Origin of the sequence: Bradyrhizobium sp. SBR1B, assembly GCF_014198205.1 — a bacterium.
Lineage (GTDB): Bacteria > Pseudomonadota > Alphaproteobacteria > Rhizobiales > Xanthobacteraceae > Bradyrhizobium.
In genome coordinates this window covers 115,344-230,686 of the sequence record NZ_JACIHC010000010.1, presented here as the reverse complement: position 1 = coordinate 230,686, position 115,343 = coordinate 115,344, and the positions used below count along the sequence as shown (strand labels likewise).

General features: G+C 59.3%; 93 protein-coding genes and 5 pseudogenes. 23 read left to right on the top strand and 75 right to left on the bottom strand.

Translation table 11 applies throughout. From position 1 onward, the window contains the following. Positions 1–818: 818 nt before the first annotated feature. Positions 819–1,025, top strand: a complete 207-nt coding sequence (locus GGD61_RS24655) for a cold-shock protein (RefSeq protein ID WP_183231353.1) — start codon at positions 819–821, stop codon at positions 1,023–1,025. Between the two features lie 335 nt (positions 1,026–1,360). Here GGD61_RS24655 and GGD61_RS24650 read toward each other — a convergent pair whose 3' ends face one another. The 12 genes and pseudogenes from GGD61_RS24650 to GGD61_RS24595 all read right to left on the bottom strand — a co-directional run bounded on the left by GGD61_RS24650 (position 1,361) and on the right by GGD61_RS24595 (position 15,396). Beyond that, the gene (locus GGD61_RS24650; RefSeq protein ID WP_183231352.1) at positions 1,361–2,554 is read right to left on the bottom strand and encodes an acyl-CoA dehydrogenase family protein; all 1,194 of its coding nucleotides are present in this window, start codon (positions 2,552–2,554) and stop codon (positions 1,361–1,363) included. A 21-nt stretch (positions 2,555–2,575) separates the two neighbouring features. Continuing rightward, on the bottom strand, positions 2,576–3,370 hold the full coding sequence (locus tag GGD61_RS24645) for an ABC transporter ATP-binding protein (RefSeq protein WP_183231351.1): 795 nt from the start codon (positions 3,368–3,370) through the stop codon (positions 2,576–2,578). A 64-nt stretch (positions 3,371–3,434) separates the two neighbouring features. Further along, positions 3,435–4,736 carry an ABC transporter substrate-binding protein gene (locus tag GGD61_RS24640; protein ID WP_246786008.1) on the bottom strand — a complete coding sequence of 434 codons (1,302 nt, stop codon included), beginning with the start codon at positions 4,734–4,736 and terminating at the stop codon, positions 3,435–3,437. 57 nt (positions 4,737–4,793) lie between these two features. Then, the gene (locus GGD61_RS24635) at positions 4,794–5,840 is read right to left on the bottom strand and encodes a branched-chain amino acid ABC transporter permease (protein ID WP_183231349.1); all 1,047 of its coding nucleotides are present in this window, start codon (positions 5,838–5,840) and stop codon (positions 4,794–4,796) included. A 3-nt stretch (positions 5,841–5,843) separates the two neighbouring features. Next, positions 5,844–6,734, bottom strand: coding sequence for a branched-chain amino acid ABC transporter permease (locus GGD61_RS24630; protein ID WP_183231348.1), 891 nt, complete (start codon positions 6,732–6,734; stop codon positions 5,844–5,846). After that, the gene (locus GGD61_RS24625; RefSeq protein WP_183231347.1) at positions 6,734–7,657 is read right to left on the bottom strand and encodes an ABC transporter ATP-binding protein; all 924 of its coding nucleotides are present in this window, start codon (positions 7,655–7,657) and stop codon (positions 6,734–6,736) included. The genes GGD61_RS24630 and GGD61_RS24625 overlap by 1 nt, the downstream gene beginning before the upstream one ends. Positions 7,658–7,679: 22 nt before the next feature. Further along, positions 7,680–8,786 carry a dimethylsulfone monooxygenase SfnG gene (gene sfnG, locus GGD61_RS24620; protein ID WP_183231385.1) on the bottom strand — a complete coding sequence of 369 codons (1,107 nt, stop codon included), beginning with the start codon at positions 8,784–8,786 and terminating at the stop codon, positions 7,680–7,682. Positions 8,787–9,746: 960 nt separating this feature from the next. Beyond that, positions 9,747–11,638: pseudogene (locus GGD61_RS24615) on the bottom strand (TRAP transporter large permease subunit). Next, positions 11,635–12,660, bottom strand: coding sequence for a TRAP transporter substrate-binding protein (locus GGD61_RS24610; RefSeq protein WP_183231346.1), 1,026 nt, complete (start codon positions 12,658–12,660; stop codon positions 11,635–11,637). Before GGD61_RS24610 ends, GGD61_RS24615 begins: the two are co-directional and overlap by 4 nt. Positions 12,661–12,853: 193 nt before the next feature. Next, positions 12,854–13,865 (bottom strand): annotated as a pseudogene (locus GGD61_RS24605) (transketolase family protein). Further along, a complete protein-coding gene (locus GGD61_RS24600) occupies positions 13,862–14,713 on the bottom strand; it encodes a transketolase (protein WP_183231345.1) in 852 nt (283 codons plus the stop codon). Before GGD61_RS24600 ends, GGD61_RS24605 begins: the two are co-directional and overlap by 4 nt. Before the next feature lie 21 nt (positions 14,714–14,734). Continuing rightward, positions 14,735–15,396, bottom strand: a pseudogene (locus GGD61_RS24595) (SDR family NAD(P)-dependent oxidoreductase). Positions 15,397–15,506: 110 nt separating this feature from the next. On the opposite strand from GGD61_RS24595, the pseudogene GGD61_RS24590 reads away from it, so the two are divergent. The 3 genes and pseudogenes from GGD61_RS24590 (at position 15,507) to GGD61_RS24580 (ending at position 19,916) form a co-directional block, all read left to right on the top strand. Next, positions 15,507–16,402: pseudogene (locus tag GGD61_RS24590) on the top strand (LysR substrate-binding domain-containing protein). Between the two features lie 785 nt (positions 16,403–17,187). Further along, positions 17,188–18,555 carry a pitrilysin family protein gene (locus tag GGD61_RS24585; RefSeq protein WP_183231384.1) on the top strand — a complete coding sequence of 456 codons (1,368 nt, stop codon included), beginning with the start codon at positions 17,188–17,190 and terminating at the stop codon, positions 18,553–18,555. 77 nt (positions 18,556–18,632) lie between these two features. Beyond that, a complete protein-coding gene (locus GGD61_RS24580) occupies positions 18,633–19,916 on the top strand; it encodes a pitrilysin family protein (RefSeq protein ID WP_183231344.1) in 1,284 nt (427 codons plus the stop codon). Positions 19,917–21,545: 1,629 nt separating this feature from the next. On the opposite strand, the gene GGD61_RS24575 is transcribed toward GGD61_RS24580, so the two are convergent. Further along, entirely contained in the window at positions 21,546–23,585 is a 2,040-nt protein-coding gene (locus GGD61_RS24575; RefSeq protein WP_183231343.1) for a methyl-accepting chemotaxis protein, read from the bottom strand. A gap of 349 nt (positions 23,586–23,934) precedes the next feature. On the opposite strand from GGD61_RS24575, the gene GGD61_RS24570 reads away from it, so the two are divergent. Further along, the gene (locus GGD61_RS24570) at positions 23,935–24,822 is read left to right on the top strand and encodes a LysR family transcriptional regulator (protein ID WP_183231342.1); all 888 of its coding nucleotides are present in this window, start codon (positions 23,935–23,937) and stop codon (positions 24,820–24,822) included. A gap of 234 nt (positions 24,823–25,056) precedes the next feature. On the opposite strand, the gene GGD61_RS24565 is transcribed toward GGD61_RS24570, so the two are convergent. The 7 genes from GGD61_RS24565 to GGD61_RS24535 all read right to left on the bottom strand — a co-directional run bounded on the left by GGD61_RS24565 (position 25,057) and on the right by GGD61_RS24535 (position 31,831). Then, positions 25,057–25,458: a CBS domain-containing protein gene (locus tag GGD61_RS24565; RefSeq protein ID WP_246786007.1), complete on the bottom strand. Its 402-nt coding sequence runs from the start codon at positions 25,456–25,458 to the stop codon at positions 25,057–25,059. A gap of 463 nt (positions 25,459–25,921) precedes the next feature. After that, on the bottom strand, positions 25,922–26,905 hold the full coding sequence (locus tag GGD61_RS24560; RefSeq protein ID WP_183231341.1) for a D-2-hydroxyacid dehydrogenase: 984 nt from the start codon (positions 26,903–26,905) through the stop codon (positions 25,922–25,924). A gap of 188 nt (positions 26,906–27,093) precedes the next feature. Then, positions 27,094–27,948: an SDR family oxidoreductase gene (locus GGD61_RS24555; protein ID WP_183231340.1), complete on the bottom strand. Its 855-nt coding sequence runs from the start codon at positions 27,946–27,948 to the stop codon at positions 27,094–27,096. Continuing rightward, entirely contained in the window at positions 27,945–28,649 is a 705-nt protein-coding gene (locus tag GGD61_RS24550; RefSeq protein WP_183231339.1) for an aldolase, read from the bottom strand. The genes GGD61_RS24555 and GGD61_RS24550 overlap by 4 nt, the downstream gene beginning before the upstream one ends. 90 nt (positions 28,650–28,739) lie before the next feature. Further along, positions 28,740–30,365: an NADP-dependent glyceraldehyde-3-phosphate dehydrogenase gene (locus tag GGD61_RS24545; protein WP_183231338.1), complete on the bottom strand. Its 1,626-nt coding sequence runs from the start codon at positions 30,363–30,365 to the stop codon at positions 28,740–28,742. Positions 30,366–30,398: 33 nt separating this feature from the next. After that, positions 30,399–30,719: a putative quinol monooxygenase gene (locus tag GGD61_RS24540; RefSeq protein WP_183231337.1), complete on the bottom strand. Its 321-nt coding sequence runs from the start codon at positions 30,717–30,719 to the stop codon at positions 30,399–30,401. Further along, positions 30,719–31,831, bottom strand: a complete 1,113-nt coding sequence (locus tag GGD61_RS24535; protein ID WP_183231336.1) for an isocitrate/isopropylmalate dehydrogenase family protein — start codon at positions 31,829–31,831, stop codon at positions 30,719–30,721. Before GGD61_RS24535 ends, GGD61_RS24540 begins: the two co-directional genes overlap by 1 nt. 382 nt (positions 31,832–32,213) lie before the next feature. Here GGD61_RS24535 and GGD61_RS24530 point away from each other — a divergent pair, with 382 nt between their 5' ends. Further along, a complete protein-coding gene (locus GGD61_RS24530) occupies positions 32,214–32,957 on the top strand; it encodes a GntR family transcriptional regulator (protein WP_183231335.1) in 744 nt (247 codons plus the stop codon). A 73-nt stretch (positions 32,958–33,030) separates the two neighbouring features. On the opposite strand, the gene GGD61_RS24525 is transcribed toward GGD61_RS24530, so the two are convergent. Continuing rightward, positions 33,031–34,368 (bottom strand): MFS transporter, encoded by a 1,338-nt coding sequence (locus tag GGD61_RS24525; protein ID WP_183231334.1) that lies wholly within the window; start codon positions 34,366–34,368, stop codon positions 33,031–33,033. A 139-nt stretch (positions 34,369–34,507) separates the two neighbouring features. Here GGD61_RS24525 and GGD61_RS24520 point away from each other — a divergent pair, with 139 nt between their 5' ends. Continuing rightward, on the top strand, positions 34,508–36,136 hold the full coding sequence (locus tag GGD61_RS24520) for a GMC family oxidoreductase (RefSeq protein WP_183231333.1): 1,629 nt from the start codon (positions 34,508–34,510) through the stop codon (positions 36,134–36,136). A 17-nt stretch (positions 36,137–36,153) separates the two neighbouring features. Here GGD61_RS24520 and GGD61_RS24515 read toward each other — a convergent pair whose 3' ends face one another. The 7 genes from GGD61_RS24515 to GGD61_RS24485 all read right to left on the bottom strand — a co-directional run bounded on the left by GGD61_RS24515 (position 36,154) and on the right by GGD61_RS24485 (position 45,533). After that, on the bottom strand, positions 36,154–37,635 hold the full coding sequence (locus tag GGD61_RS24515) for an aldehyde dehydrogenase (RefSeq protein WP_183231332.1): 1,482 nt from the start codon (positions 37,633–37,635) through the stop codon (positions 36,154–36,156). A gap of 45 nt (positions 37,636–37,680) precedes the next feature. Further along, positions 37,681–38,400 (bottom strand): haloacid dehalogenase type II, encoded by a 720-nt coding sequence (locus GGD61_RS24510; RefSeq protein WP_183231331.1) that lies wholly within the window; start codon positions 38,398–38,400, stop codon positions 37,681–37,683. Positions 38,401–38,718: 318 nt separating this feature from the next. Beyond that, a complete protein-coding gene (tkt, locus tag GGD61_RS24505) occupies positions 38,719–40,692 on the bottom strand; it encodes a transketolase (RefSeq protein ID WP_312012731.1) in 1,974 nt (657 codons plus the stop codon). Between the two features lie 123 nt (positions 40,693–40,815). After that, entirely contained in the window at positions 40,816–42,651 is a 1,836-nt protein-coding gene (locus GGD61_RS24500) for a TRAP transporter large permease subunit (RefSeq protein WP_246786022.1), read from the bottom strand. 30 nt (positions 42,652–42,681) lie between these two features. After that, the gene (locus tag GGD61_RS24495; RefSeq protein WP_183231328.1) at positions 42,682–43,695 is read right to left on the bottom strand and encodes a TRAP transporter substrate-binding protein; all 1,014 of its coding nucleotides are present in this window, start codon (positions 43,693–43,695) and stop codon (positions 42,682–42,684) included. A gap of 58 nt (positions 43,696–43,753) precedes the next feature. After that, positions 43,754–44,608: an alpha/beta fold hydrolase gene (locus GGD61_RS24490; RefSeq protein WP_183231327.1), complete on the bottom strand. Its 855-nt coding sequence runs from the start codon at positions 44,606–44,608 to the stop codon at positions 43,754–43,756. Between the two features lie 4 nt (positions 44,609–44,612). Next, complete coding sequence (locus GGD61_RS24485) at positions 44,613–45,533, bottom strand: NAD(P)-dependent oxidoreductase (RefSeq protein ID WP_183231326.1); 921 nt, start codon at positions 45,531–45,533, stop codon at positions 44,613–44,615. A gap of 237 nt (positions 45,534–45,770) precedes the next feature. Here GGD61_RS24485 and gcvA point away from each other — a divergent pair, with 237 nt between their 5' ends. Beyond that, complete coding sequence (gcvA, locus tag GGD61_RS24480) at positions 45,771–46,664, top strand: transcriptional regulator GcvA (protein WP_128944062.1); 894 nt, start codon at positions 45,771–45,773, stop codon at positions 46,662–46,664. A 66-nt stretch (positions 46,665–46,730) separates the two neighbouring features. Here gcvA and GGD61_RS24475 read toward each other — a convergent pair whose 3' ends face one another. The 6 genes from GGD61_RS24475 to GGD61_RS24450 all read right to left on the bottom strand — a co-directional run bounded on the left by GGD61_RS24475 (position 46,731) and on the right by GGD61_RS24450 (position 53,984). Next, positions 46,731–48,011, bottom strand: a complete 1,281-nt coding sequence (locus GGD61_RS24475; RefSeq protein WP_183231325.1) for a glycerate kinase — start codon at positions 48,009–48,011, stop codon at positions 46,731–46,733. Positions 48,012–48,195: 184 nt separating this feature from the next. After that, positions 48,196–49,194, bottom strand: coding sequence for an MBL fold metallo-hydrolase (locus GGD61_RS24470; RefSeq protein ID WP_246786006.1), 999 nt, complete (start codon positions 49,192–49,194; stop codon positions 48,196–48,198). Positions 49,195–49,365: 171 nt separating this feature from the next. Further along, positions 49,366–50,214 carry an NAD(P)-dependent oxidoreductase gene (locus GGD61_RS24465; RefSeq protein WP_183231324.1) on the bottom strand — a complete coding sequence of 283 codons (849 nt, stop codon included), beginning with the start codon at positions 50,212–50,214 and terminating at the stop codon, positions 49,366–49,368. Between the two features lie 33 nt (positions 50,215–50,247). Continuing rightward, positions 50,248–51,192: an ABC transporter permease gene (locus GGD61_RS24460; protein ID WP_183231381.1), complete on the bottom strand. Its 945-nt coding sequence runs from the start codon at positions 51,190–51,192 to the stop codon at positions 50,248–50,250. A gap of 43 nt (positions 51,193–51,235) precedes the next feature. Next, positions 51,236–52,813 carry a sugar ABC transporter ATP-binding protein gene (locus GGD61_RS24455; RefSeq protein ID WP_183231323.1) on the bottom strand — a complete coding sequence of 526 codons (1,578 nt, stop codon included), beginning with the start codon at positions 52,811–52,813 and terminating at the stop codon, positions 51,236–51,238. Between the two features lie 43 nt (positions 52,814–52,856). Continuing rightward, positions 52,857–53,984: a substrate-binding domain-containing protein gene (locus tag GGD61_RS24450; protein WP_183231322.1), complete on the bottom strand. Its 1,128-nt coding sequence runs from the start codon at positions 53,982–53,984 to the stop codon at positions 52,857–52,859. A 731-nt stretch (positions 53,985–54,715) separates the two neighbouring features. On the opposite strand from GGD61_RS24450, the gene GGD61_RS24445 reads away from it, so the two are divergent. The 7 genes from GGD61_RS24445 (at position 54,716) to GGD61_RS24410 (ending at position 62,085) form a co-directional block, all read left to right on the top strand. Next, a complete protein-coding gene (locus GGD61_RS24445) occupies positions 54,716–55,600 on the top strand; it encodes an NAD(P)-dependent oxidoreductase (protein WP_183231321.1) in 885 nt (294 codons plus the stop codon). A gap of 10 nt (positions 55,601–55,610) precedes the next feature. After that, the gene (locus GGD61_RS24440) at positions 55,611–56,483 is read left to right on the top strand and encodes a 3-keto-5-aminohexanoate cleavage protein (protein ID WP_183231320.1); all 873 of its coding nucleotides are present in this window, start codon (positions 55,611–55,613) and stop codon (positions 56,481–56,483) included. A gap of 31 nt (positions 56,484–56,514) precedes the next feature. Then, the gene (locus GGD61_RS24435) at positions 56,515–57,825 is read left to right on the top strand and encodes an MFS transporter (protein WP_183231380.1); all 1,311 of its coding nucleotides are present in this window, start codon (positions 56,515–56,517) and stop codon (positions 57,823–57,825) included. Then, positions 57,713–58,411, top strand: a complete 699-nt coding sequence (locus tag GGD61_RS24430) for a dihydrofolate reductase family protein (RefSeq protein WP_183231319.1) — start codon at positions 57,713–57,715, stop codon at positions 58,409–58,411. The genes GGD61_RS24435 and GGD61_RS24430 overlap by 113 nt, the downstream gene beginning before the upstream one ends. Before the next feature lie 33 nt (positions 58,412–58,444). After that, positions 58,445–60,010 (top strand): haloacid dehalogenase type II, encoded by a 1,566-nt coding sequence (locus GGD61_RS40235; protein ID WP_210311167.1) that lies wholly within the window; start codon positions 58,445–58,447, stop codon positions 60,008–60,010. Positions 60,011–60,029: 19 nt separating this feature from the next. Beyond that, a complete protein-coding gene (locus GGD61_RS24415) occupies positions 60,030–60,845 on the top strand; it encodes an SDR family oxidoreductase (protein ID WP_183231317.1) in 816 nt (271 codons plus the stop codon). Positions 60,846–61,341: 496 nt separating this feature from the next. Beyond that, entirely contained in the window at positions 61,342–62,085 is a 744-nt protein-coding gene (locus tag GGD61_RS24410; RefSeq protein WP_183231316.1) for an SDR family oxidoreductase, read from the top strand. 102 nt (positions 62,086–62,187) lie between these two features. On the opposite strand, the gene GGD61_RS24405 is transcribed toward GGD61_RS24410, so the two are convergent. From GGD61_RS24405 to GGD61_RS24335, 15 genes are all read right to left on the bottom strand, one after another. Then, positions 62,188–62,937 (bottom strand): SDR family NAD(P)-dependent oxidoreductase, encoded by a 750-nt coding sequence (locus tag GGD61_RS24405; protein WP_210311166.1) that lies wholly within the window; start codon positions 62,935–62,937, stop codon positions 62,188–62,190. Positions 62,938–62,977: 40 nt separating this feature from the next. Continuing rightward, positions 62,978–63,922 carry an SMP-30/gluconolactonase/LRE family protein gene (locus tag GGD61_RS24400; protein WP_312012727.1) on the bottom strand — a complete coding sequence of 315 codons (945 nt, stop codon included), beginning with the start codon at positions 63,920–63,922 and terminating at the stop codon, positions 62,978–62,980. A 15-nt stretch (positions 63,923–63,937) separates the two neighbouring features. After that, positions 63,938–64,915 (bottom strand): ABC transporter permease, encoded by a 978-nt coding sequence (locus tag GGD61_RS24395; RefSeq protein WP_183231315.1) that lies wholly within the window; start codon positions 64,913–64,915, stop codon positions 63,938–63,940. Between the two features lie 19 nt (positions 64,916–64,934). Further along, positions 64,935–66,446 (bottom strand): sugar ABC transporter ATP-binding protein, encoded by a 1,512-nt coding sequence (locus GGD61_RS24390; RefSeq protein WP_183231314.1) that lies wholly within the window; start codon positions 66,444–66,446, stop codon positions 64,935–64,937. A 64-nt stretch (positions 66,447–66,510) separates the two neighbouring features. Beyond that, complete coding sequence (locus GGD61_RS24385) at positions 66,511–67,626, bottom strand: sugar ABC transporter substrate-binding protein (protein WP_246786004.1); 1,116 nt, start codon at positions 67,624–67,626, stop codon at positions 66,511–66,513. A gap of 81 nt (positions 67,627–67,707) precedes the next feature. Continuing rightward, complete coding sequence (locus GGD61_RS24380; protein ID WP_183231313.1) at positions 67,708–69,252, bottom strand: aminoacyl-histidine dipeptidase; 1,545 nt, start codon at positions 69,250–69,252, stop codon at positions 67,708–67,710. A gap of 718 nt (positions 69,253–69,970) precedes the next feature. Further along, on the bottom strand, positions 69,971–70,978 hold the full coding sequence (locus GGD61_RS24375) for a transketolase family protein (RefSeq protein WP_183231312.1): 1,008 nt from the start codon (positions 70,976–70,978) through the stop codon (positions 69,971–69,973). Then, positions 70,975–71,814, bottom strand: coding sequence for a transketolase (locus GGD61_RS24370; protein ID WP_183231311.1), 840 nt, complete (start codon positions 71,812–71,814; stop codon positions 70,975–70,977). Before GGD61_RS24370 ends, GGD61_RS24375 begins: the two co-directional genes overlap by 4 nt. Positions 71,815–72,249: 435 nt before the next feature. Further along, the gene (pyk, locus tag GGD61_RS24365; RefSeq protein WP_183231310.1) at positions 72,250–73,665 is read right to left on the bottom strand and encodes a pyruvate kinase; all 1,416 of its coding nucleotides are present in this window, start codon (positions 73,663–73,665) and stop codon (positions 72,250–72,252) included. 60 nt (positions 73,666–73,725) lie between these two features. Then, positions 73,726–74,511, bottom strand: a complete 786-nt coding sequence (locus GGD61_RS24360; RefSeq protein ID WP_183231309.1) for an SDR family NAD(P)-dependent oxidoreductase — start codon at positions 74,509–74,511, stop codon at positions 73,726–73,728. 27 nt (positions 74,512–74,538) lie between these two features. Next, on the bottom strand, positions 74,539–75,561 hold the full coding sequence (locus GGD61_RS24355) for a TRAP transporter substrate-binding protein (RefSeq protein ID WP_183231376.1): 1,023 nt from the start codon (positions 75,559–75,561) through the stop codon (positions 74,539–74,541). Between the two features lie 60 nt (positions 75,562–75,621). Continuing rightward, complete coding sequence (locus GGD61_RS24350; protein ID WP_183231375.1) at positions 75,622–77,472, bottom strand: TRAP transporter large permease subunit; 1,851 nt, start codon at positions 77,470–77,472, stop codon at positions 75,622–75,624. Positions 77,473–77,584: 112 nt separating this feature from the next. Next, entirely contained in the window at positions 77,585–78,970 is a 1,386-nt protein-coding gene (locus GGD61_RS24345) for a four-carbon acid sugar kinase family protein (protein ID WP_183231308.1), read from the bottom strand. Beyond that, positions 78,967–80,244 (bottom strand): ribulose-bisphosphate carboxylase large subunit family protein, encoded by a 1,278-nt coding sequence (locus tag GGD61_RS24340; RefSeq protein ID WP_183231307.1) that lies wholly within the window; start codon positions 80,242–80,244, stop codon positions 78,967–78,969. Before GGD61_RS24340 ends, GGD61_RS24345 begins: the two co-directional genes overlap by 4 nt. Before the next feature lie 146 nt (positions 80,245–80,390). Continuing rightward, the gene (locus tag GGD61_RS24335) at positions 80,391–81,338 is read right to left on the bottom strand and encodes a LysR substrate-binding domain-containing protein (protein ID WP_183231306.1); all 948 of its coding nucleotides are present in this window, start codon (positions 81,336–81,338) and stop codon (positions 80,391–80,393) included. 190 nt (positions 81,339–81,528) lie between these two features. Here GGD61_RS24335 and GGD61_RS24330 point away from each other — a divergent pair, with 190 nt between their 5' ends. Then, on the top strand, positions 81,529–82,410 hold the full coding sequence (locus GGD61_RS24330; RefSeq protein WP_210311165.1) for a 3-keto-5-aminohexanoate cleavage protein: 882 nt from the start codon (positions 81,529–81,531) through the stop codon (positions 82,408–82,410). A gap of 181 nt (positions 82,411–82,591) precedes the next feature. Here GGD61_RS24330 and GGD61_RS24325 read toward each other — a convergent pair whose 3' ends face one another. The 8 genes from GGD61_RS24325 to GGD61_RS24290 all read right to left on the bottom strand — a co-directional run bounded on the left by GGD61_RS24325 (position 82,592) and on the right by GGD61_RS24290 (position 90,802). Further along, positions 82,592–83,572 carry an aldo/keto reductase gene (locus tag GGD61_RS24325; protein ID WP_183231305.1) on the bottom strand — a complete coding sequence of 327 codons (981 nt, stop codon included), beginning with the start codon at positions 83,570–83,572 and terminating at the stop codon, positions 82,592–82,594. Positions 83,573–83,611: 39 nt separating this feature from the next. Further along, a complete protein-coding gene (locus GGD61_RS24320; RefSeq protein WP_183231304.1) occupies positions 83,612–84,460 on the bottom strand; it encodes an N-acyl homoserine lactonase family protein in 849 nt (282 codons plus the stop codon). Further along, entirely contained in the window at positions 84,457–84,936 is a 480-nt protein-coding gene (locus tag GGD61_RS24315) for a hypothetical protein (RefSeq protein WP_183231303.1), read from the bottom strand. Before GGD61_RS24315 ends, GGD61_RS24320 begins: the two co-directional genes overlap by 4 nt. After that, a complete protein-coding gene (locus tag GGD61_RS24310; RefSeq protein ID WP_183231302.1) occupies positions 84,933–85,982 on the bottom strand; it encodes an aldo/keto reductase in 1,050 nt (349 codons plus the stop codon). Before GGD61_RS24310 ends, GGD61_RS24315 begins: the two co-directional genes overlap by 4 nt. A 53-nt stretch (positions 85,983–86,035) precedes the next feature. Further along, a complete protein-coding gene (locus tag GGD61_RS24305; protein WP_183231301.1) occupies positions 86,036–87,076 on the bottom strand; it encodes an aldo/keto reductase in 1,041 nt (346 codons plus the stop codon). A gap of 63 nt (positions 87,077–87,139) precedes the next feature. After that, positions 87,140–88,126 carry a substrate-binding domain-containing protein gene (locus GGD61_RS24300; protein ID WP_183231300.1) on the bottom strand — a complete coding sequence of 329 codons (987 nt, stop codon included), beginning with the start codon at positions 88,124–88,126 and terminating at the stop codon, positions 87,140–87,142. A 92-nt stretch (positions 88,127–88,218) separates the two neighbouring features. After that, positions 88,219–89,202 carry an ABC transporter permease gene (locus tag GGD61_RS24295; RefSeq protein ID WP_183231299.1) on the bottom strand — a complete coding sequence of 328 codons (984 nt, stop codon included), beginning with the start codon at positions 89,200–89,202 and terminating at the stop codon, positions 88,219–88,221. Positions 89,203–89,260: 58 nt separating this feature from the next. Then, positions 89,261–90,802, bottom strand: coding sequence for a sugar ABC transporter ATP-binding protein (locus GGD61_RS24290; protein WP_183231298.1), 1,542 nt, complete (start codon positions 90,800–90,802; stop codon positions 89,261–89,263). Positions 90,803–90,983: 181 nt separating this feature from the next. Between GGD61_RS24290 and GGD61_RS24285 the strand changes: the two genes are divergently transcribed. From GGD61_RS24285 to GGD61_RS24275, 3 genes are all read left to right on the top strand, one after another. Continuing rightward, the gene (locus GGD61_RS24285; protein WP_183231297.1) at positions 90,984–91,703 is read left to right on the top strand and encodes a FadR/GntR family transcriptional regulator; all 720 of its coding nucleotides are present in this window, start codon (positions 90,984–90,986) and stop codon (positions 91,701–91,703) included. Between the two features lie 139 nt (positions 91,704–91,842). Beyond that, a complete protein-coding gene (locus tag GGD61_RS24280) occupies positions 91,843–92,229 on the top strand; it encodes a CidA/LrgA family protein (RefSeq protein WP_183231296.1) in 387 nt (128 codons plus the stop codon). Further along, positions 92,226–92,948 (top strand): LrgB family protein, encoded by a 723-nt coding sequence (locus tag GGD61_RS24275; RefSeq protein WP_183231295.1) that lies wholly within the window; start codon positions 92,226–92,228, stop codon positions 92,946–92,948. Before GGD61_RS24280 ends, GGD61_RS24275 begins: the two co-directional genes overlap by 4 nt. A gap of 75 nt (positions 92,949–93,023) precedes the next feature. Here GGD61_RS24275 and GGD61_RS24270 read toward each other — a convergent pair whose 3' ends face one another. The 3 genes from GGD61_RS24270 to GGD61_RS24260 are packed head-to-tail and all read right to left on the bottom strand — an operon-like array spanning position 93,024 to position 96,323. Then, positions 93,024–93,494, bottom strand: coding sequence for a CoxG family protein (locus GGD61_RS24270; protein WP_183231294.1), 471 nt, complete (start codon positions 93,492–93,494; stop codon positions 93,024–93,026). 42 nt (positions 93,495–93,536) lie between these two features. Next, on the bottom strand, positions 93,537–95,090 hold the full coding sequence (locus tag GGD61_RS24265; protein ID WP_283814549.1) for a 4-hydroxyphenylacetate 3-hydroxylase family protein: 1,554 nt from the start codon (positions 95,088–95,090) through the stop codon (positions 93,537–93,539). Positions 95,091–95,150: 60 nt separating this feature from the next. Next, complete coding sequence (locus tag GGD61_RS24260; RefSeq protein WP_246786020.1) at positions 95,151–96,323, bottom strand: ABC transporter substrate-binding protein; 1,173 nt, start codon at positions 96,321–96,323, stop codon at positions 95,151–95,153. 224 nt (positions 96,324–96,547) lie between these two features. Between GGD61_RS24260 and GGD61_RS24255 the strand changes: the two genes are divergently transcribed. Continuing rightward, complete coding sequence (locus tag GGD61_RS24255) at positions 96,548–97,582, top strand: helix-turn-helix domain-containing protein (RefSeq protein ID WP_183231292.1); 1,035 nt, start codon at positions 96,548–96,550, stop codon at positions 97,580–97,582. Positions 97,583–97,595: 13 nt separating this feature from the next. Here GGD61_RS24255 and GGD61_RS24250 read toward each other — a convergent pair whose 3' ends face one another. Genes GGD61_RS24250 through GGD61_RS24220 form a run of 7 tightly spaced genes read right to left on the bottom strand, consistent with a single transcriptional unit; the run spans position 97,596 to position 105,198 of the window. After that, positions 97,596–99,140, bottom strand: a complete 1,545-nt coding sequence (locus tag GGD61_RS24250) for a class I adenylate-forming enzyme family protein (protein WP_183231291.1) — start codon at positions 99,138–99,140, stop codon at positions 97,596–97,598. Positions 99,141–99,152: 12 nt separating this feature from the next. Further along, the gene (locus GGD61_RS24245; RefSeq protein ID WP_183231290.1) at positions 99,153–99,902 is read right to left on the bottom strand and encodes an SDR family NAD(P)-dependent oxidoreductase; all 750 of its coding nucleotides are present in this window, start codon (positions 99,900–99,902) and stop codon (positions 99,153–99,155) included. Next, positions 99,899–102,295 (bottom strand): xanthine dehydrogenase family protein molybdopterin-binding subunit, encoded by a 2,397-nt coding sequence (locus GGD61_RS24240; RefSeq protein ID WP_183231289.1) that lies wholly within the window; start codon positions 102,293–102,295, stop codon positions 99,899–99,901. The genes GGD61_RS24245 and GGD61_RS24240 overlap by 4 nt, the downstream gene beginning before the upstream one ends. Continuing rightward, positions 102,288–103,049, bottom strand: coding sequence for an N-acyl homoserine lactonase family protein (locus tag GGD61_RS24235; protein WP_183231288.1), 762 nt, complete (start codon positions 103,047–103,049; stop codon positions 102,288–102,290). Before GGD61_RS24235 ends, GGD61_RS24240 begins: the two co-directional genes overlap by 8 nt. After that, positions 103,046–103,525 carry a (2Fe-2S)-binding protein gene (locus GGD61_RS24230; protein ID WP_183231287.1) on the bottom strand — a complete coding sequence of 160 codons (480 nt, stop codon included), beginning with the start codon at positions 103,523–103,525 and terminating at the stop codon, positions 103,046–103,048. The genes GGD61_RS24235 and GGD61_RS24230 overlap by 4 nt, the downstream gene beginning before the upstream one ends. Beyond that, entirely contained in the window at positions 103,522–104,391 is an 870-nt protein-coding gene (locus GGD61_RS24225; RefSeq protein WP_183231286.1) for a xanthine dehydrogenase family protein subunit M, read from the bottom strand. The genes GGD61_RS24230 and GGD61_RS24225 overlap by 4 nt, the downstream gene beginning before the upstream one ends. A 33-nt stretch (positions 104,392–104,424) precedes the next feature. After that, positions 104,425–105,198 carry an enoyl-CoA hydratase-related protein gene (locus GGD61_RS24220; RefSeq protein WP_183231285.1) on the bottom strand — a complete coding sequence of 258 codons (774 nt, stop codon included), beginning with the start codon at positions 105,196–105,198 and terminating at the stop codon, positions 104,425–104,427. Between the two features lie 639 nt (positions 105,199–105,837). On the opposite strand from GGD61_RS24220, the gene GGD61_RS24215 reads away from it, so the two are divergent. Then, positions 105,838–107,559, top strand: a complete 1,722-nt coding sequence (locus GGD61_RS24215; RefSeq protein WP_183231284.1) for an ABC transporter ATP-binding protein — start codon at positions 105,838–105,840, stop codon at positions 107,557–107,559. A 398-nt stretch (positions 107,560–107,957) separates the two neighbouring features. Here the strand turns inward: GGD61_RS24215 and GGD61_RS24210 are convergent, their stop codons facing one another. The 4 genes and pseudogenes from GGD61_RS24210 to GGD61_RS24190 all read right to left on the bottom strand — a co-directional run bounded on the left by GGD61_RS24210 (position 107,958) and on the right by GGD61_RS24190 (position 110,366). After that, a complete protein-coding gene (locus GGD61_RS24210) occupies positions 107,958–108,545 on the bottom strand; it encodes a phosphopantetheine-binding protein (RefSeq protein WP_183231283.1) in 588 nt (195 codons plus the stop codon). Then, positions 108,511–109,552, bottom strand: a pseudogene (locus GGD61_RS40640) (AMP-binding protein). The gene GGD61_RS24210 and the pseudogene GGD61_RS40640 overlap by 35 nt, the downstream one beginning before the upstream one ends. Continuing rightward, positions 109,549–109,707 carry an AMP-binding protein gene (locus GGD61_RS41460; RefSeq protein ID WP_183231280.1) on the bottom strand — a complete coding sequence of 53 codons (159 nt, stop codon included), beginning with the start codon at positions 109,705–109,707 and terminating at the stop codon, positions 109,549–109,551. The pseudogene GGD61_RS40640 and the gene GGD61_RS41460 overlap by 4 nt, the downstream one beginning before the upstream one ends. Positions 109,708–109,799: 92 nt before the next feature. Further along, entirely contained in the window at positions 109,800–110,366 is a 567-nt protein-coding gene (locus GGD61_RS24190) for a hypothetical protein (RefSeq protein ID WP_183231279.1), read from the bottom strand. Positions 110,367–110,493: 127 nt separating this feature from the next. Between GGD61_RS24190 and GGD61_RS24185 the strand changes: the two genes are divergently transcribed. Together GGD61_RS24185 and GGD61_RS24180 are read left to right on the top strand one after the other, a co-directional pair. Continuing rightward, entirely contained in the window at positions 110,494–110,673 is a 180-nt protein-coding gene (locus GGD61_RS24185; protein ID WP_183231278.1) for a hypothetical protein, read from the top strand. Between the two features lie 46 nt (positions 110,674–110,719). Beyond that, on the top strand, positions 110,720–111,280 hold the full coding sequence (locus tag GGD61_RS24180; RefSeq protein ID WP_183231277.1) for a hypothetical protein: 561 nt from the start codon (positions 110,720–110,722) through the stop codon (positions 111,278–111,280). Positions 111,281–111,829: 549 nt separating this feature from the next. On the opposite strand, the gene GGD61_RS40635 is transcribed toward GGD61_RS24180, so the two are convergent. The 4 genes from GGD61_RS40635 to GGD61_RS41455 all read right to left on the bottom strand — a co-directional run bounded on the left by GGD61_RS40635 (position 111,830) and on the right by GGD61_RS41455 (position 114,682). Then, positions 111,830–112,351 carry a hypothetical protein gene (locus GGD61_RS40635; RefSeq protein ID WP_246786001.1) on the bottom strand — a complete coding sequence of 174 codons (522 nt, stop codon included), beginning with the start codon at positions 112,349–112,351 and terminating at the stop codon, positions 111,830–111,832. A 50-nt stretch (positions 112,352–112,401) separates the two neighbouring features. After that, positions 112,402–112,623, bottom strand: coding sequence for a hypothetical protein (locus tag GGD61_RS40630; RefSeq protein ID WP_246786000.1), 222 nt, complete (start codon positions 112,621–112,623; stop codon positions 112,402–112,404). Then, positions 112,620–113,342, bottom strand: a complete 723-nt coding sequence (locus GGD61_RS40625) for a hypothetical protein (RefSeq protein ID WP_246785999.1) — start codon at positions 113,340–113,342, stop codon at positions 112,620–112,622. The genes GGD61_RS40630 and GGD61_RS40625 overlap by 4 nt, the downstream gene beginning before the upstream one ends. 1,154 nt (positions 113,343–114,496) lie before the next feature. Then, positions 114,497–114,682 carry a hypothetical protein gene (locus GGD61_RS41455; protein ID WP_183231372.1) on the bottom strand — a complete coding sequence of 62 codons (186 nt, stop codon included), beginning with the start codon at positions 114,680–114,682 and terminating at the stop codon, positions 114,497–114,499. Between the last annotated feature and the right edge of the window lie 661 nt (positions 114,683–115,343).

Sequence of the window (115,343 nt, the reverse complement as noted above, 5' to 3'; positions counted from 1 at the left end):
GTTTCTCTTTGCGCAAGTTTCGTCCAGCAAGCCATGGGCTGTCTACCCCAGTGGGGTCGATGAGTAACAGGATGGGGGAGCCATGCGGGAGCCCGCCCCGCGAGAAGGATAAAGGGGCCTGCCCGGATCGACGAGGACGGTCTAAGGTCTCGTCCCGATTTGCCGAATCCGCGTCAGCATTTTTATCGGCCTCTTACTTTAAGGTTGAGCGCGGGCCGGTAGGTACCGCTAAGATGTGCGTGCTTTGGTGCTGCCGCGTTTGGTTGAAGATAGTGAGTTTCCAGGTCTCGATACTCAAGATTCTCGCCGGCCAACCCGGGGGCCGTGCGAGTCTCGCTGTCCTGAAAGATTATTTGGCGGTGTTCTACTCCAGCGGTCCGGACTGGGCGGATCGTATGAAGCGATTGGCTGCGCGGGCGCCGGATCTCAACATTTTCGGACAAGGGTTGGTCACGCGAGAACCCGGACATTGGATCATCACGGAAAAAGGGCTGACCTTTCTTACTTTGCTGGAACAGACGGGCGGACCTGCCTCCGAGGTGCCACCGCCCGAAGGCGGCAGCGCTGAGAAACTTCTTGTTGGTAAGCTTCCGGTGCTTGCCCCGGGCCGACAAGGGCACGGCTCCGGTCGTCATCGTCGCCGTAGACGCGAAAGGACGCGCGATGGGCGGGCTAACTAGCCCATTGGCAAGCCCATGCTCGGACGCGAGGTCGCTGCTTGTCCTGCCGCGGCGACATCGCATAGCGCCTACCCGCACGCCTTTGATGCCTTCGCAAACTATGATTAGATCGCGATTGTTTGAGATGGAGATTTTGTAGTGCCAACCGGGATCGTGAAATGGTTCAACGCGACAAAGGGCTATGGCTTTATCAAGCCCGATGATGACGAAGCCGACGTATTCGTGCACATCAGGGCAGTCGAGAAGGCGGGCTACACCGCCCTTGTCGAGGGGGCCCGGATCAGCTTCGAGCGCAAGACGGGCAGCTCCGGCAAAGTGTCCGCAGAGAACCTGCGTATAGGATGATTTACCTCGCGCAACGCAACGAGTCTGTAACGACAAAGCCATCGACATGGGCTGCGCGGCGACAAGTCCGTTCCAAGTCAGAGGTTGAGAACTGCCTTTGGGGGGAGGACGGACTAGCCAATTCTGCCGGGATTGCGAAAGGTCGGCCGCTATCCGGATAGCGCTTTGTGCGCCGTAAGTCTGACGCAATCCATTTCGAATCGTGCGTCGGCCCGCCCTCCTCTCGGTTGACCGGCCTATCCAAGCTCGCAACGAGCAGGCGCGGCGATGCTCTTGCGATAATCGGAAGGGGTCCGAACAAACAATCGCCGGCGGGCCGCTCAAGATGCCTGGAGCTACTCACCGCCCTCATAGAATAGTTCGAGCGGAAGGCCGACGAGCGCCTTGCCGATCCAGTCGCGAGCAATCACATTCGACGGCCCCATGGCGATCGCCGCACGCGCGTCACGGAAGGCACGCTCGATCGGCCCGCGGTGGTAACCGTAACCTCCCGTGACGGTGAGCGCGATTGCCGCGACCTTGTTGGCAACTTCGGCGGCATGGACCTTGAACTCGGTCAGAGGAATCAGGATCTCGCTCTGCGGCTTACCGGCCCGCCAGAGCTCGTCTAGCCGTCCGGCAAGCTCCAGCCGCCAGGGCCGCAATGTCTCGACGAGGACTTTTGCCGCACCCAGCTCCTGCCGGATGGCCTGGTAGTCCGACAGGCTCTTGTTTCGGTCCTTATGGACGAAACTCGTCGCGTGCTTGACGGCTGCGTTCAATGCGCCTCGGGCGACGCCTTCCCAGACAGCGCCGAGGCCGATCAGATAGACCGGCGATACGCCATCGTAGATGATCTCCTTGCCCTGCCCCTCGATTCCGAGTCGGTCACGCTGCGGCACTCGCACGTTGTTGTAGCGAATCGGTCCTGAGTGATTGCCGCGAACCCCGAGCGCATCCCAAGGCTTGGATTGGATACCCTCGGACTTGCCGTCGACGATGAAGAACACGATGTCTGTCTGGTCCTTGGCCCCAGGGCTGCGCGTCTGAACGACATAGAAGTCAGCCTGGCCGGAACTCGTGGTGAACGATTTCTCGGCGTTGAGAAGATAGTAGTCACCGTCGCGGGAGGACTCCGACAGATTATACCACCAATGTCCCCCGGTGGCGCGTTCACTCGTCGAGTAAGTACCGAGCAGTGCGCCATTGTTCGCCTTCAGCCAACGCTGCTTCTGGTCATCACTGCCGAACAGGTTGATCGTCTGAACAGCGCCGACATGCATGACGTAAACGAGGCCGGTCGATGCGTCAGCCTGTCCGATGCGGTGAGCGGCTTCAGCAAATTCAATATGACCAAGACCGAGGCCGCCAAAGCGTGGCTCGTTGAGGACACCGGTCCAGCCAGCGTCTGCCAAGGCTTTCAGGTTCTCTCTTGGAAACCGGCTTTCTAGATCATTGCGATCGGCATTGACCTTTACAGTGGCATCGATCACGACATCCAGCCGGGAATAAATGTCAGAGTCGGTTTTATGTGCAAGATTGTCGGCCATCTCTCTTTTCTCCTGTATTGATCAAAGTGTTGCGACGGCATGAGCGGGCGGTCTCTCGGTCATATCCGTTTGTGGCGCATCGCCGAGGTAGAGCGCCTTGATATCGTCACGGTTGCGCAATTGATCCGATGGACCGGACAGTACGCTGCGCCCGTTCTCAAGCACGACCGCATGGTGGGCAAAGCGCAGCGCAACTGTCGAATTCTGCTCCGCAACTAGAATAGACAGGCCCTGCTCCCGGTTGAGCTGCTTGAGGATTCGGAAAATGCTTTCGACGACGAGCGGCGCTAGCCCCATGGATGGTTCATCCAGCAGCAGCAACCGCGGACGCGACATCAGCGCCCGGCCGATCACCGTCATCTGCTGCTCGCCGCCTGAGGTAAGACCTGAGATTGAGTTGCGATGATACTTCAGGCGCGGAAAAAGGTGGTAGATCTCGTCGAGCCCCGCGCGAATTTCTTGGGATTTTGCGTCCCGGCCAAGACTACCCGTGATCAGGTTCTCTTCGACCGTCAGGGAAGGGAAACAATGCCGGCCTTCGAGCACCGGAACGATCCCGGATCGGACCAGCTCTGCTGGAGCAACGCCTCTGATGTCCAGGTCATCGAAGACAAGGCGCCCAGCCGAGACCTGACCGCGCCGAGCCGGAAGCAGCCCCGAGATTGCTTGAAGCGTCGTGGACTTGCCGGAACCGTTGGCTCCAAGGAGCGCAACGATTTCCCCGCTGCGGACGGTGGTCGAGACGCCATTCACGGCCTCGATCGCGTCATGATAGGTCGCGGTCAGCCCCTCGACAGAAAGTAGAACGTCGCTCATGCGCTGGTTTGTCCTCTGCAAGACCTGCGGGAGCCGGGGGCGCCCGCAGGTCTTGAGCTTCGCCTTACTGGCTCACTGACTCATTCCCGGAGCTGCGGATCTTGATGCCGTGCTCCTTTGCGTAAGCGGCGGAAGATTTCTCGATGATCGGCCGGAGGAATGCCCAGTCCGGCGCGATCCAGTCCGAAACCACCTTCCATTTGGTGCCGTCCCACTGCTGAAAGGTGACGCGGCCATCGCCCTCGTGATTGTCCCAGGTGACGTTGATCGAATGGAACAGCCCCTTTGCGCCCAGGGCCTCTACGCGCGCCGTATCGAGCGCCAGGTGTTCAAACCCCCATCGGACTTCATCGCCTGTTAGCGTGCGCTTGCCGAATTTTGCCTGTGCAATCCGGATCGCCTCGACATTCAAGATACCGTTTACGATTCCGAGGTTGTGATAGACGCTGCCGATGCGCTTCGTGTCCTCGAGATTGCCTTTGTTCGCACCATAGACGGTCTTGATTACCTCCTGGAGCACAGGATATTCGGCGCCGGAGGCCTGGGTCGTGATCGCGATGTAGCCCTTGGCCGCATCGCCGGCAGGAATAACATCCTCTTCGGAGTTGGACCAGACATTGCCGATGATGTGGTCGGCAGGGAATCCGACCTTTTGCGCGGTCTTCAACGCCACCGGGTTCATGACCCCCCACCCGCGCAGGACCACATAGTCCGGCTTGGTCTTTCGGATCGAGAGCCATTGCGATTGCTGCTCGTTGCCGGGGTGCGGGACTTCGATCTGCTCGAGCTCAAAGCCGTATTTATCGGCCAACAGCTTGTAGATCGCGATCGTCTCCTTGCCGTAGGGCGAACCGTGATAGAGCACGACGATCTTCTTACCCTTAAGCCTGTCCTGGCCGCCCTCTCTCGAGGCGAGATAGTTCACGATTCCCGAGGTTTCACTGTACGGATTGAGAAGAAGAGGAAAGACATAGGGGAACACGCGGCCGTCGGTGGAGTCGGTACGGCCGTGATTGATGGTGATCAGCGGCACCTGGTCCTTGGTGATGCGGTCGATCATGGCGTAGGCGATGCCGACGGACAGCGGGTTCCAGGCTGCAATCCCAGGACGGCTCTTTAGCCGTTCGTAGACCTCAACGCCGCGCTCGACTTCGTACTGGGTCTCACCTTCGGCCCAGGTGAGCTTGACACCGTTGACGCCGCCATCCCGGATGTTGATCAGATTAAGATAGTCGATGAAGCCTCCGAAAAAACCGGTCCCTCCGGCGGCATAGGGGCCGACCCGGTAGCTTTGCAGTGGAAAGAATTGCTCGTCGGCGCGTGCGGCCAACGGAGTTGTCAAACCGACGGCAAGCGCCGCAGCCATCGTGACCTTCAGATGTCTCATGACGTTCATCGTAAGCTCCTGTGTTTCAGGTGAATCTCAATTTGGAAGGGCTGGGCGCCTGGCTGGCCAGATAGCGGCCCGGGCACGATCGCAGAGGGCAATGAGGCCGCGCGGTTCGGCGATCAGAAATGCGATGATTAGTGCGCCGATCACGATGCGCTGGCACATCTCTAAAACACCCGAATCGAACACGTGGCCGAGCAACGCGGCACCGATCCGCGACAGCAAAAGTGGAAACACGACGATGAAGGCAGCGCCGATGAAAGCGCCGCGCAAGGAGGCAAGGCCGCCGATGATGATGATGAACAGGATCTGGAAAGAGCGATCGAGATTGAACCCGGCTGGCTCGACCGTACGCAAATAGGCGAATGCCCAAAGTACGCCCGCAACGCCAATGAGAAAGGACGAGAAACCGAAGGCCAGCAGCTTGGTGCGCAGCAGCGGCACCCCGATCACTTTGGCCGCGATCTCATGGTCACGGACCGCGACGAAGTTGCGGCCGGATTGAGAACGCAGCAATCGCAGCGTCAGCAGGGTCAAAACGAGGACGATTGTCAGCGAAAAAAGGTAACGTTCGCCGGCGCTCCTGAACTCGATGCTGCCGAGGGTGAGAACAGGCGCGTCGATCACCCCGGATGGACTATCGTTGGAGAACCAGCTGAATTTGGTCAGAGCCCATTGCACGAAAAATTGAGCGGCCAACGTTGATACTGCGAGATAGAAGCCGCGCAGCCGCAGGCTCGGCAATCCGAATACGATGCCGATGGCTGCCGCCACACCTCCTGCGAGAACCAGATCGATGAGCAGCGGCAATGCCGGAACGCGAAGGTGAAGATTGTAGGCGGCGTAGGCACCGACTGCGAGAAAGGCGGCTGAGCCAAGCGAGACCTGACCGGCATAGCCGGTCAGCACATTGAGCCCGACGGCGGCAAGCGACAGTGCCAGGAAGGGCGTGAGTACGGCATCGAGCAGGTAGTCGGTGCCCGCAAGCGGAACGATGCCGTAGGCCGACACGGTCACGAGGACGATCCACAGGGCCTCGCCGGACAACCAGGCCGATTTGGCGGAAGCGAGAGCCGACATGGCCTACACCCTCTCCACCAGCTTCTGCCCGAACAGGCCCGACGGCCGGATCAACAAGAGCGCGAGGGCTGCAACATAGGCCCCCCAGACTTCGATGCCACCGCCAAAGAACGGTCCAACGTAGACCTCGGCCAGCTTCTCGATGGCGCCCACCAAAAGGCCGCCGACGATCGCACCGGCCAGCGAGTCGAAGCCGCCGAGAACCAATACCGGGAGCGCCTTTAAGACGACGAGCGAAAGGGAGAACTGCACACCGAGCCGCGCGCCCCACAGGAGTCCTCCGACCAGGGCCACGAGCCCCGAGGCAGTCCAGACCGCGAACCAAACCCGTGGCAACCGCAAGCCGACCGCAAGCGCTGCAAACTGATCATCTGCGACGGCGCGAAACGCCAGCCCGGTGCGGGTGTAGCGAAAGAACAGCGCAAACAGCGCAACCAGGCTGCCGGCAACCGCCGCCGCAAACAGGTCTAACCGGCTGATAAGGACGCCGGCCAGCTCGAACGGGGTATCGCTGATGCCGATGTCGAGGCCATGCACCTGCGTCCCCCAGAGAAGCTGGGCTGCGCCTTCAATGACATAGGACAGCCCGAGCGTCGCCATGAAGAGCGTGGTAGGCGGCTGGTTGACCAGCGGCCGCAGCACCGCGCGCTCGGTGGCAATGCCAAGCACAACCATGACGACCAGCGTCGCGGCGAGTGCTCCAAGGAATGGCGTGCCACGCTCCAGCAGACTGACGAACGTCAGAGCTGCGAACAACAGCATCGCGCCCTGTGCAAAATTGAGTATCCCTGAGGTCTTGTAGATCAGGACGAACCCGATTGCGACCAGGGAGTACATGACCCCTGAAAGCAGGCCACCGATCATCACCTCGATCAGAAACTGATAGTCAAACATCAGATCGCCAGCTCCGTCTCGTCGGTGTGTGCAACACCAAGATAGGCATCGATCACTGCTGGATTTGCGCGGACCTCGCCGGGCCTGCCGTCTGCGATCTTTCGCCCGTGATCGAGCACGGCCACGCGATCGGACAGCTCCATCACCACGCCGACGTCATGCTCGATCAGGACGATTGCCGCACCAAAAATGCTACGGGCATTGCGCACATGCTGCGACGGCTCCCGCTTTTCGGCGAGAGTTACGCCCGCGAACGGCTCGTCGAGCAGCAGGAGCTTCGGCCTGGCGACCAGCGCCCGCGCCAGCTCAACCCGCTTCTGCACGCCGTAGGGGAGTGCTCCTGCGGGGCAATCGCGAACCTCTGCCAGACGCAGTACCCTGATCACGTCATCCGCAGCAGCACGGTTTTCTGCATCGATCCGCCGGGCCAGCGGCGAGCCGATGATCTGCCGCAGAAACCCGACATGTTCGCGGTGGGCGAGCCCCATCAGCACGTTGTCAAAGACCGAAAGTCCCTTAAAGAGGGCAAGGTTCTGAAAAGTCCGTGCCACGCCAAGGGCTGCAAGCCTTGCCGCCGGCACCTCGCGAAAGGCCTCCTCGCCAAGCCACACTGCCCCCAGATTGGGCCGGTAAAGCCCGGAGACGATATTGAGGAGCGAGCTCTTGCCGGCGCCGTTTGGTCCGATCACGGCGAGGATTTCGCCCGGAGCAACGTCGAGATCGACCTCGCGCAACGCTGCCACGCCGCCGAACGTCAACGAGATGCTCTCGAGTTCAAGGACGGGCTGCACTGGGGCCTCGGCAGAGCCATCCGCAATCCCGTCCAACGCCCCCTTTTTCCTGCCGGTTGGCCCTTCCGCATATCGGCGTGAAGGACTCGGATCCAGCCGGAAGGCGCCGCCCCCTGTCGCGATCTCAGTCATGTAACTCGCCCTCGGCTTGCGGCTACTCGGCGGCTTGAACGCGCAAAGGCGTTCTTGCCTCGAGCTCACGAACCAGCGGGATCACATGCTTGCCGAAATATTCGACCTCTTCCTGGAAATGCAGGAATCCGAGCAGAATCAGGTCAGCGCCGGCATGCTTAAGCTCGATGATCCGTTCAGCGACCTGCTGCGGTGTTCCAATCAGATTGGAGCGGAAGCCGTCGTTGTATTGAACGAGATCCTGGAATGTGGACTTCGCCCAATTGCCCTCGCGCTCGGGACTTGCATTGCCGGCATTCTGAACCTCATGGTGAAAGCCGCGGACCGCGTCAGGAATTGCTCTTTCGAGGATCTCCTGCAGGACTTCCCTCGCTTCCTTCTCGGTATGGCGAACGATGCCGAATGCGTTGATGCCGATCCCAGTCTTGAAGCTCTTGCCGAAAGTCGTCTCCTTGGACCTGATGTCCTCGACCTGCGCTTTCAGCCCCTCCGGCGTATTCCCGTTGGTAAAATACCAGTCGGACACGCGGGCTGCCATGTCGCGGGCGGCGCGTGAGGAGCCGCCCTGGAAGATCTCAGGCAGTGGATCGAGAGGCTTCGGCTTCAGTGAATACTCATTGAACCGATAGAAGTCTCCCTTGAGCGTAAAGCTCTGTTCCGTCCAGATCCCGCGAAGGGCTCGGATGAACTCCTCTGAACGTCGGTAGCGCTCGTCGTGATCGAGCCAGGGCTCGCCGATGGCATGGAATTCACCGCGGAACCAGCCCGAGACGATGTTGACCGCAACGCGCCCATTGGTGAGCTGGCTGATCGTCGCAATCTGTTTGGCGGCCACCGCCGGATTCCAGGGACCGGGCAGGAGAGCTGCAATCACCTTGAGCTTTTCGGTCGCAGCCAGCAACGCGTGCGAAAAGCTAACCGGTTCATGTTGGTTGTCGGCCCCGTAACCGGCCGTGAAACGAATCTGGCTGAGCGCATAGTCGAAGCCCGCCTTTTCGGCAATTTGGGCAAGCTTCCGGTTGTAGTCGATATCCCAGCCGGTACGCTGCTCGATCGACGAAATCACAAGCCCTCCCGATACGTTCGGTACCCAATAGGCAAATTTGAGCGGCTGGTTGTTCAAAGACATCCTGTTCGTCCTCTGTAAGTGCTCACGTTGCGGCGAAAGAGGCGCCGGACCAAAGCGGCACAGCATCCGGCGATCACACCGCTCGGAAAAGCGGGTGCCCATTCTGCTGTTCAGCCACGGTTTGCGTTATTGATAGAGAGAGCTAAAGCGATCTCACAAGATCGCCTTGCCGGTTAAGCCGACTCAGGAGAGACACGAACACAACCGATCGACAAGCTTGCGCCTTTTTGAACGCCTTACTTTGTCGAAGATTTCGTTGCGCATCATCAGTCGCTCCCGCTGTCACCATTGCGTGACGATCAATCCTCTCAGAGATCGTGCAAGCATGCGAGTCCAAGACGCACTATTTTTCGCCGCGTGGAGAAAACCAGCGTGCTATTGTTTCGTCGCCAACGCATCGTTTGTTGTAGCACCGCTCTGTCCAATGAGAGGCGGCGGGCTCGCTATCGCGGTTGAACGACCATCCTGCTCGATCGTTGATATGGAGACATTTTCGCGCGTGCGCCTCTCGACGCGCATAAGATATTCTCCTGGTCCATCGCTGCGCAGCGCCGTGGCGTGTCGATCTGTCGATAACGAGCCACATTGTCGACGTCACATACTATCAGGAACTCGCGCAGCCGGCCGAAGCACACAGGTTCGATGCCGCGTCCTTCGCCGGCGGTCCCGCACTGGCTGATAATTTCGGGGACACGCAGGCTTTGGATTGAGCCGATAACGTTGCTCACAAGGGGACCGCGTCCGCACCCCGCACCAGACATTAGCGAGCCCGCAGGAATTGACGCGGACATCAATCTCAGGCGCTCACGTTCGACCGAAGCCTCGACCCTCATCAAAATTCTGCCAGGTATTTCTCGGCCCATTGCGAGCACCGCAACCCAAGGCGGACGGGCTCCAGGAGGAGTTCAGCGCCCTGATCCAGCCGCAGCGCTCGCTTTCGTTCCGCGAGGCGTCCCGCCTTCAAAGGAAGCCGATCGACAACCAGGGTACGGCGGCGACAATCAACGTGCCGATCAAGAGCGCGATCATGTAGCCGACGATGGGCCTCATGCCTTCGTCCGGATTGATGCGGCTGATTGCGCAGGCCGCGTAATAACCAACGCCGAACGGCGGCGCGAACAGGCCGATGCCCATGGCGAGAACAACGACCATCGCATAGTGGACATCACGCACCCCGACCTGCCGCGCGATCGGGAACAGCAGCGGGCCAAACAGCACGATGGCCGGGATACCTTCCAGCACGCTGCCCAGGATCACGAAAGTTACGATTGAGACCGCGAGGAAGACAGGGACACCGCCGGGAAGACCGGTCATGAACTTGGCAAGAGAGGCAGAAAATCCCGGTTGCGTCAGCGCCCATGCCATCCCGTGGCTGCGCCGATGATGAGCAGGATCGCCCCGGACAGCGAAGCCGTCTCGACCAGCATCGGATAGATACGGCGCCAGTCGAACTGGCGGTAGATGAAGAGACCCGCACAGGCCGGTTAGAGGATGCCGATGGTCGAGACCTCCGTTGCCGTCGCAACCCCTTCGACGACGGTCGTCCGAATTACCAATGGCAGCGCAATGGCCGGTATCGCGATCACAAAGGCGCGGCCGATCTGCCGCCCTGTCGCTCTTTTGACGTGGGACAGATCCTCGCCGCGGTAACGCCACCACACGACCGCCGCGAGCATGACCGCAAGCACCACGCCGGGGAGCAACCCGCCAGTGAACAGCGCGGAGATCGACACGCCTGTTACCGAGCCGATCGTGATCAGGACCAGCGAAGGAGGAATCGTCTCGGTCTGCGCGCCTGTTGCGGCCAACAGCGCCACGAGATCGCCCGGCTTTGCCCCACGCTGCCGCATCTCGGGAAAAAGGACCGGCGCTACCGCAGCCATATCTGCTGCCTTGGAGCCGGAAATACCCGAGACCAGATACATCGCGCCGACCAGCACGTAATGCAGCCCGCCTCGCACGTGGCCCAGAAGGCTTGCCAGAAAGCTGACCATGGCACGTGCCATGCCCGTCATCTCGATCAGCAGACCGAGAAAGACGAAGAGAGGCACAGCGAGGAGGATCAGGTGGCTCATGCCCTCGTCCATTCGCCCGATCATGACGACGTCGGGCGTGCTGGTCGTCAGAGCGAGATAACCGACCGTGGCAAGGCCGAACGCGAACGCGATCGGCACGGCCGCAAAGACCATCGCGCCTACGACGAAAACGAAAAAGATCAGGAGATTCAGATTGCCTAGCGGCTTCAAGACGGGAGCGAGCAGAACGAAGGTCGCGATGAGGCCTGCGACCATTGCGACCGAAGCCAGCAAGCTGCGCAGGCTCGCGATACGGATGAGCCGGAGGACCGCGGCGACCAGCATCAGTCCAATGCCAATCGGCAACGCCGCCGCACGCCAGCTGTTGACGATTTCGAGCGCCGGAGTCGTGACGAAGGCCTCGTCGGCGGCGAACTCATAGGCCGGCCAGACGACAAGCACGAGGAATGCCAGCGATGCCGCAGCCGCGATGACATCCAGGAACACACGAGTTTCCACACTGAGAACCCCGACGATGGCAGTCATCCGCATATGCTCGCCGCGCTGAAACGCAATCACTGATCCCAGCATAGCGAGCCAGAGGAAGAGAATGCCGGCGAGCTCATCGGACCAGACGATCGGCGAGCGGAACACATATCTGCTTACGATTCCTGCGGATAGGACCGCGATTTCCGCGAGCACGAGCAGTGCTGCTGGTACAGCGACGATATGGCCGAGCACACTGTTGGCTGTAACCACCCAACTGCGCCGGCCGGACTGCGACGCGCCGGCCGCCACACCTGCATCGGCATGCGGCGTATGACTCACGCTTGTCATGATAGCTGGCCCGCGGCCTTTTCAAGCGGCGACCATGCCTCAGCGCCAAACTTGGCTTTCCAGTCGGCGTAGAAGCTGGTTTTCGACAAGGCTTGGCGGAAGGCGGCGCGATCGACGTCGATGAATTTGAGACCCTTGGCCGAGAAGTCGGTGCGCAGGGACTGGCTGAGCTTCGCGATGTCGGCGCGCTGATCCGCAGCAGAGCGATCGAGCTCGCGTGTCACGGTCTCCTGCACGTCCTTAGGCAGGCGCTCGAAGGCACGCTTGTTGCCCAGCACCCAATAGCCGTCCCAAACGTGCCCGGTCAGGCTGCACGTGCTCTGCACTTCATAGAGCCGCGCGGTTGCGATGATCGGCAACGGATTCTCCTGGCCGTCGACGACCTTTGTCTGCAACGCGGAATAGACCTCGTTGAAATTTATTGGTGTAGGCCCGGCACCGAGCGCCTTGAAGAGCGAGGTCAACAGAGGCGCGGGTGGTACGCGGATCTGGAAATTCTTCAGATCATCCGGCGTCCGGATTTCGCGGCCGGAGGACGTCACCTGACGAAGGCCGTTGTCCCAGGCTTTCGATACCGCCATGATCGGCGTCTTGGCAATCTGCGCCCGGATATAGGTGCCCAAGTCGCCGTCCATCGCATTCCACACGCTCTCGTAGTCGGCAAACGCGAATCCGGTATTTACGATGCCGGCGCTCGGCACCAGGGTGGCAAGGATCGACGACGACTGGTTGAAGAACTCGACGCCGCCGCTGCGGACCTGGGTCAAGAGCTCGGTATCGGAGCCCAGCTGGTTGGCTGGAAACAACCTGATCTCCAGCCGGCCGCTGGTCGCTTCCTTGATGCGGTCGATGGCTTCCTGCGCGCGAATATTGACAGGATGGGTCGGATCCTGTCCTGTAGCGAGCTTGTAGACGAACTCGGCGGCGGATGCCGGGCGGGTCATAATCCCGCAGAGAGGTACGGCCGTAGCCGCCATCAAGAGCGTACGGCGGCTGATGCTTCCGGACTTCGAAACTGTCATTTTTTCCTCCTGATCCTGCATTGACGTAGGTGCCGACTGCATCAGGCTCCAAACGAGCGTGCGGCTTTCCGGCTTTTCGTTCGCCAGCTCTGGAGCGCCAGCATTTGGGCAGGAGCCATCACTCACCGCCGCACATGCGACGGATGTCGCTCCTCACCAGGGCTTGGTCGGGTTGACGCTTAGCGCCGTCGCACTAAAGCCACTGCTTGATCTGTCTTGCGATCTCTGCGGTGGAAATCCCGTACCGGTCGTGCAGTGTTGGAAGTGCGCCAGCGTCAAGAAATTCGTCAGGCAAGGCGATTTGGCGGAAAGGTGGATGGACGCCCGAACGCATCAGAAGTCCGGCAACCGCCTCTCCCAGGCCTCCGATCATCGTATGGTTTTCGGCAACTACGACAAGGCGGCCGGACTTCGCCGCTTCCCTCAAGATCGTTTCGGTATCGAGCGGTTTGATGGTGGGAACATGCAGCACGGCGATATGCACACCGTCGTTCTTCAACGTTTGTGCGGCTTCGAGCGCGCGCATGGTCATGATGCCGGATGAGATGACCAGGGCATGATTCCCGTCGCGGTTCAGCTTGGCCTTACCGAGCTCGAACTTGTAATCATATTCATCCAAGACGACCGGCACCTGACCACGCAGCAGGCGCATGTAGACGGGTCCCCTGATGGGCTGCGATCGCAGGCACCAGCTGCTCGATTTCGTGGGCGTCGCAGGGATCGATGACCGTCATGTTGGGCATCGCGCGAAACAGCGCGACGTCCTCTGCGGCCTGATGACTCGGGCCGTAGCCCGACGTCAGCCCAGGCAATGCGCAGACGATCTTCACGTTGCGGTTTTCTTCGGCGATCGTTTGGTGGATAAAATCATAAGCTCGCCGCGACGCGAATACGGCGTAGGTGGTCGCGAACGGCATGAAACCTTCGGCGGCAAGGCCTGAAGCGGCGCCGAACAGCAGCTGCTCAGCCATGCCCATCTGATAGTAGCGGTCCGGAAATTCCTTCGCGAAGATGTGCAGGTCGGTGTACTTGCCAAGATCAGCCGTCATACCGACCACATCAGGACGACTGCGTGCGAGTTCGACGAGCGCGTGCCCAAAGGGTGCCGGCTTCGTTTTCTGTCCCTCCGTCGCGATCGAGGCGATCATGGCGGAGGTGGTCAGGCGCGGCTTACCCGGCTGTGGTGCTGATCTGACGATCTTCATGCCTGCCTCCCGGCTTCCAGCGCGGCAAGCGCGAGTTGCCATTCGTGCTGCTCGACGCGGATGAAATGATTTTTCTCGCGCTGCTCAAGGAAGGGAACGCCCTTCCCCATCAGCGTGTCGGCAACAATCATCCGCGGCTTCGGCTCCGAATGTGCCTTGGCGACATCGAACGCAGCCACCACGGCATCGCGATCGTTGCCGTCGATGCGTTGCACGAACCAACCGAAAGCCTTAAGCTTCTCGACCAGCGGCTCGAAGGCCATGACCTGCGTCGAAGGACCGTCCGCCTGCTGATTGTTGACGTCGACGATGCCGATCAGATTGTCGAGCTTGTAGTGACCGGCCGGCTGGATGGCTTCCCAGACCGAGCCTTCGTCAAGCTCGCCATCGGAGAACAAGGTGTACACCCGCGCCGCGGATTTCTTGCGCTTGAGGCCGAGGCCCATGCCGACGGCGATGCTGAGCCCAAGCCCGAGCGAGCCGCCCGACATTTCCATTCCGGGCGTGTAGGAAGCCATGCCCGACATCGGCAGGCGACTCTCGTCGCTTCCGTAGGTTTCAAGTTCTTCCTCAGGGACGATGCCCGCCTCAATCAATGCCGCGTAAAGCGCGATGGCGCAGTGCCCGTTGGACAGTAGGAAGCGGTCCCGCTCCTCCCATGACGGATCTTCAGGCCGGTAACGCATTGCGTGAAAGTAAGCCACTGCGAGAACGTCGGAGATATCGAGCGCCTGCGCGATATAGCCCTGGCCCTGAACCTCGGCCATGCGCAGCGCATTGCGGCGAACGTTGTAGGCCCGATCCGGCAGGCTCGGCGTGTTTGTCAGCGTCTTGGTAGAGTTTTCCATGGACCTGGACCTTGTCTCGTCTCAGTGGATCAGCATTCCGCCATTGACGTCGATCACGGCGCCAGTGACGTAGGCGGAGAGATCTGAGACCAGGAAAGTGTAGATGCCGGCGACGTCGTCTGCCGTGCCGAGACGATTGAGCGGAATACCTTCCAGGATTTTTGTCCTCATCGTCGGTCAGCTTGCCGGCGGTGATATCGGTGTCGATCAGGCCGGGCGTCACGCAATTGACCCGGATGCCGTCTGGGCCGAACTCGCGGGCCATAGCCTTGGCGAGACCCAGCACGCCGGCCTTCGCCGCCGAATAGTGCGGACCGCCAAAAATTCCGGAACAGAACCCCTTTCAGATTGACGTCCTGGATGCGATCCCAATCGGCCGCCGAAATCTCGAGGAGCTTCACCGGCTGGGTGATACCGGCGTTGTTGATGAGGATGTCGACGCTTCCGAACGCATCCAGCGCGCGGGCGACGGCTTGCTCGCAGGAGGCTTTGTCCGCAACGTCACACCGAAGCCCGACGTGGGACTTTCCAAGCGATGCTGCGGCATCCGCAGCAGCGTCGGCATCAATATCCAGAATGGCGCACCGAGCGCCCTCGGCAGCGAACCGCCGGGCGGTGGCAAGCCCGATCCCGCGCGGCGAAGCCGCGCCCGAAATGATGGCAGTCTTGCCGCTGAGCAGCATCGGTTCCTCCCGCACATTGTTCTTCATTAGCGGGACAAGAATTGACCTGCGCAGTGCCGACTGACAATCGCACAGTTGTCACGGATCGATGAATCTGGTTCACTTATGGCATGTTGTCGAACATCCCCATATCGGCAATTCGTGCTTTCGAAGCCGCGGCCCGCACCGGATCGTTTCGCGATGCGGCGAATGAGCTTCACCTGACGCCGAGTGCGGTCAGTCATGCCATCCGCAAGCTCGAGGGCAGGCTTCGGACCGTTCTATTTGAGCGCAGCGCGCGCTCCGTGCGGCTCACGCCGGCGGGCGAGAATTTGATGCGTCATACCGGCGCTGCGTTTGATCAGCTTCGCCGCGGACTTGAGGAGGTTGCCGCGCGCGGACCGCAATTGGTCCGCGTTCATTCCGCGCCGAGCTTTGCCACACAATGGCTTGCGCCGAGACTCGCACAGTTTCTCGCCACCCACCCGAAGCTCGAAGTCCGGCTGGCTGCGAGCACGGACGACGCTCGCTTCAGCAACGATGATTTTGATATCGACATCGTCTACGGTCCGCCTCGAGCGGAAGGTGTCGAAATTGTTCCTCTGCCGGAAGAGACCGTGACCCCGCTCTGCTCCCCCGCGCTTGCAAAATCGATCAGGAAGCTGCCGATCTCCTCCATCATACGCTCATCCGTTCCGACGTGAAGCAGGTTCAGTGGCACCAATGGTTCACGGCGAACGGATTGGAAGCACCTGCGCTCCACGGCATGAGGTTCGATCGAAGCTTTCTGGCAATTGCAACGGCCGCAGAGGGACTGGGAGTGGCGTTGGAATCAACGCTTCTGGCCGAGCGCGAACTGGCGAGCGGGCGATTGGTGGCGCCGTTAACCGGACGCGCGAAGGATATTCGATACGTCGGCCATCGCCTTATCTACCCGCGCGCAAGCCGACAAAGATCGGCGGTACGAGCGTTTGCAGATTGGCTTCTCGAGCAATTCGGCGGCGAGGACGTCCGCTCCCCGCGATGAATTGTAAGCAGCCTCCTTCGCCGAGGAACTTGCGGCGAATCACATGTGGGCGGCTCCGCTGTTGTCGGAAGCGAAGTCTAAGGTCTGATCCCACTTCTGCGTGGTCTGAAACCCTAATGGATAGCTGTCGCCGCGGACGGCCGGCACGTGGCTTTGGTGCAGGAGCCTACCAAAGATGAGCGGGTCGTGTGTCACTTGACTATCACGGACCCGCATCATTCTCTGCTTGAGCGCCAGCTTGAACTATTGAAGGAGCGCTCGGGCCGCGGTCCCTCGTGTCGTTCGCCGCTTTTGGCGGCCGGGCACGCCGGTTGAATGCCAGAAGCAGCTGACGCTCGTTGGCTTTACCGCTTTGCGTGCGACCAGCCGTCAGAATAGCAAACCCAGAACACGGAAAAATACAGGAGCGAAACGTGTCATAACAACTGGCAGCAAGTGAGCTGTCGTCAAGTCTCACCTTAATCTATGCCAGCAAGCTGTCGCCCTACAATCTCGACAAATTTGTAGGTAGGCTCCCTGCGCCATGTCGAGTTCGCCACGAAGCGTTGCGTACTTTTGACGGGATAAGCGCTGGTTTCACTTCACATCAGTGTGCCTCGTGCGCTGACCGATCCCAAGGCAATGGCACAGCCTTTGCTCCATTGCATTTCGGAGGGGCGGCTGCCAGGTCTCGACCTGTTCCGTCGCAGGACGTGCACACATATGGAACGAAAGGCGCTGCCATGAGTGATGGGAGTTCGGTCAACGCCAAGACGGAAGAGTCCGTTGCTGGTGCATTCGACCCAATGACGCGGCCGGCGCTGGTCGAACAGAGAACGAGGGATAGCACTACTCCTAACCAACGCGGTTCTGACGAGTGCAGCGTTTTTGCCCAGGCCAGGTGGGAGCGACCAGCCAGCTACGAGCTTCAGAACGGACTCCAAGTCGTGGTAATTCCGGATCATCGGACGCCCGTCGTAACTCAGATGATCTGGTATAACGTCGGCTCTGCCGACGAGCCACCCGGAAAATCGGGTCTCGCGCATTTCCTCGAACATCTGATGTTTAAGGGCACATCCAAAAATCCGCCGGGTGCATTTGCCCAGGCCGTGCTGCGCATGGGCGGCCACCAAAATGCTTTCACCGGCGCCGACTTTACAAGCTATTTTGAGCATTTTCCGCGCGAGCAGCTCGGCAAGATGCTGGAATTTGAAGCTGACCGCATGACCAATCTCGTTCTTATAGATAAGGACGTGCGGTCCGAGCGCGACGTCGTGCTCGAGGAATTAAATATGGCGGTCGCCAACAATCCAGGTGCGCGGCTCGCCGAGCAGATGATGGCGGCGCTTTACCTCAACCACCCCTATGGCCGCCTCGTTATCGGCTGGCGGCACGAGATCGAAAAGCTTGGCCGTGAAGACGCGCTCGGCTTCTACAAGCGGTTCTATGCACCAAACAACGCTGTTCTGATCATCGCTGGCGATGTAGAGGCGGGCGAGATCCGCCCGATGGTGGAGACGAGTTTTGGCGGCATTCCCCCTCAACCGCAGATTCCGGCGCAGCGCCTGCGACCTCAGGAGCCGCCTCCGGCTGCGCCACGCAGCATAACGCTGGCCGATCCCCGCGTTGAGCAGCCAGAGCTAAACCGCCACTATCTGGTGCCGTCGGCGCGCACCGCGCTCGCCGGCGAAAGTCCCGTGCTTGACGTGCTCGCGCAATTGATGGGCGGCGGCATCAACTCATATCTCTACCGCGCGCTGGTGATCGACAAAAAGCTCGCGAGTCGCGCCTGGGCGAGCTACGAGCCCACCGCGCTCGATTCATCGCTGGTCGCAATCTCAGTTGCACCAGAGCCCGGTATCGAGTTCGAGCAGATTGAACACGTCATCGACGGCGTGATTGCCGGTATTGCCCAGCATCCTGCGCGCACAGAGGATATCGAGCTCGTCAAGACGCGGCTGCTCGCTCAAGCAATCTATGCCCGGGACGACCAAGTAAAGCTCGCGCTATGGTACGGCAGCCGGCTCACGACAGGACTGACCATCGACGAAATCCGAGGCTGGCCGGACAGCATCCGCGAAGTCAGTGCCGCGCAGCTGTCCGCGGCCGCGCGCAAGTGGCTCGACAAAAAGCGTTCCGTGACTGGCTATCTCGTCAAGGAACCTACCCATTGACACGCGGAGAGCTGATATTGGCCCAGTCTTGCACACGACGTGACGTCCTCCTCGCCGGGGCGTCAGCTTCAATCGCAGTGCTCGCATCACCAAACTCGCTTGCTGCCACCAGCACGCTTGCCGCGGCCAAGATCAAACGCGTGGTCTCGAGTGGCGGTATAGAGGCCTGGTTGTTGCAGGATGCGACTGTCCCCCTGATTGCTGTAGAATATGCCTTCGGCGGGGGAGCGACACAGGACCCGAGCGACAAATCCGGCGTTAGCCGCATGGTGGCTCGGCTGCTCGACCAAGGCGCCGGCAATCTGGACTCCACGACGTTTCATCAGCGGCTCGACCGCCGTGCCATTGAGTTGAGCTTCGAATCGGATCGTGATCACTTCGGCGGTAGCTTGCGCACGCTAAAGGACAACAAAGACGAGGCCTTTGACCTCTTACGGATGGCCCTGACCTCGCCGCGTTTCGACCCGGCGGATGTCGAACGGATCCGTGCCGGCCAGCTTGCGAACCTTCGGCATGAGCTGACCGATCCTTCGTCGCTCGCAATTCGCAAGTTCTACGAAATCACCTTCCAGGACCATCCCTATGCTCGGCAGGCCGGAGGCACCCTCGACAGCGTGCCAAAGATCAACTTGGCGGATCTCAAGGGCTATGTCCGAGGCGTGATCGCAAAAGACACACTCAAGATCGCGGTGGTCGGCGACATCGATCCAGAGGACCTGTGCAAATTGCTCGACTGCACTTTTTCGAGCCTGTCAGACAAGTCGAACTTGACGCCGATTCCCGACGTTGTCGCAACAAAGCCACCGCAGCGCGTTTTCATTCCCCTCGATGTCACGCAGACATTCGTGACATTCGGTGGTCCGGGCGTTCGGCGCATCGAGCCGGATTTCATGTCAGCCTTTGTCGTCAACCATATCCTTGGCGGCGGTTTGACTTCGCGGCTCTTCCGCGAAGTCCGCGAGAAGCGCGGGTTGGCCTATTTTATCGGCGAGCGGCTGGTCTGGATGGATCATTCATCCGTCTTCGTCGGCTATAGCGGCACGCATGCCGATCGCGCAGGCGGGACAGTCGAAGAGATTGAGAGGCAGGTCCGTCACATTGCCGAGACCGGGCCGACCCCGCAGGAACTCGATGATGCGAAGTCTTACGTGAAGGGCTCCCAGATACTAGCTCTCGGCACTACATCGAAGCTTGCGCGAACGCTGTTGCAGCATCAGCTTGATAAGCTGCCGATCGACTACCTCGAGAAACACGACGAGGTTGTGGATGCTGTGACCTTGGAGGATGCCAAGAGAGCAGCGGCGCGCCTCTGGGGCGACGGGCTGCTCACCGTTCTCGTCGGCCGTTCCCCAGTGCCATGACTACGTCCCCGTCAAATGCGGAGAGGGGCGTCAAACCACAATATGCAGGGCGGCCACGCCCAAAGTGAGGATTGGCAGGCGGGGCACTAGATGAAGATCCTCATCCTTCCGAACCGCGGCTCATCGGTCGACTTCAATAAACCCTTGGCCGGCCGGTTTTCCGACCTGAATAATGCGACGTTGAGTTACGGCGTTAGGCCGCGCCGGTCGCACTTTCCAATGCCAACAGAATGCTCCAGTCCACCGGGTGACCTCGCGCCTTTCGGCGGCTGCACAAACAAATCGAAAAAAAATCAACGTCCAGCTTTTTTGGCGATGCGGTTGAGAAGCTCAACTGTCGCATGTTCTATCGCGCCTCAAGGACTACTCATGTAGGAGCAGTCAATCTCGGGTTCGTAAAGTGATTTACCTTTGGAATACCTTGATCTCAGCGGATCCGGCGCACATTCCAGGCCACAACAGAACGAGTTTTAATGCGCGAGCTTATGCCATGGGCCAGACTGGCAACACACTGGCTATAAATCTACTGCTAGGTTTCAGACTCAATTGGTCGAATCGACTGAGGTCGATGGTAACCCAAGAAGTTCTTGCGAGTTTGTCGTGTCAAACACGCCTGAAATCCTTAAGACGGCAGAAACAGCGCTCGATAACGTTGCGCCTGTTGTAGGCACACTCACTGAAGCTGTGGAGGGTTACCTGTTCGATTTGTTTGCAAACGGCCTTTGCCGCGATCTACGCTTTCGGTACGAAAGCGGTCGCCGTCGCAGCCTTTGTCGTTGAAGAGGGCAGACGACGGCGCGACTTCCGAGAGGCCGGCCTTAAAGAACGATCTGGGGCTTGCCGTTAAGGTGAGACGATTGCGCACTGTCCTCGATCAGGGTCGCTCAGAGCGTGACTTTTCGCGGTGCGCCAACGGCGCGAGCGACCGATCGCCAAGCTTCACTGTCGGCCCGTGATTTTGAGCAGCGGGCTATCGGCCACTGCGCGTCTGTCGGCCGTTTCGCTACCTCATTTTTATTGTCAAAGCACAATCCACCGGCGGGGAACCAGGCACGCTGTTCTGTCACAGGCAACCACAGCCTTTAGAGCGGGGGCGAGTTGACACGTGCCATGGCTGCCATATTGCTCGCGGCTTTGTTCGCAGCCGACGCGTTGCGCGCCACGACGTAGAGCGCTCCAACGCGCCCACCGTGAAGGTCCAAAATTCTTGGTCGCAGGAATATGCCACCAGCGCCTCATCGGCTGCCTTCAGTACCAGCCATGAAGCTGCCTCCTTATCGAGTCGCTCGCCCGAGCCTTGCGAGATCGATGAAGGGGGATCAATCCTCGTGCAGAGAGCATTTGCGCCACCTCACTCGACTGCTCGATGGAGAAGTCCAAACAAGTTGGGTGATGACAGCACCCATGCAGCAGGACGTGCGTTCCCTTCTCTGCTTCCATCACGGACTCGCGCACGCTTTTGGAATTGACGGATTGGCGCGCCAAATCGACGAACCGATAATTTTGTGGCGTGACGCGCCCAGATGAAAAGATCGGCATGATTGGGCCAGCTCGGTGTTCCAATCCGTACCTTTTCGCTTGCGCTTGCGGCGTTGATCAATTCGGCCAATTCCTTTGAGCGTTTTCGGGCTAAGCTGCCCGGATGTTGGCCATGAAGCGATCTAGCTCGGTCCGCAGACGCACACTCTCAGTCGATAGTGTCTTGGCCGAACTCAGCACCTCGTCCGAAGCAGTTCCGGTCTCGGTTGCAGCGCGATTGACCTGTCCAATATCGACGGCCACAGCCTGCGTGCCTTGCGCGACGGTTTGGACGCTACGCGCGATCTCCTGGGTAGCGGAGCTCTGCTGTTCGACCGCGCTCGCGATCGAGGCTGCAATCGCCGATATCTGATCGATCGTCGTCCCAATCTCCTTGATCGCCCCCACTGACTCGCTCGTGGCGCCCTGCATTGCGGCAATATGGGCCGAGATCTCGTCAGTCGCCTTTGCCGTCTGGCTCGCGAGCGACTTGACCTCGCTCGCGACAACGGCGAAGCCTCGTCCTGCCTCACCCGCGCGCGCCGCCTCGATGGTGGCGTTGAGGGCCAGGAGATTGGTCTGTTCGGCGATCGCTGTGATCAGCTTCACGACGTCACCGATCTGTTGCGCCGCGCGGGACAGCCTGGCTATGCGATCATCGGTTTCCTTGGCCTGCACTACGGCAGCTTCCGTGATACGGTTGGAACCCTGGACTTGCCGACCGATCTCCTCAACCGACGCAGAAAGTTCTTCCGTCGCGGCAGCGACCGACTGCGTGTTGGAGGAAGCCTGGCCGGAAACGTTGGCTACCTGGCTCGACAAGCCCTGTGTGGTCTCTGCGGTCCGCATCAGTGTCGTCGCAGCGGTCTCGAGCTGCGCTGCGGAGGCCGAGACGTTAGATACAATGGAGCCGACCGCGCCCTCGAATTGGTCGGCGAATCGAATCAGCTCGGCGCGTCGAGAGGCCGCCTGCTCCCGATTCTGCGCCTCCGCCGTTGCGGCGTCCCGTTCAGCCTTGGCAATCGCCTGCAGCTTGAACTCTTCCATCGCCGCGGCCATTTCACCGAGCTCATCCTTTCGGCCAAGCCCCGGCAACACCACGTCAAAATCTCCCGACGCCAGCTTTCGCATCGCGTTGCACATCGCGATCATTGGGCGTGAAATGCCCGTGCCGAGCAGGAAGGCAAGCACAGCGCCAAAAAGTATTCCGCCGGCAGCGAGCATCAAGATCAGTTGCTCGGTCCGACCGACGAGCTGTTCCGACTCCGTTTCTAGTCGTCGCTGCTCGCCAAGGAGATCGGATTTCATTGCGGCCGAACCTTGCATGATGGTCCCGGCCGAGCTGCCCATCTCCGCCACAAGCTCATCGACGGACTTGGCATTCGCTATGAGCTTCTCCAGCGCCTCGCGATAGGCTTGCAGCAACGCCTTGGCTTCCCTGAGGCCGGCTACGACCGTCTCGTCCGCCGAATAGATCGCCTTGAACGAATTCTCGGCCAATTTCAGCCCACCGAGCGCACTTGCTGCCACGGATTGATCTGAACTGAGATAGAAATTGCTGGTGGCTGCGTTCGCGGCCTGAAACTGCGTGTTGACCTGCTTAGTACCGAACTCAATAGCCTGGGTCTCGGCGTCGGACGCACCAAGGCGGATATCGTCCAGCTTGTATTTCAGCAGGCTCGCGCTGGGCGTGATTTGATCATGCACGATCAGCGCACTGCTACGCTTCAATTCGAGGATTCTGGCAAATGTCGCCGAAAAGCCGGTGAACTCCTTTGCGAGCTTGTTGAGACGCTCCAGGCGATCCGGCGCCTTGGTGTTCTTGATCGATTGATCGATGGCGTTCTTCAAGCTGGCCTCGGCATCCAGCGCTGCCTTCGCATCGTCTTCCTTGCCGGTGACCACGAAGTATCGAGCACCCGAGCGGTAGGCCAGCAGTTCATGGTCGATATTGCGCGCGAAATCGGCCTCCGAAACACTGACCCGGAAGGACCCGACTCCATCGGAGACACGCTCGAACCCGAAATAGGCGAACGCCATGCTGACGGCCAGGATGACGAGAACCGCCCCGAATCCGGCTACAATCTTCGCACGAAATCGCAGGGGCGGAATGAGATTTCGCGTCGGTTTTCCCTTGATACGCCCAGCCATCCTCATTCTCCCCCATGTGTTCGCACTGGCCCACCCAGCGGTCCGGGATTTCCCAGACAGATTTGAAAATGAGTGGAGAGTGGTCAAAGTGAGGTAAATCCGTCTTACCGAACGATGGGGCGCATCATCGCTGCAGAGGAATGGCGAGCTTCGACCATAGACGCTTGGACGTTGACCGGCCTAGCCACAGGTGACTTGGCAAACTCATCGGAAACTATTGAAGACCAACCCTTTTCTCAGACCGTGCTTTGGTGGAGGATGGACGGGCTGCGAGGTCTGGCCGGTCACCGAAGGTCGGATTGTTGAATGCAAATTGACTGACTGTTGAGCCGTATGCATCGATCCCGATATGAGTAACCGAACCGACCTTGTTGAGCTGGAAGCTTTTCTGGCGATTGTACGCGCAGGCGGCTTCCGTCGCGCCGCGACCATCAGGGGTGTCTCCGCCTCTGCTCTCAGCCATTCCATGAGAAGCCTGGAGCAACGGCTTGGCGTCCGGCTTCTCCATCGCACCAGCCGGAGCGTGCATCTTACAGCTGCTGGGGAAATGCTCGTGCGTGAGCTGGAGCCTCGCTTCCGCGGCATTGAGGAAGCTATCGAGGGCTTGAATGAGTTCCGGGGCCACCTTGTAGGCCGCGTCAGGATCACCGCATTGCGCGACGCTGCGCGCTTGCTTCTCGCGCCGAAGCTCCCAGCGTTTCTCGCCGCTTTCCCCGAGATCGAGGTGGAGATTGCCGTCGACGACAAGTTCGTGGACATGGTCGCTGAGGGATTTGACGCGGGTATCCGCTATGGCGGGACCGTGCCCGAGGGCATGATTGCCTCGCGACTGAGCGACAGTCTCGAATGGGTCATCGTCGGCTCACCGGGCTATCTCAAAGATCATGGCTATCCAAAACACCCGGAAGAACTTTCGAGCCATAAGTGCATCCGCATCCGCCTTGGCACCGATCGAATCTACGAATGGGAATTCGAGCATCAAGAGAAACGTCTCACCATCGACGTTCCCGGAGCGATCATTCTTGATGACTCCGAGCTTTCGATCCGAATGGCGGAGGCCGGCGTCGGCCTGTTCTATTGTCTGAAAGCCAGGGTCGAAGCTCAATTGTCGAGCGGCTCACTGGTTTCGGTGCTGCCCGAGTGGATTTCGCCCGGACCGGGCTTCCACGCCTACTACTCTTCCCACCGTCAAGTGCCGTCCGCGCTGCGAGCGTTCCTGGACCATCTTCGAGGTTAGTGGTGGTTTTCCCGCTAGTCGCGCCCCGGCGTCGCGATTTCGTCAAGGCACTTCCACGACTCTGGTCGAGCACCTGAAGGCGCCTGATCGCTCGCTAGGGCACGTTCTCACTAGGGGCTGGGCTGGGCTGGCAAATTGATGTCCGGTGGCCCTCAATAGCGGCCGAAGAGCGGACCCGAGGCCGCAGATGGGCCCACAAGCAGATCTGGGGGCGACGACACCGCATTTCGTCTGTTAGCCCCCGGGGCCGTCCTTCATGATATAGCCCATTAGGTCGTCCACGTTGTGCTCCAAATCGCGGATGATGTTCTTGACGACGTCTCCGATCGAGATCACGCCTACGACCTTGCCCGCGTCCAGCACCGGCAGATGGCGAAAGCCGCGCGTAGCTATCATTGCCATGCAGCCCTCCAGCCGATCGTCCGGCTTAACCGTCACCGGGTTGCTCGTCATCACCTGGCCCACGGGCGTCGTCTTCGCATCGAGCCCGGGCAACAGCACTTTAATAGCGCAGTCACCCTGGGTCACGATACCGACGAGCACGTCGTCGTCGATGACCAGCACCGACCGGACCCGATTGTCGCGCATCTGGCGCAAGGCTTCGACGACCGTGTCGCTGGAACGAACATCGATCAAGGCGCCCTTCTTCTGGGCCAGAGCGCTTGTTTGCTCATCGATGTCCCCTCGGGGCCCTGTCCTGCCCCACCCTTGATGGCCCGCATTGAAGAATAGTCGAAATATCTTGCCTCGTCAGCACCGCGCCGATGTCGCACCGGCGAGGCCTGTCACCGATCCCGACAGCGAGATTTTCACCGCCTCGATGGCGTAGCCCGGCGGCACCTTCACCACTTCCAGCTCGAAGACGCTGACGCCATCATGCGCAGCGCAACCCTGAAGAGATACCGCTCTACCGTCGCTCCAAATTCCCTAGCCAACAGAGTGGTAGAAAAGGGTACCCAGGTTCAAGCGGCCGAAGCACTGGTACCCCCTCAAGGTCTGCTATGAATTTAAAAGCTGTCGAGGGCTTGAGCGACGCGCGGTCCGGTTACATCGCTTAGCGGACTTATATATGGTCACGCGAGACTCTTCGGTCCGTCTACTAGTGAGCACTCATCACAACATTCTTCGGCGTGCCATTCCAGAACGCTTCGATATTATCGATGAGCTGGTCCGCAAGCGTTTGCACCGCCTCCTGACTCGCCCACGCGACGTGAGGCGTCAGGATGAAGTTGGGCAGGCCTGTCAGTTGCATGAGTGGATGATCGGCTGAGGGAGGCTCGACGGTAGCCACATCAAAGGCGGCGCCTGATATGCGACCGGAATGAAGCGCCTCACCCAGGGCGATCTCGTCAACCAGACCACCTCTCGCCGTATTGATGAGTATCGGCTTGCGTTCCATGAGCGCGAACTCGGGCGCCCCGATCATGTTGCGCGTTGCTGGCGTCAGCGGAGCGTGGATCGTGATCGCATCGCTGAGACGCAGCACGTCTTCAAACGGCGTATAGAGCGGCCCCATTCCCTCCACACCTTTGTAGGATGAAAACAGGACGCGCATCCCAAAGCCTCGCGCGAGGTCCGCGACGGCACGTCCCAGCGCACCATCTCCAATGATCCCGAGTACAGATCCTGCGATGTTCCGGATCGGGTAATCGAAATAGCAAAACTGTCCCGACTCAGTCCAACGTCCCGCCCGCACAGAGTCCCGATACGCGAGAAGGCTGCGCCGAAGAGCAAACAGAAGAGCGAACGTATGTTCGGGGACTGTGTCGACCGCGTAATCCCGAATATTTGACACGAGCACATTCCTGGCAGCACAGGCCGCAATATCCACCACATCTGTCCCGGTCGCAGCGACTGCTACCAGTTTCAGGTTGCGTGCTGTGGCAATCCCCCTTGCAGTTACCGGCGCCTTGTTTGTGATCACAACATGGGCATCGGCAATCCGATCGCTCACCTCCTCGGCTCGCGTCGCTTCGTACTCAATCCACTCGTGTGGAAATGACAATTGGCGCAAAACGACGTCAGGCAGTATCGTGCTCCTATCGAGAAACACGACCTTTGCGGTTGTGATGGTTTTGCTCATGTTGAAACTCCGTCCAGGCGTGGCGTTCGCTTCGGGTCGTACCCGCACATTCCCTCCCCGCATACGACGGACGAGAGATCGCTCCGCAAACGACTTCAAGCAATTATGAAAGAACGCTTCGCGCTGGGAAAACGAAAAAGAGGGTCGAACACATGAGTATTGCTCAACTTCGCCATTTCAATGATATCTCAGTCCTCCTCCGGCAGTCCTGACATCCAGGCCGCAAAGCGCGGCCCCCAATCAGGATGCCATCGGGAAAGCGCGGGCCTGTTTTGAACCATATCGTCCGCGGCCCAACGAATTCGTCTAGCATCTATTTCGGATGTGACTGAATTGTCGGGGCAAATGATGTAAAAATCGCCGCGCCGAAACCGTTTGACAAACAGGTCGATCACTTGTTCGGCCGTCCAGGGCTCCTCCGGCTTCACATCCTGCAACGGCTTCAGGCCCGGAAAGTTCATGGGAGTCCATGTGTACCCGGGCACCAGCAGGTGCGCCGTGACACGACCTTCAGTCGCCTTCAAAAGCTCGTGGCTGAGTTGCTCGGTCAGAACCTTCACTGCGGCCTTGGAGACGGAGTACGCCGCTTTGCCGGGCGGGGTGGTAATACCTTCCTTGGACCCGAGATTGACGATCGCGCTTCGTGTCTTCGCTTCGATCATGCGCGGAACGAAAAGATGTTGGGCAGCGAGCACGCCAAAAAAATTTATGTCGAGCGCGTGCCGCCATGCGCCGATTTGCTCGTACGGGCCCGCGCGCTCGATGATAGCTGCATTGTTCATCAGCAGCGCAACTTCGCCGAACCGTCCGTATGCCGCATCCCTCAAAGCTTCCAGATCCGCCTCACGGGATACATCGCCCGGCACGACGACAATTTCGGTATCGAGCGTGTCGGCGAGCATCCGAAGCGCATCTTCGTCCCTGTCGAACAGCACGAGGCGCATCCCTTCGCGAGCAAAACGCCCTGCCGCAGCCGCCCCGATTCCGTTCGCCGCACCTGTCACAACTGCAACGCGCCCTCGGGCGATGATGTCGGCGTTCATCTCTCGTCCTTCCTTGAGTGAGACCCGCATCCGGTCTTGCCGTGCAAGGGTTCCGATCCCGGCAAAGTCAATCCGAATGTTTTGACCAGATCCTTCTCCTGCTCTGGTGACAGGAAGCGAGGATTGAGGCCCCGCAACAGCAGATAGAGTTTAGCGGTCTCTTCGAGTTCCTCGGTCGCAAACACGGCGGCCTCGAGCGCTTCGGCAGAGACGACCGGCCCGTGATTGGCCAACAGGATGGAAGAGTATTTCCCCGCGAGCCCCGTAATCGCCGAAGCGACCGCGGGGTCTCCTGGTCGATAGTACGGAATCAGGGCCGTCTGACCGCACTTCATCAGATAATAAGGCGTCATCGACGGCAAGGCCGCACGTGCGTCGATCTCGGGCAGCATCGAGAGCGCTACTGAATGCGTCGAATGAAGGTGAACGACAGCCCCCGAACTGCTGCGGGTGTCGTAGAGCGCAGCATGGAGCGGCACTTCCTTGGTCGGAGGATCACCGGAAACGACGCGCCCTTGCGCGTCGATTCTTGATATCCGGGCAGGATCAAGAAAGCCGAGAGAGGCATTCGTGGGCGTTACCAAGCACCCGCCGTCTTCCAGCCGTACGCTGATGTTACCCGACGAGCCTGGTGTCAGCCCCCGCTCAAATAATGACCGGCCGAACCGGCAAATCTCTTCTCGACGTTTGGTCTCGCTCACGTGCATACCGAAGGTTGGATCCAACACCTCGTGCTATTGGGGCTGAACTCAGCCCAATGGCGCTATGAACCACTCGGGAGTTGTTCAAGATCAGAGAATGAAGCCGGTGTGGATGAAGTTCGAGTGGTGACCGTCGACAATGGCATTGAGGATTTCGCGCGCTGGTTGGGTGTATTTTGTCGCGACCATCGAACGTATTGAAAACGAACGCAGCGCATCGGTGACCGACAGCGTGCCTTCGGCCGAGTCCTTCCTTCCGGTGAACGGGAAGACATCGGGCCCACGCTGACACTGACAATTGATATTCACCCGGCACACCTGATTGACCAGCGAATCGGCCATGCGGCCGATCATGTCGGGATCGCGGGCAAACAGGCTCACTTGCTGACCGTGTTCGGAGGTGGCAACGTAATCGAGCGCAACGTCAAGATCTGCGAAACTCATGATCGGGACCAGGGGACCGAATTGCTCCTCGCGATAAAGCCGCATCGCCGACGTCACCGGGTATACTACCGCCGGATAGAACAAGGTGCCTTCAACCGTGCCGCCACCGGCGTTGAGAACCTCGGCACCGTTGGCGACGGCATCGTCCAGAAGCTCGGTCATTTGCCTGGCCTTCGCCGTGCTGGGCAAGGGGGTCAAGCTGACGCCGGGCGTCCACGGCATTCCGATCTTCAGATCACCGAGAAGCAGCAGGAATTCCGCGATGAACGCCCCTGCAACGTCTCGATGGACGAGCAGCATCTTCAGAGCGGTGCAACGTTGTCCGTTGAACGAGAGAGCCCCCGCCAGGCATTCACGCGCGGCAAGCGCGATGTCAGCGTCAGGCATGATGATGGCCGCGTTCTTGGCGTCGAGCCCTAACACCGCACGCAGACGATTAGTCTTCGGGTGCACCTTCTTGAGGTGGTCTGCCACACGGCTTGAGCCGATAAGGGTCAAGACGTTGACTTTGCCGGTGCTGAGAAGTGCTGGGACAATCTCAGCGCCCTCACCATAGGCGAAGTTGATGACCCCCGGGGGAAACGCCTCGCAAAAGGCACTGAGCAGCGGCTCGAGCAGGAGCACTCCGTTGAGCGGCGGCTTGAACACGACCGAATTGCCCATGATCAGGGCCGGAATCAGTGTCGCGAAGGTTTCGTTGAGCGGATAGTTGTAGGGACCCATGCACAGCACGACCCCGAGCGGTGTACGGCGGATGAGGCCGACCGTTCCGTCCACGATTTCGAACTGGGAGTTCGCGTTGTCGAGGTTTCGCAGCGCCTCGATGGTTTGCCTGATATAGTCGATCGTGCGGTCGAACTCCTTTTCGGACTCGCTCAGGGTCTTGCCGATCTCCCACATGATGAGACGGGCGATCTCCGCGCGGCGCGCGCTCATGCGGGCCAGGAATTTTTGCATCGCGGCGATGCGGCCGGAGGCGCGCATTGTCGGCCAAACGCCGCGACCGTTGTCGTATGCGGCCACCGCGGCATCGAGAGCCACCAGCGCCGGCTCCACACTTCCGAACGGATGGCTACCGAGCCGCACCTGCGTCAAACGACCGTTGTCGTCACGAACCATCACCGGCGAGAGCACATCCTTGGTTGGCCCTGCCCAATCGCGGATTTCACCACCGACGAGGACGCGACGCTGCTCGATCGGCGCGATCGCAAATTCGCGCAGGCCTGCGTCACCGGCGTCCGGAAACAGCAATCTCAGCTGATCGGAGTTCATGACATCCCCCAAGATCCCAGAGCTCCCTGATCGCTAATCAGCGAATTTGTGCGACTTTGTCGTGACCCCAAGCCGCACGTATGTCGCGACCCGCTTGTCGATCACCCAGGGCGCAACCAGCCTGTCGAAACGACGAAAATGCTCAGTCGCCAAATGCGCGTCAAATGCCGCTCGATCGTCATAGATCTCATAAAGGAATATCTCGGCGCCGTCGGCTGCTTCGCAGACATCAAAGAGCCGACACCCTGGTTCGAGTGCGATCGAATCGGCGGCGTTCGCCAGCATCGCCTCGCGAAACTCCACCGTGTGCCCCGCCTTGATCGAAAAGGTCACGGTCACGACGAACTCGCCCATCACGCCACCGCCTTCATCGCTTGCGGAAGCGCTGCAATGGTTTCACGCGTCACCGCCGCGCATCCCGCCATGCCGCCCAGCTCGATCGGCACCGCCCCGGAAGAAAGCGCCATTTGTACTGACGCTTCAATCAGACGAGCACGAACCTCCAGCTGAGGCTCGCTATGCTTCTCCGCGAGCCAATCAAGCATCATCGCGGCTGAGAGGAACATTGCACACGGGTTCGATTTTCCCTGTCCGGCAATGTCAGGGGCTGTACCATGCGCAGGCTGGAACAGGGCATGCTTATCGCCGACGTCGGCTGACGGAGCCATGCCCATTCCACCCACGAGTCCCGCGGCGAGATCGGACAGAATGTCCCCGAACATGTTCTCGGTGACCATGACGTCGAGTGTCCATGGCTTTTTCACCATCGTAAGCGCCATGGCGTCGACATAGGCGTGGTCGGCTCCGATAGTCGGATGTGTCGCCGCGACCTCATCGAAGATCTTGCGAAAGAACGCCATGGAGGTGAACACGTTCGCTTTGTCGACACAGGTCACTCGCGCCTGGCCGCGCCTTGATTGGCGACGTTGCGCCAGCCGGAAGGCAAAATCGCTCACGCGCGCGGTTCCGCTCCTGGTGATGCACATCGTGTCGTAAACTTCATCGTCACCGACGACTTTGCCACTGCCCCGCGCGTGGAAAAGCCCCTCCGTCTGCTCCCGGACCAAGACGAAATCGATGTCACGGACGCGCTCGTCTGACAGGATCCGCGGGAGGCCCGGAAACCAACGGATCGGCCGGACCCCGGCGTAGAGATCCAGCGCCATGCGGAGATCGAGCTGGGGAATGATTTCCGTACCGTCGGAATGCCGAATGTCCGGCCACCCCATGGCGCCGAACAGAACTGCATCGGCCCGGCGGCAAGCCTCGAGGGCAGCGTCCGGGAGCGATTCACCGCTCTCGGCATAATATTGTGCCCCAGCCTTCCAGGTCGTCGTTCGCATCAGCGCGCCGGGGGTCTTGGCCTCCACCGCAGCGAGAAGCTCGAGGCAGGCGGCCATGACTTCCCTCCCGATGCCGTCGCCGGGCAGGACCGCAATATCAAGTTCGTTGGAAGAGACTGTCACGCTGCATCTCCAAGTGGGTTCTGCTCAGGCTGCGGATCACATCGCCATCGTACACAAACAGCGTCATTGTCGCGTTCAATAACGTATGCATTACTTGCACACTAATCCGATCTGACGAAAGCTGCAAGGTTGAAGCCGGATCCTTATCCCGTCTGGTCGAGGGGCGATCAGCAGGCACCGTCCTCATCCACGAGTTTTTGGAGCAAGCGGCGGGCCTCCCCTTCTCATTCGACCCGGGCCAGGGCTAGGTTTCGGCGAGCGTCGAATTTGGCTGGGATCGTTCCCAACCGAACCGGGGTCGATCGCCTCCGAAGGATGGTCGCGATGGAATTGGTTGCTCACGCCGATAGTGGTAAGACCAGGGAGAGAAGAACTGACCGCAATGACAACCAAGCCTCGAAAAAAGTCGCCAGACCTCAAGGCTGTGCCCCGAAAGGTGCCGACACGGGCTCGCCTTGCTCCCGTTGCGTCCCCGAGCGGCAAACCCAATCAAGCAGATATCGCCTATGCCCGGCTGCGCGAGCTGATATTGAGCGGCGCGATCGCCCCCGGCAGCTTCGTTCTCGAACTTGAGGCTGCGGCCCGGCTTGGCATGAGCCGGACCCCTGTCCGGGAGGCGATGGTGAGGCTCCGCGCCGAAGGCATCGTCGAAATCCGCGCGCGCCACGGCATGCGCGTCCTTCCGGTGTCGGCGGACGACATGCGCGAGATTTACGAGGTGCTCACGAGCCTGGAAGCGACCGCCGCCGGGCTCGTCGCGAGGCGTGGAATCGCCAACGAGGCTTTGGTCTCTCTCAACATGGCCGTCGCCAACATGGACGACGCGTTAGATCGGGACGACTTGGAGGCGTGGGCCCAAGCGGACGAGTCGTTCCATCGGACACTGATCAACAGTTGCGGCAACCGACGCATCATTCAAACCGTCGATCAGTTCTGGTCGCAGGCGCATCGTGCGCGTCTGCTGACGCTGCGCCTTCGCCCCAAGCCGACGCAGTCGAACCGGGAGCATGCCGCCCTGGTGCGGGCGATCGCCAAGGGCGACGCTGAAGCCGCCATGCGCCTGCACCAGGAGCACCGCGAACGTGCGGGACGGCTCCTCACCGACCTGCTCTCGAAACTGCCCTGAGCCGCCAATCAGTTGGCACTTCGCACCTGGCAGCGCTGTCCGCGGATAGCGCTGCCGTTTGTTTGCCCTCGATTCAACGAACCGCACCGGCAGAGGCCCCAACTGCCGCAGGCGCGCTGCGGGACTTTTGCCGGGTGAAGTAGACCACCGAAACGGCCACGCACGCCGTCCAGATTCCGGCCACACAGTAGATGCCCAGGTCCAGCGTGGACGTCGATTGCGTGAGAAAGCCGATGATGAAGGGCGCGAAGAAGCCGGCCGTCAATCCGATCGAATTGATGAAGGCGATTCCGGCGGCGGCCGAAACATCCTTGAGCGCAGCCGTCGGCAGACTCCAGAACACCGGCAGCACTGCCATGACTCCGCCCAACGCCATGCTCAGCCCGATCAGGACCAGAACGAGGTTGTGCTTGAACCAGACGCTGATCAGGAAGCCGGCAACGCCGAACAGGCAGCTTCCGACGAAGTGCAGGAAGCGCTCGCGCTTCCGATCGGAGTTACGACCTACCGCGAGCATCACGATCACCGCTCCGGCGTAAGGCACCGCCGAATAGATGCCGAGCTGGACGGTGTCCGTAACCCCTGTCCCCTTAATCAAGGACGGGAGGTAGAAGAAAATTCCCGATTGGGCGAGCACGATCCCGAAGAGAATTGCAGCGAGCAGAAGCACGTCGACGTTCTTGAAGACGTCAAGGATGCCCATCTCGGGCTTCCTGACGTTCTCAGCATCGATGTTGGCGCGAAGGCGCACCTGTTCCGACGAAGACAACCAAGAGGCATCCTCGATGGTGTCGCTTAGCTTGAACCAGACCACGAATGCCAGCAGGACGGCCGGGAGACCCTCTAGCAAGAACATCCACTGCCAGCCGGCGAGTGACGCAGTTCCGTGCATGTGGGCGATGATTAGACCGGAAATCGGCGCGCCGAAGATGCCGGCAAGAGGTGCAGCGAGGTAGAAGAGCGACGTGACCGTGGCGCGACGCTCGGTCGGATACCATCGCATCAGGTAGAAGATGACACCAGGAAATAGACCGGCTTCTCCGATCCCCAGCGCGATGCGGAAGATATAGAAGGAATATTCGGACCAAACCAGCATCATCCCCATCGAGATGAGGCCCCAGGTCATCAGGATGCGGCTCAGCCATCGCCGGGGGCCGAAATGGTGCATCAACAGATTACTGGGGATTTCCGATGCCGCATATCCGAGGAAGAAGAGTCCCGCGCCGAGCCCGTAGACGGCTTCGTTCAATCCGAGATCGCCCATCATATGGGGCTTGGCAAAACTGATGTTGATCCGGTCGAGATACGACACCGTGTAACACGTGATCAGCAGCGGCATCACATAAAGCGTGACTTTCCGGTAGAGAGCATCATCGCTCCCGGCCTTTGATCGCCCCGTTTCCTCACCCATGGCCCCTCCTTCTTTACAGCATTCATTAATGCATGCATTAATGCGATCGTTGCAAATGTAAGGCTGGAAATCAAGCTGTTTTGGTCCCCGTCGGGAAAACCGTGGGCCTACGACGGGAAACTCGCCTGGGAATGGATCGATGAGCGAGGAATTCGACTACGTGATCGTTGGCGCCGGCGCCGCTGGATGCGTCCTCGCGAACCGGCTTACGGCAGATGGCGTCACCACGGTTTGCCTGCTCGAGGCGGGGCCGCCCGATCGCAACCCCTTCATCCACTTGCCCGCCGGTTTCATCAAGACGCTGTTCGATCCGACCTGCACCTGGCAATTCAAGACCGATCCGACCAAGCAAACCGGCGGCCGATCGATCGCAACAACGCAGGGCCGCACGTTGGGCGGCGGCTCGTCCATCAACGGAATGGTCTACAATCGCGGACAACCGGCTGACTTCGATGGATGGGCTCAGCGGGGCAACCGGGGGTGGGCTTGGAACGACGTCCTCCCCTACTTTCGTCGCTCGGTGCGGCGGTTGGATGTCGAGGAGGGGCCCGAGCAAGGCGAAGCAATTCCGGTCACTCGAATGGACTGGCTTCACCCCGTCTCAGAGGCCTTCATTCGCGGGTGCATCAACGCCGGCATTCCGCAAAGCGCGGACTATAACAACGGTCATCAGGCGGGCGTGGGATACTTCCAGCGCACGATCGACCGGGGCTGGAGGGTCAGCAGCGCGCGCGCATTCCTGAAGCCCGCCCTGTCGCGGTCAAACCTGGAGCTCCGCACCGACGTTCGCGCGAGCGAAATTGTGCTCGATCAGCGTCGCGCAGTGGCGGTGCGGTATCTGCGTCGACGCGGCGACGCGCCAAACGAAGTTCGCGCGAGACGCGAAGTCATCCTGTCGACCGGGACCGTCAATACCGCACGGCTGCTCCAGGTTTCCGGCATCGGCCCAGCGCCCGCGCTTGCGTCCTTGGGTGTCCCCTTGAGACATGAGTTGAACGGAGTAGGAGCAAACTTTCGCGACCACTATGCGGTGCGGATTGTCATGAAAGCCCGGCCCGACGTCGTCACATTGAACGAACTGTCGCGCGGGCTACGTCTTGGAGGACAGATCGCCCGCTGGGCCGTCGGCTTGCCCAACATCCTGGCGACGTCCCCGTCGCAAGTTCATGTGTTTTGGAAATCATTCGAAGGCCTCGATGCGCCGGACCTCCAATGCGTGTTCACGCCCGGCTCCTACAAGCAAGGCGCCGTCTATGTGCTGGACGACTATCCCGGCGTGTCGGCCGGCGCCTGGCCGCATCGCCCGCAAAGCACGGGATATGTGCGCGCCCGCTCCACGGACGTCTTCGAGGACCCGGTCGTTCAGCCGAATTATCTCGGCGACCCGCAGGATCGGCGTGCCACGATCGGCGGCCTTCGCCTGGTCCGCCGCCTCCTGTCGACGCCCGAACTCGCGCAGTATCTCCAGAACGAGACCCTGCCCGGCCCTGAAGTGACCACCGACGACGAACTGCTCGACTACAGCTATCGGAACGGGACCACCTGCTACCATCTCATCGGAACTGCGCGCATGGGAGCGGCAACCGATCCGGATGCCGTCGTGGACAACGAGCTTCGGGTCCACGGGCTTGACGGCCTGCGGATCGTTGACGCCTCGATTATGCCGACGATGCCGTCTGCGAACACGTACGCCACGACGCTTATGATCGCAGAAAAGGCTGCCGACATGATCCGAGGTCGACAGCCGCCAAACAATCAGGCCGGGTGAGAGCGGCGCAACGCCTGTCAGCGCATCACGAAGGGATCCACCACGTCTTCCGCGGTCCCAATCATAATGCTCTTGGTCTGGAGATAGTTCTGGATCGAATCCAGTCCATTCTCCCGGCCGATGCCCGAATGCTTGTAACCTCCGAGAGGCGAGAGGTAGCTGATCACCCGATAGGTGTTGACCCACACCGTACCGGCCTGAAGTCGTTCCGAAACCCGAAGTATCCTTCGAATGTCCTGCGTCCAGAATCCCGCAGCAAGGCCGAACGTCGTGTCGTTCGCGATTGCGACCGCTTCCTCGTCGTCGTCGAAAGGAATGCATGCAAGAACGGGACCGAAGACCTCTTCCTGGGCAATGCGCATCCGGTTGTGCACACCGGTGAATATCGTCGGTTCGACGAAGCATCCGCCCTCTCCAATGTCGGGCCCGGTCGCCGGCCCACCACCCAGCACGCAAGTCGCGCCCTCGCTCTTCGCGACATCGATGTAATCGAGAATCTTTCGATATTGAGGCGGCGTCGTGACGGGACCGACTTGCGTGCTGGCCAGCAGCGGATCGCCCTTCTTGGCCCGTCCGGCAAACGCGACGACGCGCTCCACGAACTGGTCGTGGATGCTCCGATGAACGAGGAGACGTGAACCGGCGATGCATGTCTGTCCGGTAGCGGCGAAAATCCCCGAGATGACGCCTTTGACCGCGTTGTCGATCTCGGCATCGTCGAACACGATGTGAGGCGACTTGCCGCCGAGTTCGAGCGTCACCTTCTTGAAGCTGCGCGCGGCCAGTTCGCCGATTCGGCGCCCGGTGGCTTCGCTCCCGGTGAAAGCAATCTTTGCAACACAGGCATGCGAGATCAGGGCATCGCCGATCTCAGCTCCAAACCCGGTAACCACGTTGAAAACGCCCGGCGGAAAGCCGGCCTTGTCCACGAGCTTCGCGAACTCCAGCGTTGAGGCGGACGTGAACTCAGACGGTTTTGCGACGAAGGTGTTTCCCGCGGCGAGCGCCGGCGCGAGCTTGTAGGCGAGAAGCAGAAGCGGCGAATTCCAGGCGGTGATGCCGACACATACGCCGAGAGCCTCCTGCCGCGTGAAATTGAATGTCTGCGGCTTGTCGATCGGGATGACAGCGCCCTGGACCTTATCCGCGAGGCCGCCGAAATAGTAATACCACTGCGGAATGTACTTCAGCTGGAACGCCATCTCGTTGATGAGCTTGCCGTTGTCCGTCACCTCGGTTCGGGCGAGTTGCTCGGCGTGTTCGGCGACGAGATCGCCGAGGCGTCGGAGCAGATGTCCACGCTCGGTCGCCGTCAGCTTTGGCCAGGGCCCCGTTCTGAATGCCGCCTCGGCCGCCGCCACGGCCCGGTCGACATCCGCAGGCTTTCCCCGTGGGATCGTTGCCCAGGCCTTGCCCGTGAAGGGATTGAGAGACTCGAAGCGTTCGCCGCCGACCGCCTCGACCCATTCGCCGCCGATGAACATCTTGTAGGCTTGCATTGCGCTCTATCCTGTTCTCAACTGAGCCCGCAGACTGGCGTGTATCTAGGCGCCGACGCGCTCGGCAAGCTGGATAATGTCGTTGGCCACGACGTCCCAATCCTGCGTCGGCTCGAGATCGGTCTTCTGGCCCGGACCATGCTCGGTCGGACGCGGGATGAAGGCCGTTTTCAGGCCAGCCGCACGGGCAGCAGCGAGGTCGCCATTGTGCGCCGCGCACATCATGACCTCCGCCGGATCGAGATACATGAGCCGGCACACGCCGAGATAGGTCTCGGGATGTGGCTTGTAGTGCCGAAACAGCTCGCAAGAGAAGACGTTGTCCCACGGCAGTCCGGCATGCTTCGCCATATTGACGAGCAACGCAACATTGCCGTTCGACAATGGGCCGATGACGTAGCGGCGCTTGATACGGATGAGCCCCTCGACCGCATCGGGCCAGCCTTCAAGCCTGTGCCACACGCGGTTGATGTGCCGGCGCTGCTCCGCTGACAGGACCTCCAGATCAAGTTCAGCCAGCACCTGATCAAGGGCATGAGCGTGGAGCTCGTCGAGATTGGTCCAGGCGATTTCCCCGGTCCTGACCCGATCCTTCTCGGGTTCGTACCGCCCCCGCCACTTGTCGGCCACGGCGGCCCAATCCGCCTTGACTCCTTCGGATTCTCCCCACGCCGAGAGGTCGCGAATGATACTTCCACGCCAGTCCACCACCGTGCCGAACGTATCGAACACGATCGCCTTCACTCTCTGGATCGAACTCTTCATCACCGGCTCCCTCAGCTGCGGCCAGGGTCCCAAATCCGCCAAACGCGTCTTTGAATTTATTAATGTATGCATTATTTCTGTCAAGCCTCGCCCGCATCGACCACGCGACTCGACCGACCCTGACCCGTCGGACGAATGCGACCTAAAGGCGCCCTCCCGGGCTGCCGGTCAGTAGATCGACAGATAGCCTGCATGCAGCAGAAGGACCAAAGACGGGGCAAACTGAGGATCGCCGCGCAAACCTCGCCCGGCGCGATCGTGCGCTGGCCTCGTTTCCCGGCCGTCCGCGTCGCGCTCAACTGAGGGCCGGATCGGCCCTCACGATTGCTTGCTGGACTCAAGACGTTGCAGGACCTTGGTCACAATGTTCTCAGCCGTAATCCCGAAATGGCGGAACAGTTCCTCGCCCGGCCCCGAGGCTCCAAAGCCTGACATGCCGACAAAGATGCCGGCGTCTCCGATATAGCGCTCCCACCCGAGCCGGACGGCGGCCTCAATGCCTACGCGCAGCACGTTCTCTCCAAGAACGCTTTGTCGATAACTCTCTTCTTGCTGCTCGAATGCCTCCCAGCAAGGCATCGATACCACAGCGGTCGGAATATTCTGCTTCTCGAGAAGTCCCTTTGCGTCCAGCGCGACGGCGACCTCAGAGCCGGTCGCCAGCAGCGTAACCCGTCGTGCCCCGCCTGTCGCTTCGGCCAGAACATAGCCACCGCGCGCGCTCAGATTCTCGTTCGAGTGCGTCGTCCGCGCCGGCCGGAGAGCTTGGCGGGACAGGATGAAGGACGACGGGCCGTCGCGCCGCGACAGCGCCATCTCCCAACACTCCGCGACCTCGACGGCATCCGCGGGACGGAGCACCAGAATATTGGGGATAGCCCTTAGTGAGGCCAGGAATTCAACCGGCTGATGCGTCGGGCCGTTCTGTCCAATACCGATGGAATCGTGACTGTTGATAAAGACGACGGGCAACCCCATTAGGGCTGCCATCCTGATGGCGGGCCGCAAGTAATCGGAGAAGGCGAGATAGGTCGCCCCGATCGGCATGATTCCGCCGTGAGCGGCCATCCCGTTCATGATCGATCCCATCGCGTGTTCGCGGACGCCATAATGCACAAAGCGCCCACTGCGTTCAGTCGCCGTGAACGCCTGCAGGTCTCGTTTGTGACAGGTCGGCCCCTCGAGATCCGGCGCGCCGCTGAGCAATTCCGGAAATACGTCGAACAACGTCGCCACCGCCTCTCCGGAGGACAGGATCGATGGTTGGGCCGGCAAGGAAAGCGCGAACTTCTTGTATTGTCGCAAGGGAGCCTGCCAGTCCGCGGGCATCTTGCGTCGCGCCAGGCGTTCCAAAAGCGCGCGTCGCTCAGGGGCGAGTTCGCAGACCCGCGATTTCCAGGTATCGTATCGTTCTGTATTGCGCGCGCTGACCAGGCTCCGCCAGCCGTTCAGGACCTCTGAAGGGACAACAAAGGGCGGACTGGTCCAGCCAAGGCGTTCGCGAGCGGCTTGCGTATCCTCCTTGAAAACGCGCCCGCCATGCGCGCCCCGCTTTCCCTCGAGCCGCGGGAACCCGCGCCCGATCACCGTCGCGCATGCAATGAGGCTGGGCCTCGGATCGGATTTCGCGTGCGCAATCGCGACGTCGATCGATTCGAAATCGTGTCCGTTCGCATCCAAGACCTGCCAACCCGCCGCCCGGAAGCGCGTCCGAATATCTTCGCTGGTCGACAGGTCCGTGCTGCCGTCGTCGGTCATCGAATTGTCGTCCCAGAGAACGACAAGTTTTCCGAGACGAAGATGGCCAGCCAGTGCAAGCGCTTCCTGGGCGACCCCTTCCATCAAGCAACCGTCACCCGCGATGACGTAAGTGAAGTGATCGAGCAGATCGGAGCCGAGCATCTGGCGCAGATATTCTTCGGCGATGGCCATACCCACGCCATTGGCGAATCCCTGCCCCAGCGGCCCGGTGGTGACTTCAATACCGTGCTCGACGGCATATTCCGGATGACCATGACAGATGGATCCGAGCGTACGAAAGCGCTTGATCTGCTCGATGTCGATCGCCTCATATCCGCTCAGGTACAGCAACGAATAGAGCAACATCGATCCATGACCGTTGCTCAGGATAAACCTGTCGCGATCGATCCAGGTCGGATCGGCGGGGTTGAACTTGAGATGGCGCGTGAACAGGACGGTGGCGATCTCGGAACAACCAAGCGGTGCACCAGGATGACCGTCGCTGGCATTCTCGATGGCGTCGAGAGACAGCATCCTGATTGCATTGGCCATCGCCCGATCCAGGTCTTGATCTCGAGATACGGGAGTTCGCGGCACGATAGTCATGTTTAACCCTTGTCTGTTCACGTCTGTGATTGTTTCTTCCGTCCGATCAGATCGTTCGAGGCTGAAACGCTAGAGAAAGCCGATCGAGAGCCAGGGAATGCACGCGACCACGACGAGGCCGGCAAGCAGCGCCAGCATGTATCTCATCAAGGGGCGAATGCCTTCCGCTGGATCGGCGCGACCGATCGCGCAAGCTGCGTAATAACCGACGCCGAATGGAGGAAGGAAGAGTCCCATACCCATCGCCAGGATGATTACCATCGCATAGTGCACCTCGTGAAGGCCGACAGCCTTCGCGATTGGGAACATAAGAGGAGCGAAAAGCACGAGCGCCGGTATTCCCTCCAGCACGCTCCCCAGGACGATAAACATCAGGATCGACACAGCCATGAAGGTTGGGCCGCCGCCGGGAAGCGAGGCCATGACCTTTGCGAGATCGCGCGAAAACCCCGACTGCGTCAAACACCAGGCGACCGTTGTCGCGGCACCGATGATGAACAGAATGGCGCCCGACAGCGCGGCCGTGTCGATCAGCATCTTTGGAAATTTCGACCAGTCGCACCGGCGATAGATCAACATTCCGACGAGGACCGAGTATGCGATGCCGATTGTCGAGACTTCCGTGGCCGTGGCCACGCCCTCGACGACCGCCGCTCTGATGATGAACGGAAGCGCGAGCGCCGGGAACGCGAAGAAAAGCGCGCGGAGAACATCCCGCCGCGGCGGCTTCGAGATGTGAGAGAGATCCTCTCGCCTGTTCCTCCACCAAACGACCATCGCCAGGAAGAAACCGAGGACGACCGCCGGTACCAAGCCCCCGGTAAAGAGCGCCGCGATCGACACGCTGGTTACTGAGCCGATCGTAATCAACACGAGGCTGGGTGGGATGGTCTCGGTTTGGGCGCCGGTCGCGGCGAGCAATGCGACGAGTTCCCCGCTCCTTTGTCCACGCTTCCTCATTTCCGGAAGCAGCGAGGGCGCTACCGCGGCCATGTCTGCGGTTTTCGAACCAGAGATGCCGGACACGAGGTACATGGCACCGATCAGAACGTAGCTCAAACCGCCCCTAACATGCCCGAGCAGCGCTGCGAGGAAGTCGACCATCGCTTTCGCCATCCCTGTGAGTTCCATCAAGTAGCCGAGGAACACGAAGAGCGGAACGGCGAGCAAGATGAGGTGCGACATGCCCTCGTCCATCCGCCCGGCGATCGTCAGCACAGGCGAATTCGTTGCAAGTCCGATGTACCCAAGAGCGGCCATCCCGAACGCAAATGCGATCGGCACGCCGAGAAACACGGCCGCGCCGACCAGGCCCACGAAGAACAGCACGAGGTTGAGGTTTCCAAGGCCCAGGAAGAAGCCGCGAGACAACAACGCGAACGCAGTAATGCCGGCCACAAGGCAAAAGGCGGTCACCAGCCGAGGTCGTGCAATCGAACCCACCTTTGCGAGCGCGAACACGACCATGAGGACGAGGCCCACAGGCAGCGCCGCTGCGCGCATCGATCCCGGCAACTCCAGCGCCGGAGTAATCACAAACGACTCCTCATGCGCGTAGTCGATCGCCGGCCAGAGCATGAGGGCAATGAAGGCGACGCAAGCCAACAACGCCACTGTTTCACAGTTTGCCCGCGCCGAAAGGCCGAACCGATCGACAAGCGCTGTCATGCGCATGTGCTGGCCGCGGTGCAGCGCGATGGCGGAGCCGAGCATGGACAGCCAGACGAACAGGATCTGAGCGAGTTCGTCCGTCCAGACGATCGGCGCTTGAAAGACGTACCGGGCAATCACGCCGATCGACAGCACTCCGACTTCGACCGCAACGACGGCGCCAGCGAACAGCTCGGTGAGAGATATCAGCCAAGCTATTAGCCTTGGGCCAAGACCCGGTCGGACGCCGATCATCATTGGTTCGTCACTCACCGCCATCGTGCCTCAGCTCAGCTTGCCGCTGGCTGCCTCGAGAAGAGACCAGGCTTCATCCCCGTACTTGCCCTTCCATTCGCCGTAGAAGCCTGACTGCTGCAGCTTGGAGCGGAACGCGGCCGTATCGACCTTGACGAACTCCAGGCCCTTGGTGCTCAATTCGCCCTGGAGCGAGTTATTGAGAGCCGCGACGTCGGCGCGCTGCTTGACCGCAGCCTCGTTGACCGTCTTGACGATGACATCGCGGTCCGGGGCAGGGATACCCTCAAACGCCCGCTTGTTTGCTAGGAACCAGAAGCCGTCCCACATGTGGTTCGTTTCGGAGAGGTACTTCTGGACTTCGTACATCTTGGCGAAGTAAATTCCGGCCAACGGATTTTCGAGGCCGTCGGCCACCTTGGTCTGGAGAGCGGAATAAGTCTCGCCCCACGGAATCGAGGTCGGCGACGCGCCGAGGGATTTGAAAAGCGACGTCCACAACGGACTCGGCGGCACCCTGATCTTGAAGCCCTTTAGATCATCGGGCGTTTTGATCGGGCTCTTGGCCGATGTCGTTTGCCGAAAGCCGTTGTCCCACATCTTCTCGAAGGCAACGATGTTCGACTTGGCGAAGCTCGCGATGATGTGTTTTCCAAGAGGACCGTCGACGGCGTTCCAGACCTGAGAATAGTCCGCGAAGGCAAATCCGATTCCGGTGATCGCTGCGACCGGCACCAGGGTGGCTACAATCAGGCCCGACGATGCGAAGAACTCGATCGCACCCGACCGCAGCTGGCTCAGCATATCTGCGTCGGTGCCAAGCTGACTGTTCGGGAAGACCTCTATTGCGACACGTCCGTCGGTCAGCTTCAGGATCGCCTCGGCCGCCTCCGTCATCCGCGCGTTGAGCGGATGATCCTTCGGCATGATATTGGCGAACTTCAACTTGAACTGCGGCTCGGCCCTGACAATCGAGGGATATGCAAGACCAAGTGCAATACCAACTCCCCCGTGCAGCACGCCACGTCGCGACAACCTTCTCATCGTCTCCTCCTCCACTGGCATTTTCTTTGGCCGATTTCTGCGCAGCGAACGCCTACGCCTATTCCTTCTCTGCAAAGAAGCTCAACAACGCCTCAGAGATAAATTCCGGAGCCTCTTCGGCCACCCAATGTCCACTGCCCGGGATCGTGCCGCCCCGCACATTTTCAGCGACACGCTTTAGCGACTCGATGGTTTCGAGCCCGCGTCCGAATGCCTGCTCGCCGCCCAGCGCCAAAACTGGCATCTTGAGCTTGCCTTGCGATGCCAATATCGCCTGATTGTCCGCGACGTCCTGCGCCAAGGCCCGGTAGTAGCCGAACATTGCTCGGAACGCCCCGAGCTTCTTGTAGGTCCGGTAATATTCCTGCTTGTCGTCCTCCGAGAGGCAATTGGCGCGATGGCCGTAGTTCTCGAAGAACCAGTTCAGCACTAGCTCTTCACGTCCGCCGCAGAGTGCCTCGGGAAGATCCGGAGTGCGATAGAAGGGGTGATGCCATCGCCGCCCGCCCTGCGACATCTCTCCGCCATCGCCCGGAATCGTCACGTCCAGAATCGCGAGCTTCGACACCGCCTCTGGGTGATGTGCAGCGAGCGAGAACGCGACCGGCCCGCCCCAGTCCTGCCCGACAAGATGAAATCGTTCCATTCCCAAGTGGCCGTTGACAAGCTGCCAGATGTCCTCGGCTACGGTCTTTTTGTCGTATCCCGATTGCGGACGGGTCGAGTCTCCCAGCCCACGAAGGTCGGGAGCGATCACGAAGTATCGCTCAGCGAGCCGTGGCATGACGAATCGCCATTCATGCGATGATTGAGGGATCCCGTGCAGCAGAACCACCGGATCGCCTTTGCCTGCGACTAAGTAATGCAGCGAAACGTCGCTCAGATCAGCGAAATGACTGTTTGGGTGGCGCATCGTCTCACCTTCCCGATACACCGGTCATTGCGCGATACGCTCTTACGACCTGACTGTCGTCGACCTGGCCAAAGCCTTGGCCCGAAACGGCCAAAAACATCTGCTGTGCGATCGACGCGAGTGGGGTCGGCGCTTTCAGACGCTGACCGGCATCCAAGACGATTCCGAGGTCCTTGACGAAGATATCAATAGCACTGGTCACCTGAGGTTCGCCCGCGATCATGCGGGAGCCCCTGTCGCGCAGCATCCAGCTGGACGCTGAAGATTCAGAGAAGATGTTGATCAGGATCTGCGGATCTATGTCTGCCTGCGCACCTAGCGAGACCGCCTCTGCAGCTGCCGCCAGATGCACGCCGCACAGAAGCTGGTTGATTGTCTTTACCAGTGCCCCCTGCCCAGGACTCGGCCCGACATGATGCACCTTGTCTCCCATTGCCTGAAGAAGTGGCTCTACCCGAGAAAACGTTTCGTTCGCGCAAGCCGTCATGATGGTGAGCGTAGCTGAGGCGGCACCCGCGACACCTCCGGACACGGGAGCGTCGACGAAGCAGCGGCCGGCTTTGGTGACCGCTTTTGATATTCTTTCAACATCCGCCGCTGGACAGGTCGCCATGAGCACAACGCCGCTCTCTTTTGGCAGAGCGTCAAGAACACCCGCCTCAAACAGCAGTTGCTCTGCCTGGGCAACGTTCACCACCATGAGCACTAGAAAATCAGCGCCCAGCGCGGTATCCTTAGCCGCATCGGCCCAGATACCTCCCTCTTTTTCAAATCCGGCGCGAGCTTCAGCTCTGACATCGTATCCCCTCACTCGATAGCCGCGAGCGCAGAGATGCGCGGCCATCCTTGAGCCCATGGATCCGAGGCCGATGAAGCCGATGTTGATTGCCTTGGATAGTTCCGTGCTCTTGCTATCTCGCGTCATGCTCATATCGCGATGGTGTCCCCTCGTACTTTCGAGCACGCGGCCTCCCTCGCCTTCGCGAAGGAGCGCTGACCAAGCAAGAAGGATCGGAGGGCTCTCGCAATGAGAGCACAGTGGACGTACCTCCGGGTCTTGCGGTTGTCTGTCCGCATTCTCTATCGCTTGAGCCTAGTAACCTTGCTCGGCACCAACAAAGGAATTAAAGTCCAAGTTAGATGATCTATATTCATGTGAACCATGACCCACCTGCTCCACTTGCGCGCCATTCAGATTTTCGAAGCCGCCGCGCGTCTTGGCTCCTTCCTTCGCGCCGCGGACGAATTAAGGGTGACGCCCTCCGCCGTGAGTCACCAGATCAGATCACTGGAAACCACTTTGGGCGTACAGCTCTTTCATCGAATCAACCGCGCCGTCATGCTGACCGACGTCGGTCGAAAGTATGCGGACGAAGTATCCGAGGCGCTCGGGCGTATTGAAGCCGCAAGCCAGACTGTCGCGCGAAAAGGCAAAAGCGACATTTTGACGATACATTCGGTCCCGAGTTTTGCGAGCCAGTGGTTGATGCCACGGCTCTCCAGATTCGGCGCGCTCAATCCGGAAATCGATTTGAGATTGAATGCGTCGGGCGACGCTGCCGATCTCGGAGGCGATGCCGTCGACATCGATATTCGATACGGCACCTTCGTGCCTGCAGCTTACTTGGGTGTTGACTCGTTTCCGCTCGAGACGATCGTCGTATTGTGCTCACCCAAGCTCATGAAAGGCGCATCGCGGATTCGGACGCCGGCTGACATAAAGAAGCACGTCTTGATCCACTCCGAGGTCAACCTCTACCGATGGAAGCACTGGGCGGACGACGCAAAGCTCGAGCTGGATCTAGAGCGCGGCCCTCGTTTTGACCGCTCCTTCATGGCCATCAGCACCGCCGTTGACGGTCTCGGTGTTTGTTTGGAGAGCCGACTGCTAGTCCAGCGCGAGCTCGAGAGCGGTCGCCTGGTCATGCCTTTCGGACCGAATGGAGCACGTATGCTGTGTCACAGCCTGGTCTACCGCCGCTCTCGCACCAACGTACCGAAGATCGCCACATTCCGGAAATGGATGTCGCAGGCTCTACGCGAGACTGAGACGTAAGGGCACATCGCACGCGCGGGTGATCGCATGCCGTTCCGCTCCGAATGGGCCAGGCGACGGCAGCGGCTACTCCACCAGGATTACCCGCAGGTCGTTGACATTCGTCAACGTTGGACCCGTCTGCAGCAGATCACCGGTCTCTGCGAAAAACGCGCTTGCATCATTGTTGCTTAGATATGACCGAGCGTCGAGGCCTCGCGATTTGGCCCTACTAAGGGTCCGCTCGTCAATGATGGCCCCAGCAGGATCTGACGCGGCGCCGCTGCCGCCATCTGCACCATCGGTATCTGCAGCAAGAGCTGCGATGCCACTCTCGCCGTTGAGCCCGAGGGCTAAGGCGAGTGCATACTCCTGATTAGGTCCGCCACGCCCATTGCCGCGAACGGTGACCGTTAGCTCCCCACCCGACACTATGGCGACACGCCTTCGTTCCAACCGAGCTTGCAGCGCCAGGTACGCATGATTGGCCGCGACATCACGCGCCTCACCTTCAAGATCAGCCCCGAGATCGATGATCTCGTAGCCAACTTTTCTTGCGGCAACAATCGCTGCCGCCAGCGCGTCGCGTGGCCTTGCAATTAGGTCCAGGCGCGTCCTGGCGAAACACGGATCATTAGGCTTACAACTCTCGTTTTGCGGATCACCGAGGGCTTGACGAATCGCATCATCTGGCTGGAGGTCGTATTTCTCGATTACCGCTCGCGCGTCCGCGAGCGTCGTCTGATCCGGTACGGTCGGTCCGGACGCAATTGAGGACGGATCGTCGAATGGCACGTCGGAAATTGCAAGCGCGACGACCTCAGCCCGCCTGCTGGCACGCGCAAGGCGTCCACCTTTGATACGCGACAGGTGTTTGCGGACAATGTTGATCTCGTCGATCCGTGCGCCGGAGCGCAACAACGAACGCGTCAGTTGCTGCTTCTGGGCGAAAGTAATTCCGTCAACAGGTGCGATCCAGTTGGCGGAGCCGCCACCGGACAGCAACACCAAGACCAAGTCTTCCTCGCGGGCACTTTGGGCGAGTCGCAGCGTTCTTTCCGTACTCTCCCGTCCTGACTCGTCCGGCATCGGATGGCCGGCCTCAACGACCTCGACGCATCTCGTCGGCACGCGATGACCGTGCCGGGTCGTCGCAATGCCGATCAGTCGATCCGGATCAAACTTGAACACATCCAGGTAGTGCCGCTCGGCCGCTGCGGCCATGGCGGCGGCCCCTTTGCCGGCTGCGAGACAGATCAAACGGCCCTTCGGAGCCGCTGGAAGATGAGGCACCAGTATGACGTTGGGATGGGCGGCGGCGATCGCAGCATCTAGAACGGCGCGAAGAAGAAGGCGTCGATCGGTCATTTCAATACTCGCTCTAAAAAAGAGCCCGACCTCTAGGGCCGGGCCAGTCTCGGGAGGAGCGCTTGCGCGCCTGTTTGGTCGGTGTCACCGACCAACTTGTCAGGCCGCCATTACATTGGCGGCTGAACACCGCTGACAGGTCCGGTCAATGTCTAGCAGTGCCCGACTTGACCTGCCCCGCAAGCTAAAGAGACGATATGTGCATTGGCTCCGGATAATAGCGGAAGCCGTCACCATCCTTCCCTACGTGGCCAAGGCCTGGCCAAGGGAAGTGATATGCCATCAGCGGAGTCCTATTCGCGGCCAACATATCCAGCACTCTCACACGTGATTTGACCGACAGCTTGGAATCCGTGTCGAACAGAAACTCCATTCGAGGTTTTTCAAAAAGCAGCACGGGATGGTGCGTCAGATCCCCGACATAGCAAAACGACTTCCCCGCCGACTCGATCATGAAGCAGTGATGACCGAGTGTGTGACCGGGCGATGCAATCGCATGAACACCCGGCAAAATCTGCTCGCCGTCCTTGAAGAAAACGATGCGATCGCGCACGGGCTGCAGGTTATGGATCGCCGCCCTGACCAGACCATCGAGGTCGCCGCCGAGCTTGCTCTTGTCAGTCCAATAGTCGTAGTCGGTCTCGCTGATATAGATCTGTGCGTTCGGGAACGTCGGCTTGTCATCGTCCCCCCAGATACCACCGATGTGATCCCAGTGCGCGTGCGAACAGACGACCGCGTCGATGTCCTCAAGAGCAATTGCGGCAGCGGCGAGGCTGCTCTTCAGACGCCCTGTGGTGGGCCCGAACTGCTTGAGTGATCCCATTCCGGTGTCAAACAGGACCAGCTTGTTTCCAAAATTGACAACAGGCGCATTCTGCTCGAGCACGACTTCCTTTGTCGGAAGGAAGCTCTTGTCGAGCATCCGCACGATTTCCTCCTTCGGCACACCCAGGAAGCTTTCGCTCGGGTCTCCAAGGGGCAGCGGTCCGTCCGATACGACAGTGACCTGTGCTTCCCCTAACGCAAATCGATAATACGACGGAACCTGCTTATCGGACTTCGGTTCCTTGGCTTTGCTGCGCGTAGCGGCCACCTCGGTCAACGCCGCACCGCCCACCAAGGCAGCTCCCTTGACGAGGTCCCGGCGCCTCATTTGCGAACGAGTCTTTCTCGACTCCATTTACTCCTCCCATTGAACGCGGTTCGTTAGTTGAGGCCGGAGTCGGAAGGCTACGGCGTGCCATCACAAGGCTGCAAACGAAATGGTCGAAAGGATAGGTGACTCCATTTCATCTCAATCAAAAGCGGCTCCCCGCCTTTTTGAACGGGAAGTTCTTGTCTACCCTTATTTTTAAGCCGGCCGCCAGCTATGCTTCGGCGAATAACCGAGCACTTGACGAGCCTTGTCTATGGAGAGCAGCGTCTCATGTCCGCTGATTTTCCTCTTGAATGGTACGCCTGGAAAATATTGCTGCGCGAGCTCCAGACTGGGTGTCGGCGATACCGTGTCGGCATTGGCAATTACGAAGACTTCTGCTCCCTTGATATCTGCCTCCAGCGATAGCCGAACCGCCTGAGCCCCATCACGTGCATCGATGTAACCGAATAGATTGAACTTTCGATCTTCCGGATCGAAGGAGGGAAATTGCCCGTATTCGGCAGGATCCATCACGTTCGAAAATCGCAGGCACGCAATCTTCAGCAGAGGATCCCATCGGCAAAACTGACGCGCAATTTCTTCGCCGACCGCTTTGGATAGCGAGTAAGCCGTTTCGGGCCTCGCAGGATAGTCTTCGTCGACTGGAAGATATGGCGGCGGATCCTTGTATGGCAGACCGAGCAAGGTCTCGCTTGAAGCCCAGACCACATTGCGTATGCCAAGGCGGCGCGCGGCCTCAAAGACATTATAGGTACTGGCCGTATTGATACCGAAAACCTCGCTGATAGCCACAACTCCGGGCATTGGAACGGCAGCGAGGTGAACAACTGCGTCCACCCCTCGATTGTGATACCATTCCATGCCGGAAAGCAGCTCTATCGTGCGGTCGAGATCCGTGAGATTGACCTGCACAAAAGGACAAAGTTCCACCGCAGGAGGTGCGACATCCGCATTGACCACGTTGTAGCCGTGATCCAAGAGATCCTTTATGCAAGCTCGGCCGAGCTTGCCGCTTCCACCAGTAACGATGACCAAGGTCATGCGATAGTCCTTTTTTTTGAAGTTTCTACTCAGTCACGCGCGCTCGCTGCGGCCCAAGGCCACCGCCAGAATTATGAGAACGCCGCGCGCCATGAGCTGCTGGCTAAAATCCAGCCCAAGCAGAATAAGACCATTGTTGATAACGCCGATCAGCAACGCCCCCACGATTGATCCAATGACCGTTCCGGCTCCGCCGAACAAGCTGGTGCCACCAAGAACGACGGCGGCGATAACCGACAATTCATCGCCCTCTCCCAACTGGAAGCGCCCCGAGTGCAGTCGTCCCGCGTAAAGCATACCTGCGATGGAAGCCGCCGTGGCAGTCATCAGAAGCGCCTGAAACTTGACGGTTCTTGTCTTGATGCCGCTGTAGCGCGCTGCGGTCTCACCACCACCGGTGGCCAAGATCTTTCGTCCGAAGGGCGTCTTTCGCAGTGCCGTATGAGCCAGCGCGCCGAGGATCACGACCCACAATACAAGGATGGGGACCGGGCCGATATTCCCCGATCCGAAAATGGCGATGAAGGTGTCATCGATCACCGGCACGGGAGATGTTCCGCTCATCCACATGCCAAGCCCACGGGCAAAGCCCATCATACCCAACGTGACCAGAAACGAGGGAATGCCGATCCAGGCGGTCAAGCTTCCATTCACTGCTCCCACAAGGAGACCGGTACAGAGTCCGGCCGCAATGGCAGGGGCAAGCCCGTACCGGCTAAGAGCGAGGCCTGAGGTCACGGAAGCCAAACCTGCAATGGCCCCAACCGACAAATCGATCTCGCCGGCGCACAACACGAAGGTCATGGCCATCGCCATGATCGCGATGATCGCGGTTTGTCGTGCGATGTTGAGCAGATTGTTGGCCGACAGGAAGCCGCGATCACTCAGCGTAATCGCGAATATCACGAAAATCAGCGTAAACCCAATATAGACGACGTATTGTCGCCAGTCCGAGACAATGGAAGCGCCTCTGACCATGGCCAACGGGCCTTGATGCGTCGTCGCTGCAGTTCTACGTCCATCAGTACGTCGGAGCATTGAGCCGCACCTCCTGGATAAGGACTTGAAGGTTGTGCTCCGCCTTGGCGATCTGCACCCCTTCGTCTGCACTTCCGGTCGGCTCACCTCCCGCCACGGAAATCTCGTCCCTGGACACCCCGCGGGCAATGCGTCCGTCGCTCATGATGAGCACTCGATCGCTAACCGCCAGAAGTTCAGCGAGCTCGGAAGAAATGATGATGATGGCTCGTCCCTCATCCGCAAGTTCGCGGATCAGATCGACGATTTCCGTTTTGCTCCCGATGTCGATGCCCGCCGTGGGCTCGTCCAGGATGAGTATCTCCGGATTCATGGCTAACCATTTGCCCAGCACCACCTTCTGCTGGTTGCCGCCTGAGAGTGTTCGCACCGGCACCCAGCTGGAGGCTGCCTTAATACGCAGTCGTTGAATCAAGCCAGTCGCAGAAGCGGTCTCCTTCGTGCCGTCAAGAAACGGGCCTCGCGCGAGGTCGCCTAGTCGAGGCAGACTGAGATTTGTACGTATGCTGTGCGCTGCGATCAGGCCTTCGCGAGCCCTGCTTTCAGGTATGAGGGCGATTCCCGCTTCCATCGCTTCACGTGGACTGCGAATTCTGACAGCTTGGCCTTTTACTCGAATTTCGCCCGAGGTCATTGCATCAATACCAAACATGACCCGAGCTAGTTCGCTGCGGCCGGAACCCAGCAGCCCTGCAATTCCGAGCACTTCACCGGAATGAACTTCGAAAGAAGCGTTTATCGGCTTATTCGGCCCGGATACCGATCGGACCTGGAGAGCCGGGCTACGCGTGCGGTCGACCAAACGCGGCCGCCAGCTGAAACTTCCAACCCGCTTGCCGATCATATGCTCGACGACGTCCTGGATTTCCAACTGCCGAACTGGGGCGGTCGCGACGTTCCGACCATCCCTGAGGATGGTCACTTCCTCGGCGATCTCGAATATCTCGTCCATTCGATGCGACACGTAGACGATCGCGGCCCCATCCGCGGACAGGCGTTTGAGGAGAGAAAAGAGACGCTCGACCTCAACGCCGGTCAGCGCGGATGTCGGTTCATCCAAAATAAGGATGCGAGCGTCTTGCGAGATCGCTTTCGCGATCTCGACCATTTGCATCTGGCCAGTGCTGAGCTTCTGAACAGGTGTCGCCGGATCGACATCCATGCCCAGTTCGGACATGATCACTCTCGATCGGTCCCACGCGGTACGATCGTCCACGAGAAACCCAAATTTTCTCGGCTCTCGAGCCAGAAAGATGTTCTGGGCTACGGTCAGACTTGGGATCAGGCTGAGCTCCTGAAATATCATCCCGATACCCGAGGCGCGGGATGTAGCGGCACGAAAGCTATTCATCTGCCGACCGAAGACGGTTATCGAGCCTTCGGTCGGCGTCAGAATTCCCTGAAGTATCTTGAGCAGCGTCGACTTTCCGGCGCCATTCTCACCCATCAGCGCGTGGACCGTTCCTTGCTTGACCGCGAAGTCGACGCCGCGGAGGACGTGGAGCCCTCCGAACGACTTCTTGATGCCGGTCATCTCGACCGCGTTGCTGGATTCGATCATGACCCATAGCTCGCGTACGGGGACAAACTCCCGCCCCCTAGTCCTACTTCAAGGCGTCGGTCACCACCTGAGGCGGCGGCGTCCCATTGGACATTGGCCAGCCGGCAATCAAGTTCTGCTTGGTCACCGCCAGTGCGGGAAGCACGACATAGGGCGGCGCTGCTTTGCCGATCAGGGCATAGCCCGCCAAAATGCCTTCCGCATAGCCTGCGCCGTACGGCCGCTGCGATCCCGTACCCTTCACGTAACCATTCTTCGCCATATCGATAGCGATGTTCACACCAAGATCGCACGTCGTGATCACGAGATCCTTTGGCCCGCGTCCGCTGGTGCGCGCCGCAGCGAGCACACCTTCGGTCGGCACATCCCAGACAGCCCAAATCCCATTCAGTTCAGGATGGGCAGTCAGCATGCCAGAGGCGATACGCTCAGACTCACCGGAAAAGTCAGGGCCACCGACGCCCTGCTCGGCCACGATCTTGATGTCAGGGTAGGCTTTGATCGCCTCCTTGAATCCCATGACGCGCTCGACGGTCGCAAACAGGTCGGAAGCGTGCGGAATCAACCCAATATTGCCTTTTCCGTTCAGGGCCTGCGCCATAAGCAGCGCCGCAGCCTTGCCCATACCTCTATTGTCGGAAGACACGAGGCTCACATACTCCGTCCCGGGCGACATTCCGGCGCCAGTCTGATCGAGAAACACGATCTTTATACCGGAAGCCGCGGCACGCTTGTACGCGGCGGCCGTGCCGTTTTGCTCAGCAGGAACGCTAATCATCACGTTCGGTTTACGGGCCATGACCGTCTCAATGTCGGAGACCTGTTGCTCGGCTTTGTATCCCGCGTCCGTGACCGCGATGATCTTGATTCCGAGCATGTCGAGAGCATCCTTTTGGCCCGCCATCTGCGCCTTCGCCCAATCGGAGGCTGTGTAGTGCATGACGATAGCCGTAGTCGCGTTCATCGACTTGATCTTTGCGATCTCCTCCGGCGTGAGCCCCAGGTCGCTGGCGAGAACGGGCTTTTCCCCGTGGGGACCGGATGCCGGATGCTCCTCGATATCTTTCAATGCCGCAGCAACATCCGCGGCCGTCGCCGGGCCTATGGCCAAGACCATGATTGCGACAGAAGCAGCTATCGCAGCGCTAAGGTTTTTTATCAGGCTAGACATTTTGTTCCCTCCCAAGAACGGGCATTGCGCCCAAATGCATCACAGGTTCTTTGCGTCCCTTATTGCATACATTAATGCGCGCGACCCGACATCGTCAATCGCTCGCGGCTCGTTGTACTAGCTTGCTTTATGCAAATTTCATCGAGCTTGAATTGCCAAGTCGTGTCGACCTGGAGCCGGATGTCGCATAATTTCCAGGGCGGCAGACAAATCTCGCCATTTGCGACGCGAATCTAGGTCAAAAACCTGGCGGTTCGACCCATTGTGCAGCGATGCTCAACAGTCCAATGATCGAGAAAGCACAATCACTAAACCACAATTACCTTTTCGCGTCGATGGACGCGCCACATAGGCGATCCCGCGAGCGCAACGGACACTGTATAAGATGTACGGCACCGAGCTTGTGCTGTTTCATCGATATAATAGACAGCCTGTCGGCAAGTCCTTCTCGACTACCGGCCGAAGAGAGTCTTTTGCCATCCGGCCAGAGATCGCCGGGAACAGAAGCAACTGGCCTCGTCTATCAAACCGGCGTCACTGAGGGGGCCATGAAACCTCCCGTCATCTACCTTGTGATGGGACGCCCTCACGAATCAGAGCGCCACGTGGCCATGCAGTTGTGTGAGTTAGATCGCACAGCGTGTTGAGCGCAATTCTCGCATCCGATGCCATTCTAACGGGTTGTGGACGCGGGAACGACATTCCCGCCCGAGCATACCTGGAGATAAACAATGGCTAACGGCAAGCGTGTCGCCGTCACCGGCGCACTCGGTAAGATCGGCACGGTCCTCATTCCCTATCTGCGGGGCAAGGGCTATGAGGTTTTCCTGATCGACGACATCGCGCCACCCGATCCGAAGGAATCCGCGATTGTCGCCGACCTCACCGACTTCGGCCAAGCGCTCGACGCTCTGTCGTCGATCGGCGCCGACACTTATGCTCGCGCGGAGCCCAAGGCATTCGACGCGATCGTGCATCTGGCCAGCATGCCCCACCCGCGCATGAAGCCGGATGCCGAAGAGCTGCGCATCAACATGATGGCGACCTATAACGTGTTCGAGTCCGCGCGCCGTCTCGGCATCAAGAACGTCATCTGGAGCGCGAGCGAGGTCGCCACCGGCATACCATACGACAAGACTAACGCTCCCTATGTCCCCGTCGACGAAGCCTATCCAATGCGAGGCTACAACGTCTATTCGCTGACAAAAGTGCTCGGTGAAGAGATGGCACGCCAGTTCTGTCTCAACGATCCCGAGATGCGCATCACGTGCCTTCGCCTCTCCAATGTCATGAACCCCGAGGAGTATGAGGGGTTTGAGGAGTGGCAGGACGACTCCGCCAAGCGTCTCTGGAATTTCTGGACCTACGTCGACAATCGCGACGTAGCTCAGGCGGTTGCTCTGGCGATCGAACATGATGTCCGCGGCAAGGACGAGTTTTTCATCACCAACGATGAGACGGTGATGCGGACGCCGTCCACCGAGCTGCTCGACAAGCACTTTCCGAATATCGAGCGTCGCAAGGCGTTCAGCGACAACGAGGTGGTCATCTCCAACGAGAAGGCCAAGCGAGTGCTCGGCTATCAGCCGCAGCATCGCTGGACCGACAAGAAGTAGGCCCCCAGCGATGGCCCGCAAACCGCTCATCATCGAGGCTCGGATCAACGAGTACACGCCGCGCAGCGAGAACAGGCACATCCCGTTCTCGCCAATGGAGATCGGCGAAGCTTCGGCGCGTGCTTGCGAGGCGGGCGCCAGCATCGTCCATTTCCACGCACGTCACGACGATGGCTCACCCGACCACCGTGCCGAAACCTATGCAGCGGCGATCCGCGCCATCCGCGAGCGGTGCGATGTGCTGGTCTATCCCACGCTCGGTCAGATCACTGCGGGCAGGGAGAATGACGATCGGATCAAGCCTATCGAGGCGCTGGCGGGCGATCCCGCCACACGTCCCGATATCGCGCCGATCGATACCGGCAGCACCAACATCGACCGCTTCAAGGACGGCGAGTTCCGCTCCGGCGACCGGACGTATGTGAACCGCACCGCGACCTTGCGCTTCTTCGCCGAACGGCTGCGCACGCTTGGCGTCAAACCGCAGTTCGTAAGTTGGGCTGTCCCCTTCACCCGTATGTTCGAGGCACTTCGTGAGATCGGCCTCGTCGACAGGCCTACATGGTTCCTCTTCGAGTTGACGGATAGCGGCATTCTGGGCGGCCACCCTGGCACGATCGCCGGGCTGGAGGCGCATCTCCGCTTCCTCCCCGACGGACCGCTCGAATGGTCCGTCTCGAACAAGATCGGCAACGTGACCAGTCAGGCCGCGCTCGCAATCGAGCGCGGCGGCCACGTCTCGGCCGGCCTCGGCGATTATGGCTGGCCGGAACTCGGCTGCCCGGATAACGGCGCCGTCATCCAGTTCATCGCCAACCTGTCACGCGCCATGGGACGCGAGGTGGCTTCAGTCGTGCAAACCCGGGACATGCTTGGTCTGTGATCTGGGTAGTAGCATGAGAAAGACAAGGACCATGACACATGACAAGGTTGTTGCGGCCCCGCAGGGACTGGCGCTCGCTCAGATCACGCTCGGTCTCGGCGGCCTCTTTATCGGAACTGGCGAGTTCGCCGCCATGGGGCTCCTGCCTGGCATGGCGCAGTCTGCCGGCGTCTCCATTCCGCAAGCAGGTAATTTCATCAGCGCCTATGCACTCGGCGTCGTTATCGGCGCGCCAGCCCTCGCCATCGCGACGTCGCGCATGGAAAAGCGCAACCTACTGCTGCTGCTCGCCGCGATCGGACTGGTGGGCAATCTCGCCTCGGCGGTCGCTCCGGGCTTTCTCGGCATGGCGGCTGCGCGCTTCGTCGCGGGGCTGCCGCATGGCGCCTATTACGGGACGGCTTCGATCGTCGCGGCAGCCATGATGCCGCCCTCCAAGCGTGCGCAGGCAATCGGCCGCGTCATGATAGGGCTTGCCGCTGCCAACCTCATCGGCGTGCCGCTGACGACGTGGCTTGGCCAGAGCTTTGGCTGGCGGCCGGCTCTCGGACTAGTCGCCGTTGGCGGCGGCTTGCTCTTCATCATGCTGCGCATCCTTATTCCCGTGATCGAAGCGGACGAGGACGCAAGTCCGCGGCGCGAGTTGTCCGCCTTCACCCGCCCGGAAATATGGTTGACGCTCGCAGTTGCGACGATCGGCTTCGGCGGCATGTTCGCCGTCTATAGCTACATCACGCCGACCCTTGTTCAGGAAACTGGTGTAGCGGAGGGCGGGGTGCCGCTGTTCCTCGCGCTGTGGGGCCTGGGCATGATCGTCGGCAACATCGCCGGCGGCTGGCTCGCGGACCGGGCGCTGATCCCGTCGATTTTCGGCATCATCGTCTGGAACATCGTGTTCCTCGCGCTCTTCTTTCTCGCTGCGCTCAACCCTATCCTGGCCGGCGCGTCGCTCTTCATGATCGGCATCGGCTTCGCGCTCGTGCCTGCGCTTCAGGCGCGGCTTATGGACGTTGCCCGCCACGCGCAGTCGTTGGCCGCTGCTATGAACCATTCAGCCTTCAAGCTGTCCAACGCGATCGGCGCTTGGACGGGCGGGCTCGCGATCGCAGCCGGTTACGGCTGGGCGTCGACCGGCCTCGTCGGTGCCGCGCTGGCGGCGGGCGGGTTAGGGATCATGACAATCTCGGTGCTGCTGATGCGCGGTGCTGCCCCTTCTCAGGAGACGAAACATGAAGCCTCACGTCATCTGCCACATGATGAGCCCGCTCGACGGTCAACTCGTCGTCGATCAGTGGAGCCCGTCGACGGGCCGCTCGTCGGACGATCTGGTTGCCGAATATGACCGGGTGCACGACGAGCTCGAATGTAATGCCTGGATCGCCGGGCGCGCGGTCGGTGAAGAGTTCGCGGATGGCGAGCCCCATCCACCGAGCGATCATAGCCAAGTCGCAAGGCCGGTCCACGTCGGCCGTGCCGGTGCCGATGATTACGCCATCCTGATCGATCAGGATGGCAAGCTCCACTGGACGGGGCCTGAGACGTACGGCGCGCCGATCATCATGGTTCTCAGCCGCGATGTACCGGACGCGCATCTGGCGGAGCTCGCCGCCGACGGCATCTCCTACATCGTCGCCGAAGACGAGACGATCGACCTTGCCGCGGTCCTCGATATCCTCGCCGATCGCTTCGGGATCAGGCGCTTGCTCCTGGAAGGCGGCAGCCACACCAATGGGACGTTTTTCAAGGCGGGGCTCGTCGACGAGATAAGCCTGCTTCTCTTCCCTGCGATCGGCGGGCGCAGTGGCGGTCGGACCTTGTTCGAGGCCGGTCCCGATGGGCTTGCCGACCATGTTCGCCTCTCGATCAGCGCGAACGAAATGCGGCGCAATGGCATCGTCCACCTCCGCTACTCCGTCTCCTACGTCTGAGACGGCTTCCCCCAGCGTTTTGAGGAGCATCTCATGAAGGCATGGTTCATTACCGGCGCGTCACGCGGCTTTGGTTATGAAGTGGCGTTAGAGGCGCTTCGCCGCGGTGACCGCATCGTCGCAACCGCTCGTTCCCTCGACGCGCTCGACGATGTGGTTGCGATCGATCCCGAACGCGTCGCGGTCGCCCAGCTCGACGTCACCAAGCGGGATGAGATCTTGCGCAGCATCGAGATCGCGCGCGAGCGCTTCGGTAACATTGATATTCTCTTCAACAATGCCGGCATCGGCTATTTCGCCGCGGTAGAGGAGAGTGACGACGCACGCGTCCGTCGCCTCATGGAGGTCAACGTCTTCGGCCTCGCCGCGGTGACAAAGGCGTGGCTGCCGCACCTACGCGAGCAGCGGTCCGGCCTGATCCTCAACACCTCCTCGGTCGGTGGCATCCGGTCCTTTCCCGCCGTCGGCTGGTACAACGCCTCGAAATTCGCGGTAGAAGGCCTTTCCGAAGCGCTGGCGCAGGAGATCGAACCGCTCGGCATCAAGGTTGTGATCGTCGAGCCCGGTCCATTCGCGACCGACTGGGCGGGCAATTCGGCGGCCGAGGTGCCGGACGCTGACGCGATCGCCGATTATGACCAAACCGCCGGCAAGCAGCGTCGCACCTTCCGCGAGAACGTCGGCCAGGAGCCCGGCGACCCCGCCAAGGCCGCCCGATCGAGGTCCCGCATGACGATCATCCGCCGCTGCGCCTGCCGCTCGGCAATTTCGGTTACGACGGCACGCTCGAGAAGTTCGATATGGTCCGCAAGGATGTGGCCGCCCGAGAGGCGGCCAGCCGCAGTGCCGACCGCGGCTGAGGAGCCAGTGATGCCCATGGACTTCTCCACTGTCGGCTTTCTCGGCTTCGACGTCTTCGGCACCGTCGTCGACTGGCGTACGGGCGTTGCACGGGCGTCCGAGCCGTTCCTTGCCAGGCACGGCATCGAGGTGGACCCACTCGTCTTCGCTGATGAATGGCGTGCCCTCTACCAGCCCTCCATGCAGAAGGTGCGGGCCGGCGAGCGCCCCTGGGTCAAGCTTGAGATTCTCAATCGCGAGAACCTCGAAACGGTGCTGAGTCGGCACGACGCGGATTTCGGCCGGATTTCTGATGCGGAGCTCGTTGACCTCAACAAGGCATGGGAGCGGCTGGATCCCTGGCCGGACTCGTTGGAGGGGCTGACCCGCCTCAAGCGCCGCTTCGCGCTCGGCCCGTTGTCGAACGGCCATATCGCGGGGATGCTCAACCTGGCGCGGTACGGTGGCCTCCCATGGGACGTCATCACCGGGGCCGAGGTCACGAAGAGCTACAAGCCGATGCCGCAGACCTACCTGCGCTCGGCGGACGCGGTTGGTCTGCGTCCAGACCAGGTCGGAATGGTCGCCGCGCACAATGATGATTTGAAAGCTGCTCGCGCTGCAGGGCTCCGCACCGTCTTCGTGCGCCGTCCTCACGAGCACGGCTCCAATCAGACCACCGATCTCGATGCTAAGGAAGATTGGGACGTGATTGCCGAAAGCCTGACCGAGGCAGCCGACGCGCTCGGTTGCAACTGAACCTCAAAGGAGAAATCGCATGACGAACCCCGACATTCGCCCGCTTGCGCTCGTCACCGGCGCATCCAGCGGCATCGGCTATGAGCTGGCGCGCCTGTTCGCGGCGGACGGCCACGACGTCATCATCACTGCGACCGGCACCAACGGTGACCTGGACCGTACCGCGGATGCTGTCCGCGCGACCGGTGTTGAGGCAATCATCGTCGAAGCCGACCTCACCGACTACGGTGGCGTCGAGAAGCTCGCCGATGCGGTGAAGCAGACCGGTCGTCCCTTGGCCGCCGCGGCGCTCAATGCTGGCGTCGATGTCGGCGGCAATTTCGTAGGCCAGACCGATCTCACGGCCGAGATCAAGATGATCCAGCTCAACGTGACCTCGCAAGTCCACCTCAGCAAGCGCCTTCTGCCCGACATGGTGAAGCGCGGAGAGGGCAAGCTACTCTATACCGCCTCGATCTCGGGCACGATGCCGACGCCTTATGAGGCAGTATATGGTGGCACCAAGGCGTTCCTGATCTCCTTCGTAGAGTCCGTGAAGGAGGAGAACAAGGACAGCGGCGTCACTTTCACCCTGCTTCTGCCGGGTGAGGTCGATACCCCCTTCTGGCATCGCGCCGGCATGGACACGACCGAGCTGGGCCTCGGTGTGAAGGCCGCGCCGACCAAGGTAGCGCATGAAGGCTATGAAGCGATGAAAGCGGGCAAAGACCGCATCGTGTCCGGGAAGCCCGGCAGCAAGTTCATCGGTCACGTCGTCAACAATATCCTTCCCGACACGCTCAAGGTCGCGGCGCACGCAGGCGGCGCCGAGCCCGGCTCGGGCCTGAAGGACTGAGCACGGTGGTGTTGGTAAACAGAGCATCCATTGCGGCGCCCCGAGCTGGGTCGCCCCAGCCCATCACCGAAGGGTATGGCCACGGGCGCAATTCATTCTGCACCTGCGCAGGTTGTTCACCGGCGAGTTCGCTGCGACCGGACTCCTGCTGGACACTTCGCGCGCTCGGTCGACGTCAGCTTCCCGGAAGCCGGTCATCTCATCAGTGCCTATGGATCGGATTGGTGGCCGGCTCGCCACTGCTCCTAGTGGCGGCGGCAAGCGTGTTGTCAGCAAGCACGTTTAGTACCGCTGCGTCATCGAGATGAGCACGCTACGCGCCTGACCGCGGTCGTCCGGACCCCATCAACCTGCACTAAAGCCATGACCAGAGTTGACGAACATGCAATCGCCGATGGACGGCTGATCTCGCCGTCCGACCTCGTTCCCGACTGGAATTGATCGCGAGCCGCTCTGGGGCCGGCCCAGGCAAGCTGCCAACAACGGAGACATTACCATGAAGTATCTGGAGAATGCCGTTACCGTCATATCAGGCGCCGCATCCGGAATCGGTGCCGCGTCCAGCCGGCGTCTGGCCGGAGCGGGCGCGCGCATGGTGCTCGGTGACATCGACGAGGGCGGCCTCAAGAAGTTGGTGGCCGATATCGACTCTGCGGGCGGCAAGGCCGTCTACAAGGTGACTGATGTTACCCATCTAGAAGACTTCGAATCGCTCGTCGCGCTGGCGGAGAGCACCTACGGCCCCGTGGACGTTCTGGTGAACAACGCCGGCCTGATGCTTTTCTCGTACTGGGAAGAGCGTGCGATCGCGGACTGGGACAGGATGATCGATGTCAACCTGCGCGGGTATCTGCACGGCATCGCCGCCGTCCTTCCTTCCATGCTCGAACGCAAGGCGGGTCGCATCCTCAACATCGATTCCGTCGCAGGCCATCGTGCCGGTGAAGCAGGCGGAGTCTATGCCGCGACCAAGTTCTTCATCCAAGGAATGACAGAGAGCCTGCGCAAAGAGGTCGGTGCCTCTCACGGCATCCAGGTTGGAATGGTAAGCCCCGGCGTGATCGATACGGGCTGGCCGTACAAGGTACACGATGGCAGAGCGAAGGACGTCGCCATCGATCTCTCCAGGCAGGCAATCAAGCCGGAGGCTGTGGCCGAAGCAGTGGCTTTCGCGCTGAACCAGCCGCCAAGCGTCGCAATCAACGAGGTCATTGTCACTCCTGTCGATCAGGCCTGGTGACCCCTGCGATTGAAAGGCATTTTGAGCCTTAACCTACTTCTCTCTCGAGTTTGCCTGCGTTCTGGGTGCGGTTGATGGTCCGGCAGGCCTTCAACGCTGAGATCAGACCGCAGTCATACCGCCATCAACCACCAATTCGGAGCCCGTCATGTAGCTCGATCCGTCGGACGCCAAGAATATGAGCGCCGCCGACACTTCCGAGCACTCTCCAGGTCTTGCCATAAGCGTGCTTCCCAGGATGAGCCGCGTCTTCTCCGGGTCTGAGAAGTAATCCTCATTGAGGGGCGTCCTGATCGTGCCCGGGTGTATGGAGTTCACTCTGATGCCGTGCTGCCACAGGTCGACGGCCGCGGCCTTGGTGAGCATACGAATAGCCCCTTTCGTTGCGGAGTAACCGGACATGCCTGGCATGTTCGCGACGATGCCGGACACTGATGACACGTTGATGATCGAACCTCCGCCCGCCCGCTTCATGCTGGGGGCGACCAGCTTGCACCCGAGGAAAGCACCGGTGACGTTCACCTCGTACAGCTTTCGGAAGTCCGCAACGGAAAGCTTCTCAATCGCCTCGCGGATGAATATTCCCGCATTATTGACCAGTACGTTGACACACCCGAAGGCGCGCTCCGCCTCAACAACGACGTTGCTCCACGACCCCTCATCGACGACGTCGTGATCGACGAATATTGCCTTACCGCCGGACGCCGATATTTCATCGGCAACACGACGACCATTCACTGCGTCGACATCGGTGAGGACCACTGCCGCATGTTGCGCCGCAAACTCGCGGGCGTGGATCTCGCCCATTCCTTTACTGGCCCCTGTGACGATAGCAATCTTTCCAGCAAGCACTTCAACTCTCCTCGTCTCATCCAGTCGCTTCCGGCGCTCGTCAAATCCCCGTCGTGTTGAGACACACGGCGTAAATCGAGGTGCTCGCCGCCATGAACAGCCGGTTCTTGCGACGCCCGCCAAAACAAACGTTCGCACAGGTCTCCGGGAGATGAATCTTTCCGATCAAGGCGCCCTCCGCGGAGTAGCACCGCACGCCATCTTCAGCGGGGTCCGCCCACCCCATGCTGCACCAGACGTTTCCATCAACGTCGATACGCAAGCCGTCAGTGAACCCCGGAGCGAAATCATCGGCAAACACAGCGCCGTTCCGCAAACGCCCATCAACCACGTCGAAGACACGAATATGGGAAGGGCCGCCATCCGTTATTCCGCTATCGACGACATAGAGACGCGATTCGTCCGGAGATAGGGCGAGGCCGTTGGGCCGCACGAAATCATCCGCAACCACCTGGAGGGATCCGGTGCAATCCAGTCGGTAGACTGCCCGAGGAAGCTCGGCTTCCTGCTTGATACCCTCATAGTCGCTGTCGATGCCGTAGCCGGGGTCGGTAAACCACACGGCACTGTCGGAGGCCACAATCACGTCGTTGGGCGAACTAAGACGTTTGCCTTCATAGCGATCCGCCAGCACGGTGATACGACCGTCCAGCTCAGTGCGGGTCACGCGTCGAAGGTGCTCGCAGCTGACAAGGCGTCCCCTTTGGTCACGGGTATGGCCATTGGCATAGTTCGAGGGAGATCGGAATATTCCAAGATGTCCATCCGCCTCAAGCCAGCGATAAATCCGATTGTTCGGAATATCGCTGAAAAGAAGACTGCCGTTATCCCCGAAGTAGACGGGCCCTTCGACCCATCCAAAGCCCGTCGCAAGACGCTCGATAGGCGCGTTTCCGATCTTGTACGTGAACCGACGATCGAGCGGTTCGACGCCTACGACGGGGTATCGCAAGCTGTTCTCGATTGGACCAAGGCCAAAACCCACAGCTGCCTCCCGCACTCAGGTATCCCGCGAGCGGCCACCAAACTTGTCGGCGCACACGGCCAACAGAATGATCGCGCCGATCACGACTTGATGCCAAAACGTGTTGACGTTGAGAATATTGAGGCCGTTGCGTACAACGGCCATGAGGACCGCGCCGGCAGCAGTTCCCAACAAGGACGCCCTACCTCCGGCGAGGCTTGTCCCGCCCATGACTACCGCCGCGATGACATCCAGTTCATATCCCTCGCCGGCCTCCGGCATAGCTGCTTCGAGGCGGGATGTTAGGAGAACGCCGGACAACGCAGCCAGAAATCCCGTCAGCGCGTACACCGCAATCTTAATGCGGTCGATCCTTATTCCGACCAACCGCGCCGCTTCCGGATTGCTCCCGATTGACAGCGTGTAACGGCCAAAGCGCGTTTGATAAAGCAGGAAGTAGACCGCAGCAAACGTCAGTATGGTCACCAACACCGGCATCGGCACAAACCCAACAAATCCCTGACCGAAGACCTGAAAGGAAGGATTCGACAAGCCAGTGAGCGGAATGCCCTCCGTGTAGACCATGATCAGGCCACGCGTGACGACCATCATAGCCATCGTAACGATGAAGTCAGCAATCTTGACCTTTGCAACCAGTACGCCGTTCACAATCCCGATCAGAGTTCCGACGGCCAGACTAGCGCCGACGCTGAGGTATGGATTGAACCCGCGGTTCATCAGGTCGGCTGCAATCAGGCCGGTGAATGCAAGCGTTGACCCAACCGAGAGATCAATGCCTCGCATGGCAATAACGAGGGTGGCTCCGAACGCGATAATGGCGACGAAGACAGCCTGGCGCGTGATGTCTGTGAGGTTTCCGACGCTCAGAAAGCGCGGCGAGGCGACTCCAAGTGCCACAATGAGCACGATCAACGCGATCACGATTCCGCTCGCGCCCCCCGACAACCTGAACTTCGATACCGGGGTCTTTGGATCCAAGGCCTGAGTCGACATTCCATTCTCCATTATTATCTCAGGTCCGCTGAATCGAAAGCGAGGCGATGGCTTCTTCGCTCGCGGAAGCCGCGTCCAATATTCCGACCACCTCGCCTTCAAACATGACCAATATCCGATGGCACAACCCCAGCAGCTCGGTGCTGTCCGATGAGACGAGGATGATCCCTTTGCCCGCTTGCGCGCTGCTGGCGATCAGTTGGTAGACATCGGCCTTCGCCCTGATATCGATCCCGCGCGTCGGCTCTTCGAGAAGCAATACGTCCGGCTCGGTCAGCAGCCATCTCGCTAACAGCACTTTCTGCTGGTTGCCGCCGCTCAGCCGTCCGATCGACTGCTGAGGTCCTTCCGACTTGACTCCCATCCTCCGGATATAGTTCGTGCATTCAATTCGTTCAGCTCGTCGATCCAGGCGAACGCTGCCAAACTTGGACAGGCTAGAGGCGGTCAAATTCCAGCCGACGCTATGTTCAGCGAAGATGCCCTCCGTCTTGCGCTCGGCGGGAAGAAACGCAATGCGGTTGTTCATCCCGTCCGATATAGAACTGATCGAAGTCGAACGACCCTTCAGCACGATTCTACCGGACTCCGCCGCACCATCGCCGAACAGCGCCCTTAGAAGGCGGCTCTTTCCCGATCCTTCGAGTCCCGCGAGACCCAGAATCTCCCCTTCGCGCAGTTCGAAACTGACGTTTTCGAACGCTCCGCGTCGGGATATCCCTTCGACCTTGAGGACGGGATCAGCGCGTGGGCTTGACTTGGTCGGAAACTGCTTCGCCAGCGAGCCGCCGATCATCAAGCTGATCACCTTGTTCACGTCGAGCGATGACGCCGGCAAGTCCGCGACGCATGCCCCATCCCGCAATACGACCACGCGGTCGCAGATCTTCAGAACCTCATCAAGCTTGTGAGACACATATATGACGGATTTCCCCGATTGCTTGAGATCGTTGATGATCCTGACGAGCTGTTCTCGCTCGGCTTTTTCGAGAGCCTCGGTCGGCTCGTCCATGATCAGGATACTTGCATTCGAGTTCAACGTCCTGGCGATTTCGATGATTTGCCGTTGAGCAAGGGCAAGTGAACCAACCGGACAATCCAGATCAATCTCGACGCCAAGCACGTCGTTCAGGATTCGAGCAGCGCAATCCCGCATGGCCTTCTTTCGAAGCGGCACCGTCATGTTTGGATATTTTCCGACCGACATCTCCCGGCCAATGAAAATGTTTTCAACCGCATCCAGGTCAGGGAACAGACTGAGTTCCTGATAGATAATGCCTATACCCGCGCGCTGCGCGTCCGCGGGCTCGCGGATGTCCACGCGAACGCCTTCGATCTCGATGTCGCCTTCGTCACGCGTATGGGCTCCGGACAGGATCTTCATCAGGGTCGATTTTCCGGCCCCGTTTTCACCGACCAGCCCCAGCACCTCACCCTTGGCCAGATTCATCGAAATGCCCGACAGCGCGTTGGTCGCTCCGAACCTCTTGCCGACGCCCGTGATCTTGAGCGCGTGTTCCGACTGGCTCATGATGCCGCCCCCACATTCAAACAGAGGGAGCCACACCACAACGGCGCGGCCCCCTCGCGATCATCTACTTCGAGTTCTTTGCGACGTAGATGTAGTCAGCCGGATCGAACGTGCCGATGTTCTTGGCGTCGTAGGTCTTCGGGGCGACGAAGATCTTCTTCGGAACGCTTTCGCCCTTCATGACGAATTGCTCGACCGCGCGGATGATGTTGCGGCCTTCCTCCTTGGCGCCGGTATCGACGGTGGCTGCGAAATCGCCGACCTTGATCGCGTCGTTGGCTTCCTTCATGTTCTCGTAGCCTACGATCGCAATCTTCCCGTTCAGCTTCCTCGCCTTCAAGGCCTGCAGGCCTCCCAGGGCCATTTCATCGTAGAGCGCAACGAGAATATCCACATCGGGATGCGCGGTGAGCATGTTCTCGGTCACGGTGAGACCTTGCGCGCGCACCCAACCGGCCGGCTGCTTGGCCACGATCTTCAGGTTCGGGTACTTCGAGAGGACTTCATTGAAGCCCTTCATGCGCTGCGCAGTGTGCGGACCGGGCAAGCCCTCCAAGACGGCAATCTTGACCTCCCCCTTGTCCTTGTAGTTATCGACAATCCACTGCGCCTGAGCGCGACCGCCGTCGCTCTGGTCGTATCCGATATCGCTGACGTAATAGGGGTCGTCGGCGACAGGTGAGTTGAACAGGAACACCGGGATTCCCGCTTCGGTCGCACGCCGGATCAGCGGCTCCAAAGCGCCTTCGTTGTAGAGCGCGACCGCTATCGCGTCGACGCGTTCGTTGATCCAGGCCTCCATCGCGCGGACCTGATCGTCCGTCGCGGATTGGCTCTTCGGCGCTTGCACGAGCAGTTGGATCGTAGAAGGTCCCCCGGCTCGATCGATCTCCTCCTTAACTCCAGCCAGCACACGCTGATAGTACGTATCCATTGCCGTCGGCAGGAAGCCGACCTTCAGGGGACGGTTGGTCTTCACCTGTGGTTTTGCCTCTTTGCCGGTCGGCGGAATGACCTTGTCCATGAGGATTCCTGGAAAAACCGCCCCGTAGTCGGCGGCGAAAGCCACACCGGGCATGACGACGGCCGCGAGCAACCCAGCCGCCAATGAATTACAAAAAGATCGCTTCATGTTTCCCCTCCAATTGCTTGTTTCTGGTGCAACATCTGCTGCCCGCATGTGCGAGCAGCCTCGTCCAGGGGCTCCAATCGCCATGGGAGCTCTGCCAACGATCAGTCCGCTGAGACGCGCGACGTCGCGCTAATCTCTGAGATTGCGGAGTATTTCCTTGAGAAGCCGCCAGATAGGCTCGACGGTGGTGTGATTGAGACGTTCTCGGGTCGTGTGCACGTCGAACGCTTCCGGTCCGATCGAGATCATGTCGATTCCCGGAATCTTCTTGTTGAAAAGACCTAACTCGAGGCTCGAGTGAGATACTTCAACGTGAGGTTTGGCCTTGAGCGTATCTTCAAACGCGCGGGCGGCGACCGCCAAGAGCTTCGAGTCCTTGTTGTAGGGCCACTCTGGGCAATCGGCAAAAGTAGTAACCTTTGTACCGCGCCCCATTAGCTGGGCCAGCCGCTCGATCCGTTTGAGGATGGCGTAGCGCCGCGAGCTGATCGCGCTCGGAATGGTCGAGAGGATCTCGACTTCCTCGTCGCTTGTCGACAACAGCGCAATGGTGTTCGAACTCTCCACCAGATTCGCGATTGTGAGGCTCATGCTTTGGACGCCGTTGGGCGTCAGCGTGATCGCCTGGACAACCGAATTGGCGGTAACATCCGAAAGGACGCGCTCCACGAGACCGTCGCTCGGCTCCAGACCGACCTCGAGCTTCGGGTCGCTGACGAAGAACTCCTTCTTGATATCTGCGGCGACGTTCCGGACGATCTCGCTCGCACGATCCACATCTGCCTGATGCAGAAGCAGGAGTGCTTCGGCGTCTCCCGGAATAACGTACCGGTTGACGCCTCCTTTGACCGATGCGAGGCGGACCGGCAGGTCGTCAAGAAGCGCACCGACGACCCGAGCCAGAAGGACGATCGCGTTTGCACGCTCCAGATGAATGTCGAACTCCGAGTGGCCGCTGCTCAGTCCCTTTACGAACAATCGCACCGCCGTCAAACCAGCCGGCGCCTTCTGCCATTCGGCCGGGATCCGAAAGCGCGCCGAGATATCGCCCGCGCAGCCGGCGAAGAGACTCTTGGGATCGTGCCAATTGAAATCGATTAACCGCCTTCCAGTGAGACGGGATGCGTCGAAGTGTTGAGCGCCTCCCTTTCCAACCTCTTCCTGGACGGTAAGCACGACCTCGAGCGGCGGATGTGGAATGTCCGTGGAGTCGAGTACGGATAACGCAAGCGCAACACCTACCGTGTTGTCTGCGCCGAGGGTCGTACCCGTGCCGTGAATGAAGTCGCCATCGATCCGCAGCTTGATGCCCTGTTTCGCGAAATCGTGCTCCACGCCCTCATCGCTCTCGCATACGATGTCGGTGTGACCGTGGAAGATGACTGGCGAGGCGTTCTCGTAGCCGATTGTTCCTGGCTTCTTGACCAGAATATTGTAAATGTCGTCCTGATAGCACTCGAGGCCACGATCCCGCGCGAAGCTGGCGATGTAGTCGCTGACCTGCTTCTCGTTATATGACCCGCGGGGAATGCGGCTGATCTCTTCGAAGTAGCGAAAGAAGACTTCCGGTTTGAGGTTCGCAAGGACTCCATTCTCGTCAGCTCTCACCGAGTGAGCGGCCGCGTCGGGACGTCGATCATTTACGGCTGTTGTTGCGGTCTGGTGCGCAGACATGAATTCCTCCCAGTGCCGGCGCCGTCGTGCATTGCGGTCGCCCTCATGCTTCCGACGATAAGAAATACGATCAGCAGATCAAACGAATTGCGCGCTTCATTGAGTGAACTGTCCTCATGCAAATGCCGGTTTCAAGCGGAGAGTCGATCGAGGCGCCAGTTGACAGTTACGTTCACAATCTCCCAAACGCCTGCCGTCACCGTCTTTACCGGCGCTAGATCAGTGAAACGGCTGTTAAACGCGGCAAATAGCGTCGGCACCTGCAAAGAAACCCGCTGTCGAATAACACTTGCCGAGATAAATGCCGATCTTCCTCGCTCGCCTGGCTTGTCGATAAGCACGCGAGAGATTCGGGCTGGCTTCGACAACAAACATGCGAATCGCAGGCTATCTGATTGGCTTCCTGGACCCTTGTCTCCACGCCAAGCAGAATGCCAAATGCCTGGGCGACCGCCGACAGACGCGTCCGCTATAAGCACGAAAGTCTTCAATTGCGGGAACGCTAAAGCTCCCTAGCTTGCGAGGATAGGTCTATGGCCGCGAGCGCCAGGATCCCCTGGGGGCTACCTGCCGCGCGGGTTTGGACCTAGGCTTGCCGACCAAGCGAACCTGTCACAATTCGCGGTCTGCTCATTTGGAGACTCCGTATGGGCAGACCTAGGGGACTCGTTCAAGGTCGACAAGCCTGACTCGCGTCCTCGCACGTGATACGTGGCCGTCACAGCCAGGACTTGACGCTGCTAACGATCGAATCCGTCGAAATTCCATATCGATCGTGAAGCGTAGGCAAGGCGCCAGCCGCAAGGAATTCGTCCGGCAGGCCGATCATGTGGAATGCGGGATGCACACGTTCCCTCATCAGAACAGCGGCGACAGCTTCGCCAAGTCCGCCAATGATCGTATGGTTCTCCGCGACGACGACGACTCGCCCCGGCTTTCTACAAGCGGCCACAATGGTCTCGACATCAAGTGGCTTGATGGTCGGCACGTGGAGGACTGACGCGCGAACACGATCTGTTTCAAGTTTTTTTGCTGCTTCTAACGCCCGCATCGTGAGTAGGCCGGAAGAGATGATGAGGACGTCATCCCCGCTTCGCAAGTGCTTCGCTCTTCCAAGTTCGAACTTGTAGCCGTATTCGTCAAGCACGAGCGGCACCTGCCCTCGCAACAGACGCATATAGACGGGGCCATGATGCGCCGCCATGGCAGGCACAACCTGCTCAATTTCCAGAGCATCGCATGGATCGATAACCGTCATGTTCGGCATCGCGCGGAACAGTGCCAGGTCTTCCGCCGCCTGATGACTTGGGCCGTATCCGGACGTGAGCCCTGGTAGTGCGCAGGCTATCTTCACGTTACGATCTTCTTCGGCAATGGTCTGATGAATGAAATCATAGGCGCGCCGAGAAGCGAACACAGCGTAAGTCGTCACAAACGGCATAAAGCCCTCTGCGGCGAAACCGGACGCGCTGCCGAACAACAGCTGCTCAGCCATGCCCATCTGATAGTAACGGTCCGGAAATTCCTTCGCGAACACATGGAGATCGGTATATTTGCCGAGGTCAGCCGTCATCCCAACGACCTCGGGACACCGACGCGCGAGTTCGATCAAAGCATGGCCGAACGGCGCGGACCTTGTTGGTTGTCCCTCTGCGGCAATCGAAGCGATCATTGCCGATGTCGTAAGGCGCTGCTTCGACGTAGTGGTGTTTGATGTCACCTTCATGGCTGGCTCCCATCCTGCAGCGCTGCGAGCGCCAGTTTCCACTCGTTCGCATCGACGCGCATGAAATGATTCCGCTCACGCGCCTCAAGAAACGGCACGCCCTTTCCCATGACGGTATCGGCGATAATCATTCGCGGCACGGCTCCCTCGTGCGTCTTTGCCGCATCGAATGCCGCAACGACGTCATTGAGATCGTTCCCGTCCACACGCTGAACGAACCAGCCGAATGCTCGCACTTTGTCGACCAGGGGCTCAAAGCCCATCATTTGGCCGGAAGGGCCATCCGCCTGCTGGTTGTTGACGTCAACCACGGCAATGAGATTGTCCAACTTGTAGTGGGCAGCGGACATCATAGCCTCCCACTTCGATCCTTCATCGAGCTCGCCGTCAGAGAACAAGGTGTAGACGAAGCTGTCGGATCCTTTTCGCTTCAATCCAAGGCATCGACCGACTGCGATGGTAAGACCGAGCCCTAACGAACCGCCCGACATTTCCATCCCCGGCGTGTAGCTTGCCATGCCGGACATCGGCAGACGGCTATCATCGAAGCCGTAAGTCTCCAGCTCCGCCTCAGGAACAATGCCCGCCTCAATCAACGCGGCGTACAGTGCAATTGCATAGTGGCCGTTGGAGAGAAGGAAGCGGTCGCGCCCTTCCCACTCTGGCTCTTCCGGCCGATATCGCATGGAGTGGAAGTAGGCTACGGCCAACACGTCGGCGATGTCCAGCGCTTGAGCGATATAACCCTGCCCCTGAACTTCGCCCATTCGGAGCGCATGGCATCTGATGCGGCGAGCTCGTTCGTGCAGTGAAACATTGTGACCTTGAACCGTCATGTCGCTGGATCCTTGTTGTTGCGGAAGGCGCGAAACGCGCGTTCCTGTCGAACAGCGAACGAGACGAGGCAAACGGCGGTCCTCCGTTGCGCACTCGATCTAGGCGCTTCTCCGATTCACGCGGTTCTTCGGCACGCGGTATTTACCAGCATTATAAGCCCGAGCGAATACAGCAAAAGAATTAGTTTGGCATTTAGGTGACCTCAATTCATCTGTCTCGAAACTCGCCGGTGACCTGAGCTTCGAGGCAAGCCATACCGCGGCGCTAGGATCGCCACTACCGCCATCACGGCAGTGAAGCGGCTTCGCCAGCATCGGGAGCTCGGCGCGCAAGCAGACTAGGACGTCGAATCGCGGTAACCGCGAAGGCTAAAGCGCGGTCATGACTGCAGGCGCATCCTACTTTCGGCTCGCGACGCAAGCGGCCAGGACAGCTCATGTCACCCCAATTACGCGGATGTTATTGGTGGTTCCAGCCTGTGCGAATGGAATTCCCGCAACTATAACTACGGTATCCAAGGTTTGCGCGAACTGATTGTCAACCGCAGTAGAGACGGCCCGAGACACCATCTCCTCGTAGTCGCTTACGTCGGTTGAAGACACGCTGTGCGTTCCCCAGAGCAAACAAAGCCGACGGGCGGTTTCCATACTTGGAGTCATGGCAAGAAGGGGAACATCCGGGCGGCGACGGGCAATGCGAGCCGCGGTCGTGCCTCCCGACGTGTACACGACGATGGCTGCCGCACGGATCGCCGACGCCAAGCCCGCCGCGGCCGCGGCCACCGCGTGTGGCGGCGTTTGCTCCTCGTCGGGACGCAAGGCATCGACGATGGACCGATACATCTTGTGACGTTCGGTGCTGCAGATGATGCGCTCCATCATCTCCACCGCCTCGCACGGATATCGGCCGACGGCAGACTCCGCTGACAACATCACTGCGTCGGCTCCATCGTAAATGGCGGTGGCGACATCGGACGCTTCCGCGCGCGTCGGCGTCGGCGTCGAGACCATAGAATCCAGCATTTGGGTGGCTACGATCACAGGCTTTACCGCCAAGCGACAGGCTCGCACCAGCTCCTTTTGACGGCCTGGGACGTCTTCGTGGGGAATTTCCACGCCGAGATCACCGCGCGCCACCATGACCGCGTCGGACAGGCCGATGATGTCATCGATCCGATCGAGCGCAGCCGGCTTCTCGATCTTCGCAATGAGCCCTGCCCGATCTCCGATGAGCCCCCTCGCCTCGAGGACATCTCCTGGTCGTTGCACAAACGACAGCGCGACCCAGTCGACGCCAAGCCGAAGACCGAAGTCGAGGTCCGCTCGGTCTTTTGCGGTGAGTGGAGACACGTCGAGGATTGTGCCCGGCAGGTTAACGCCCTTGTGGTCGGAAAGCCTCCCGCCAATGATCACCTCGGCTTCGAGACTGTTGCTGAAGAGCGACTTGACGCGAACGCGCAGGCGACCATCGTCGATTAGCAGGTCGTGACCAGGTGCCGCCGCCGCAAACACCTCGGGATGCGGCAACGGGATAGCAGTCCGATCGCCAAGTGTGCCTTCTTGAACAAACCGAATGGCCTCACCTGCGGCTATCGTCAAGCTCCCATCACGCAATGTGCCGAGCCGGATCTTCGGCCCCTGGAGGTCCAGCAAGATGCCTATGGGCCGGCCCATCTCGAGTTCAAGAGCGCGTATCGCAGCGTGCACCTTGGCGTGATCCTCCCTTGCCCCGTGACTAAAATTGAGGCGGAAGGTATCGACCCCAGCCTCGAACAACGTCCGGAGCATCTCAGGCTCGCAGGATGCTGGCCCGACGGTTGCTACGATTTTCGCTCGGCGGCTTCGGCGCACGTGAATAGCCTCCCAATGATAAGGGGCTCGCTCCTAACGAAGCGGCCACGCAATGACCAACTAGCGCGGTGGCGTCTTGTCAGGCCCGAACATCAGGCCAGCCTCACGGAATCCACCGTCGACGTTCAACGTGTGGCCGTGGACATACCTGCTCTCATCCGAGGATAGAAAGACTGCTGCGTCGGCGATCTCTTCAGGAGTTCCGTAACGGCTCATTGGAATGAGATATTCATAGGCTCGACGGGTTGCCGGGTCGTGCGCGGTCTTGGCCATCTCGGTTTCAATTGCGCCGGGAGCGATGTTGTTGACGTTGATGCGGTACTGAGCAAGTTCGACCGCCATGACCTTTGTCAGCAACTCCAAACCGGCTTTTGCTGCACCATACGCACCCCGTCCATTCCCGCCGCGCTGCCCCGAGAGCGACGCGATATTTATGATCTTGCCACCACGGCCCTGCTTGACCATCTGGCGCGACACTGACTGCGCCACGATGAACGCCCCCGTCAAATTGATCGAGATCATACGTTGCCAATCCTGGAGCTTGATATCGAGGAATGGCGTATTGCCGCCAATTCCAGCGTTATTGATCAGGATATCCATTCCCCCGCAGCGACGGACCATTTCGTCCATCAGCTCGCTTACCGATCCCTGATCCGCCACGTCTACGCGCAGCCCCAAGTGATCCCGGTCGGCATGTTCGAGAGCGCTCGCCGCGGCCTTCGCGCCATCGAGGTTGAGATCCGCGATTACAATGCGTGCTCCCTCTCGCGCCAAGGCCTTTGAGATCGCAAAGCCGATGCCCCGCGCCCCTCCGGTGACGAGCGCCACCTTGTTGTTCAATCTCATATCAGTCTAGCTCCCGTTTCTTCGTCTTCACGTCAGTTTCCCGGTGGTGCGCTCAAGCGTCGTCCACAGCTCCTCGCCGTATTTGGTCCGCCATTCCTTGTAAAAGCCGGCCGTGCGAAGTGCATCGCGGAAAGCGCCGACGTCGGGCTCATTGAAGATCAGGCCTTTCTTTGTCAGGTCACCGCGCAACGACGTAGCCAGCACGGCCATATCCTTCCGCTCGGCCATCGCAGCATCGTTGATGGCCGTAGCGATGATGTCGCGAAGATCCTGCGGGAGAGCTTCCCAATTCCGTTTGTTGGCCACGCAGAAGAACGCATCCCACATGTGGCCAGTCAGAGCGCAATATTTCTGAACTTCGAACAGGTTGGCAGTAAAGATGTTGGCTAGCGAGTTTTCCTGCCCGTCGACGATCTTGGTCTGAAGCGCAGAATAAAGCTCGCTGTAGTTGATGGCTGTCGGAGCGGCACCGAAAGCCTGGAACATAGAAGTCCACAGTGCGCCGACGGGTACGCGGATCTTGACACCCTTCAGATCCGCCGGGGTATTGATCTGCTTTGTGCTGGTCGTGATGTTGCGAAAGCCATTGTCCCACATCTTCGCCATCGGCACGAGGTTCGCCTTGCCAATGTTGGTTCGCAATGCATCGCCAAGCTCTCCATCCATCGCTTTCCAGACGGCATCGTAGTCCGGAAAGATGAATCCCAACCCGTAGATCGATGCTGAAGGAACGATCGTCGAGAGCACGTTGATCCCGGAATTGAGAAACAGATCGAGCCCGCCGGCCCGAAGCTGCGAGAGCATGTCCGTGTCGCCGCCGAGTTGGTTGTTGGGAAACACGTTGATTTCGACCCGGCCCTTCGTTTCAGACAACACGCGCTCGGCCGCTTCGCGGGCACGCGCCGTGATCGGGTGCGATTCGGCGAGGTTGAACCCCCATCGGAGCCGAAACTCGGCAGCCCGCGCCGACTTGAGCGGCAATCCCACACCGGCGGCCAACGCTACCGACGCAGCTCCCTGCAATAACGTCCTGCGATCAACCTTCTTCATCATTCCCTCCAAATGTTTTTACGTGCTTGTTTAGAGTTCACTTGCCGCGCGCCCAAGGACTTATAAGAATCCCGTTGATATCCAGGGGATCGCCGCAACGATCACAAGCCCAATCAATAAGGCCAACATGTAGCCAAGGATCGGCCTCATCCCGGCATCCGGATTTACCCGGCTAATTGCGCACGCGGCGTAGTAGCCGACTCCAAACGGCGGCGCGAAGAGACCCACGCCCATCGCCAATATGACAACCATCGAATAGTGAACGAGGTTGATCCCGAGGGCCTGCGCAATTGGGAAAAGCAATGGACCAAAAAGGACGATGGCTGGAATACCTTCGAGCACACTGCCGAGTATGACGAAGGCCAGGATTGAGACTGCCATGAAGCTTATTGACCCGCCCGGCAACTGCTTCATCGCCACCGCGAGAGAGCGAGAGAATCCTGATTGGGTCAGGCTCCAAGCCATAGACGTCGCGGTGCCGATGATGAAGAGGATCGCGCCGGACAGGCTCGCCGTCTCCACGAGCATCGGCTTGATTCGCCGCCAGTCGAACTGCCTGTAGAATAGAGCGCCAATGATGATCGAGTAGAATATGCCAATTGTTGAGACTTCAGTGGCGGTCGCCACACCTTCGATGACAGCGGATCTGATGACGAACGGCAGAGCTATTGCCGGCACCGCCAGCAGGAATGTCTTGCCGATTTCCTTTGCTGAGGCGCGGCGGGCGAGGCTGCGATCCTCGCTGCGGTATCTCCATGCGATAACGCAACAGAGGGTGATCGCCAGGATGACGCCAGGAAGTAGTCCACCCGTAAATAGAGCAGCAATGGAAACACCGGTGACCGAGCCGATTGTTATGAGAACTATGCTGGGCGGGATTGTCTCTGTTTGAGCACCTGTCGCGGCCAGCAGCGCGACGAGATCGCCTTCCTTAGCGCCTCGACGCTTCATTTCCGGGAACAAGACTGGTGCCACCGCGGCCATGTCGGCGGCCTTCGATCCGGATATGCCTGAGACGAGATACATCGCTCCAACGAGCACGTACAACAAGCCACCACGCACGTGACCTAACAGGCTGGCAAGGAACGCAACCATGGCTCGCGCCATGCCGGTCATCTCGATGAGCTGACCGAGAAACACGAACAATGGGACCGAAAGCAGGATCAGATGGCTGACACCTTCGTCGATGCGGCCGACGATAATGAGCGGCGGAGTTCTGGTCGTAAGCATGAGATAGCCGAACGTTGCCAGACCAAAGGAAAAGGCGATCGGTACGCCCGTGAAGACGGCGCAGGCCACTACAACCACGAAGAAGACGATGAGATTTGCGTTTCCGAGAGGCGTAAAGAGAGGCTTAAGCAGCCAAAATACCATAACTATAAGCGCAACGAAGGCGAGCGCACTAACGACCTGTCTAGCATCACCGAGCCGCACGAGGCGAAAGAGTGCGAACATGCCCATCAAGCCGAAGCCGACAGGAACGGCAGATGCTCGCCATGCGTTGGAGAGATCCATCGCCGGAGTTCTAACGATGGCCTCCTCGAGTGCATACTCGAGCGCAGCCGGGAACAGTAGGACGACGAGGCACAGCGATGCGGCCAGCGCGATTGCATCGAGGTGAGCCCGCATTCGGGGAGACACGTACGCGAATAGCGCCGTCATTCTCATGTGCTCGCCGCGTCGCAACGCTATGGCGGACCCTAGCATTACGAGCCAGAGAAACAGCATAGAAGCCAGCTCGTCCGACCAAATGATGGGCTTGAGGAAAACGTACCGTGCCATAACTCCCGCAAACAGGAGCAGAATCTCGGCCGTAAGCAGGATGCTGACAAAGGCCTCAAGGATGCGGCCAAGCAACCTGTCGACGCCGCCAGCGATCGTATGCAGTACGTTTTGCTGTGAGCTCTCCATCTCCCCCACCAAGAGCGTACGCGCGGTCACGGCGCCCGAGGCGTCCTGCACAGCTGCGACGCTTGGAGCGATCGTTCGGACACGCATCGGCATCCTCCCTTTTGCGTTCTTATCAAACCCTGCCCAGCCACCCGCGCTTGAAGAACTCTTCATCGCCCAGTTGACCGCCTTTGAATGCAACCTGAAGCCCGTCCAGACGCCCGCGTATCGATCTTGCTCGACACAGTGGGACGCCCGGGCTTAAGCGAGAATCAATTTCAAGGGCATCGATGTCCAGCAGCTGTGCAACCTGGCTTGACGTATCGCCGCCCGATAACAGCAATCTCTTTAAGGGAACCTTTTTAAGGATATCACGGACGAGCTGACCCACTTTCCGGCCAAGATCTCTACCCCCTTCGTGCTTGGCCAACTCGCGCGACATACCGCCACTAACGAGCATATCGATCATCCTTCCGATCCGCGGATCATCGGAGCCACGAGCGGTATGCAATATGACGCTGCGGCCTTCTTTGAGCAGCGCGACGGTACGTTCGACGATTTGCCCCGCGAGTGCCTCATGTCCGCTATCCTCGAGTAGAGCAGCAGCGTCCAGTGGAACCTCTGCAAATCCAGCGCGCACGGCGGCATTGATCTGTAACGCTGTCATTGGTGAGGCACTACCCGACACGGCCAGCACCTGATCGACCGAAGCCGGGTCACCGTAGGCGCTGGAGGGGGGAGGAATCTCACCGGCCTCCTGCCACCATTGTGTTAGGGCATACTCCACACCCGACGGCCCCAGCACAAATGTGCTTCCGTCAACCCCGGCCCATTCAGCGACAAGCCGGCCGACTTGTGTAAGCTGCGCCGAGTTCGCTGAATCGAGCAGGATGGCGTCGGCGCCGCCCTGTAGCAAACCCTTAAAATACCGGGCGGCCGCTTCATGCCCCTGGTCTAAGACGGGATAGGTCAGCTTTTCGATCCTGAGCGCCTCCTGGCCCGCAATATGAAGGGCCAGATCGCTTTCGTTCATGGGCGTCACGGGGTGAACACTCATGACCGGGTGCCTATCGATGCGATAGATATTCCCGTCCGTTCCTGACCGAGCAAACAGATGTCCAAAAAGACAGTACCTTTGAAGCGAAGGAGTCCCGCCGACAATCGGAACTGGATCGCCGAAGATAGACCTTGCGATCTTGATCACCCGACCGATGCTACCAATCTCGGGCGAGCTGTCAAAGGTTGAGCACACCTTGTAGTGAACAATGGGCGCACGGAGAGATGCGAGGTAACGTAGATCCTTCTCTAGATGCTCGTTCATCTCTAGGGGAGACATGCTGCGGCTCACTCCGGCGAGGCCGACTACGTCGATGTCCCCGAAATGCTCCAAGACATCAGGGCTTGGAGGCCGGAGAAAGAGAGCAGCGCGGAGTCCAGCAAATGCTACGACTTCAAGCGCATCCGTCGATCCAGTAAAATCGTCACCGTAGAATGCCAACCGGTAGCGAGGTTGCGTCACGTTACGTCCCCGAACTTGGATAGCGCGAGTTGAAGCGCGGTATGTGATTTTGCGTATTCGGCCGCGGGCACACCCTGGACCGCCGCTTCCCAGGCTTCGCGCAAGCTCGAAACTCCGTCAGCGATGCCGGCCGGATGCCCCATGATTCCGCCGCCAGCAAGATGCATGAGATCTACGCTTCGCAGACGCTCGAATGTGTCTCCGGCCTGCCCGGCCCATTGTCCCGAGGAGAAAACAGGCATCATCGGCTTCACCGACGAGAACGCAGCGAGACATGAACGTGCAGAAAGGATGACCGAATCGTCCGGCTCCCAAAATTTACTCCGTAGACCATTGACGTGCAGATGATCGACGCCCGTCAATCGCCACAGCTTTTGGAATGCCAGGAAATCGAAGCCGAGCCATGGATGGCGGGTAAATAGACCCCATCCATTGCGATGACCGTGAATCGGAAGATCCGTATAAGTTCGCAGGTGTTCAATTGCGGAGAAGCCGCACCAATTGACGCTGACCATCACGCACGTTCCACCCGCCTGTAACACCAAATCATGGCGACGTCGCATGTCGTCGACCGAACCACTGATATTGATCGCGTACATCGGCTTACGCCCCAAGCGGTCGGCATGCCGTTCGATCACAGGAAAAACCGCCTTCAAACGCTCCTCGAACGGCGCGTAAGGCGGGTCGGCGATTAACTCGTCATCCTTGAGAAAATCGATGCCGGCTTCGCAGATCTTGTCGACCAGCGCGGCAGTGTCGGATGGAGACATACCAATAGATGGCTTCAAGATCGTACCGATGAGCGGCCGACCAAAAACGCCGGCCAGACGTCGGGTGCCGTCAACGCCGAACTTCGGCCCCGGAAAGCCGGCGGCGTAACCAACCGGAAGGTTGATGTCGAGAAGCCGAAGCCCGGTGATCTCGCCGAGCTCGAATAGATTGCCAGCTACCGTCGCCAAGAGCGTCGGGATATTGCAGCCGACGTTATCGATCGGAAACGCGATTTCCACCTCGCCGCGCCGAAACGCCGTTGGTTTCTGCCTTCGCTCGAAGAAGGCGCTATGAAAAGTCGGAGTGTCGACGGATGGCAGCTCTGTCACCCGAAGCACCCGTGCGCGCGATCGCTTTTTCAGCTCGTCTGTCTCGCCGGGCAACGAGAGAAACGTCCCGCTCGACTGCTCGCCCGCGATGACTTCCGCCGCCTTCTCGAGACTATCGCCGGTCTCGACCAGGTAACGCGCCGTGAATTCGGATCGCGGTTTGTCGCTGCGCATTGTGACGCCCTGCTGCGTTTCTTCCCGGAGTTCGTCTCATTCCTCCGCACGACTGAAGAACCGTTTCGGATGAAGGACGATAACATCTTCACCTCGGCTAGGGCCGGCCGGCAAACGATATTCGTGAAGCGACCCGTGAGGAAAACTCACAGAGATCCGGATTTTGAGGGCCTCGAGCGCCGTTCTGTGCCCCTTGCGTCACCCAGCATGGCACAGCTTTTCACAGTGGCGGACATTTCGCGCGTGAGCCATTGGGAAACCGCCCTACTCTCGGGGCGAGTTGCGACATGTGGCGCCGTCCAGAGCATCAAAGTCCGTTTTCCTGGGATGCTCCCGAAGGGCGCTACCAGTCGCCCACTGTGAATTTCCTCAAGGACGAACATCGTCGGGACCAGCGCCAAGCCAAGTCCACATAGCGCCGCCTGGATGAGAAGATAGAAATGATCATAGGACTCTTGAATGCGGACATCTTGCTTCAACCGCATTTCCTCGAGCCAATCTGCCCAGGCCTCCGGGCGCGTCCGCGTACCCAGCAGTCGGCAGTCAGCGATATCGCTCAGAGCATGGAGGTTGTTGGCCTTTGCGTAAGAGGCTGCGCAAACGGGGGAAATCCACTCTCGCGCAAGCTCCTTGAGAACCACCTCACGCGGCGGCGCGATGGTGCTGGAGCGGATGGCGATACTGACCTTGTCACGGATGAAATCCACTTGATCGTAGTTCAGGTTGAACTGGAGCTCGATGCCCCGATGAGCTTCGTGAAAAGCCGCAAGGCGAGGAATCAGCCAATACATCATGATGGTTGCGGAACAAGAAACCGTCAGCGGTCCCGGCAGTATCTGCTCTACGCTCGCGTCGATGAGACTGAATGCACCAGATAGCCCTTCCGCCAGTCGAATACCCTCGGGGGTCGGATCTGTGGAGGAAGACCCTCGAACCAAGAGCGGCACCCCGAGCAGATCCTCGAGCGAACGGATGTGCCGGCTAATCGCTCCATGCGTGACGGATAATTCGAGCGATGCGGCGGTCATGCTGCGCAATCGCGCCGTTGCCTCAAAGGCACGCAGCGCATTGAGCGAAGGCCTGGGACGCACCATCTGATACCCCGAAAGCTCAAAGTTTAGCCGTTGTGAGCTTTTATCACAAGGGGGCTGCTAAAAGTCGTTTGGCCGTTCTGCGTCGGAGCCATAGTCTTGCTTCGCCGAAAGTCGTCCATGGCTGGTCCATCCGAAGGAAGCGCCATGCACGCAAGCTCGAGCACCGGCGGCAGTTCGCGAGAGACACCTGATGATGAGAAAGATGATCGTCGAAGCTCGCGTGAACGAATACGCGATGCGGGATGGAAACCCGAATGTGCCATGGACGGCGGATGAAATCGCCGAAACAGCGGCCCGTTGTCGCGAGGCCGGCGCCTCGATCCTGCATTTTCACGCCCGAGCTGATGATGGCGCGCCCCTTCACACGGCTGAGAAGAACGCGGAGATCATTCGCAAGGTCAGGCAGAAATGCGACATACTGATACTGCCGACGCTTGGCTTTTTTGCCAACGATACCGACCCGAACGCGCGCATCAATTGCATTCTTGAGCTTGCCAAGGATCCGGAGACCAAACCCGATATTGTCCCCATAGACACCGGAAGTAGCAATCTCGACGTGTTCGATCGCGACAAGCTCGTGTTCGAGCATTCCGATCGCATCTATGAAAACCGCACTTCCGCCGTGGAGCACTATTTTCGCTCCCTCAAATCGGCCGGCGTTAAGCCGAAGATGACCTGCTGGTCGATAGGGTTTGTTCGTCGCGCGATCGCATTTATGGAGATGGGGCTTGTAGCAGCTCCGGGTTACTTCCTCCTCAACATGACCGACGGCCCCTATCTCACAGGACATCCCGGAACGCTCGAAGGATTAGACGCATTCTTACCGTTCTTACCAAAGCACATTCGGCACAGCTGGACTGCCAATATCGTTGGCGGAAACTTGTTGGTTATGTGCGAAGGCGTAGCCAGGCGCGGCGGGAACATAGCTCCAGGCATCGGAGACTATCCCTACATCGAATATGGCAATCCGACGAACGAGGAGCTCGTCCATCGGACATGCATCATCGCAAGGGGCTGCGGGCGCGAGATTGCGTCTCCTGATGACGTTCGCGAGATGCTTGAGATTAATTGAAGCCGATTCTGCTGGTCGTCTTCAGCTACCGACCACTAACTCAAGTCCAACCAGCCTCGCTCCGCTCTCTCAAGGTCTCTCCCTGACTGTGCCGGGATCTCGTCGATCCCGGCACATTTTTTTAAATCGCTTCGCCTCTAACCTGCCGAGCGCTTCCATCGACGTGGAACTCGGGTCTGTTTCACTTCAAGCCGACGACTCGGTGAGGCACATAGCCCGCTTCCAGCCGCGCAATTTCCTCCGATGTCAGCTTCAGACCTAAGGCCGCGATTGCATCGTCTAAGTGCTGAGGCTTCGTCGCGCCGATGATCGGCGCCGTTACGCCATCTTTTCCGGCTACCCAGGCGAGAGCGATATGCGCTGGTGCTACTCGACGCTCCGTTGCGATGTCAGAAAGCACGTCCACAATGCTCCGGTCGGCCGCCTCAGCGTGTCCGTAGAACTGCGACGTTACATTATCGGTCTCGGAACGGGCACTCTTCTCAGTCCAGGGGCGGGTAAGGCGCCCGCGAGCCAGTGGACTAAAGGTAATCACGCCGACACCTTCGTCGCGGCATAGCGGCAGCATCTCGCGCTCCTCTTCTCGGTAGAGGAGATTTAAGTGACATTGCATCGACACGAAACGTGCCCAAGAATTAGCGTCGGCCCGATAGAGCGCTTTGGCAAATTGCCAAGCATAGGTGTTGCTGGCACCGATGTAACGGACCTTGCCGCTCCGCACGAGATCGTTCAACGCTTCCAGCGTTTCATCGATCGGCGTGTCGTTGTCCCAGAAATGGATCTGGTACAGATCGATATAGTCGGTGCCGAGCCTCCGGAGACTGGCTTCCGCTTCGGCAAGAATCGCCTTTCGCGAAAGGCCCATGCCGTTTGGCCCCGGCCGCATGCGGCCGTAGACCTTCGTCGCGATCACGATCTGGTCTCGCGGCACCATTTCATTTAGAAGTTTGCCGACGATCTCCTCGCTCGTACCGTCTGAGTACACGTTGGCCGTATCGAAGCAGTTGATTCCGCAGTCAAGGGCCTTGTGTATGAACGGCCGGCTCTCGATCTCACCGAGCGTCCAAGGATGATTTCCTCGCTCCCCTACTCCGTAGCTCATACAACCCAGTACGATTCGAGAAATCTTGAGGCCCGAGCGGCCCAAACGCATGTAGTCCATGAGCGATACCCTCGCTGTCTTGCCAGACCCTGAGCCGTTTCAAAGCGTCGCGATATCGGTAATTCGAAGTCCGCGATCGCTCACCCGAGACGGGAAATGGTCTTTGAGCCTTTCCTCATGGACGGGTACGAGCCGAAGCATGTCGCCGCCGACGCTGGCGAGCATCTCTTCCGCCGTGAGAATTAGATTGGTTTGACTTCCCGTCGCAAGTCCTGGCGGCACGAAGCATGGATCATCCCGATCACCTCCGTGCAGGTTTTCGTACGTGTAGACAACGTCTCCGGTAAGAACCCATCGGTCCTCAACGCTTCCGCCGTTGCGGACCACCACGTACTGCGAACCTGCCGTGTGCGTGTCGAAGGCGGGAAGAAGATCGATATTCGGCAGAACGTCGTGCGACGCACCGTCCAGCACGACCAAGCGGTTCTTCAGTCCGAGATCTACGAGTTTCAATATATCGGCAGGATTGATGCCGCCGAGGAGCGATCGAAAACGACGTCCCTTGGACATAGCCCAGACCCAACTCTCGATCTCGCGCTTCTGGATGTAGAACTTGGCGTTCGGGAAGTAGTCCAGCCCACCCATGTGGTCGAAATGAGCGTGTGTGAGGAACACATGCTGCACATCTTCGGGACGAATGCCGACCGCTCCCAGGACCTCAGAAGGTGGGGTCCAGCCGATGACGCCGATGGAATTGGCGATCTCGCCTCCGAAGTCTGATTGATCGTAACCAGTGTCAACCAACGCGACCGTTTCGCTGCTGCGCAGGAGCACATAAGCAAAAGGCAGGTTAACGCTTCCACTGTTGTGCCGGCCGTATAACACCCCACTTATCGGATGTTTGGGGCTCGCTGCGTATTCGAGCACAGTGATGGCATATCTCGTCATTCGGAGGCTCCAATCAGAAGATCAGCACCAAGATTGAGTTGGCCACAGCACTGCCGCAGGTCGATCAAGCCGCCGCCAGCCGTCGGGCTCGCCCGACGCAGATGTCCCCAGGCCTTTGACAGCAAATGCGCCTCGCTCGTGGGCCGATGGGGCGCCAGGGCCGCCCGCGTCGGCAGCAGCAGATGCGCCGCCCGCTCTACATGATAATGCTCGTGCCGCCGCTGCAGCGGCACCCGAACCGATGCAAGAACATCGTACACACGATCCGAATCGCCGGCGTCAGGCCTGCTTACGTCCTCCAGGTGCGACCTCCCGATAAAGTCCGCGAGAAGACGAACAGAGCGGTCAGTCACGACATCGCGCAGATAGCCGACGACAGGCCCCATGAGGATATCGTATTCAGCAACCGCCGAACCCGGCGTTACGCCCTCGAAGGGATCGTCGGCACGGAACTGTACGCCAACAAACCCGCTCACGAGGATCGCCCGTCTTCAGGAACCGGAGCATTCGATGGGATCAAGTTGAAGTTCCTCAAGTCCTGCCAGAGAGCCGCGGGTATCCGCGCCGCGACAGCGTGGACGTTCTGGGTGACTTCGCTTGTCGACTTGGCGCCCTGAACCACGGTGGCCACGGCAGGGTGCGCTTGCACGAACTGCGTGGCGACGGTCGGTAAGTCGACGCCGTGTCGCTCGCAAACCTTCTCGATTGAACGGACGCGCTCCAGGATAGCGCTCGGGACCTGTTGGTAGTCATAAGTCGATGCCGCCGCCTTCGATCCAGCGGCGAGGATGCCCGAATTGTAGATGCCGCCCGCAATTACTGAGACATTTCGAGTTCGCAGTTCCTCGAAGTGCCCATTGAGTGGCGCGTGGTTGAGAAGCGTATAGCGACCCGCGATCAACGCACAGTCAATTGGGAATTCACGCGCGACTCCAACGACGGATTCAGTCTCATTGACCCCCAACCCGACCGCACCGATAGCATCCGAACTCTTCAGCTCCTCAAGAGCGCGGTATCCGCTCTCGCGGAGTTGGTTCCAGTAAAATTCTGCTTGGTCGCCATGCCATGCGCGCCCGACGTCGTGGACCAGAAGCACATCAATATAGTCTAGGCCCAAACGCTGCTGACTGTCCTCAAACGAGCGCATCACACCGTCATACGTGTAGTCATAGGTGTCTCGAAACGGATATGGATCAACCCACTCGATGCCGTACACGGTGTCGAGCTTCGGTGTTCGGCTTGCGGGCTTGAGCACACGGCCGCACTTCGTGCTCACGACCACCTGATCGCGAATGCGGAGGTCCCGGAGAGCACGGCCAAGGAAATGCTCCGCCTTTCCGAGACCGTACATCGGCGCGCAATCGAAATAGCGGACGCCGAGATCGAAGGCTGCCTTAACGACAGCTTCGAAGTCGGAATAGGGCACTGCGACATTGAATCCCGAAAGAGGCACCGTCCCGAGCCCTGCGGATGTGACGGACACTTTAGTGCGGCCGAGAGTTCGTTTGTCGAGCGGAATCATCGCTCTTCTCCTTGCTTGTCTTGGCTAATTCAGCTGGACAGAGCCCCTGAGTCCTAATCCGGTAGAGGGGCTTCTTTAGGGATCAAACCTCCGCTCTTGAGTTCGATCCAGAAGGCTTGAGGAATCGGCGCCGCTACCGAGGCGACGTTTTGCTCCACATGCGCTGTCGTGAGCGCGCCCTGAACCACCGATGTCACGGCCGGATGCGCATAGACGAACTGGGAAGCAGCATTGGCGAGCGCGACATTGTGACGTTCACAAACAGCTTCCAGCGCCTTTACGCGCTCCACGATGGATTCGGGAGCCGCCTGATAGTCATAGGTCCGCGTTAACGCGTTACCTCGACTACCCTCCGCTAGAATCCCCGAATTGTAGACACCGCCGGCGATAATGCCGATGCGGCGGCGCTGGACCTCGGGAAAGAAGTCAGTCAGTGGCGCATGGTTGAGAAGCGTGTAACGCCCTGCGACGAGCGAGCAGTCCAGATTGAATTCGGCGGCCACCTCGAGCACCGAAGCTGTCTCGTTTACACCGAGGCCAATCGCCTTGACCGCCCCCGAGTGACGGAGTTCGTCGCAGGCGCGGTACCCGCTCTCGCGCAGTTGCCGCAGATAAAGGGGATACTTGTCCTGGTGCCAGACTCCGCTGACATCGTGCAGGAAGAGAATGTCGATGTGGTCGAGACCGAGGCGCTGCTGGCTATCCTCGAAGGATCGCATGATGCCATCGTAACTGTAATCGTATTCGTCGACGAAGGGCAGCGGATCTACCCAATCGATCCCGTAGAGACTTTCGGCGCGCTTTGAACGGCTTTCCGGCTTCAACAGCCGACCCGCCTTGGTGCTTACCACGACCTCGGGGCGAATACCGTGAACACGAAGGACGTGGCCGAGGAAATGCTCCGATTTCCCGAGACCATAGAGTGGAGCAACATCGAAATAACGTACGCCTTGCTCATAAGCCTTCAGGACGACAGCCTCAAAAGTCTCAAAGCTGACTGGAACGCCGCACCCGCCCAATGGCGATGTGCCAAGACCAAGCGACGTCAGATTCACGCGCCCATTTGGAAGGGCTCTCTTTTGCAGAGTCGTCATATTCAACTATCCCACCTAAAAATCAGTGCGCACGCGGCTCTCACCGCGTGCGCACGATGTGCATCACATGTATTTTGCGACGTTCGAGGAATCCAAGATAAGCCAGGGAACGACGTAGTCCTTCTGAGTTCCGCCCTTCCACTCCATCAAAGAATCCCAGACCTCGGAGCGGGGTTTGTAGCTGTCCCCCTTGACGGCATGCAGGGCGAGATCGACTGCGCCCTGCCCCTCTGCACGGGCGTATTTGTAGAGCGTTACGGTCATTTCGCCTTTCTGAACCGCGCGCTTTCCGTCGGGGATGCCATCGATTGCGAGCACCGGAACGGACTTGAAGTCGACGTGTGCACTCTTCATCGCCTCGATTGCGCCAAGCGCCATCTCGTCATTTTCGGCGAGTACCGCGTTGATTTGACCGGGATGCGCGAGCAACCAATTCTCCATGAGCGACTGCCCTTCGGCGCGGCTCCAGTTGCCCGACTTGCTGGCAATTAACTTGAGCTTTGGGAACTTGGCCAAGCCGGCGTCGATGCCGGCCTTGCGCTCGATCTGCGCCGATTGACCGATCGGACCTTCCATCAGCACCACGTTGCCACCATTCGGGAGTAGCTTGCCTAACTGGTCCCCGATGATACGGCCGCCTTCCGTGTCGTTGACGATAATCGACGCGGTATAGTTCTTCGATGCTGTTTTCAGGGCCGATACGATCACCGGAATGCCAGCAGCGACGGCTTTGTCGATTGCGGGGGCCGACGCCTGCAGATCGAACGGCGACATAATGATGGCATCGAACTTTTGGGTAATGGCCGTATCGATCTGGTTCGCTTGAACGAGAGGATCGTACTTGCCATCAAAGATTGTGACTGCGACAGAACCGTCCTTGACTGCTGGGTGGTTCTGAATCTCGCTGGACCAGGCCTTCATGTACTCGCCGGATTCTCCGAACGATAAAGCGGCGATCCGTGTCTTACTTTGAGCAAAAGCCGTACCGGTCGATAGAATAATTGCAGCAGCGGCGAAACTCGCCATTGTCGATCTACGCGTAACCTTCATCGTTTCCTCCGATTGATGTGGTCAGTCACTTAATCCGCCCAGCCCGGGCGTTACAGCCGTTTGTCATCGTCTGTAATGGTCTTCGCAAAGTATCACTTGCGAAATTGGTCAAGCATCACGGCGACGACAATGATCGCCCCCTTGAGAAGCTGCTGGTAGTAGGAAGACACGCCCATCAGATCCATGCCGTTGTTGATCGTCCCGATGATGAGTGCGCCGAACAACGTCCCGACCAGCGAGCCGCGGCCTCCTGCGAGACTTGTCCCGCCGATCACCACGGCCGCAATCGCATCGAGTTCGTAGCCGATGCCCGCCTGTGGAAGTGCGGCAGTGGTACGGGAAGTAAGCACGAGGCCAGCGAGCCCCGCGAGAAGGCCCGAGATAACGTAGGTGGATGCAATGACACTGCGCGTGGAGATGCCGCTTGTCTTAGCAGCCTTGTCGTTGCCTCCCACGGCGTACACGTAGCGCCCGAAAGTCGTATAGGAGAGCACGACCCAGCCGGTGGCGAACACAAGAAACAGAATCAAGACAGGTACGGGAACGCCCGCAACGCTGCCGCCGCCGATCCAGCGATAGGACTCGGAAAGATTGGGAATAGGACGCCCCTCGGAGAATATCAGGGTCAAGCCGCGAGCCATGCTCAGCATTCCGAGTGTGGCAACGAAGGGAGGAACGTTGAAGGTCGTCACAATGACGCCGTTCAGCAAACCCAATGCCGCGCCCGTTCCCAGCCCGGCCAAAACCGCCCAGAGAACGAAATGCTGGTTGGTCGAGGTCACGAGGCTTGCCGCGATCATGCCCGCGAGGGCCATCACTGAACCGACGGAAAGGTCAATACCCTTTGTCAGGATAACGAAGGTCACTCCGATCGCCAAAACGCCGTTGATCGACGATTGCCGCAGCAGGTTTACCCAGTTCAGCCACGTCATGAAGTACTCGTTGGCCACCGCGAAGAACGCCGAAATGACCACGAAAACAATGACGATACTGAACGATTTCAGGTATGGTCCAATAACCGCGATGCTTTTGGATCGGGCACCCGCCGCGACGTTGGTTATTACGTTGGCCACCATATCCACTCCTTGCTTCGATCGCATGCGCAGGCCGTTTCTTGAAAAGCCGCCGGTCCGCTCAACTGGCTAGATCTGTCAGCATTTGTTGGGTCGTCTCGTGCCCGTCGACGACGTGATCGAGTCGTCCTTGCCGAAAGACGGCAATGCGATCGCTGATCTGAAGGATCTCCGGCGCTTCGGATGAGACGACGAGCACACCGTTACCCTTGGCCGCGAACTCGCGGAGAAAGGCATAGATCTCTTGTTTTGAGCCCTCGTCGATTCCACGTGTTGGCTCGTCGCATATCAGAAGACGCGGATTGGTCAGCAAACAGCGTGCGAAAACCACCTTTTGCTGGTTTCCGCCGCTAAGTGTCTCCACAGCGACATTTGGCGATGCCGCCTTGATCCGATGTAACCGCATCATCCGATCAGTCGCAGCTGCCTCCGCCTTGCGGCGGACAAATCCGCTGACGGCGCGAAGCGTCAGTGATGACAGGGCAATATTGTGTGCGATGGAGGCGCAAAGAACGAGGCCGGTATCCTTCCGATCCTCGGGAACCATAGCCATGCCTTGTTGGATGCACTTCTTGGGATTACCCGGATCGACCCTTTTCCCGTCAAGGAAGACATCCCCGGCGGTCGGCGCGTGGATGCCAAAGATCGTCTCCAAAAATTCAGTCCGACCCGAGCCAAGCAGACCGTAGATGCCCAGGACCTCTCCTGCAGCGACGCTCACCGAGATGTTCTTGAAGTGGGATCCGCGCGACAAGGAGCGGACTTCGAGCAGGATCGGCGCGCCTTCGTTAGGCTTGCCCTTTTCGACCGTCTTGATCTCGTGGCCGACGATCTGAGTAACGAGATGATTGCGATCGATCGAGGAAATTGCCCCGCTCTCGATAAATCGACCATCACGGAAAACCGTGTATTCGTCCGCGATCTCGAAAATCTCGGTTAACTTGTGCGAGACGTAGATGACAGCGGATCCACGCGCTTTGATCCGCTTCAGAGCGTTGAAGAGGATGTGCACCTCGTGCTCGCCGATGGCCGAGGTCGGCTCGTCCATGATGACGATGTCCGCGCGGTGGCTAAGTGCCTTCGCAATCTCGACCAGCTGGATCTGTGCAAGGCTTAAGTCTCGCATGCGAGCGCCGACCGGCACGTCGAACTCGAGGTCATCCAGAAGCCGTTTTGCGGCCTGGCGCATCTTCGGGAAGTCCACCAAAAGACCGCCAATCTTCGGCTCCCTCCCCAAGTAGATGTTCTCGGCCACCGTCATTTCGGGAACCGGAGACAATTCCTGAGTGATGATGGTGACGCCATGCCGCAAGGCATCCGCAGCACTCCTGAAATCGACAGCCACCCCGTCGATACGAATGTTGCCTTCGTCGCGGTGCAGCAAACCCATTACGATGTTCAGGAAAGTGGACTTGCCGGCGCCGTTACCGCCGCAGAGTGCGTGAACGGTGCCGCGCTTGAGGACGAGCCGCCCATCGCGAAGGGCCGGAACACCATTGAAAGACTTCGCAATCCCGTCCGCCACCAACAACGGCTCGTCGCGTAGCCCTAGGTCAACGTTCTTTCCATGACCTTCCGGATTTGACCCGGTCAACAAAAGCATCGGTTCCTCCCGCGGCGTCTTGATCGCGCCTGCGTGAAGATATGAGGTCATACCTTATACCTATTGTCAACAGAGATCATACCTCCTACCTTGTGGATGCTGGCTTGTTTCGTATGGTCGCGCGGCGACTTATTTGTTGGCTTCGTGGGGCAAAGGCCAGAAATTAGACTGCGAGCGACCGATGGAGCGGATGGAAACCAAAAAACTACCCACGCGTGTCGAAGTCGCGTTGAATTACATCACGGGTGAGATCGCCAACGGCAACCTAAGTCCCGGCGACAAGCTGCCCAATGAAAAAGAACTCGCAGAGAAGCTTGGCATAAGCCGCACCCCCATCCGCGAGGCGATGAAGACGCTTGCGGTCTCGGGCCTGATTGAAACTCGGCATGGGCACGGCAACTATATCCGGAAGGATGAAGGCACCGCTGTGATGCCGCTCATGATGTTTCAGCTCTATCTTCAAGACTCTTCACCTGAGATGCTGATGGAGCTGCGGTACATTTTCGATCGGAACTGCGCTGAGTTGGCCTCGATAAGACGCACCGACCGTGATCTAGAAGTCATGCGAGAGAGCATCGATCGCCTGAAGGCTCTCTCCGAGGATCCTCATTCGCCGATCGACAAATTGTTGGAAGCCGATCTCGACTTCCACCGCGCAGTCTATGCGGCAGCAGGCAACAAGCTCATCGTGGTGATCGCCGATTTCGTTTTGAACATGGTTGCGCCCTGGATCCGCAAATCGCTGGAGGTCAGCGGACGCTACCGCGCGGTGGGATTACACGAAAAGATGTATGCAATGATTCGCGATCAGAAGACCGGCATGCTTAGTCGGGAAAGTGTGGAGGCGAATATGGAGCACTTCATGTCTTCCCTGAAGATTCCCGCGGCGCAGCGCTTGTGACAAGCTCGATCCAGGCAAGGCTCCGGCCCAACAAGCTTACATTTACGAGACAGCTTCGCCTCCGCACACTGACCTCCCATTCGCGCGGCTCGCATGCGGGCCTATCTGAGGCTCATTCGTGCTGCGACGGACGCCTCACATGATCGCAGGTCTGAGTCTGATACTGCTCTGCCAGTTGGCAGGCGAAGTACTCGTGCGCAGCCTAGGACTGCCGATGCCGGGACCCGTGTTCGGCATGGCATTCTTGCTCTTGCTTCTCTTGGCCCGCGATCATTTCACCGCGCTCAACCGCGGTCCATTGCGAAACGCGGCAGTTGAGAGAACGGGCCGCGGCCTGCTCGCCCATCTATCTCTCATGTTCATTCCTGCTGGCGTTGGCATCGTGAAGAAGCTCGACCTGATTGTCGAGCATGGCGCCGCAATTTTAGTGACGTTGTCGGCATCGGTCGTGATCACTCTGCTCGCGACAGTCGCCACCTTTCTGGCGGTCAGCCGGCTTCTCTCGAAAAGCCAAGCGGAACCATGAGGGAAAACTCATTCTCGCTCTGGGTCTATCTGTCGCAGTCACCTTTGGTTTGGCTCACCGCGACGCTCTCGATCTATGGGATCGCAGATGCTTTCTCGCTTGCAACAAACCGGCATCCGTTGGCAAATCCTGTGTTGCACTCGATCTGGATCATCGGAGCAGTCCTGATCATCACGGACACTCCGTACGCGACATACTTCGCCGGCGCCCAGTTCGTGCACTTTCTTCTTGGGCCAGCGACGGTAGCGCTTGCGATTCCACTCTACGACAACCGCGCACGCGTCGCCGCTGCGCTTCTGCCAATGGTGATTTCGCTCATCGTTGGCTCGGTCACAGCGGTCGTTAGTGTCGTACTGTTTGCCGAGGCCTTTGGCCTACCTCGAGCGATCATCCTATCTCTTTCGCCGAAATCAGTCACAGCCGGCGTGGCGATGGGTATCAGTGAATCCCTAAATGCTGACCCGTCTGTAACCGCTATCGCGGTTGTACTCACTGGAATCCTGGGCGCGATCATCGTGACGCCGCTCATGAATCGGGCCGAAATTACCGATTTTCGTGCCCGCGGGTTCGCAGTTGGCATCGCCGCACACGGCATCGGCACAGCCCGGGCGTTTCAAGTCGACGAGCTGGCTGGCGTTTTCTCCGGGATTGCCATGGGGCTGAATGCGCTTGTGACGTCGCTTCTGGTTCCCCTGGCGGTGACCTTCCTTCTCCGCTGATTGGCTTCAGCTCTCATTGGTTTTAGGGCCCACCATTCGAGCCTTAAGTGCGGCAAAGCGCGCAGAGCGCAAAGCTTAGCTGCTTGGGCTAGAGTGACTATACTGCTCAAGTGCTCGCGCAAAATTGGCGAAAAACTCGTCCGCGAGCTTCTTTGCTGTGCCGTTGATGAGCCGCTGTCCCAACTGTGCAAGCTTTCCGCCGATTTGCGCGTCGACCTGATAGGCCAAGAGAGTGCCATCATTCAGGCCGAGTAGATTGACCTTTGCACCACCTTTCGCAAAGCCTGCAACGCCGCCCTCCCCCTCTCCAATGATACTATAACTTTGTGGTGGATCGAGGTCTGTCAGAGTGACCCTACCTCTGAATCGCGCGGAGACGGGCCCGACCTTCATCTTTGCGACCGCACGAAATCCCTCACCGTCGATCCTCTCCAACTCCTCGCATCCGGGAATACAGACCTTCAAGACGGCGGGGTCGTTCAATTTGGCCCAAACGACTTCTCGCGAGGCGGCGAGCTTGATTTCTCCGCTCATTGTCATTGCCATCGGCGTCTCCGAAATGGACGAGATACATCAGCTTCTGTTGCATCAGTTGGAAATAGGCGCAAAGACCCTGGCCATGTAAGTCGATAGATCGCTCTCGATCTTCCCGCGGGATGCAGACGAAATGCCCGCAAGTGCTTTCGCCAAATCCTTCTTGAATTCGATCTGCATCGATCGCGCGATCTGGATGCGCTGGGCCTGCGGCGAGCCCGCGCCATGCATGGACTCCGTCAGATAGCCTACCGCGTTCCTGCCGAGCGTCATGTTCTCCACCAGGCGAAGGATCCGAATTCGGTCTTCCGTTTTGATCTCGGGTCGTCCCTTCAGGTATTTCTCGATCATCGGACCGATCTTCTCGTGCCTAAGTTCGTGCTCGGAGGGCAGCGTCACCATTAACCCGCCTCCGAGATCCTGCGCCAGCCGGCCAATCTCGTAGGGTAGCCGCGTGACGTGATGCTTGCAGACGTTTGCCAGCATTTCGTCCGGCAAGTAAGCGCCGGAGTTCATCGCGGTTCCTTGGTGGCTCGCCGCGATGCCCGCGCCGTAGATCGTCTCGTTGAGATGGGTCATCTCGACGAGCTTGTCCCGGATATGCGATGCGCGTTCGACACCGTTGTAATCAGCAACTGTCGCCGCGGCACCGATCAGGACATCGCCTACGCCGGTTTTGCAGACATAGCTGCGGCGGTGGTAGCAGGTGAATCGCTCGACTAGCGTCGAAGCAAATTCGAACTCTCCGTCGAGGAAGACGTGTTCGTTTGGAATGAAGACATCCTCGAAGATGATCATTGCTTCCTGGCCTGCAAATTGCGCGTTGCCGACGTCAATGTCCCCGCCTTCGGTGCTTCGGGTGTCACAAGACTGCCGGCCGTAAATGTAGGTAATGCCAGCAGCATCGACCGGAATCGCGCCGACAATCGCATAGTCCCTGTCTACCGCCTCTAATCTCATGGTCGGCATAACGATCAACCAATGCGAATTTAAGCACCCCGTTTGGTGCGCCTTCGCTCCCCGGACGTAAACGCCCTCAGGTGTGCGACGGACGACGTGTAGGAACAGATCAGGATCCGCCTGCTGAGAGGGCGACTGACCACGATCTCCCTTAACATCGGTCATCGCTCCACCGATCACAAGGTTCAGGGACTGCATACGTGCGAGAAACTGCGTGAAACGCGCATGATATGGTGTGTTGTATTTGGTATCCAGATCGTAGGTTACAGAGTGCAGCGAGTTGAGTGCATCCATGCCTACGCAACGCTGGAAGCAGGTTCCTGTCAGCTGCCCAAGACGACGCTGCATCTTGTTCTGCATCACAAGATCGGCAGGGCTTCCGGATATATGGAGAAAGCGGTTCACGTTGGTGCCGGTGAGCGAGGAGATTGCCGATGCGAGGGCGGGATCCTCGTTCGCGAGGTCATATGTTCTTGCGACCGCATTGATCGAAGGTCGGATTACGGGATGGTCTACCGGCTCGTCGACCAACTCGCCCATTAAGTAGACGGCCAACCTGCGCCCGCGGAGGCTCTCGATGTATTCAGCCCCGCTGCGAATCCGATTGGGCATCCCAGCCGAGGCCGGCGCGACAACTTCCTGATCCATCGAGATGGCTCCTTAAATGCCGGCCCGGTCGGATTGCGGACCCGAGCCCGGCTCTATTTGTCAACCTTTCCGTACCAGCGGACAGGTGCTCTCCTTGAGCGGACGGAACGCCTGATCGCCCGGGATCACCTCGCGAAGCTTGTAGAAGTCCCAATCTCCCTTCGATTCCGACGGCTTCTTGACCTCGTACACGTACATATCGTGCACCATGCGGCCGTCTTCTCGAATGCGACCGTTTTTGGCGAAGAAATCATTGATCGGCATCTCGCGCATCTTTTTCATGACCGCCTGCGCTTCGTCGGTGCCCGCCGCTTCGACTGCGCGCAGATAGTGCATCGTCGATGAATAATCGCCGGCATCGCCCATGTGCGGCATCACCTTCATTCTGTCGAAGAACCGTTTCGACCATGCGCGCGTCTCGTCGTCGCGATCCCAGTAGAAAGCATTGGTCAATACCAGTCCTTTGGCTACGGAAAGTCCGAGAGCCTTGATGTCGGTTTCCCAGACCAGCAGGCCAGCCAACGTTTGGTGCTGCTGAATGCCAAATTCCTGCGCAGACTTGATCGAGTTAACCAGAACGTTGCCGGAGCCCGCCAACGCGACAACCTGGGCTTTGGACGACTGCGCCTGGAGCAGGAACGAGGATTGATCGAAGGATTCAGGCGGGTATCGGGTCGACCCCACGACTTCACCGCCCATCGCCTTCACGACGGCTGAGGTGTCGGCTTCCAGGGCATGTCCGAAGGCGTAGTCCGCTGTTAGGAAGTACCAGGACTTCTTGCCTTCTTTCGCCAGCGCGGTCCCAGTTCCGCGTGCGAGCGCATAGGTGTCGTAAGAGTAGTGGATGCTGTTCGGCGTACATGCATCCCCCGTTAGACGGGACGATCCGGAGCCATTGATAATGGCGATCCGGTTCTTGTCCTTCGCAAGCCCGGAAACCGTAAGTGCGATTGAGGAATTGATGAGGTTGCCGATCATGTCGACTTTCTCGACGTCGAACCATTTGCGCGCCAGCGCGGACGCCGTGTCAGGCTTGTTCTGGTGATCCGCGACGATGACCTCGATCGGCTTCCCGAGCACCTTGCCACCGAAATCTTCAACCGCCATCTTGATCGCAGTCACCGCGCCTTCACCGGATTCGTGTGAGAACTGCCCCGACATGTCGGTCAACACACCGATCTTCACCACATCGTCCGAGACGGCCCCTGTTTGAGCTTTGGCGCCGACGCTCATCGTCAGGATCGCCGCCGTTGCAATCAGGCCAATTTCCACGCTCCGCTTCATGGCGTTCCTCCCCAGGTTTATCGTTCCGTTCCCGAATTACTATCATAACTAGACTATTGTTACATGCATAACTAGACTGAAATTTTCGACGAGTCAATCGTGCCGGTGTGCTACAGCTGCGCGACTTTTCAGGCTGCCCGATCGTGGCAGCTTGTGTGAACGGACCGATTCGGATGCCTGTTGCCGCCAAACTCCAGAGAACCGCGACCAAATCGAAGGCAACAGCGGCCTTGCCCCGTACCGCTGCTGGACGAACCGAGCGCAACTGCTCTGTCGCCCGTACGTTGGACATCGTCTCCGACGCATGGGCTTTCTTGATCATTCGCGAGGCATTCTTCGGGACACAGACGTTTGAAGCCTTTCGATCAGCCCTCGGCATTCCCCGGGCTACTCTGACCGATCGGCTGAGAAAGCTCACGCAGCTCGCGATCTTCCGTCAGGTCGCGCCCGGCTCTTCACCGAGGAAGGAGTACAGGCTGACGAAAATGGGTTTCGACCTGTACCCTAGCTTTATTGCGCTCATGCAGTTCGGTGACCGCTGGCTATCGAAGGGTAAGCCGCCGCCGCTGACGCTCGTTCACGCGACGTGCGGCTGCGAGAGTCACCCGGTGGTCACGTGCTCCCATTGCGGCGAAAGGGTTCCAGCTCGAGAAGTCAAGTATCGCGATGGGCCGGGGGCCGGGCGCTGTCCGGCCAAGCCTGGCCGGAACACACGGCGCCCCTCTGAGGGAAGCCGCTTCGTGCTCGGTCGCCCGAGCTCGGTATCCCGCGCTCTCGAAATCATCGGCGACAAATGGAGTTTCATGGTCGTCCGCGAGGGATTCTTTGGTAACCGGCGTTACGACAGGATCCTCAATGAGCTCGCAATCGCCCCCAACATCCTGACCGATCGGTTGAATCGCTTAGTCGCCAATGGAGTGCTCCGGCGCCGGCAGTATCAGAGTTCACCCGACCGCTATGAATATCTCCTGACCGACATGGGTTTGGAACTTTACGGTCCGTTCATCGCCATGCTGCGATGGGGCGATCGATTTCTGTCGAAGGGAAAGCCACCTCTTGTTCTTACGCACGTCAAGTGCGGCCACGACTTTGATCCCGTCGTCAATTGCGACCGGTGCAGAACGCCGATTTTAGCTGCCGACATGCGGTATCGGCTCGCCTACGACCCGAAGTCCTATGGTGCGCTTGGTCCACGTTCCGTCGAATGAAGGCCCAAGCTGCTCAAGCCTGGCTGCTCAGGGCCTCGACGAGCTTGAAGCGCATGATCTTGCCGGATCCGGTCCGCGGAATTTCTCCAACGAGATGCGTGGATTCCGGGATCTTGTATGACGAGAGATGTGCCCTGCAATGCTCCAGCAGCGCGGGGATGTCGAGAGCCTCGTCCTTGGCGACCACGAAGAGGCAGGGTACCTCGCCTAGGGTCGCGTGCCGCATGCCAACGACTGCGCAATCCCTGACCTGGGGATGTTTGACGACCACCTCCTCGATCTCGGCCGGCGCGATGTTCTGACCGCCACGGATGATCAGCTCCTTGATCCGGCCGGTGATCGTCAGGTAGCCCGACGGGTCCGATTTAGCGAGGTCGCCCGTATGGTACCAACCCTTGCGCAACGCCGATGCGGTTTCCGCCGGCTTGTTGTGATAGCCCTGCATGAGGTTCGGTCCGCGGACGATTAGTTCGCCTTCCTCGCCGATCGGAACGTCCTCCAGCGAGGAAGGATCCACGATGCGGACAGCGAGGCCCGGCACTGGAAGGCCGCAAGATCCCATCGGCCTGCCGCCATGCAGCCAATTCATCGTCACCATGGTGGATGTCTCGGTGATGCCGTATCCGTCAAGGAGCCGCGTCTTGAAGCGTTCCTCGAAAGCCTTGTTTAGGGTCGCGGGCATAATTGCGCCTGCCGAGATGCACAGGCGGACGGATCCGAGACGCTCGATGCCGTCTTCCTGCGCGCGAAATAAAAGGTAGTGGAACATCGTCGGCACGCCCGGCATGATCGAATATTTGCCGGTCGCCAGCAGCTCGAGCGCTTGCTGTGGTGAAAAGCGCTCCATGATGTGCTCACTGGCGCCAACGGCAAGAACGCCGAGGACCGAAAAATTGAGACCATAGGAATGGAAGAGCGGAAGCGGCGACAAGATCACGTCGTCGCTTGTCAATTCGGCAATCGGCGCCCAACAAGCTGCTGAGACCCAAAGCATGCCACGGATCGACAGCAGCACACCCTTAGCCCGTCCCGTGGTGCCCGATGTGTAGATGATGAACGAGGTCCGATCGATGTCGGTCGGATCCAGCGGCGCCGCACCTGGGTCCTTGGCAAGATTCGCTATCGATACTCCGGTGCCGTCGGCACCCCTCTGAGCGAAGATGACTGTCGGTGAGATACATGCATCCCTAAAGAGCTTATCCAGCAGATCCTTACGCAAATTCGTAGTGACGATAACACCGCAATCGGCATCGGTCAGGCGATAGCTGACCTCGCCCTCAGCCGCCTCAAAGCTGATCGGCACCACGATCGCGCCGGCCCGCAACGCGGCGAAGCAGGCTTCGATCCAGTCGACACCATTCGGCAAATAGATTGCCAGCCTGTCGCCTTCCTTCAAGCCGGCCCTTGTCAGAGCCGCCGCGATCGAGGCCGTGCGGTCGGCGAGCTGGGCGTACGTGATGGACCGTGTCGAATCCCAATATGCTACCTGCTCCGGTCGGCTCTTTGCGTGCCGATTGAGGAGCGTCGCGATCGGCGCAATCAGATCAACGTGCAGCATCGCCGCCCTCCTTTAGACCATCGAATAACCGCCGTTCACGCTGATCACCTGGCCGGTGATCCAGGCGCCGGCGTCGGAGGCGAGCAAACTCACCAAGGGGGCTACGTCCGAAGGCAGGCCGAGGCGACGAATGGCATAGGCTTTGACCAGTTTGTCGCGATTGGCTTCCACCCAGGCCTTGTCATGTGCGGTCTCGATCAGGCCGAGCGAGATCGAGTTCGCGGTGACCCCCGAACGGCCCCATTCACGAGCGAGCGATTTCATGAGCGCGATGGTGCCGGCGCGCGCGGCCGCGCCGAGCGCGAGGCCGGATTCACCAACGCGCGATGAGTCGCCCATGATCGATATGATGCGGCCTCGGCCCGACGCCTCAAGCAGTGGTCCGGCGCTATGTGAGCAGTTCAATGCGCCGTAAAGGCAGGTGTCGATCTGCTTCTTCCAATCCTCCGGCGTGCTCTCGCTGAACTTCTTTCGGAAGACCAATCCAGCGTTGTTGACGAGAATGTCGAGACCGCCGAAGTCGCTCTTGACGTCCGCAACCATCTTCTTGACGACGTCTGCGTTGGCTATGTCGGCTTGATAGGCTTTCGCTTGTCCGCCTGCATTTTTGATCTCGGCGACGACAGCTTCTGCCTCCGCCTTCGAGCTGTGGTAGTTCACGGCAACGGACGCGCCACCTTCAGCCAGCATCCTGCAGATTGCGGCGCCGACGTCGCGACCGCCTCCCGTGACAAGCGCCACACGTCGCTTCAGATCGGTCATGGTTTTTCCTTTGCTCCAAGTTTGGCGTTCTGAATAAGCCTGAAGATGCGTTCCGGCGTCATCGGAAGGATCGAGATGTCGATATCAAGGGGCGATAGCGCGTCAGCAATGGCGTTGGCGATCGCCGCGGGCGCGCCGATTGTTCCGCCTTCGCCCATGCCGCGGAAACCGCCGGCCACCGCAGACTGGCTTTCGACGTGGACGACATCCATGGCCGGCACTTCCGGTGCGGACGGAATCACGTAATCGACAAGGCTTGCGGTGAGCAATTGGCCATCGTCGTCATAGATCAGTTCTTCGAACAGGGCCGCGCCGATCCCTTGCGCTACGCCACCGTGAACCTGACCATCGACGATCATCGGATTGATAATCTGGCCGCAATCTTCGGCGACAACAAACTTGTGTATCTTCACAAAGCACGTCGCGGGATCGATTTCGACGACAGCGATGTGAGTTGCTGCTGCGGTTGTGCCGTTGACCGGGTCATAAGTGTAGCTCGCCGCCAGTTCTTCCCGTGCTTCGACCGGCAAGGTCCTCATGTCGGAATAGACGGCTCTTGCGATTTGCTTGAAAGACACCGCGCGATCGGTGCCCAGCACGTTCACCTTGCCTTCGGAAATCTCCAGGTCGTCCGCACTTGCCTCGAGAAGATGCGATGCAACTCGCTTGATCTTCCCCTTCAGGATCTCAGAAGCGTGCTTTGCAGCACCACCGCCGAGCACCGCGCTGCGGCTCGCGTAGGTCCCGGTCGACATCGGGATCTCGTCGGTATCACCCTGAATGACGCGAATGTCTTCGAAACGAGCACCGAGGTCGTCGGCGACGATCTGCGCCAGAGTTGTCTCGAGCCCTTGGCCATGGGAGGCGACGCCGAACGCTGCGGTGATACCCCCTGTCGAATCGATTGTGATCTTCGCGGTTTCCGAGCCCGTATTGATGGGCATACCCGGCGCAACCGCAATCCGAGAGCCGATCCCTGTCAGTTCTGCATAGGAGGCGATGCCGATCCCGAAAAGTCGCCCGCGCTTGCGGGCCTCCGACTGCTGCTTTCTGAGCTGATCGTAACCTGCAGCCTTGGCGGCGGCCTCAAGGCACTCGACGAAGCCGGTCTTGTCCCAGATGATCCCGGACGCGATACGGTATGGAAATTCCTCGGCCCGTACCAGGTTGCGGCGCCTGATCTCGAGCGGATCGATCCCGAGAGCCTTGGCCCCCATGTCCATCAAGCGCTCGCAGACAAAGGTCGACACGGGCCGACCAACGCCCCGGTAGGGGCCGGTCGGCGGCTTGCAGGTGGCGACGCCGCGAACTGCGCCGCGATAGGATGGTATTTTGTAGGGCCCGGGCAGGAAGCTGACGACCTGCACCGGCTCGAGCCCGCAGGTCCACGGATAGATCGAGAAGGCTCCGACGTCGCCGATCACGTCTGCCTTCAGCGCGATGGCCATACCGTTTGTGTCGAAGCCCATCTCGGCGTCGACGATCTCTGCAAAAGCCTGGCTGCTGCTGCTGACGTCCTCAAGCCGGTCTGCCGTCCATTTGATCGACCGGCGCAGCTTGCGTGCGGCGATGCAGATCAAGAGCTCCTCTGGATAAAGCGATCCTTTGGAGCCGAAGCTACCACCAACGTCGGGAGCGACCACTCTCAAGCGATGGCCTGGAAGTGACAGTGACTCCGAAATGGCATCACGCACAATTCCCGGAATGTTCGATGACGTGTAGAGCGTGAGCGCGTCTCCGCGTTTGTCAAACTCTGCCGAATAGCTGCGCGGCTCCATCGCGAGCGCCGCCTTGCGGGTCATTTCGAAACGCCCACCTACCCTCACGGCGGCAGCGCCCAAGTCGGCCGCAACGTCCCCCTTCTTGAACTCGCGGGCAATCAGGACGTTGGTCCCAGCCTCCTCATGCAGCAGAGGTGCCCCCTCGGCGACCGCCGCCTCAGCACGCGCGACCGGGACCAGCGGTTCGTAGTCCAGCTCGATCAATTCGACCGCGTCCTCAGCCAGGTAGCGCGAGGTTGCAACGACAGCTGCGACCGCCTCTCCGACATAACGGACTTTTCCCGAGGCGAGCGGCAGAATCGGAGTTGCATAGTAGTTCGGCGTCCGAGAGAACGGGATGACGGGCTTGAAGTCGCCGGCAATGTCCTCCGCGGTCAGCACTGTGACGACACCCGGCGCCTCCAGAGCGGCGGCGGTACCAACCCGCGCGATTGTTGCATGCGCCTGTGCGCTGCGCAGAAAGGCGATATGCAGCGGCCGATCCGGCCTGCGATCCGCCGTGTATTCCCCGTTACCCGCGAGCAGGCGGGGATCCTCGCTCCGCCTGATCGGTGCGCCGACGTTTTTCGGGCGCAGCACATCGGAGGGGTTGGCGCGACGATCTCTATTCATAGCCGTCGCCGCCTTTGCGCAAGCTCTGCCATTGCGCATCGTCATGTCCGCAGATCACGGTAGCGCCGGACTTCTCGATCCGGCGGACTTCCTCGAACGACTTCATTTGTTGCTCGACGTTCCAGGTGTTACGGGGGGCCGCGTCCACATCGAGGTTCTGGCGCAGGCTGACAGCGTCGGATGCAAGCAGGAACTGACCGTCACGGTCCAGGCTGACCAGTGCGCCCATAGTGCCAGGTGTGTGGCCCGGAAGAGGAACCAACACGACACTGGAATCGCCGAACAGATCTTTCTCGCCATTCACGGGATCGACGGGGTGTCCGTAGTCCCAGTCGGCTTTGAGGTATCCTGCTGTATCGGCGCCAGGTGCCTTCGCTGCCTCGATCTCCTTGGCATGGGCGAAAATCGTCGCTTTTCGAAAGAACTGATTGCAGCCGCAATGATCGGGGTGAAAGTGCGAATTGACCACGATGTCGATGTCGTCCGGCCGAAGGCCGGTGCAAGCGAGGCTGGGCAGGAGCGTCTCTTCCGCCCGCATCATCGGCCTCATGACTTTCGCGAGCGGCCCCCAGCGTCCTTCTGCATCATCGATCACGGAGGGATGACATCCGGTGTCGAACAGCACGTTGCCTTGCTTATGCCGGATCAGCGCACTGCTGACGGGAAGATCGATTGTCTCGTTCCGATCGGCGCTGGCCACGTAGATGCTCTTCTTCATCCGAAGGCGCCCCGCGGCGAGGAAGTTCAACTTCATGATTTCCCCCCTCCCCGCAGCGCGGCGGCGCTTCGGATCGCGACCACGATGTTCTGGTAGCCTGTGCAGCGGCAGAGATTGCCGGAAAGGCCCTCTCTGATGTCCTCATCGGTCGCCAGCGGATACTTTCGCAGCATGTCCTCGCCAGTCATCAGCATGCCCGGCGTGCAGTAGCCGCACTGGAGTCCGTGATGCTCGCGAAATTGAGATTGCAGGACATTGAGCTCATCCGCCGACCCGAGCCCTTCGACGGTTACAATTTCGGCACCATCGGCCTGGACCGCCAGCATAAGGCAGGAGCGCGCACTATCGCCATCCACGAGAATAGTGCAGGCGCCGCAGACACCGTGCTCACAGCCGACATGCGTTCCGGTGAGGCCTAGCCGATCGCGCAAAAAGTCGGACAACAGCATGCGCGGCTCAACGTCTGTGACGTCGTAACGCTGTCCGTTCACTTTCACCGAGATCTCTGTCATACCGCTTGCTCCTTTGGTGTGAGAGCGGTGCGCAAGGCACGCCTGGACAGCTCTTTGAGCAGATGCATGCGGTACTCACCCGATGCATGAAGATCGTCGTTCGGCGAAATCTTGGACGCGACGATCTCGGAAAAGAGCTCCGGAGCTTGGTCGTCGAGCGGCAGTGCAACGAGCTCCCGCTCGGCTTCCCTCAAACGCAGCGGAGTGTCGGCCACTCCCATCACCGCAACGCGCGCATCCTCAAGCGCGCCCCCTCTGCGGCGAACGGAGATAGCGATGCTAGCCAGCGCAAAATCGCCGAAACGGCGGGCGACCTCCTCGAATGCCCACCCATCGTGATCAAGAACCGGAAATCCGACTTCGACGACGATTTCATCCGGCTCCAGGCAATTCGTCAGAGCATCGACAAAGAACTCCTCCGCGGCGACCTTTCGGAGCCCATCCGGGCCCCGAATAGATATCGTTGCATCATAGAACACCGCTAGCATCGGCAGTTCCGCGGCAGGATCTGCATGGGACAAGCTGCCACCGATCGTACCGCGATTGCGTATGGCCAGATGAGCTACATGGCGCATTGCAGCCGAAATAATTGGAAGTTTCGCAGCGATGAGCGGCGAGTGTTCGAGGTCACGATGCCGTGTCAGCGCCCCGACCGCAATCCGGTCCTCTCGATGCTCAATGTAGGAAAGCCCTTCAATGCGGTTGAGATCGATCAGAACCGAAGGTCGTGCCATCCGGAAATTCAAGAGCGGCAGCAGGCTTTGGCCGCCGGCGAGAAGCTTCCCTTCTCCGTTCGAGGCGACAAGTGCCTCGATGGCGGCCTCGACCGTCGATGGCGACACATAATCAAACTTGGCAGGCTTCATGGGCCCTCTCCAAACCTCGACTCCTACTCCGAACTACCTCCCACGAAAGCATGGTGCTCTTTTCTGCACGAAGGCCTCGCGGCCTTCCTTGAAGTCGCTACTGTCGGACGCTTCGTCGACGAGCCGCTGTGCTGCCGCAAGATCGAGCGCGCCGCTACCCATCGTAAGACCATTCAGCATGAACTTGGCACCTGAAATTGAGAGCGGCGCGTTGCCGGATAAGCGATGTAGGACCTCCTCGGCGGCTGCGACGGCGTCTTCGTGAAGCTCATCGATTAAGCCCATCCGAGCGGCATCTTCTGCTGCGAAGCGGTCTGCTGAATAGAGGATCCGCTTGGCATTCGACAGCCCCGTGAGTGCCAGGAGCCGCTGAACGCTGTTCACCCCATAGACAATCGAAAGCTTGGCCGACGGAATTCCGATTGTCGTGCTGCGGTCGGCGAAACGAAAGTCGCAGGCAAGCGCAAGATGGCAGCCGCCTCCCAGGCAAAAGCCAGAAATCGCAGCGACGACGGGCTTTCCCAGCGCAGCAATTGCTCCCGAGCAGGCATCGACCGCGACTTCGTACGCTGCCGCCTGATGTCGATCTTCTCGGATGTGATTAAATTCGGAGATGTCGGCGCCAACGGAAAAGTCATTGCCCGCCCCTCTCAGAATAACCCCGCGAACATCCTGATCGGCGGCGAAGCTGGAGAAGATGTTAGCGAGCTCGCGCCACATGGTAAGCGTCACAGCATTCCTTACCGTCGGACGGTTCAGAACGATGTGCGCAATGCCGCCTCGCCGCTCGGTACCAATTTCCTCCATGTTGCCTCTCTGGGCTGAGACAGGCTTGGGCACTCGACGAAGGTCGGGCCTACCCGTTACTTGCATAACTAGACTAATCTTCCCTGGCAAGTCAAGCCCTGGCTGAAGCCTTACGTTCTCTCAGGTTTTTGCGTTCAAGTGGTGGAGATTACAGGGAGCAGGGAGGTTTCCATCGGCGGCGCCGTGCCGCCAAACGGCCATCAGTTGGCACGTTCGCCCGACTGGGGTGTCATGGCGGCGGCCATCGACCACCCCCCTTACCCGGCGTAAGAACAGGCCGATGACTACTGAGGCCTCGAGCCAGCCCTCGCCTATCCAGAGATAAAATAAGCCTGACTCAGCTGTCGCGCTGGGCTCGAATGATATTCGCGATCCGACGACGCACAACGTGGAAGCCAGTAGCCAGAGGGGTAACGCCAACGCAAGCCTGTTGCGCACCGTAGGCCGAAAGGTGGCGCGGAACGTGCCGAGGCACAATCAAAAGCTCTCTTTTGAGGCGGCGGGTGACAACCTACCAACATCGACAGTTTGGAGTTGGGGTGGCGTCTAGTATCGGTAGCCGGCAGCAACTCCGCTGAGACCGCATTTTGCTGAGCCGCATCTTTACTTGAGATAGGATGGAATTCAGATCGAAGCACCATGTCCTCGCTCTCCAGTGCAAGCAAGGCACCATTCACCGGATCCCCAGCAGAGCAGACCAACGAAAGCGTATCGTCACCGGCTTCTGAAATTCTTCAGGCGTACTGGCGATCCGATCGACGCTTGCTTCTGATCGTTGCGGCGCTTGCGCTATTCTCCAGCGCCAGCAGCGTCGCGGGCCCGTACGTATTTTCGTATCTCATTGATCGTCTTTCGCGCAGCGACGACATGTCGACGGCCGCTTGGGGTTTCGCCGGTTATGCGGTTCTGATCGGCGTGGCCTCTGCATTTCATCGCATGCTGCAGAACTTATCCTTCATGACAGCCGAGAATCTTGGATTCATTGCGGCAACTCGCTTCTTCGATTGCATCCTCAAGAAAACCCCTACCTTTTTTCTTGAGTGTAATCCGGCTGAGATACAGAGTGCGGCCGCTCGCGGGCGCAGCGCCTTGATGACGTTGATCCAGCTTGGAATGGTGGTCTTCATTCCTGCTTCAATGCAGCTGCTGCTTACGCTGTTTGCTCTCGGCGCGCTGCTCAGTATTCAGATTGCTGCAATTGTCGCCGTTTATGGAGCAATCGCGATTTCATTGACTTGGATTTCCACGCGTAAGGCGCGCGTGTTCGTGGATGCGGCGGTCGAAGCCGGGCAGAAGAATGCTCGGTTCGCGGGTAACGTCATGAACGCGATGGACACGTTGCGCCATTTCGGCAGTCACTCCTGGATGAACGGACGCTTTACGACAATCGCGCGGGAGGTCCGTGATAGCTGGAGAGCCTATGTGTTGCAACGATTGCCCTACATCGCATTGCTCGGCCTCGCAGTTGCGCTACAATTTGCGGTCACGCTTCTCCTTCTGATACCTCAATACCACGACGGCACGGCCACCGTCGGTGATATTGTGCTATTCAATACGCTTCTACTGCAGCTCAACATGCCCTTTGATACAGTCGCGAGGGGTATCTCTGACGTGGCGCGTTCGCGGGCCGACCTCATCCCTTTAGGTCAACTGTGGGCAGCACCGGAAGAGCGGAAGACATCTCAGAATCGGCATTTCAAACCATCCGCAGGCCGACTGTCTTTCGAGGGCATTAGTTATGCCTACGACGACGGTCGCGGCGTTACCAACGTCTCGTTTAGGGCCCGGCGCGGCCGGATTACATTTCTTGTCGGTGAAACCGGATCGGGAAAGTCCACTATCTTTAAGCTCGCCCTGAAATCGATCGAGCCCGACCAGGGCCGAATTCTCGTCGATGATATCGAGCTAGCGACGATAGATCGTGCGGATTGGTATGCAGCAGTTGCTGTCGTGCCGCAGGACGTGATGTTGCTCAATGAGTCTCTGGCTGACAACATTTTGTTGGGGCGGCCCCGCGACGAGGTCCGGCTTCGCGGTGCGTCAAAAGACGCCGCTATTCTCCCATTGATTGAGGGGCTACCAGAAGGATTTGAAACAACCGTTGGAGAACGCGGCTTGAAACTTTCGGGCGGTGAGCGACAACGCATTGCCGTTGCGCGCGCCCTCTACGGTCAGCCCGCAATCCTTCTGCTCGACGAGGCCAGCTCTGCGCTGGACGAACGGACCGAGCGGGACATTATGGACCATATCCGCACGCTAGCGCAGGATGTGACGGTGCTAGCGATCACCCATCGGAGAGATGTCATTTCCGCGTGCGACGCCGTGGTCGATCTGACTAACAGAGGTTTGTCAGTGACTTAGTCTAGACGAAGAGTGTCAAAGCTGTCTTGGAGAAACGCTCGGTTTCCGGTAGCCCGAATGCTTACGAGCGCGATCAGCCGCTTGCCGGATGCTGTCACGATCTCTTGATCTTGAGTGCGGTGCGGATGCCGTGGCTTAGCTCACCATACGATACTCGTAGTCCAAATGGGCCCTGGAGCGGTTTTGCTCCTTTTGGACGCCAAGCAAGGCGTGCCACGTCTGCACGATGTTCATACGCAGCTTGAGCGCGGAGTATGAATCGGCGCGGCCTTCGCGCCCCAAGATCGGCGCCCAACATTGACCCGCCTGATATGCAGTAAAGACCTGGATCCATTTCGAATTGTAGCATTGAGCCGTTGAACAAGAGCGGCGGCGCGATCCGGTCGTTCAAAGGGGGATCACCGCCCTGGTACTGTGGCCACCTGCAAATGAATCTTCGATGCAAGCTCCTTCAGGACAGGTGCTCGGAAGATGTCGGCGGCGCCAAAACTTAACCCGAAATTTGATGCTCGACTGAGCGTCTGCACGGCCAAGAGCGAGTGGCCGCCCAGTTCGAAGAAGTGATCGTTGCGCCCGATGCGCTCGACACCAAGCAGCTCGGCCCAGATCTGCGCCAGCGCGATCTCGACCGATCGTTGCGGCGACTCATAGCCCGCCAGCGCATAGGCCTGATCGCGAGGGGCCGGCAGCGCGTTCCGATCGTGCTTGCCGTTTACCGTCAGCGGAAGCGCTTCCAGCCGCACAAGTGCGCTCGGCACCATGTAGTCCGGCAGAAGCGCACTCGAGTGCGCGCGCAAGGCGCTTGCAAAGGTGCCTCCATCCCCCTGGTCCGAGCCGGCATCGGGCGCACAGACCACATAGGCGATCAGATGCTTGTCACCGGGGCCGTTCTGGCGTGCCACCACCACCGCCTCGCGCACCCAGGCGTGTTCGCAAAGCTTTGCGACGATCTCAGCCGGCTCGATGCGGTAGCCGCGGATCTTCACCTGATCGTCGTTGCGGCCCAGGAACTCGATATTGCCGTCCGGCAGGTAGCGCGCCAGGGTCGCCGGTCAGGTACAGCCGATCGCCATCGACAAAGGGACTGGCGATGAACCGTTCGGCTGTCAGCTCGGGGCGGTTCAAACAGCCCCGCGCCACCCCCGCCCCGCCAATGTAAAGTTCGCCCACCGCACCGAACGGCACGGGCCTGCCATCGCCATCCAGCAGGTACACCCGCGTGTTGGCGATGGGACGCCCGACGTGAGGCATCTCGGTCCAACATGACGGATCAGCTGCAAGGCGGTGCTCGGATATGACGCTGATTTCTGTGGATCCATATTGATTAATCAATCTCGCGTTCGGGTGTGCTTCGAAGAAAGCCCTAAGCAGCGGCGTCGCCTGCAATCGTTCGCCGGCTGTATATACTGCTCTTAAAGAGGGCAGCTGCACGCGCCGCGTGCTCCAGATTTCTGCAAGATGATTCAATGCCACAAATGGCAGGAAAAGCCGCTCGATCGCCTCCCGCTCTAGAAGCTCCAGCAGGCCGGAGAAGCGCTTCCTTGTCTCTTCACACAGGAGGACAAGCACTCCCCCGTCCTTCCAACAAATGAACAATTCCTGGCAGGACACATCGAAGTTCAGGGTCGCGAATTGAAGCGTGCGCAGTTTTGACGTGCCCATACCCCATAAGCGAATTCACAAGCGCGCCATGGGTCATTTGAACGCCCTTGGGGACTCCGGTTGAGCCGGAGGTATAGATGACATAGGCGAGATGGCGCGATGTGAGGCCAAGCTTGCCCGGCTCCAGCTTCGAAGGCGACTGCTGCGCCCAGGACGGCGTCGTCGTCTCCAAGCCGACCACCGTCACATGGGCTAAGGTCTCCGCGCCCAATGCGGTTCGACCGGCGACATCGCAAAGCAACAATTTTGGTTTTGCATCTTCGACAATATGCCGCAGCCGCGCTGAGGGATAAGCCGGATCTAGCGGCAGATAGGCGCCCCCTGCTTTCAAGATCGCCAAGAACCAACCACCATCGCCAGGCTGCGATCCAAGCAAATCGCCACCGGCTCGTCAGGCTTGACCCCAAGCTCGATCAGATGATGCGTCAGCCGGCTGGCGTGCGCATTGAGTTCGCCATAGCTCAGTCTCTCCTTGTCATGGACCACCGCCCGCTTCCGGCGCCTTTTGCACTTGGGCCTCGAATAACTCGTGGATACATCGCTCGAACGAAAGCGGCGTCGACGTTTGACTTGAATCCTCAAGCAAAATACGTGCGTTCCTCGGCTGGCAAAATGCCGATTTGGCCGACAGCCTGCGCCGCGTCGTCCATCACGCTTTGCAGCAAAGCTTGTAAGTGCTGGGTCATGCTGCCGACCTGCTGAGGCGCTAATCGAGCGGCATCAAAATGCCAGCGGAAGCTCCCATCCAAAGCGTGAACTTCAAACGTCAGCAAGTTGCCGCATAGTGCTTGGCCAGCTTTGTGGCTCTTCGACGGATTGTCAGCGACCGAACCGCTCTCTGTGGTGATTGCAATGCCAAGCGGCCAAGGCTGGCGCGACCGCAAAGCCTCCACGTCACGCAATGTCGGGCAACGCGCAATCAGATCACGAGCAAAGCTTGCGTGCGTCCTCAGCTGCCCCACTTCGGCCGCTACGGTTTTGAGCGCTTCTCCAAAATCATGAGTAAAGTCAATGCAAACATCCATCGGCACGACCGAGGCAATCAACGCCTCGATAAGCTTGGAGCCCGCTTGCAATCCATCCCATTCAGGCCTCCATCCCAGCTGAAGTTCTTTTTCCCCTGTGATGCGAGCGAGATAGATCAACCAGGCCGCTAGCAAATACTCAGAGCGATCTTGCGGGGGATAGTTTTGCCAAAGCGCTTATGCTGGACCACGAACTCGACTGCCATTGGGGAGGCGCCGCACCCGCGGACGATAACAGGAACGGAAAATGCAATCGTTTAAACTGTTCGAGCCGCTTCCGCCAAAAATTCTCCAGAGGTGCCAACAATTCATGTGCGGCTGTTATGCTCTGCACCTGTTCATCGCTCAAGATGAGAAGGCGACCACCTTGTTCCACGTTGAAACGCCCGCCCGGCGCGAAATGATGGCGCACTCAAACGGTTTTTAGATACCGTCAGCTTTCGGACAGCTTGTCCGAATAACAAGCCGCCACCATGAGAACCAATTACTCTTTCGTGCCCTCCCACGAGCAAGGTCTGGCCCAGCAGCGCGATGCGCTGGCCGGCTCTTCTAGTGCGGATACCAACGCTTTTTCGGCCGCTTTAGCGGCGGGAGGATCGGACTGTTTCGCTGTTGATAAGAGGCGAGGTGAGCAAGTCCGTTTGTACAAAGCAGTTAGCAACAGCGGCAACGCTCAATGTGTTTCCTTGTTTTCTGAACCCAATCAAAGAAACGAGGTTGGAAGTATGAGCGTGGCACCGCGCGGAGACACTTTGCGAATTCTAACCATAGAGAATTGCGGCCGATCGAAGTACAAAGGCGTCGGCACGGCTATGATCAATCTTGCCGATCGCATTAGAGAGTCGGCAGGCCTTTCAAGCTTGTCCCTGATTTCTCAAGACGAAGGAGCGTCAGAGTTCTTCTACAAGAAGGGATTCCGATTCGCGGGAGAAGGTAGGCAAGAGAAGAACTTCGAGATGCAGAATCATATCTATAATAGAACGCCAGTTCTAGACCACGTCATCCTTGTTGGCGATATGGAGCGCCCAGCTTAACGTATTGCGACGTTTGGGCTGCCCACCCCCATCGAGTAAAGCGCGCATCCGCTGAAGCTGGTGGATGCTCGGCAAGAGCAGAGCTGACACGACAAGCCTGTATGCCACCGTCGCTAGCCAGCGAAGCGCCTCGGACAAGCGAGCGGCGGTGGCTCCGGGGACATGACTCAGCCCAATTCCATGACCCGCTTGCGAGTTGCAAGCTTATCTATTCTCCTCTGGGCCGCGCGTGAAACATTCAGGCATATGATAGGCCCGGACACGGCTGCAAAGTATTATCTATTGGCTCCGTTGGTCATTGCGGACGCCAGGACTTTCGCTGCTTACTGTACGTCGAACGGTTTTGCCCTCAACGTCGCGCGCCAAGTCGCCACAGACACGCTGTACGTGAAACCCGCCAGAATGGCCCGGTCCACGCCAGCACTGCTTCTGAGAATTTGGTGACTTTATCTCGGTCCAAGATGTCTTCATCAAAGACGTGTTTTCCTCGCAGTACTCCGTCCAAGTCGCTAACGCCGATCATCGCCGCGCGCCCTAGGCTCGTTCGGCTCACCGTTGCTTCAGCCCGCAGCACTCGCTATCCCGCGTCACCAACTCCAACACTTGGTCCATCCGCCTTGCTCTCAATTTGCGGTCGTCATCCTCAAGCTGCGTCATATCGCCATTCACGAGGCAAACGATACCTGGCGTGGACGCCAAGTCGACCCTCGGAACCAGCTTTTTGCCAATCGGAAACGATGCAATGGCATCCGCGAAGCTTGGGAGCTTTTGTATCGTTTCGAGCCCTGGGTAACCGGTAACGACACCAGCGGTATCCGAAATCAGCGAGACGCCGAGTGCGTGCGCGTTGCGCTTATAGGGCCCGCGCAGCCTCATGTACTCACCAAACCCATTAGGATCAGCGTAGCGCCAAGTCGTCAGCGTTAAATGGTTGTGCCCCAGCGCCATCGTTCGCGCTCTTGCCGACATGGCTCCTTGAAGCCTCGCCCCGAAGTCCACCAGAACCGGCCCTCGATGATCTACAATGATCTCGGCATGAGCCGGTCCCTCGGCGATCTGAAGCGCCTGCAACTCGCGCTCCAGGTAGTCGGACAGCTCCTGGACGATCGGCTCGGTGCTCTCTAGTAAGTCCAGGCCTCCGTCACGAAGGCTTTCCCGTGCATCGAGACGGCGTTTACGGTATACTGCTGACCATTTATTTTTTCCTGCGCGAGGGCAAACCGATTCAAGGCTCCAACACGGTTCGTCTTCCCGATAATTACGCCTAGCGCCCGCTGAATATCCGCATCCGTCAAGCAAAAGAATATGTCCTCGGTACCCGTGCTGTTCAGCGGCTTGATCACGATCTCATCGAACTTCGCGTCAGCTTCCAGCTTACGATTTCCGCGGCAGTGTCGGACACAACCTGCCTGATTGATCGCACGCCCGCATAAGTTAACGCGCACGACAATCGCGCCTTGGCAGCCGATAGTGCGGTCCCATTGGTGGGCAAGCCGAGCCGCTCCGACAAGGTATCTGCAAGCTCTACCCCGGTCTCGCAGCCCGCGATTACAAACTCAACTTCTTTGGCATAGAGAGCCTGAAGATGATATTCAACAATCTCGTCTTCCCCCATGCGCTCGCCGGGACGGACGAGTTCATCGTACAGATCTGCATCGAAATGCCGTTCGAAAACCGGAATCCGTGCGGCCGCCATCACATGCACTGTGTGCCAATGCCATAACGCCTGAGTTCTTCCGGTAGGAAGCGACCAGTCGAGTATGCGTCTGCGACGACGCATTTCCGTTCTTTCATGCCCAGAACCAAATCTGGCGAGCGAAGATGTGATGATCTCGGGCGGATTGCATCGGCACATTTCGGTGCAAATCGGCACTGAATTGCCCCCCTCCGGCGTCCAACAGGGCGCCTTTGAGCGGCGTGCTCTTCTGGTAGCGCTCGCGTCGTCGGAGCTGGTCGGGGTTGCGGAGAGGGCGCGAGCGCGGATCAAAAGATGGTCGCCGAGTGGAATCGAACAATCGACGTCGTTGATGGCTTCAGCGTGGTTGGTTGAAGCTGGCATCATGGTCCATATAAGCCTCGGGCACGCGGTGGCTGTGTCGTCAACTGGTCTTTGCCATTGGCGACCAGGCCCGACGGTGACGAAGCGCTGCCGACCGATCCCTGCGTATTCGACAGCGTATGCACTTGATCTTCCGTATGTAGCGATACCGGATGCGGTGACGACGAAGATTAGAGGCTTTTCAAGGCCTGGAGGTTTACGCGTCGTACCATTCCGTTGGGCAGTAGCTTCTTGGGTAGCGCGTTGTTCGGCCACGGTGCGGTGCCTACAACCAATCGGCCGCGGCGCGAGGTTGCCATTTGTTAAAGGCTGCCGACTTTTTCTTTATCGTCGGGTGCGCACAACACGGTGTCACGTCGTTGCCTTATCGTATCGATGCGTATGACACGGATTATGTCCTGCATGGAGCCGTGCTGGGGACGGCTCACGCTAGAGTTGGTATGCAGGATCTGAGTGGCATACGCTTAGAACCGGCGTTGATGTAGCGAAGCCGATGCATAGCGCGGCCCTTGAACTAGCAGCCCGCGGTGCCGGCGTCCTTCTCACAACCCGCCTAGCAGTCGACTCGACTGTACGTAGGAGATCATGCTGCAGAACGAGGGCATTGCGAGTGTGGAGGTGGGCGGCCTCTAACTGCCCATGCTGATGAACACTGAATTTCCGGCAGGGCAACCTGCATCGATGGCTGTTTTGAAGCATAGATTCGTCTCGGGGCATGGGTCCCACTGCAGCACCGGTCCCTTCCTCATGCCCTTATCGGAAACGGACGCGTCACTGGAATATTGGGAAGTCCACAAGGATTCGGCCGAAGCCAGTGGGACGTGGTGCGCCTACACCTTGGGCGGGCGGACACCCCGATCAGTAGACGTTTGTCTGTATCTCTAGGGATCGAGAGAGGATTGTTCGGCCGCTCACGTGGGAATTCCTAGGGCAGGGTTGTGACCACGAGAATGCATTCGTTGCCAATCGTCTATCGAATTGGACGCACCCTTGAGACCACCTTCTAAGAAAGTCAACCGATGACGAGATGATGCCCAAGCCGCAACGACCTTGAATGCGATTCAAGAAACCTTCCACGCGGAGAAAACGGCAAAACATTTCTATGGCATGAGGGCGGCTTGCGAGCCGCCCCACCGCGCCATTACAGCGCTGCCCGGCTATCGCTGATGTCCAAGTCCAATTCCGAGATTTAAGGCCTTCTGACGAAGAGCACCGACGCTCCGTTTGGTCATCTTTGCAATTTTGATAACCGGGGTTCTGGCCTTCGAATGGACTTTGAGTTCTTTGACATCTGCCCTCGTCCATCCGCGCCGCTTAACGCGTTTCTTGGTTGCTTTTTTCACGATGTATGCTCCTTTTAAGAGGGATGGCTTGTAACACAGTTTTCTTTGTACGACGACCGTAAAAAAAACGGCGACATCATAGGCGCCCTCGCCAAGATATACGCTCAATCATGTTCTCCGAGCCCGAAGCGCCTGGGTCTAATGTAGCTCTGGAACTATAAACTTCGTACAGCCATCTCGCTGCGAAATTCTTTATTTTGAATGCGTCCCCAACCGGAGCATTATATTCGACTCTAGCCATGTGGAGCACACGTTCCGGAATGAACGAGCTAATTAGCAATGAAGCTGAAGAGCTCCTGCTGGGACGTTCAGGCCGCGAACGGAACGAGGCCAAGTTTCAACGTGGCTGTGATTACCTATCGAGGGGAATATCTGAAGGGTACAAATTCACTCTTGGCCTTGATTGTACGCTCTTTGTCAAGTTCGCTTTTGCGACGCGTTCGATTGAATCGGAAGACCGTGGCCGCGCGATATCTCGATTGAGGCGATAAGACACCGGTGAAAGCCGTGCGAGATGACGTCGCTTACAAAATGCTCTCTGGTCTAGCTCCACGGTGGGCCGCGCAGCGCACCGAAAGGGAAGCGGCGGCTCCGATAGCAATAACGTCATGGGCAGCGATGAACAAAATGTTTGCTGAGCGAGCCCACCACTAATCTTTAA

Excerpts from the sequence above, each read along its gene's own strand:
- GGD61_RS24305 (WP_183231301.1), bottom strand. The coding sequence starts at position 87,076 with ATGACGACTCTGCAAAAGAGAGCCCTTCCAAATGGGCGCGTGAATCTG.
- GGD61_RS24440 (WP_183231320.1), top strand. The coding sequence starts at position 55,611 with ATGGCCCGCAAACCGCTCATCATCGAGGCTCGGATCAACGAGTACACG.
- GGD61_RS24385 (WP_246786004.1), bottom strand. The coding sequence starts at position 67,626 with ATGCGGGCAGCAGATGTTGCACCAGAAACAAGCAATTGGAGGGGAAAC.
- GGD61_RS24500 (WP_246786022.1), bottom strand. The coding sequence starts at position 42,651 with ATGATCGGCGTCCGACCGGGTCTTGGCCCAAGGCTAATAGCTTGGCTG.
- GGD61_RS24610 (WP_183231346.1), bottom strand. The coding sequence starts at position 12,660 with ATGACAGTTTCGAAGTCCGGAAGCATCAGCCGCCGTACGCTCTTGATG.
- GGD61_RS24650 (WP_183231352.1), bottom strand. The coding sequence starts at position 2,554 with ATGGCCGACAATCTTGCACATAAAACCGACTCTGACATTTATTCCCGG.
- GGD61_RS24470 (WP_246786006.1), bottom strand. The coding sequence starts at position 49,194 with ATGGAGTCGAGAAAGACTCGTTCGCAAATGAGGCGCCGGGACCTCGTC.
- GGD61_RS24450 (WP_183231322.1), bottom strand. The coding sequence starts at position 53,984 with ATGTCTAGCCTGATAAAAAACCTTAGCGCTGCGATAGCTGCTTCTGTC.
- GGD61_RS24560 (WP_183231341.1), bottom strand. The coding sequence starts at position 26,905 with ATGAGCAAAACCATCACAACCGCAAAGGTCGTGTTTCTCGATAGGAGC.
- GGD61_RS24640 (WP_246786008.1), bottom strand. The coding sequence starts at position 4,736 with ATGGCTGCGGCGCTTGCCGTCGGTTTGACAACTCCGTTGGCCGCACGC.
- GGD61_RS24280 (WP_183231296.1), top strand. The coding sequence starts at position 91,843 with ATGATCGCAGGTCTGAGTCTGATACTGCTCTGCCAGTTGGCAGGCGAA.
- GGD61_RS24260 (WP_246786020.1), bottom strand. The coding sequence starts at position 96,323 with ATGAGCGTCGGCGCCAAAGCTCAAACAGGGGCCGTCTCGGACGATGTG.
- GGD61_RS24325 (WP_183231305.1), bottom strand. The coding sequence starts at position 83,572 with ATGGACTACATGCGTTTGGGCCGCTCGGGCCTCAAGATTTCTCGAATC.
- GGD61_RS24265 (WP_283814549.1), bottom strand. The coding sequence starts at position 95,090 with ATGGATCAGGAAGTTGTCGCGCCGGCCTCGGCTGGGATGCCCAATCGG.
- sfnG (WP_183231385.1), bottom strand. The coding sequence starts at position 8,786 with ATGTCTTTGAACAACCAGCCGCTCAAATTTGCCTATTGGGTACCGAAC.
- GGD61_RS24250 (WP_183231291.1), bottom strand. The coding sequence starts at position 99,140 with ATGCTGCACGTTGATCTGATTGCGCCGATCGCGACGCTCCTCAATCGG.
- GGD61_RS24225 (WP_183231286.1), bottom strand. The coding sequence starts at position 104,391 with ATGAAGCCTGCCAAGTTTGATTATGTGTCGCCATCGACGGTCGAGGCC.
- GGD61_RS24575 (WP_183231343.1), bottom strand. The coding sequence starts at position 23,585 with ATGGCTGGGCGTATCAAGGGAAAACCGACGCGAAATCTCATTCCGCCC.
- GGD61_RS24335 (WP_183231306.1), bottom strand. The coding sequence starts at position 81,338 with ATGGTGCGTCCCAGGCCTTCGCTCAATGCGCTGCGTGCCTTTGAGGCA.
- GGD61_RS24625 (WP_183231347.1), bottom strand. The coding sequence starts at position 7,657 with ATGACTGAGATCGCGACAGGGGGCGGCGCCTTCCGGCTGGATCCGAGT.
- GGD61_RS24300 (WP_183231300.1), bottom strand. The coding sequence starts at position 88,126 with ATGAAGGTTACGCGTAGATCGACAATGGCGAGTTTCGCCGCTGCTGCA.
- GGD61_RS24570 (WP_183231342.1), top strand. The coding sequence starts at position 23,935 with ATGAGTAACCGAACCGACCTTGTTGAGCTGGAAGCTTTTCTGGCGATT.
- GGD61_RS24495 (WP_183231328.1), bottom strand. The coding sequence starts at position 43,695 with ATGAGAAGGTTGTCGCGACGTGGCGTGCTGCACGGGGGAGTTGGTATT.
- GGD61_RS24585 (WP_183231384.1), top strand. The coding sequence starts at position 17,188 with ATGACGCGGCCGGCGCTGGTCGAACAGAGAACGAGGGATAGCACTACT.
- GGD61_RS24455 (WP_183231323.1), bottom strand. The coding sequence starts at position 52,813 with ATGATCGAATCCAGCAACGCGGTCGAGATGACCGGCATCAAGAAGTCG.
- GGD61_RS24395 (WP_183231315.1), bottom strand. The coding sequence starts at position 64,915 with ATGTCGACTCAGGCCTTGGATCCAAAGACCCCGGTATCGAAGTTCAGG.
- GGD61_RS24360 (WP_183231309.1), bottom strand. The coding sequence starts at position 74,511 with ATGAGATTGAACAACAAGGTGGCGCTCGTCACCGGAGGGGCGCGGGGC.
- GGD61_RS24530 (WP_183231335.1), top strand. The coding sequence starts at position 32,214 with ATGACAACCAAGCCTCGAAAAAAGTCGCCAGACCTCAAGGCTGTGCCC.
- GGD61_RS24320 (WP_183231304.1), bottom strand. The coding sequence starts at position 84,460 with ATGACGAGATATGCCATCACTGTGCTCGAATACGCAGCGAGCCCCAAA.
- GGD61_RS24330 (WP_210311165.1), top strand. The coding sequence starts at position 81,529 with ATGATGAGAAAGATGATCGTCGAAGCTCGCGTGAACGAATACGCGATG.
- GGD61_RS24520 (WP_183231333.1), top strand. The coding sequence starts at position 34,508 with ATGAGCGAGGAATTCGACTACGTGATCGTTGGCGCCGGCGCCGCTGGA.
- GGD61_RS24180 (WP_183231277.1), top strand. The coding sequence starts at position 110,720 with ATGAGAACCAATTACTCTTTCGTGCCCTCCCACGAGCAAGGTCTGGCC.
- GGD61_RS24515 (WP_183231332.1), bottom strand. The coding sequence starts at position 37,635 with ATGCAAGCCTACAAGATGTTCATCGGCGGCGAATGGGTCGAGGCGGTC.
- GGD61_RS24645 (WP_183231351.1), bottom strand. The coding sequence starts at position 3,370 with ATGAGCGACGTTCTACTTTCTGTCGAGGGGCTGACCGCGACCTATCAT.
- GGD61_RS24430 (WP_183231319.1), top strand. The coding sequence starts at position 57,713 with ATGAAGCCTCACGTCATCTGCCACATGATGAGCCCGCTCGACGGTCAA.
- GGD61_RS24235 (WP_183231288.1), bottom strand. The coding sequence starts at position 103,049 with ATGAAGTTGAACTTCCTCGCCGCGGGGCGCCTTCGGATGAAGAAGAGC.
- GGD61_RS40235 (WP_210311167.1), top strand. The coding sequence starts at position 58,445 with ATGAAGGCATGGTTCATTACCGGCGCGTCACGCGGCTTTGGTTATGAA.
- GGD61_RS24435 (WP_183231380.1), top strand. The coding sequence starts at position 56,515 with ATGACACATGACAAGGTTGTTGCGGCCCCGCAGGGACTGGCGCTCGCT.
- GGD61_RS24310 (WP_183231302.1), bottom strand. The coding sequence starts at position 85,982 with ATGATTCCGCTCGACAAACGAACTCTCGGCCGCACTAAAGTGTCCGTC.
- GGD61_RS24525 (WP_183231334.1), bottom strand. The coding sequence starts at position 34,368 with ATGGGTGAGGAAACGGGGCGATCAAAGGCCGGGAGCGATGATGCTCTC.
- GGD61_RS24185 (WP_183231278.1), top strand. The coding sequence starts at position 110,494 with ATGCAATCGTTTAAACTGTTCGAGCCGCTTCCGCCAAAAATTCTCCAG.
- GGD61_RS24635 (WP_183231349.1), bottom strand. The coding sequence starts at position 5,840 with ATGTCGGCTCTCGCTTCCGCCAAATCGGCCTGGTTGTCCGGCGAGGCC.
- GGD61_RS24510 (WP_183231331.1), bottom strand. The coding sequence starts at position 38,400 with ATGAAGAGTTCGATCCAGAGAGTGAAGGCGATCGTGTTCGATACGTTC.
- GGD61_RS24475 (WP_183231325.1), bottom strand. The coding sequence starts at position 48,011 with ATGACCGATCGACGCCTTCTTCTTCGCGCCGTTCTAGATGCTGCGATC.
- GGD61_RS24255 (WP_183231292.1), top strand. The coding sequence starts at position 96,548 with ATGCCTGTTGCCGCCAAACTCCAGAGAACCGCGACCAAATCGAAGGCA.
- GGD61_RS24390 (WP_183231314.1), bottom strand. The coding sequence starts at position 66,446 with ATGAGCCAGTCGGAACACGCGCTCAAGATCACGGGCGTCGGCAAGAGG.
- GGD61_RS24370 (WP_183231311.1), bottom strand. The coding sequence starts at position 71,814 with ATGACGGTTCAAGGTCACAATGTTTCACTGCACGAACGAGCTCGCCGC.
- GGD61_RS24215 (WP_183231284.1), top strand. The coding sequence starts at position 105,838 with ATGTCCTCGCTCTCCAGTGCAAGCAAGGCACCATTCACCGGATCCCCA.
- GGD61_RS24230 (WP_183231287.1), bottom strand. The coding sequence starts at position 103,525 with ATGACAGAGATCTCGGTGAAAGTGAACGGACAGCGTTACGACGTCACA.
- GGD61_RS40625 (WP_246785999.1), bottom strand. The coding sequence starts at position 113,342 with ATGATGCCAGCTTCAACCAACCACGCTGAAGCCATCAACGACGTCGAT.
- GGD61_RS24460 (WP_183231381.1), bottom strand. The coding sequence starts at position 51,192 with ATGGTCAGAGGCGCTTCCATTGTCTCGGACTGGCGACAATACGTCGTC.
- GGD61_RS24220 (WP_183231285.1), bottom strand. The coding sequence starts at position 105,198 with ATGGAGGAAATTGGTACCGAGCGGCGAGGCGGCATTGCGCACATCGTT.
- gcvA (WP_128944062.1), top strand. The coding sequence starts at position 45,771 with ATGACCCACCTGCTCCACTTGCGCGCCATTCAGATTTTCGAAGCCGCC.
- GGD61_RS24630 (WP_183231348.1), bottom strand. The coding sequence starts at position 6,734 with ATGTTTGACTATCAGTTTCTGATCGAGGTGATGATCGGTGGCCTGCTT.
- GGD61_RS24465 (WP_183231324.1), bottom strand. The coding sequence starts at position 50,214 with ATGACCTTGGTCATCGTTACTGGTGGAAGCGGCAAGCTCGGCCGAGCT.
- GGD61_RS24295 (WP_183231299.1), bottom strand. The coding sequence starts at position 89,202 with ATGGTGGCCAACGTAATAACCAACGTCGCGGCGGGTGCCCGATCCAAA.
- GGD61_RS24540 (WP_183231337.1), bottom strand. The coding sequence starts at position 30,719 with ATGGGCGAGTTCGTCGTGACCGTGACCTTTTCGATCAAGGCGGGGCAC.
- GGD61_RS24245 (WP_183231290.1), bottom strand. The coding sequence starts at position 99,902 with ATGACCGATCTGAAGCGACGTGTGGCGCTTGTCACGGGAGGCGGTCGC.
- GGD61_RS24375 (WP_183231312.1), bottom strand. The coding sequence starts at position 70,978 with ATGAAGGTGACATCAAACACCACTACGTCGAAGCAGCGCCTTACGACA.
- GGD61_RS24275 (WP_183231295.1), top strand. The coding sequence starts at position 92,226 with ATGAGGGAAAACTCATTCTCGCTCTGGGTCTATCTGTCGCAGTCACCT.
- GGD61_RS24410 (WP_183231316.1), top strand. The coding sequence starts at position 61,342 with ATGAAGTATCTGGAGAATGCCGTTACCGTCATATCAGGCGCCGCATCC.
- GGD61_RS24415 (WP_183231317.1), top strand. The coding sequence starts at position 60,030 with ATGACGAACCCCGACATTCGCCCGCTTGCGCTCGTCACCGGCGCATCC.
- GGD61_RS24285 (WP_183231297.1), top strand. The coding sequence starts at position 90,984 with ATGGAGCGGATGGAAACCAAAAAACTACCCACGCGTGTCGAAGTCGCG.
- GGD61_RS24490 (WP_183231327.1), bottom strand. The coding sequence starts at position 44,608 with ATGCGCCACCCAAACAGTCATTTCGCTGATCTGAGCGACGTTTCGCTG.
- GGD61_RS24600 (WP_183231345.1), bottom strand. The coding sequence starts at position 14,713 with ATGGAAAACTCTACCAAGACGCTGACAAACACGCCGAGCCTGCCGGAT.
- GGD61_RS24240 (WP_183231289.1), bottom strand. The coding sequence starts at position 102,295 with ATGAATAGAGATCGTCGCGCCAACCCCTCCGATGTGCTGCGCCCGAAA.
- GGD61_RS24340 (WP_183231307.1), bottom strand. The coding sequence starts at position 80,244 with ATGCGCAGCGACAAACCGCGATCCGAATTCACGGCGCGTTACCTGGTC.
- GGD61_RS24355 (WP_183231376.1), bottom strand. The coding sequence starts at position 75,561 with ATGAAGAAGGTTGATCGCAGGACGTTATTGCAGGGAGCTGCGTCGGTA.
- GGD61_RS24350 (WP_183231375.1), bottom strand. The coding sequence starts at position 77,472 with ATGGAGAGCTCACAGCAAAACGTACTGCATACGATCGCTGGCGGCGTC.
- tkt (WP_312012731.1), bottom strand. The coding sequence starts at position 40,692 with ATGGCCAATGCAATCAGGATGCTGTCTCTCGACGCCATCGAGAATGCC.
- GGD61_RS24445 (WP_183231321.1), top strand. The coding sequence starts at position 54,716 with ATGGCTAACGGCAAGCGTGTCGCCGTCACCGGCGCACTCGGTAAGATC.
- GGD61_RS24290 (WP_183231298.1), bottom strand. The coding sequence starts at position 90,802 with ATGCTTTTGTTGACCGGGTCAAATCCGGAAGGTCATGGAAAGAACGTT.
- GGD61_RS24485 (WP_183231326.1), bottom strand. The coding sequence starts at position 45,533 with ATGACGCGAGATAGCAAGAGCACGGAACTATCCAAGGCAATCAACATC.
- GGD61_RS24270 (WP_183231294.1), bottom strand. The coding sequence starts at position 93,494 with ATGGCAATGACAATGAGCGGAGAAATCAAGCTCGCCGCCTCGCGAGAA.
- GGD61_RS24555 (WP_183231340.1), bottom strand. The coding sequence starts at position 27,948 with ATGAACGCCGACATCATCGCCCGAGGGCGCGTTGCAGTTGTGACAGGT.
- GGD61_RS24380 (WP_183231313.1), bottom strand. The coding sequence starts at position 69,252 with ATGTCTGCGCACCAGACCGCAACAACAGCCGTAAATGATCGACGTCCC.
- GGD61_RS24545 (WP_183231338.1), bottom strand. The coding sequence starts at position 30,365 with ATGAACTCCGATCAGCTGAGATTGCTGTTTCCGGACGCCGGTGACGCA.